This is a genomic window from Cupriavidus sp. FW306-1B-F12B (assembly GCF_058781795.1).
In genome coordinates this window covers 110597-222550 of record NZ_JBYSXC010000012.1, presented here as the reverse complement: position 1 = coordinate 222550, position 111954 = coordinate 110597, and the positions used below count along the sequence as shown (strand labels likewise).

General features: G+C 66.9%; 105 protein-coding genes and 1 tRNA gene (2 of these 106 only partly in view). 52 read left to right on the top strand and 54 right to left on the bottom strand.

The annotated features are described in order from the left end of the window. From AC3WLE_RS20850 to aspA, 4 genes are all read left to right on the top strand, one after another. Positions 1-243 carry the end of a hypothetical protein gene (locus AC3WLE_RS20850; protein WP_492317787.1) on the top strand. 624 nt of this gene lie to the left of the window's left edge, so 243 of the gene's 867 nt are visible here — the last part of the coding sequence; its start codon lies off the left edge, out of view; its stop codon occupies positions 241-243. Further along, a complete protein-coding gene (locus tag AC3WLE_RS20845; protein ID WP_492317788.1) occupies positions 240-914 on the top strand; it encodes a hypothetical protein in 675 nt (224 codons plus the stop codon). Before AC3WLE_RS20850 ends, AC3WLE_RS20845 begins: the two co-directional genes overlap by 4 nt. Positions 915-926: 12 nt before the next feature. After that, complete coding sequence (locus tag AC3WLE_RS20840) at positions 927-1982, top strand: DUF4438 domain-containing protein (RefSeq protein ID WP_492317789.1); 1056 nt, start codon at positions 927-929, stop codon at positions 1980-1982. 386 nt (positions 1983-2368) lie between these two features. Next, complete coding sequence (aspA, locus tag AC3WLE_RS20835) at positions 2369-3796, top strand: aspartate ammonia-lyase (RefSeq protein WP_492356858.1); 1428 nt, start codon at positions 2369-2371, stop codon at positions 3794-3796. Between the two features lie 116 nt (positions 3797-3912). Here the strand turns inward: aspA and AC3WLE_RS20830 are convergent, their stop codons facing one another. Then, positions 3913-4812: a LysR family transcriptional regulator gene (locus AC3WLE_RS20830; RefSeq protein WP_492317790.1), complete on the bottom strand. Its 900-nt coding sequence runs from the start codon at positions 4810-4812 to the stop codon at positions 3913-3915. A gap of 147 nt (positions 4813-4959) precedes the next feature. Between AC3WLE_RS20830 and AC3WLE_RS20825 the strand changes: the two genes are divergently transcribed. The 8 genes from AC3WLE_RS20825 to AC3WLE_RS20790 all read left to right on the top strand — a co-directional run bounded on the left by AC3WLE_RS20825 (position 4960) and on the right by AC3WLE_RS20790 (position 12412). Continuing rightward, positions 4960-5394: a VOC family protein gene (locus AC3WLE_RS20825; RefSeq protein ID WP_492317791.1), complete on the top strand. Its 435-nt coding sequence runs from the start codon at positions 4960-4962 to the stop codon at positions 5392-5394. A gap of 107 nt (positions 5395-5501) precedes the next feature. Then, positions 5502-6923, top strand: a complete 1422-nt coding sequence (locus tag AC3WLE_RS20820) for an acetyl-CoA carboxylase biotin carboxylase subunit (protein ID WP_492356839.1) — start codon at positions 5502-5504, stop codon at positions 6921-6923. Beyond that, the gene (pxpB, locus tag AC3WLE_RS20815; RefSeq protein WP_492317793.1) at positions 6920-7708 is read left to right on the top strand and encodes a 5-oxoprolinase subunit PxpB; all 789 of its coding nucleotides are present in this window, start codon (positions 6920-6922) and stop codon (positions 7706-7708) included. The genes AC3WLE_RS20820 and pxpB overlap by 4 nt, the downstream gene beginning before the upstream one ends. After that, positions 7705-8679: a 5-oxoprolinase subunit C family protein gene (locus AC3WLE_RS20810; protein ID WP_492317794.1), complete on the top strand. Its 975-nt coding sequence runs from the start codon at positions 7705-7707 to the stop codon at positions 8677-8679. The genes pxpB and AC3WLE_RS20810 overlap by 4 nt, the downstream gene beginning before the upstream one ends. Then, entirely contained in the window at positions 8672-9445 is a 774-nt protein-coding gene (locus AC3WLE_RS20805; RefSeq protein WP_492356840.1) for a LamB/YcsF family protein, read from the top strand. Before AC3WLE_RS20810 ends, AC3WLE_RS20805 begins: the two co-directional genes overlap by 8 nt. 42 nt (positions 9446-9487) lie before the next feature. Next, positions 9488-9727: an acyl-CoA carboxylase biotin carboxyl carrier protein subunit gene (locus AC3WLE_RS20800; protein ID WP_492317796.1), complete on the top strand. Its 240-nt coding sequence runs from the start codon at positions 9488-9490 to the stop codon at positions 9725-9727. A gap of 504 nt (positions 9728-10231) precedes the next feature. After that, entirely contained in the window at positions 10232-11575 is a 1344-nt protein-coding gene (locus AC3WLE_RS20795) for an MFS transporter (protein ID WP_492356841.1), read from the top strand. A gap of 27 nt (positions 11576-11602) precedes the next feature. Next, positions 11603-12412: a putative hydro-lyase gene (locus tag AC3WLE_RS20790; protein ID WP_492317798.1), complete on the top strand. Its 810-nt coding sequence runs from the start codon at positions 11603-11605 to the stop codon at positions 12410-12412. 169 nt (positions 12413-12581) lie between these two features. Here the strand turns inward: AC3WLE_RS20790 and scpA are convergent, their stop codons facing one another. Genes scpA through AC3WLE_RS20745 form a run of 9 tightly spaced genes read right to left on the bottom strand, consistent with a single transcriptional unit; the run spans position 12582 to position 21286 of the window. Then, positions 12582-14675, bottom strand: a complete 2094-nt coding sequence (gene scpA, locus AC3WLE_RS20785; protein WP_492356842.1) for a methylmalonyl-CoA mutase — start codon at positions 14673-14675, stop codon at positions 12582-12584. Next, positions 14672-15508: a Pnap_2097 family protein gene (locus AC3WLE_RS20780; protein ID WP_492356843.1), complete on the bottom strand. Its 837-nt coding sequence runs from the start codon at positions 15506-15508 to the stop codon at positions 14672-14674. The genes scpA and AC3WLE_RS20780 overlap by 4 nt, the downstream gene beginning before the upstream one ends. A 1-nt stretch (position 15509) precedes the next feature. Continuing rightward, positions 15510-16796: an MSMEG_0569 family flavin-dependent oxidoreductase gene (locus AC3WLE_RS20775; RefSeq protein ID WP_492317801.1), complete on the bottom strand. Its 1287-nt coding sequence runs from the start codon at positions 16794-16796 to the stop codon at positions 15510-15512. A 35-nt stretch (positions 16797-16831) separates the two neighbouring features. Then, positions 16832-17119 carry an MSMEG_0570 family nitrogen starvation response protein gene (locus AC3WLE_RS20770; RefSeq protein WP_492356844.1) on the bottom strand — a complete coding sequence of 96 codons (288 nt, stop codon included), beginning with the start codon at positions 17117-17119 and terminating at the stop codon, positions 16832-16834. 8 nt (positions 17120-17127) lie between these two features. Further along, entirely contained in the window at positions 17128-18123 is a 996-nt protein-coding gene (locus AC3WLE_RS20765) for a sll0787 family AIR synthase-like protein (RefSeq protein WP_492317803.1), read from the bottom strand. Further along, positions 18120-18674 carry an MSMEG_0567/Sll0786 family nitrogen starvation N-acetyltransferase gene (locus AC3WLE_RS20760; RefSeq protein WP_492356845.1) on the bottom strand — a complete coding sequence of 185 codons (555 nt, stop codon included), beginning with the start codon at positions 18672-18674 and terminating at the stop codon, positions 18120-18122. Before AC3WLE_RS20760 ends, AC3WLE_RS20765 begins: the two co-directional genes overlap by 4 nt. Then, positions 18671-19774 (bottom strand): MSMEG_0568 family radical SAM protein, encoded by a 1104-nt coding sequence (locus tag AC3WLE_RS20755; protein ID WP_492317805.1) that lies wholly within the window; start codon positions 19772-19774, stop codon positions 18671-18673. The genes AC3WLE_RS20760 and AC3WLE_RS20755 overlap by 4 nt, the downstream gene beginning before the upstream one ends. Beyond that, the gene (locus AC3WLE_RS20750) at positions 19767-20783 is read right to left on the bottom strand and encodes a Nit6803 family nitrilase (protein ID WP_492317806.1); all 1017 of its coding nucleotides are present in this window, start codon (positions 20781-20783) and stop codon (positions 19767-19769) included. Before AC3WLE_RS20750 ends, AC3WLE_RS20755 begins: the two co-directional genes overlap by 8 nt. Before the next feature lie 20 nt (positions 20784-20803). After that, positions 20804-21286, bottom strand: a complete 483-nt coding sequence (locus AC3WLE_RS20745; protein ID WP_456806965.1) for an MSMEG_0572/Sll0783 family nitrogen starvation response protein — start codon at positions 21284-21286, stop codon at positions 20804-20806. Between the two features lie 415 nt (positions 21287-21701). On the opposite strand from AC3WLE_RS20745, the gene AC3WLE_RS20740 reads away from it, so the two are divergent. After that, a complete protein-coding gene (locus tag AC3WLE_RS20740; protein WP_492317942.1) occupies positions 21702-23093 on the top strand; it encodes an aminotransferase-like domain-containing protein in 1392 nt (463 codons plus the stop codon). A gap of 87 nt (positions 23094-23180) precedes the next feature. Here AC3WLE_RS20740 and AC3WLE_RS20735 read toward each other — a convergent pair whose 3' ends face one another. The 6 genes from AC3WLE_RS20735 to catA all read right to left on the bottom strand — a co-directional run bounded on the left by AC3WLE_RS20735 (position 23181) and on the right by catA (position 28781). Beyond that, positions 23181-23876, bottom strand: a complete 696-nt coding sequence (locus AC3WLE_RS20735; RefSeq protein ID WP_492356846.1) for an alpha/beta hydrolase — start codon at positions 23874-23876, stop codon at positions 23181-23183. A gap of 96 nt (positions 23877-23972) precedes the next feature. After that, positions 23973-24758 carry a 1,6-dihydroxycyclohexa-2,4-diene-1-carboxylate dehydrogenase gene (locus AC3WLE_RS20730; RefSeq protein WP_492317808.1) on the bottom strand — a complete coding sequence of 262 codons (786 nt, stop codon included), beginning with the start codon at positions 24756-24758 and terminating at the stop codon, positions 23973-23975. A gap of 17 nt (positions 24759-24775) precedes the next feature. Then, complete coding sequence (gene benC / locus AC3WLE_RS20725; protein ID WP_492317809.1) at positions 24776-25795, bottom strand: benzoate 1,2-dioxygenase electron transfer component BenC; 1020 nt, start codon at positions 25793-25795, stop codon at positions 24776-24778. 21 nt (positions 25796-25816) lie between these two features. Next, positions 25817-26332: a benzoate 1,2-dioxygenase small subunit gene (gene benB / locus AC3WLE_RS20720; protein ID WP_492356847.1), complete on the bottom strand. Its 516-nt coding sequence runs from the start codon at positions 26330-26332 to the stop codon at positions 25817-25819. After that, positions 26329-27753: a benzoate 1,2-dioxygenase large subunit gene (gene benA / locus AC3WLE_RS20715; RefSeq protein WP_492351121.1), complete on the bottom strand. Its 1425-nt coding sequence runs from the start codon at positions 27751-27753 to the stop codon at positions 26329-26331. The genes benB and benA overlap by 4 nt, the downstream gene beginning before the upstream one ends. A 104-nt stretch (positions 27754-27857) precedes the next feature. Beyond that, entirely contained in the window at positions 27858-28781 is a 924-nt protein-coding gene (catA, locus tag AC3WLE_RS20710; RefSeq protein WP_492317812.1) for a catechol 1,2-dioxygenase, read from the bottom strand. 146 nt (positions 28782-28927) lie between these two features. On the opposite strand from catA, the gene AC3WLE_RS20705 reads away from it, so the two are divergent. The 5 genes from AC3WLE_RS20705 (at position 28928) to AC3WLE_RS20685 (ending at position 33123) form a co-directional block, all read left to right on the top strand. Next, positions 28928-29845, top strand: coding sequence for a LysR family transcriptional regulator (locus AC3WLE_RS20705; protein WP_492317813.1), 918 nt, complete (start codon positions 28928-28930; stop codon positions 29843-29845). Positions 29846-29958: 113 nt separating this feature from the next. Further along, complete coding sequence (locus AC3WLE_RS20700) at positions 29959-31104, top strand: muconate/chloromuconate family cycloisomerase (protein WP_492317814.1); 1146 nt, start codon at positions 29959-29961, stop codon at positions 31102-31104. 45 nt (positions 31105-31149) lie between these two features. Then, positions 31150-31428, top strand: a complete 279-nt coding sequence (catC, locus tag AC3WLE_RS20695; RefSeq protein ID WP_492317815.1) for a muconolactone Delta-isomerase — start codon at positions 31150-31152, stop codon at positions 31426-31428. Positions 31429-31441: 13 nt separating this feature from the next. Further along, on the top strand, positions 31442-32224 hold the full coding sequence (gene pcaD / locus AC3WLE_RS20690; protein ID WP_492356848.1) for a 3-oxoadipate enol-lactonase: 783 nt from the start codon (positions 31442-31444) through the stop codon (positions 32222-32224). Positions 32225-32250: 26 nt separating this feature from the next. Further along, complete coding sequence (locus tag AC3WLE_RS20685; RefSeq protein ID WP_492317817.1) at positions 32251-33123, top strand: 3-oxoadipate:acetyl-CoA acetyltransferase; 873 nt, start codon at positions 32251-32253, stop codon at positions 33121-33123. 252 nt (positions 33124-33375) lie between these two features. Here AC3WLE_RS20685 and ftrA read toward each other — a convergent pair whose 3' ends face one another. Continuing rightward, the gene (ftrA, locus tag AC3WLE_RS20680; RefSeq protein WP_492356849.1) at positions 33376-34386 is read right to left on the bottom strand and encodes a transcriptional regulator FtrA; all 1011 of its coding nucleotides are present in this window, start codon (positions 34384-34386) and stop codon (positions 33376-33378) included. 244 nt (positions 34387-34630) lie between these two features. On the opposite strand from ftrA, the gene AC3WLE_RS20675 reads away from it, so the two are divergent. From AC3WLE_RS20675 to AC3WLE_RS20635, 9 genes are all read left to right on the top strand, one after another. Beyond that, positions 34631-34978 carry a DUF3088 domain-containing protein gene (locus AC3WLE_RS20675; RefSeq protein WP_026201285.1) on the top strand — a complete coding sequence of 116 codons (348 nt, stop codon included), beginning with the start codon at positions 34631-34633 and terminating at the stop codon, positions 34976-34978. Between the two features lie 194 nt (positions 34979-35172). After that, on the top strand, positions 35173-36174 hold the full coding sequence (gene trxB, locus AC3WLE_RS20670; RefSeq protein WP_492356851.1) for a thioredoxin-disulfide reductase: 1002 nt from the start codon (positions 35173-35175) through the stop codon (positions 36172-36174). A 130-nt stretch (positions 36175-36304) separates the two neighbouring features. Then, positions 36305-36538 (top strand): DUF6356 family protein, encoded by a 234-nt coding sequence (locus tag AC3WLE_RS20665; RefSeq protein ID WP_492344790.1) that lies wholly within the window; start codon positions 36305-36307, stop codon positions 36536-36538. Between the two features lie 68 nt (positions 36539-36606). Further along, entirely contained in the window at positions 36607-37833 is a 1227-nt protein-coding gene (locus AC3WLE_RS20660) for a pyridoxal phosphate-dependent aminotransferase (RefSeq protein WP_492356852.1), read from the top strand. A gap of 5 nt (positions 37834-37838) precedes the next feature. Continuing rightward, a complete protein-coding gene (metC, locus tag AC3WLE_RS20655) occupies positions 37839-39017 on the top strand; it encodes a cystathionine beta-lyase (protein WP_492356853.1) in 1179 nt (392 codons plus the stop codon). Positions 39018-39061: 44 nt separating this feature from the next. Continuing rightward, the gene (locus AC3WLE_RS20650; RefSeq protein ID WP_316149854.1) at positions 39062-39862 is read left to right on the top strand and encodes a transporter substrate-binding domain-containing protein; all 801 of its coding nucleotides are present in this window, start codon (positions 39062-39064) and stop codon (positions 39860-39862) included. A gap of 81 nt (positions 39863-39943) precedes the next feature. Beyond that, on the top strand, positions 39944-40603 hold the full coding sequence (locus AC3WLE_RS20645; protein ID WP_492317823.1) for an amino acid ABC transporter permease: 660 nt from the start codon (positions 39944-39946) through the stop codon (positions 40601-40603). 52 nt (positions 40604-40655) lie between these two features. Further along, positions 40656-41381 carry an amino acid ABC transporter ATP-binding protein gene (locus tag AC3WLE_RS20640; protein WP_492317824.1) on the top strand — a complete coding sequence of 242 codons (726 nt, stop codon included), beginning with the start codon at positions 40656-40658 and terminating at the stop codon, positions 41379-41381. Between the two features lie 107 nt (positions 41382-41488). After that, entirely contained in the window at positions 41489-42505 is a 1017-nt protein-coding gene (locus tag AC3WLE_RS20635) for a D-cysteine desulfhydrase (protein WP_492317825.1), read from the top strand. 122 nt (positions 42506-42627) lie between these two features. Here AC3WLE_RS20635 and guaA read toward each other — a convergent pair whose 3' ends face one another. The 3 genes from guaA to guaB form a co-directional block, all read right to left on the bottom strand. Next, positions 42628-44247: a glutamine-hydrolyzing GMP synthase gene (gene guaA, locus AC3WLE_RS20630; protein ID WP_492340331.1), complete on the bottom strand. Its 1620-nt coding sequence runs from the start codon at positions 44245-44247 to the stop codon at positions 42628-42630. Then, entirely contained in the window at positions 44222-44845 is a 624-nt protein-coding gene (locus AC3WLE_RS20625; RefSeq protein WP_492356854.1) for a hypothetical protein, read from the bottom strand. Before AC3WLE_RS20625 ends, guaA begins: the two co-directional genes overlap by 26 nt. A gap of 196 nt (positions 44846-45041) precedes the next feature. Then, the gene (gene guaB / locus AC3WLE_RS20620; RefSeq protein WP_010809576.1) at positions 45042-46505 is read right to left on the bottom strand and encodes an IMP dehydrogenase; all 1464 of its coding nucleotides are present in this window, start codon (positions 46503-46505) and stop codon (positions 45042-45044) included. Positions 46506-46629: 124 nt separating this feature from the next. On the opposite strand from guaB, the gene AC3WLE_RS20615 reads away from it, so the two are divergent. Together AC3WLE_RS20615 and AC3WLE_RS20610 are read left to right on the top strand one after the other, a co-directional pair. After that, positions 46630-47589, top strand: a complete 960-nt coding sequence (locus tag AC3WLE_RS20615; protein WP_492317827.1) for a DMT family transporter — start codon at positions 46630-46632, stop codon at positions 47587-47589. Positions 47590-47792: 203 nt separating this feature from the next. Then, positions 47793-48302, top strand: a complete 510-nt coding sequence (locus AC3WLE_RS20610; protein WP_492317828.1) for a DUF4124 domain-containing protein — start codon at positions 47793-47795, stop codon at positions 48300-48302. A gap of 54 nt (positions 48303-48356) precedes the next feature. Here the strand turns inward: AC3WLE_RS20610 and AC3WLE_RS20605 are convergent, their stop codons facing one another. Next, positions 48357-48704, bottom strand: coding sequence for an RnfH family protein (locus AC3WLE_RS20605; RefSeq protein WP_492317829.1), 348 nt, complete (start codon positions 48702-48704; stop codon positions 48357-48359). After that, positions 48691-49128 (bottom strand): type II toxin-antitoxin system RatA family toxin, encoded by a 438-nt coding sequence (locus tag AC3WLE_RS20600; RefSeq protein ID WP_010809580.1) that lies wholly within the window; start codon positions 49126-49128, stop codon positions 48691-48693. Before AC3WLE_RS20600 ends, AC3WLE_RS20605 begins: the two co-directional genes overlap by 14 nt. A gap of 177 nt (positions 49129-49305) precedes the next feature. Between AC3WLE_RS20600 and smpB the strand changes: the two genes are divergently transcribed. Next, positions 49306-49758: an SsrA-binding protein SmpB gene (gene smpB, locus AC3WLE_RS20595; protein WP_013956942.1), complete on the top strand. Its 453-nt coding sequence runs from the start codon at positions 49306-49308 to the stop codon at positions 49756-49758. 40 nt (positions 49759-49798) lie between these two features. Here the strand turns inward: smpB and AC3WLE_RS20590 are convergent, their stop codons facing one another. The 3 genes from AC3WLE_RS20590 to ppsA form a co-directional block, all read right to left on the bottom strand. Continuing rightward, a complete protein-coding gene (locus AC3WLE_RS20590) occupies positions 49799-50731 on the bottom strand; it encodes an SPFH domain-containing protein (protein WP_010809582.1) in 933 nt (310 codons plus the stop codon). Positions 50732-50831: 100 nt separating this feature from the next. Continuing rightward, positions 50832-51254 (bottom strand): NfeD family protein, encoded by a 423-nt coding sequence (locus tag AC3WLE_RS20585; protein WP_010809583.1) that lies wholly within the window; start codon positions 51252-51254, stop codon positions 50832-50834. 152 nt (positions 51255-51406) lie between these two features. Continuing rightward, complete coding sequence (gene ppsA, locus AC3WLE_RS20580) at positions 51407-53791, bottom strand: phosphoenolpyruvate synthase (protein ID WP_492317830.1); 2385 nt, start codon at positions 53789-53791, stop codon at positions 51407-51409. Positions 53792-54188: 397 nt separating this feature from the next. Between ppsA and ppsR the strand changes: the two genes are divergently transcribed. Further along, a complete protein-coding gene (gene ppsR / locus AC3WLE_RS20575) occupies positions 54189-54992 on the top strand; it encodes a posphoenolpyruvate synthetase regulatory kinase/phosphorylase PpsR (protein ID WP_010809585.1) in 804 nt (267 codons plus the stop codon). A 47-nt stretch (positions 54993-55039) separates the two neighbouring features. Here ppsR and AC3WLE_RS20570 read toward each other — a convergent pair whose 3' ends face one another. From AC3WLE_RS20570 to rpsB, 16 genes are all read right to left on the bottom strand, one after another. Then, positions 55040-55822 (bottom strand): TrmH family RNA methyltransferase, encoded by a 783-nt coding sequence (locus AC3WLE_RS20570; RefSeq protein WP_492356855.1) that lies wholly within the window; start codon positions 55820-55822, stop codon positions 55040-55042. A gap of 34 nt (positions 55823-55856) precedes the next feature. Beyond that, positions 55857-56582, bottom strand: a complete 726-nt coding sequence (gene rnhB, locus AC3WLE_RS20565) for a ribonuclease HII (protein WP_492317832.1) — start codon at positions 56580-56582, stop codon at positions 55857-55859. Next, positions 56582-57715, bottom strand: coding sequence for a lipid-A-disaccharide synthase (gene lpxB / locus AC3WLE_RS20560; RefSeq protein ID WP_371258342.1), 1134 nt, complete (start codon positions 57713-57715; stop codon positions 56582-56584). The genes rnhB and lpxB overlap by 1 nt, the downstream gene beginning before the upstream one ends. Positions 57716-57802: 87 nt before the next feature. Next, positions 57803-58606, bottom strand: a complete 804-nt coding sequence (lpxA, locus tag AC3WLE_RS20555) for an acyl-ACP--UDP-N-acetylglucosamine O-acyltransferase (RefSeq protein ID WP_340530707.1) — start codon at positions 58604-58606, stop codon at positions 57803-57805. A 134-nt stretch (positions 58607-58740) separates the two neighbouring features. Next, complete coding sequence (fabZ, locus tag AC3WLE_RS20550) at positions 58741-59190, bottom strand: 3-hydroxyacyl-ACP dehydratase FabZ (protein ID WP_010809590.1); 450 nt, start codon at positions 59188-59190, stop codon at positions 58741-58743. 12 nt (positions 59191-59202) lie between these two features. Next, positions 59203-60294, bottom strand: a complete 1092-nt coding sequence (gene lpxD / locus AC3WLE_RS20545; RefSeq protein WP_492317833.1) for a UDP-3-O-(3-hydroxymyristoyl)glucosamine N-acyltransferase — start codon at positions 60292-60294, stop codon at positions 59203-59205. Positions 60295-60347: 53 nt separating this feature from the next. Continuing rightward, positions 60348-60875, bottom strand: coding sequence for an OmpH/Skp family outer membrane protein (locus AC3WLE_RS20540; RefSeq protein WP_492317834.1), 528 nt, complete (start codon positions 60873-60875; stop codon positions 60348-60350). Between the two features lie 23 nt (positions 60876-60898). After that, the gene (gene bamA, locus AC3WLE_RS20535) at positions 60899-63232 is read right to left on the bottom strand and encodes an outer membrane protein assembly factor BamA (protein WP_231881344.1); all 2334 of its coding nucleotides are present in this window, start codon (positions 63230-63232) and stop codon (positions 60899-60901) included. A gap of 100 nt (positions 63233-63332) precedes the next feature. Beyond that, entirely contained in the window at positions 63333-64736 is a 1404-nt protein-coding gene (rseP, locus tag AC3WLE_RS20530) for an RIP metalloprotease RseP (RefSeq protein ID WP_492356856.1), read from the bottom strand. A gap of 107 nt (positions 64737-64843) precedes the next feature. Further along, positions 64844-66025, bottom strand: coding sequence for a 1-deoxy-D-xylulose-5-phosphate reductoisomerase (gene ispC, locus AC3WLE_RS20525; RefSeq protein WP_492317835.1), 1182 nt, complete (start codon positions 66023-66025; stop codon positions 64844-64846). An 11-nt stretch (positions 66026-66036) separates the two neighbouring features. After that, the gene (locus AC3WLE_RS20520) at positions 66037-66858 is read right to left on the bottom strand and encodes a phosphatidate cytidylyltransferase (protein WP_492317836.1); all 822 of its coding nucleotides are present in this window, start codon (positions 66856-66858) and stop codon (positions 66037-66039) included. Positions 66859-66894: 36 nt separating this feature from the next. Continuing rightward, entirely contained in the window at positions 66895-67665 is a 771-nt protein-coding gene (gene uppS, locus AC3WLE_RS20515; RefSeq protein ID WP_035815510.1) for a polyprenyl diphosphate synthase, read from the bottom strand. Positions 67666-67709: 44 nt separating this feature from the next. Next, positions 67710-68270, bottom strand: coding sequence for a ribosome recycling factor (frr, locus tag AC3WLE_RS20510; RefSeq protein ID WP_010809598.1), 561 nt, complete (start codon positions 68268-68270; stop codon positions 67710-67712). Between the two features lie 110 nt (positions 68271-68380). After that, positions 68381-69091: a UMP kinase gene (gene pyrH / locus AC3WLE_RS20505; RefSeq protein WP_010809599.1), complete on the bottom strand. Its 711-nt coding sequence runs from the start codon at positions 69089-69091 to the stop codon at positions 68381-68383. Between the two features lie 271 nt (positions 69092-69362). Continuing rightward, complete coding sequence (gene tsf, locus AC3WLE_RS20500; RefSeq protein ID WP_010809600.1) at positions 69363-70241, bottom strand: translation elongation factor Ts; 879 nt, start codon at positions 70239-70241, stop codon at positions 69363-69365. 296 nt (positions 70242-70537) lie between these two features. Next, positions 70538-71284 carry a 30S ribosomal protein S2 gene (gene rpsB / locus AC3WLE_RS20495; RefSeq protein WP_492317837.1) on the bottom strand — a complete coding sequence of 249 codons (747 nt, stop codon included), beginning with the start codon at positions 71282-71284 and terminating at the stop codon, positions 70538-70540. Between the two features lie 336 nt (positions 71285-71620). Between rpsB and map the strand changes: the two genes are divergently transcribed. From map to AC3WLE_RS20480, 3 genes are all read left to right on the top strand, one after another. Next, on the top strand, positions 71621-72439 hold the full coding sequence (gene map, locus AC3WLE_RS20490) for a type I methionyl aminopeptidase (protein WP_013956962.1): 819 nt from the start codon (positions 71621-71623) through the stop codon (positions 72437-72439). An 87-nt stretch (positions 72440-72526) separates the two neighbouring features. Further along, positions 72527-75109 carry a [protein-PII] uridylyltransferase gene (locus tag AC3WLE_RS20485; protein WP_492317945.1) on the top strand — a complete coding sequence of 861 codons (2583 nt, stop codon included), beginning with the start codon at positions 72527-72529 and terminating at the stop codon, positions 75107-75109. Positions 75110-75131: 22 nt separating this feature from the next. After that, positions 75132-76883 carry a pseudouridine synthase gene (locus tag AC3WLE_RS20480; protein WP_492351131.1) on the top strand — a complete coding sequence of 584 codons (1752 nt, stop codon included), beginning with the start codon at positions 75132-75134 and terminating at the stop codon, positions 76881-76883. Positions 76884-76972: 89 nt separating this feature from the next. On the opposite strand, the gene def is transcribed toward AC3WLE_RS20480, so the two are convergent. From def to smc, 4 genes are read right to left on the bottom strand one after another with little or no spacing between them, the layout of a single operon-like run. Beyond that, positions 76973-77506: a peptide deformylase gene (def, locus tag AC3WLE_RS20475; RefSeq protein WP_492317839.1), complete on the bottom strand. Its 534-nt coding sequence runs from the start codon at positions 77504-77506 to the stop codon at positions 76973-76975. Positions 77507-77520: 14 nt separating this feature from the next. Then, positions 77521-79650 carry an NAD-dependent DNA ligase LigA gene (ligA, locus tag AC3WLE_RS20470; protein ID WP_492317840.1) on the bottom strand — a complete coding sequence of 710 codons (2130 nt, stop codon included), beginning with the start codon at positions 79648-79650 and terminating at the stop codon, positions 77521-77523. Positions 79651-79662: 12 nt separating this feature from the next. Then, positions 79663-80997: a cell division protein ZipA C-terminal FtsZ-binding domain-containing protein gene (locus AC3WLE_RS20465; protein ID WP_492317841.1), complete on the bottom strand. Its 1335-nt coding sequence runs from the start codon at positions 80995-80997 to the stop codon at positions 79663-79665. Next, positions 80994-84509 (bottom strand): chromosome segregation protein SMC, encoded by a 3516-nt coding sequence (gene smc, locus AC3WLE_RS20460; protein WP_492356857.1) that lies wholly within the window; start codon positions 84507-84509, stop codon positions 80994-80996. The genes AC3WLE_RS20465 and smc overlap by 4 nt, the downstream gene beginning before the upstream one ends. Positions 84510-84940: 431 nt before the next feature. Here smc and AC3WLE_RS20455 point away from each other — a divergent pair, with 431 nt between their 5' ends. Beyond that, complete coding sequence (locus tag AC3WLE_RS20455; RefSeq protein ID WP_492317843.1) at positions 84941-85768, top strand: ferritin-like domain-containing protein; 828 nt, start codon at positions 84941-84943, stop codon at positions 85766-85768. 17 nt (positions 85769-85785) lie between these two features. Here the strand turns inward: AC3WLE_RS20455 and AC3WLE_RS20450 are convergent, their stop codons facing one another. After that, the gene (locus AC3WLE_RS20450; RefSeq protein ID WP_492317844.1) at positions 85786-86754 is read right to left on the bottom strand and encodes a DMT family transporter; all 969 of its coding nucleotides are present in this window, start codon (positions 86752-86754) and stop codon (positions 85786-85788) included. Positions 86755-86948: 194 nt separating this feature from the next. Here AC3WLE_RS20450 and dapC point away from each other — a divergent pair, with 194 nt between their 5' ends. The 7 genes from dapC (at position 86949) to AC3WLE_RS20415 (ending at position 93738) form a co-directional block, all read left to right on the top strand. Further along, the gene (dapC, locus tag AC3WLE_RS20445; RefSeq protein ID WP_492317845.1) at positions 86949-88148 is read left to right on the top strand and encodes a succinyldiaminopimelate transaminase; all 1200 of its coding nucleotides are present in this window, start codon (positions 86949-86951) and stop codon (positions 88146-88148) included. Positions 88149-88350: 202 nt separating this feature from the next. After that, the gene (gene dapD, locus AC3WLE_RS20440; RefSeq protein ID WP_492317846.1) at positions 88351-89178 is read left to right on the top strand and encodes a 2,3,4,5-tetrahydropyridine-2,6-dicarboxylate N-succinyltransferase; all 828 of its coding nucleotides are present in this window, start codon (positions 88351-88353) and stop codon (positions 89176-89178) included. Between the two features lie 97 nt (positions 89179-89275). Beyond that, entirely contained in the window at positions 89276-89659 is a 384-nt protein-coding gene (locus AC3WLE_RS20435; RefSeq protein WP_492357602.1) for a hypothetical protein, read from the top strand. A 22-nt stretch (positions 89660-89681) separates the two neighbouring features. Continuing rightward, positions 89682-90029, top strand: a complete 348-nt coding sequence (locus AC3WLE_RS20430; protein ID WP_436221894.1) for an ArsC family reductase — start codon at positions 89682-89684, stop codon at positions 90027-90029. Positions 90030-90048: 19 nt separating this feature from the next. Next, positions 90049-91200, top strand: coding sequence for a succinyl-diaminopimelate desuccinylase (gene dapE, locus AC3WLE_RS20425; protein WP_011615477.1), 1152 nt, complete (start codon positions 90049-90051; stop codon positions 91198-91200). A gap of 25 nt (positions 91201-91225) precedes the next feature. After that, the gene (gene prmB, locus AC3WLE_RS20420; protein ID WP_492317848.1) at positions 91226-92119 is read left to right on the top strand and encodes a 50S ribosomal protein L3 N(5)-glutamine methyltransferase; all 894 of its coding nucleotides are present in this window, start codon (positions 91226-91228) and stop codon (positions 92117-92119) included. Between the two features lie 356 nt (positions 92120-92475). Next, on the top strand, positions 92476-93738 hold the full coding sequence (locus tag AC3WLE_RS20415; protein WP_492317849.1) for an MFS transporter: 1263 nt from the start codon (positions 92476-92478) through the stop codon (positions 93736-93738). 6 nt (positions 93739-93744) lie between these two features. Here AC3WLE_RS20415 and AC3WLE_RS20410 read toward each other — a convergent pair whose 3' ends face one another. Together AC3WLE_RS20410 and AC3WLE_RS20405 are read right to left on the bottom strand one after the other, a co-directional pair. After that, a complete protein-coding gene (locus tag AC3WLE_RS20410; protein ID WP_492317850.1) occupies positions 93745-95067 on the bottom strand; it encodes a HipA domain-containing protein in 1323 nt (440 codons plus the stop codon). After that, complete coding sequence (locus tag AC3WLE_RS20405) at positions 95060-95380, bottom strand: helix-turn-helix domain-containing protein (protein WP_114130968.1); 321 nt, start codon at positions 95378-95380, stop codon at positions 95060-95062. Before AC3WLE_RS20405 ends, AC3WLE_RS20410 begins: the two co-directional genes overlap by 8 nt. 292 nt (positions 95381-95672) lie before the next feature. Between AC3WLE_RS20405 and AC3WLE_RS20400 the strand changes: the two genes are divergently transcribed. The 3 genes from AC3WLE_RS20400 (at position 95673) to AC3WLE_RS20390 (ending at position 98470) form a co-directional block, all read left to right on the top strand. Further along, positions 95673-96680: a tripartite tricarboxylate transporter substrate binding protein gene (locus tag AC3WLE_RS20400; RefSeq protein WP_492351139.1), complete on the top strand. Its 1008-nt coding sequence runs from the start codon at positions 95673-95675 to the stop codon at positions 96678-96680. Positions 96681-96746: 66 nt separating this feature from the next. After that, on the top strand, positions 96747-98297 hold the full coding sequence (locus tag AC3WLE_RS20395) for a class I adenylate-forming enzyme family protein (RefSeq protein WP_492317852.1): 1551 nt from the start codon (positions 96747-96749) through the stop codon (positions 98295-98297). A 96-nt stretch (positions 98298-98393) separates the two neighbouring features. Next, a tRNA-Val gene (locus tag AC3WLE_RS20390) sits at positions 98394-98470 on the top strand. Between the two features lie 64 nt (positions 98471-98534). On the opposite strand, the gene AC3WLE_RS20385 is transcribed toward AC3WLE_RS20390, so the two are convergent. From AC3WLE_RS20385 to AC3WLE_RS20375, 3 genes are read right to left on the bottom strand one after another with little or no spacing between them, the layout of a single operon-like run. Then, positions 98535-99683, bottom strand: a complete 1149-nt coding sequence (locus AC3WLE_RS20385; RefSeq protein WP_492317853.1) for a CaiB/BaiF CoA transferase family protein — start codon at positions 99681-99683, stop codon at positions 98535-98537. A gap of 14 nt (positions 99684-99697) precedes the next feature. Then, complete coding sequence (locus AC3WLE_RS20380; protein ID WP_492356498.1) at positions 99698-100711, bottom strand: NADPH:quinone oxidoreductase family protein; 1014 nt, start codon at positions 100709-100711, stop codon at positions 99698-99700. An 11-nt stretch (positions 100712-100722) separates the two neighbouring features. Then, positions 100723-101718, bottom strand: coding sequence for a Bug family tripartite tricarboxylate transporter substrate binding protein (locus AC3WLE_RS20375; protein WP_492317855.1), 996 nt, complete (start codon positions 101716-101718; stop codon positions 100723-100725). Positions 101719-101959: 241 nt separating this feature from the next. Between AC3WLE_RS20375 and AC3WLE_RS20370 the strand changes: the two genes are divergently transcribed. From AC3WLE_RS20370 to AC3WLE_RS20340, 7 genes are all read left to right on the top strand, one after another. Next, the gene (locus tag AC3WLE_RS20370; RefSeq protein WP_010814193.1) at positions 101960-102460 is read left to right on the top strand and encodes a MarR family winged helix-turn-helix transcriptional regulator; all 501 of its coding nucleotides are present in this window, start codon (positions 101960-101962) and stop codon (positions 102458-102460) included. Between the two features lie 41 nt (positions 102461-102501). Then, positions 102502-104085, top strand: coding sequence for an ABC transporter substrate-binding protein (locus AC3WLE_RS20365; RefSeq protein WP_492317856.1), 1584 nt, complete (start codon positions 102502-102504; stop codon positions 104083-104085). 107 nt (positions 104086-104192) lie between these two features. Continuing rightward, complete coding sequence (locus tag AC3WLE_RS20360) at positions 104193-105134, top strand: ABC transporter permease (protein ID WP_492356497.1); 942 nt, start codon at positions 104193-104195, stop codon at positions 105132-105134. 7 nt (positions 105135-105141) lie between these two features. Next, positions 105142-106071, top strand: a complete 930-nt coding sequence (locus tag AC3WLE_RS20355; RefSeq protein WP_492356496.1) for an ABC transporter permease — start codon at positions 105142-105144, stop codon at positions 106069-106071. Next, positions 106071-107720 (top strand): dipeptide ABC transporter ATP-binding protein, encoded by a 1650-nt coding sequence (locus AC3WLE_RS20350; RefSeq protein WP_492356495.1) that lies wholly within the window; start codon positions 106071-106073, stop codon positions 107718-107720. The genes AC3WLE_RS20355 and AC3WLE_RS20350 overlap by 1 nt, the downstream gene beginning before the upstream one ends. Before the next feature lie 50 nt (positions 107721-107770). Continuing rightward, on the top strand, positions 107771-109156 hold the full coding sequence (locus tag AC3WLE_RS20345; protein WP_492356494.1) for an amidase: 1386 nt from the start codon (positions 107771-107773) through the stop codon (positions 109154-109156). Positions 109157-109228: 72 nt separating this feature from the next. Further along, the gene (locus AC3WLE_RS20340) at positions 109229-110128 is read left to right on the top strand and encodes a LysR family transcriptional regulator (RefSeq protein ID WP_010814199.1); all 900 of its coding nucleotides are present in this window, start codon (positions 109229-109231) and stop codon (positions 110126-110128) included. A 12-nt stretch (positions 110129-110140) separates the two neighbouring features. Here the strand turns inward: AC3WLE_RS20340 and AC3WLE_RS20335 are convergent, their stop codons facing one another. The 3 genes in view from AC3WLE_RS20335 to AC3WLE_RS20325 are tightly spaced (at most 6 nt apart) and all read right to left on the bottom strand, a layout consistent with a single transcriptional unit that may run on beyond the window. Then, the gene (locus AC3WLE_RS20335; RefSeq protein ID WP_010814200.1) at positions 110141-111103 is read right to left on the bottom strand and encodes a phosphatidate cytidylyltransferase; all 963 of its coding nucleotides are present in this window, start codon (positions 111101-111103) and stop codon (positions 110141-110143) included. Then, positions 111100-111726 (bottom strand): lysophospholipid acyltransferase family protein, encoded by a 627-nt coding sequence (locus AC3WLE_RS20330; RefSeq protein WP_316149908.1) that lies wholly within the window; start codon positions 111724-111726, stop codon positions 111100-111102. Before AC3WLE_RS20330 ends, AC3WLE_RS20335 begins: the two co-directional genes overlap by 4 nt. 6 nt (positions 111727-111732) lie before the next feature. Continuing rightward, on the bottom strand, positions 111733-111954 hold the 3' portion of the coding sequence (locus AC3WLE_RS20325; RefSeq protein ID WP_492356493.1) for a hypothetical protein. 213 nt of this gene lie beyond the right edge of the window; the window shows 222 of its 435 coding nt (coding positions 214-435); its start codon lies off the right edge, out of view; the stop codon is at positions 111733-111735.

Below are 111954 nucleotides of genomic sequence, written 5' to 3'. Positions count from 1 at the left end.
GCCGAGCGCTCGCTGCTGCGCGACGCACTGGCAGCGGCAGGCGTCGCCGGGCTCGCCGAACGCCTGCCCAGGCTGGCCGCGCTGCATGTGATGGCGTCGTCGCCGCACCATGCTTGCGTCGATGGCCCGCTGGTCGGGACCGGCCATCATGCCGACCCCTGGCAGCAAGCCACCGCCTGGTGGTATCCCCTTTGCCCCACGCCGGCGATCGGCACACCGGCCCCGCAAGGAGCCGAAGCATGAGCGCAGCAATCGACCAGTTCGTCGACGCCATGCTTGACGATGCCGTTCGGCACTGGACGCGCGAGCGCGGACGCGCCGGGGATGCCGACCCTGCCGTCGGCCGCAACGAATGCCTGCCGGCCTCGCGCGCCCGGCATCTGGCATGCCGTGATCTGGCCGCCGCTGAGGCCCGGCCGCGCGGGCAGCGTCCGGCGCTCATCGTCATCAATAACCTGCGTGGCCGTTGCGCCGAGCAGATCCTGGTCGAACGCCTGTGCCTGCGCGGCTTCGATGTGCGCAACCAGCTCCGCATCGGCCCGCGCAGGGGCGGCTCGGTGCTCGATCTCACGCCGATGCCGGCTGCCCCCAAGCGCCTGCCGGCCGGCCTCGAAAGCAAGCTGCTACACGCAACCGATTACCGCGACGCCAACGGACGGCTACGCCTGGGCCATCTTGCGCGACAGGTGGTGCGCGACGTGGACCAGGTGCGGCGCCATATGCGCCAGTCTCGGACCAGCGCCGTGCCCGGGCTGCCGCAGCGCGTGCGCCTGTTCTATCAGGTCAGCGGACGCGTGACCGATGCGGAGCTGCACCATATCGCGCACACCGTCTACGACACCGTCGCGGCCGAGAACCGGCGCGCGCCGAGACAGCCGCAGGTCGCCGCCACCGTGGTGCGCAGGATGCGATAGGAGATGGCTCCCATGTCCCGCCCGATTCCGCTCGTCCAGCAAGCCCTGTCCCGTCCGGCCGGCCGCGACGGTGCACGCCCCGTTCCCCGAATCAATGCCGACGAACTCGTGGCGGTGTCCGTCCTTGGGCAGATCGCCCATCCCGTGGGGCGCGCCTCGCCCTACCGCATTGGCTACGACGGCGTGCCGCGCGTCCTGCCAGGTACCGGCGGCATCGTGGTCAATAAGCGCATCGGCGATCCTTGCGTCGGGTTGGCGGGCGACCATATCGAGCCGGGGGTCGCCCTGCACAACAACGGGCGCGAGATCGTCGGCCCACGCGACGGACCCAACAGCGCCCTGCTGACCTATGCCTGCGTCGGCAATCCGGCCCGTGTGGTCAACGGAGCGTGCGCGGGCCGGACTGGTGTGGTGACGGGCAAGCACGGCGGCGTCAACCACGTGCTGGTGGACTTTCCCACGGAGGTGCTGGTGCGCCTTTGCATCGGCGACCGCATCCAGATTCTTTCGCATGGACTGGGATTACGACTCCGCGACCACCCCCGAATCGAAGTCCTCAACTGCTCGCCGCGCCTGCTGGCGCGATGGGGCCTGCTGGAGCGCGATGGCCAGCTCCATGCGCCGGTCACGCATCTGGTGCCGGCGCGCGTCATGGGCTCCGGGCTGGGAAAGAACAATGCATGGCGCGGGGATTACGATATCCAGCTGTCGGACCGGCAGGCACGTGAGCGCTACCGTCTGGGCAGCCTGCGCTTCGGCGATATGGTGGCGATCATCGGCGCCGATACGCGGCGGGGGCCGCGCTACGCCAATGACCGCGTGACCATCGGCGTCGTGGTGCACGGCGACAGCACGGTCAGCGGGCACGGCCCGGGCGTGACGCCGCTGCTCACAGGACCCGCCTCGCTGCTGCGGCCGCTGCTCCGCCCGCAAGCCAATGTAGCGGAAATCCTCGGCGTGCGGCGAGCCGCGCCGCCACATACCCAGCTGACACTGCCGGAGCGCGACCGGCGCGTTCGCTGCGCGGTGCCAGAAGCGCCACCGCGGCTGGCGTTCGCCACGCGGTAGGGCGAAGGTTCTGGTGCAAATACGAAACGCGGGAAGGTCGCGACCCGGTTGTCGGACATCTCAGCAAGCGGAAGCATCGCCATCCAGGCGGCACGAGTAGGAAAGCCCCGGTGAGCCGCGGCAACATCGGGCAATACCGGGCACCCGCTCGGGGCCTCCCCCAAGTCATCACGCAAAATACGCCGCTTACGTAACTTGCCATCAGATTGCCCTAGCAGGTGCGAAGGCGACCGGCAGAACCGAATCGACGGTTATGCCATTTCTGCATAACCATGCATTGCGCCCCGACAACCCATGAAATCTTGGCATCGAACGTGGTGCAGGCGCGGCCGATTCCATAGACTTCGCCAACAGTGCTGAACCCAATTTGCGCGAGGGGCGTAACCATGACTGCCGGACTCTTCAGAACCGAACATGACCTCCTGGGTGACCGTAAAGTCCCGGTCCAGGCCTACTACGGCGTGCATACGTTGCGCGCCGTCGAGAATTTCCCTATCACAGGCACCCCGATCTCCATCTACCCGGAGCTGATCAAGGCGCTGGCGGCGATCAAGCAGGCCGCGGCGCAGGCCAACCATGAGCTGGGCCTGCTCGACAAGGCGCGCTGCGACGCAATCGTCGGCGCCTGCCAGGAGTTGATTGCCGGGAAGCTGCACGACCAGTTCGTCGTCGATGTGATTCAGGGCGGCGCCGGCACCTCGACCAACATGAACGCCAATGAGGTGATCGCCAACCGCGCGCTCGAACTGCTCGGCCATCAGAAGGGCGAGTACCAGCACCTGCACCCGAACGAGCACGTCAACATCGGCCAGAGCACCAACGATGTCTACCCGAGCGCGCTGAAGGTCGCTACGTGGTTCGGTATCGCCGGTCTTGTGGACGCCATGGCGGTGCTGCGACGGGCCTTCGAGGCGAAGGCCGACGAGTTCGCCCACATCATCAAGATGGGCCGCACTCAGCTGCAGGACGCCGTGCCGATGACGCTCGGCCAGGAATTCAGCACCTACGCCGTGATGCTCGGAGAGGACGAGGCGCGCCTGCGCGAAGCCGCGATGCTGATCTGCGAGATCAACCTCGGTGCCACCGCGATCGGCACCGGCATCACCGCGCATCCGTCGTATGCGCCGGTGGTGCTGCGGCGCCTGCGCGAGATCACCGGCATCCCGCTGGAGACCGCACCCAATCTGATCGAGGCCACGCAGGACTGCGGCGCCTTCGTGCAGCTCTCCGGCGTGTTGAAGCGCGTTGCCGTGAAGCTGTCGAAGACCTGTAACGACCTGCGGCTGCTATCCAGCGGTCCACGCGCTGGCCTGGGCGAGATCAACTTGCCGCCGATGCAGGCCGGCTCGAGCATCATGCCCGGCAAGGTGAATCCGGTGATCCCCGAAGTCGTGAATCAGATCGCCTTCGAAGTCATCGGCAATGACGTCACTGTCAGCTTTGCGGCCGAGGCCGGCCAGCTCCAGCTCAATGCGTTCGAGCCGATCATCGCGCACAGCCTGTTCAAGAGCGTCAGCCATCTGCGCAACGGCTGCCTGACGCTCGCCGAGCGCTGCGTCAAAGGCATCACCGCGAATGCCGACCGGCTGCGCGCCACGGTCGAGAACTCGATCGGCGTCGTGACGGCGCTCAACCCCTACATCGGCTATGCGAACGCGACCGCCGTTGCGCAGGAAGCGCACGCCACGGGCGGCAGCGTCTATGAAATCGTCTTGCGCAAGGGCTTGCTGTCTAAAGAGGAACTCGACCGCATCCTGCGCCCCGAGACGCTGACCCAGCCGGTGCCGCTGGACTTTCGTGGGAAGGCGCACTGAGCAGAATTCCCTTGCTCCCCGTGCAGAATGAGATGTCCGACAGGGCGATGTCGAGCACCGACAGCCCATAGAAGATCGCCCCGCCGCGCCCGAAGACACGGAACCTGCGCTGCAGGTCAGGGCCGATCGCTTCGATCCGACGCCACCATCGCCTGCGCCGCCTTGCCGATATGGTCGGCAAGGCGGCTCGCGACTGGCTGCCGGCTGTGCCGCGCGCGCTCGACGAGTCCCACCTCGCGATAGAACGTGTCGTCGCCAAGCGGTAGTGCCGTCACGCCCGGCGGCCGCGCGCCACCGGCAAGCATGCGAGGCAACAGGCCCACGCCGAGCCCGCGCGCCACCAGTTGCACGATGCCTTCGAGTTCGTCGAGCTCGATGGCTTCCTGAGGCGCGATTCGTTGTTTGCGCAGGAACTGGTCGACCAGCCTGCCGCCGAACGAAGCCCGGTCATAGCGGATAAAGGGCGCCGTGGAAATTGCGTCCCTCCAGTCCATGCCGGCCCGCGCGGCGGGCGCCAGCAGTTCGAAGGGCTCTTCCAGCAGCGGGCGCCATTCCAGTTCGGCGGGCAACGCATAGGGCGGCCGGATCATGACGGCGATGTCGATCTCGCCGGCGTCGACCTGGCCGAGCAGGTTGAGCGAAACGCCGGGCACCATCCGCACACGGCAGCCGGGCAGTTCGGCCCGGAACGCGGCAATGGCATCGGCCAGGAAGGTGGCTTGCGCCGAGGCGATGGCACCGATGCGCACCATGCCCGAGCCCTGGATGTCGAGGCCCTGGTGGCCGATCCGCTCGTAAAGCACGACTAGCTCCTCGGCCAGCGCCAGCGTTTCGCGCCCGGCGGGGTTCAGGCGCGCTGAACGGCCGGTGCGGTCGAACAGCGCGAAACCGAGCTCTGACTCCAGCCGCTGGATCTGCGCGCTGACGGCCGACTGTGTCAGGCCAATATGTGCGCCGGCGTTGGCGAAGGTCCCGTGGCGGGCGACGGCGATAAAGGTGCGCAGTTCTCGCAACATGTCGATTCATCAATTTTCGTGGAGCTAAGATCAAAAATATATCGCTTTTATTAATTTTTTGCCATGCATAGACTTTGGTTCCAGGACGGTGCGTTGCCACGCGCCGCACGTCCCCACTACACATCCATTGCCAAGAGTCTCCACACCATGAGCGAATCCACCGCAGTCCTGCCCCCGTTCCACCTGGCCTTCCCGGTCCACAGCATCGCCAGCGCGCGCGAATTCTATGGCGAGCTGCTGGGCTGCCCCGAAGGCCGCAGCTCGGAAGACTGGGTCGACTTCAATTTCTACGGCCATCAGATCGTGGCCCACCTGGCGCCGGAAGAATGCGGCCACCGCAAGACCAGCGCGGTGGACGGAGATGCCGTGCCGGTGCGCCACTTCGGCGTGGTGCTGTCGATGCACGACTGGCAGGCGGCTGCCGACAAGCTCAAGGGCGCCGGCATGCAATTCATCATCGAACCGCATATCCGCTTCAAGGGCGAGGTCGGCGAGCAGGCCACCATGTTCTTCCTGGATCCGTCGGGCAATGCGCTGGAGCTGAAGGCGTTTGCCAATATCGCCTCGTTGTTCGCCAAGTAAGTCAATAAAAGCGCGGCCACGCCGCGCCCCGACGGCCCGCAGGCCGGCACTCCACGCGGCGCCGAAGCCAGCGCCGCGTGTCCGCCCCCAAGCAGCAAGAGCCTGACATGCAAAAAATCCTGGTAGCCAATCGCGGCGAGATTGCCTGTCGCATCATCCGCGCCGCACAGGCGCTTGGCATCAAGACCGTGGCCGTGTATTCCGAGGCCGACGCCGGTGCACTGCATTGCCAGATGGCCGACGTGGCCGTGTCCATCGGCCCCGCCCCAGCGGCACAAAGCTATCTGAATACCGAAGCCGTCCTGGCAGCCGGCCTGGCGCATGGCGCCGACGGCGTGCATCCGGGCTACGGCTTCCTCTCCGAGAACACTGCCTTTGCCCAGGCCGCCGAGGCCGCCGGCATGCGCTGGATCGGGCCCTCGGTCGAATCGATCGAGAACATGGGCGACAAGAACCGCGCGCGCGAGATCGCAGCCGCCTGCGGGGTGCCGGTCCTGCCGGGCAGCATCCGCTTTCTGCCCGGTGAGCTGGCTGGCCTGGAAGACGCTGCCGCGCAAGTCGGCTATCCGCTGCTGGTCAAGGCCGCAGGCGGTGGCGGCGGCATCGGCATGAAACGCGTCGATAGCCCCGACACGCTGGCAGCCACGGCGGCCTCCACGCAGGCGCTCGCGCTCAAGGCCTTCGGCGACGGCAGCGTTTACCTGGAGCGCTACGTCGCGCGCGCACGCCATATCGAAGTCCAGGTATTCGGCTATGGCGACGGCACGGCCGTGCATCTGTTCGAGCGTGAATGCTCGGTGCAGCGCCGCTTCCAGAAGATCATCGAAGAAAGCCCGGCACCCGGCCTGCCGCCCGCGGTGCTGGCACGCATGACTGCCGCGGCCGTCGCGCTGGCCGAATCGCAACGCTACCGCGGTGCCGGCACGGTCGAGTTCATCGTCGATGCCGACAGCGGCGAGTTCTTCTTCCTCGAGATGAATACCCGCATCCAGGTCGAGCACGGTGTCACCGAGGCGGTCACCGGCTGGGACCTGGTGCAGGCGCAGATCCGGCTTGCAGCCGGCACCCTCGCGCGGGTTGCGCAAGCCGACATCCGCCGCCAGGGCGCGGCGATCGAGTGCCGGCTATATGCCGAAAACCCGGCCCGCCATTTCATGCCGTCGCCGGGCAAGCTGTCGGCCTTCGCGCTGCCAGCGATGCCGGCGTTGCGCGTCGACACCGGCGTGCGCGCGGGCGACACCATCACGCCCTACTACGACCCGATGATCGCCAAGCTGATCACGCACGGCGCCGGGCGCGAGTCTGCGCGCCAGGCGATGCTGGACGCGCTGGCGCAGACGCGCATCGAAGGGATTCGCCATAACGTCGAGTTCCTTGGCAACGTGCTGGCGCACCCCGACTTCCGCGCGGGCCAGGTCGATACCGGCTTCGTCACGCGCGAGAGCGCCCGGCTGATCGGCGCGAGCGCGGCGCCGCACGCGGCTGCGCCTGCCGTCGCCAGCGAGGTGCAGCCCGAGGTGCAACCATGAACGCGCTGCCTCTCGACATGGCACCCGCCGCGGCCATCCCGTGGCGCATCGAACCGTCGGGCGATCGCCTGCTCGTGGTTGCATTCGAGGCCGGCCGTGATGCCACCGCATTGAGCACTGCCAATCGACAAGCCTGCGCCGCGGCGGCGCGCATTGGTGCCGCCGCATTGCCGGGCGTGACCGATATCGTGCCCGCGCTGGCGACCGTGGGCATCCACTACCGTCCGTCCGCCGTTAGCGCCGCGCCAGGCACGGCACCGTTCCAGGCGCTGAGCGCAGCGCTGTCCGTGCTGCTTGCCGAGCCACTCGGCGCCTTGACCGCCTCCGCTCGCGTGGTCGAGATCCCGGTCTGCTACGGCGGCGACCACGGGCCTGATCTTGAGGAGGTGGCCGCAAGCTGCGGGCTCGCGCCCGATGCTGTGATCGCGCTGCATAGTGCGGCGCCGGTCGAAGTGCTGATGCTGGGTTTCGCGCCCGGCCACCCGTATGTGGGCAAGTTCGACGCACGCCTGGCCCCGCCACGGCGCACCACGCCGCGCACCGCCGTGCCCGCCGGCTCGATCGGGCTGGCCAACTGCCAGTCCGTGATCTATCCGATGGTGCTGCCCGGCGGCTGGAACCTGATCGGGCGCACGCCACTGGCCTTGTTCGATCCGCACCGCGATGCGCCTTGCCTGCTCAATGCAGGCGACCAGGTGCGCTTCGTGCCGGTCTCGGCCGCACAGTTCGACGACATTGCCGCGTCGCAAGGCACCCCCTCACCGGCCCATGGAGCGATTCGATGACCACTACACCGGTACAACCAACCGGCGCCGCCATCGAGGTGATCAAGCCCGGTGCGCTGAGCACGTTCCAGGACCTCGGCCGCGTCGGCTACCAGCAGCTCGGCGTGCCCGCCAACGGCGTCATGGACGAGCGCGCGCATCGGCTGGCCAATGCGCTGGTCGGCAATACGCAGGACACCGCGACCCTGGAGATCACACTGATGGGCCCCACGCTGCGCTTTGACGCGGCCACTGCCGTGGGGGTCTGCGGCGCCGATCTCGACGCAAGCATCGACGGCACGCCACTGCCCACCGCGCAGGCATGCGTGGTGCCGGCCGGCGCGACGCTGAGCTTCGGCAAGCGCAAGAGCGGGCTGCGCGCCTACCTGGCAGTGGCAGGCGGCTTTGCGCTGGATCCGGTCATGAACAGCCACAGCACCTTCGTGCGTGGCGGATATGGCGGCTTGCAGGGCAAGCCGCTGCGCAAGGCCGATGTGATCGGCTTGTGCGCCCCGCGTGCCGCGCTGCCCGAGGCTCTGCCGCAGGCGCGCTTCGCCGCCGGCATCGTGGCAGCGCCCGAGGCCCCGCTGCGCGTGGTGCGCGGGCGCGAGTGGGATGACTTCAGCGCCGCCGCGCAGGCGGCATTCACCAGCGCGGAGTTCCGTATCGGTGCGCAGTCCGACCGAATGGGCTACCGCCTCGAAGGGCCGGCGCTGGCCCTGTCCTCGCCGCGCGAGATGTGGTCCGAAGCGGTGGCATTCGGCACGATCCAGGTGCCGCCCGACGGCCAGCCGATCGTGCTGATGGCAGACCGCCAGACCACGGGCGGCTATCCCAAGATCGCCCATGTCTGCGCCGTGGACCTGCCGCGGCTGGCGCAGCGCATGCCCGGTGAGAGCGTGCGCTTCACCGTGGTCGAGCTGGAGGAAGCGCAACGGCTCGCGCAGTTGCAGGATGCGGCCTTCGCGGCGCTGGAGCGCGGCCATGGCTAAGATCGATTTCAACAGCGACCTGGGCGAAAGCTTTGGCATCTACCGCCTTGGCGATGACGCGGCGGTGCTGCACCATATCAGCTCCGCCAACATCGCGTGCGGCCTGCATGCCGGCGATCCGCAGACCATCGCCGCAACGGTGCGGGCCGCGGTGGCCCGGGGCGTGGCGGTGGGCGCGCATCCCGGCTTTGCCGACCTGCAGGGCTTCGGCCGCCGCGCCATGACGCTGTCGGCAGGCGAGATCTACAACCTGACCGTCTACCAGGTCGGCGCAGTGCAGGCCTTTGCCCGCGCCGCCGGCAGTTGCCTCGCCCATGTAAAACCCCACGGCGCGCTGTACAACATGGCGGCGCGCGACGACGGCATGGCGCGCGCCCTTGCTGAAGCCGTGCGCGACGTCAACCCTGCCCTGCTGTTCTTTGGCCTGGCCGGCTCGGCAATGGTGCGCGCCGCGCGGGAGGCCGGCCTGGCGGTCGCCGAGGAAGTATTTGCCGACCGCAGCTACCAGGCGGACGGATCGCTGACGCCGCGCGGACAGCCCGGCGCGATGATCACCGACGTCGGCACCGCGGTGGCGCAGGTGCTGCGCATGGTCCGCGACGGCGTGGTGCGCTCGCAGCAGGGCACCGACGTGCCGGTGCGCGCCGACACGCTGTGCATCCATGGCGATCAGCCCGGCACGGCCGGCTTCGCGCGCGATATTCGCGCCGCTCTGGAGGCCGAAGGCATCACGGTCCGCGCCCCGCGTACCACGGCGGTTCGCTGACTGCCTCCCTCCCTAATCCGGATCAACAAATCAAGAGCCCCCATGCCAGACCAACCGAACGCCTTGCCCATCGTCGCGGAGACCACCGGTACGTTGTGGAAGATCGTGGCCGTGCCAAATGTTGCGCAAGCGCGCGATGCCACGCTGGTGATTATTGAATCCATGAAAATGGAAATTCCCGTGGAAGCGCCCGCCGACGGTTATGTGGCTGAGTACCTGGTTGGTGAGGGTGAGCCAGTCGAGGAAGGGCAGGTATTGGGCGCGTTTATTCCCGCGGGCTGATTTAACCACCGTCATTCCCGCCTTCGCGGGAATGACAGTAGCTGTTGATGCGTTATCTGAACGGGAGCACGCGAATTACCTCATTAATGAGCTGCCCGTACTGAAGCAATGAACAGGCAGTAATACGGCGGCAGCAGTGCATGCCGTGCCCCGCAAGAGAACACGGCATGCACCCAGCCAGTTCATTCTGGCGCAACCGAATAAAAGGAGACAGCAAAATGGATGGTCATCACCGACCAGGACAAGTCGCGCTTATTCCCACGGAATTTCACAGTTGATTTTGACTGGCACGTTTGTTGCTGAAAAACAGAGCTTCCATGCGTGCATTAACGCTGTGAATGCAGCAAGGACTGACCTGACAAAGCAGGCAGTCCATTAACAACAGGTACGCAGCCGCGGTTACAGCGGCGCAGCGTACCGGTATTCATGCTCAGACCCCGGGACCCGCGGGATGCCACCGGCAGCCGGCGCGGCTTCTTTCACCCTGTTTCTGGAAACGTGATCATGTCCAACGCCCCCACTTCCACGCTGCCGCTGGCGGATGCCCCTGCCTCGGCCCCCATCTCGGCCCCAGTCACCGGCGATGTCGCCGTGGCCCGCAAGGCCGCGGTGGCCGCCGCTGCCGGCACAGCCATCGAGTACTACGAATTCGGCATCTATGGCTACCTGGCCGCCACCATCGGGCCGCTGTTCTTTCCGGGCGACAACGCCACCGCGTCGCTGCTGGCGATCCTGGCGGTTTTCGGCAGCGCCTTCCTGATGCGCCCGATCGGCGGCATCGTGCTGGGCCGGCTCGGCGACCGCATCGGCCGACGCGCCGTGCTGCTGGTCACCGTGATCGGCATGGGCGTTGCCACTGCCGCCATCGGCGTGCTGCCCGTTGCCGCGAGCGCGGGCCTTGCGGCGCCGCTGTTGCTGCTGCTGATCCGGCTGGTGCAAGGGTTCTTCGCCGGCGGCGAAGTCACGGGCGCGGCGGCATACGTGGCCGAATCGGCACCATCCGGCAGGCGCGGCTTCTTCGGCTCGTTCACGCCGGTGGGTGTGGCCATCGGCGGCGCACTGGCGGCAACCGTGTGCGGGCTGACCACCTCCATCCTCGGCAGCGAAGCCATGACGGCATGGGGCTGGCGCATCCCGTTCCTGAGCGCCATCCCGATGGTGATGATCTCGTTCCTGGTGCGTAAGCGCGTGGAAGAGTCGGTGGCATTCCAGCATTTCCAGCAACACAACGAACCGCCCAAGGCACCGCTGAAGGAAGTGTTCAGCCAGCACACGCCCGCGGTGCTCAAGGTGCTGGTGTTGTCCTTCGGGCAGAATGTGGGCTATTGGGTGGGCCTGGTGTTCATGAACATCTACATGACCACCTACCTCAAGTACGACAAGGCCAGCGTCTACTGGATCATGGCCTTCGTCAGCCTCACCATGGCGGTGCTGATGCCGTTCTGGGGCGCCCTTTCCGACCGCCTGGGCCGGCGCAAGGTGCTCGCCATCGGCTTTGTCGGCTACATCGTGCTGGTGGTGCCGATGATGGCGCTGATGGACCAGCAGAATATCGGCCTGGCCTTCCTCGCCATGCTGATCGTGGCGCTGCCGATGCCGATCGTGCAGTCCGTCGGCTATCCCACCTACGCCGAGCAGTTCCCGACCCGCGTGCGCTATTCCGGCATGGCCTTCAGCTTCAACCTTGGCGCCATCCTCGGCGGGGGCGTGACGCCATATGTGGCTACCGCGCTGATCGGCGCCACCGGCAACCTGCTCTCGCCCGCGTACCTGCTGATGGGCGGCTCGGGCATCGCATTGCTTGGGCTGCTGCGCGTCAGGGAAACCTCGCGCGAGGCGCTGCGCTAATGCGCCACCGGCCTGGAGCGACCTGACATGCATGACGCTACCGTTGCGCTGCCCGGCTGGGCAGCCAGCCCGGCCACCGCGCGCGCCGCCATCCGCAGCGGTGCCTGGCACGGGCACACTGCCGGCATGGCGCCCGGCCGCGTGCAGGGCAACCTGATGATCCTGCCACGCCAGTGGGCCGACGATTTCCTCGGCTACTGCCGTGCCAACCCCGTGCCCTGCCCGCTGATCGGCATGACCGAGCCTGGCTCGCCGCTGGTGCCGGGGCTGGGCGAAGATATCGACCTGCGCACCGACCTGCCGCGCTACCGGATCTGGCGCGATGGCAAGCTGGCCGGAGAGTGCGGCGACATCGGCGCGTTGTGGCGGGACGACTTTGTCGGCTTCGTGCTGGGCTGCTCGCTGTCCTTCGAAGATGCGCTTCAGCGCGCCGGCCTGGCCGTGCGGCATGTCGATGAAGGCAAGGTGGTGCCGATGTACCGCACCAGCATCAAGACCACGCAGGTGGGGCCGTTCCGCGGGCCGATGGTAGTGTCGATGCGCCCCTATACGCCGGCACAGGCCGCGCGCGCCAGCGAGATCTGCGCAGCGTTGCCGGCAGCGCATGGCAAACCGGTGCATGCCGGCGATCCGTCAGCGATCGGCATTGCAGACGTCAACCGTCCCGACGAAGGCGAGCCCACCGCCATCCTGCCAGGCGAGATCCCGGTATTCTGGGGCTGCGGCGTGACGCCTCAGGCCGCGGCCGTGCAGACGCGGCTGCCGCTGTGTATCACGCATGCGCCCGGCTACATGCTGGTGGGCGACGTGGCGATCGAGGACGTCACGCTTATCTGAGGTTTCTGTTGGCGTTTTCGCGCTTGCCGCTCCCAGCACCGATCCCAGGAAGTGCATCGGCGCCAGTACGCAGATCATGCATCCCGCCGCGTGGTCCCGGGAAAACTGCAGAAACTCAGCTCAATGAGGAGATTTTTACCGTCATGGTCTGGATAGCAAACGGGAGGCGTCAATGGAAAGGCGCGGACGCCGTAAGCATCCTCGACAACGTGAGCGCAGCCACGATGGTGCTCACGATGATCTCCATCGGCGTGCCCGGTCCGAAAATCCCCTGCACACCGCACTGGCGCAGCAAGCGGCTGTGGCCTGCCGGAACAATGCCGCCGACGAAGACCGGCACATCGGAGTCGCGCTGCCGCAAGGCGTGTAGCAGCGCCGGCAGCAGATCCAGATGCGCGCCGCCAAGCGTGGAGATGCCGATGGCATCGAAGTCTCCATCGCAGGCGGCAGACGCAACCGCATCGGCGGACTGGAACAGCGGCGTCAGTTCGACGACGAACCCGGCATCGGCAAGCCCGGCCGCCACCGCTTTCGCACCGCGGTCGTGGCCATCCTGGCCGAGCTTGGCCACGAAGATCCGGGGCGCGCGGCCGAGCCGCTCGCGCAGCGCACTGACGCACTCGCAGGCCGCCAGCCATTCCTTGTTGCCGGCGCGAGCCGTGCCGTACAGCGCAGCGTCGTAGGACGCCCGCACCGTATGGCGCGGCCAGACCTGGAGCAGCGCCCGGGTACATTCCCCGACCGTGGCGCGGCAACGCATCGCGTCGATTGCACCGGCGAGCAGGTTGGGGCCGCCGCGCTTGGCGGCCTCGGTCAGCGCCGCCAGCGCATGCCTGACCGCAGCGTCATCGCGGCGGCTGCGCAGCGCGTCCAGGCGGCGTGCCTGTTGCACGCGCACCCGGGTACCGTCGATCTCCAGGCATTCCTGGCCATTGCCGTCGGGCTCCTGGTAGCGGTTGACACCCACCACGACCTCTTCCTGCGCATCGAGCCGAGCCTGCGTCCGCAGCGCAGCCTGGTGGATGCGCCGCTGCACCCAGCCGGATTCGAGGGCTGCCAGGGTGCCACCCTGGGCATCGATGTGCGCCAGCACCGCGCGAACCTCCGTCACCATGCGGCCGGTCAGCGACTCGATCAGGTAGGAGCCCGCCCACGGGTCCGCCACCTCGCACAGGCCAAATTCATGCTGGAGGACCAGTTGCGTATCGCGAGCCAGCCGCGAGGCCTGCGCGCCCGGCAATGCCAGCGCCTCGTCAAAGCCGTTGGTATGCAGCGACTGCGTACCGCCAAAGATCGCAGCCATCGCCTCGACCGTGGTGCGCGCGATATTGTTGAGCGGCTGCTGCGCGGCGAGCGTCCAGCCCGAAGTCTGGCAATGCATGCGCATCGCCGTGGCGCGCGCGCTGGTGCCACCCAGTTCGCGCACGATGTCGTGCCACAGGAGCCGCGCGGCGCGCAGCTTGGCGATCTCAATGAAGAATTGCTTGCCGACGCCGAAAAAGAAGCTTAGTCCGCCGCAGAATGCGTCGACATCAAGGCCACGCTCACGCAGCAGGCCGACATAGGTCCTGGCATTGGCCAGTGTCAGCGCCAGTTCCAGCACCGGATCGGCTCCCGCTTCCTGGAAGTGATAGCCCGAGATCGACATGCCATTGAATTTCGGCGCATGCGCCGCCAGCCATTCGACCACGTCGGTGGCGATGCGCAGCGACGGCTGCGGCGCATGGATCCAGGTGTTCCGGACCATGAACTCCTTGAGGATGTCGTTCTGGATGGTGCCGCGCAGCTGTTCGAACGGGACGCCCGATTCCTCGGCCGCGACCAGGAACGCTGCCAGTACGGGGAGCACCGCACCACTCATTGTCATCGATACCGACACACGGTCCAGCGCAATGCCTTCGAACAGGCGCCGCATATCGTCGACCGAGTCGATGGCCACACCGGCCATGCCGACATCGGCCTGCGCCAGTGGATCGTCGGAATCGTAGCCGCGATGGGTCGGCAGGTCGAAGGCCACCGACAAGCCCTGCGCGCCCTGCTTCAAAGCCTCGCGATAGGCGAGGTTCGACGTCGCGGCGTCGCCGTATCCCCCGTACTGGCGGATGGTCCATGGCCTGCCGCGGTACATGGAGGGATAGGGGCCACGAACGAACGGGGCCTCGCCGGGCATGCCGCCCAGGTGGCCAAGGCCAGTCAGGTCGCCGGGCCCGTAGACCGGCTTCAGCTCAAGGGCGCCTGCCGGGTCATCCCGTTTCGCGTTCATCGCTGCCTCCAGCGCTTCTGCGTGACCACATCGGCGATCTTCTCGCCGTCGCGGCTGCGTCGGATCTCACACCAGTGCGTCAATCCCTCCTCGTCCTCGCGCAGCGCGGAAAAGGTCAGCTCCAGCGACTCGCCGACATTGACGTTGCCATGGAAGAACAGGTCCCGCGCGAACACCGTGGGCGGATCCGCGTCGCGGCGCCATTGCCATTCCGCGCGATCGACCATGGCCTGGAAGCTGGCGAAGTACAGCAGGTCGGCGCCGTTGAAGTCGTTGCAGGGGCACGGCAAGTATTCGGCCGCGTGGCAGACGCGATGCCGGGCCTGATCGAGCCCGAGATGCGTACCCCAATCGCCGCAGCGAAAACGCCGTGCCAGCAGCGACAGTTCCGCCGCCTGGGCCGACGAGCCGGCGCCGGCCCACTGCGCGGCCACGGTCGGCATGGTGCGCACGACCGAGCGGTTGTCCCGCTCACGCGTGCGGCGGATGAAGGTGGACAGCATCGTCACGCTGGCGCGGCGGTCCCCCTGCATGTCGACGGTATGTTCGCTGAGGTGCTTCACGCCGCCCGCTGGCACGATGCGCGAGCCGATGCTGAACTCGGCGTGCTCGCCGATCGTTTGCGGCGCCGCGTCGCGCACGCGGATCGCGGTGAACGCCGCATACACCGGATGGCCTCCGGCATCCCTGAAGTCCGGCCCCCCCAGGCCGGCGCCGGCGGCCTGCAGGCGCCAGTGCAGGTCGCCGCAGGTCTTCAGCAGCCAGTTCTCTGACAGGCCGGTATATGCCAACTGGGGCATGCCGGCCACATGGCGCGAGACGACGGCTTCCATGTCAGGCGGCCAGCGCGGTGTCGCCCCGGCCTGCGGCGATCAGGGCGGCCAGGTACTCGGCGTCGCGGGCGATGCCGGAGAATCGCCCCGACCCCCACGTGTGCAGCCAGGGCAGGCCAAGGAAGTACAGGCCGGCGTGTGCGGTCACGCCGCGTTCGTGACCCGGATAACCGCGGCCGTTGAACACCGGCACTTCGAGCCAGCTGAAATCCGGTCGGAAGCCGATGCACCAGATGATCGAACCAATGCCGGCTGCCTGGAGATCCAGTTCGGTGCGCTCGGCCGGGGGCGTCCACATGGGCTCATAGACGCTCGGCGGCGGTGCCTCGATGCCCCGCTCCGCGATGAACTTGTCAATGCTCGCGTTGATGCGGTTGTAGGTCGCATCGGCGTCGTCCAGGTTGTGACGAAGGTCCGGCGCAAAACGCAGTCGGCCGTCGAGGTAGTCGTCGAGCACGCCGTAGAGCTCCATGCCCTCGGTGGCGAATTTGCGCAGGTCGATATCGCGGCCGCCGTCGCGCCCGGTGACGTAGTGATTGGTGTTGTCGCGCACGCCCTCGCGCAGCGGATGCTCGGTGACGGGCAGATCGTAGTACTTCATGTCCGCGAGCCAGTCCACGACGTCCCGCCCGCGATAGAAGCGCGCGCAACGCGGCGCCTCGCCGACGGCGAGATACACCTTGCGGCCGGCCAGATGCAGATCTTCCGCAATCTGCGCGCCCGACTGGCCAGAGCCGACCACGAGCACCGCACCGTCTGGCAGCGACTCGGGATTCCTGTATTCGGACGATTGCAGCTGCCGGATCGACGCCGGCAAGCGCTCGGCCATGCGCGGCACGATCGGCGTGTGATAACCGCCCGAGGCCACCACCACCTGGTCCGCGGTGAATGCGCCCTGGCTCGTCACCACGGAAAATCCCCCCAGCGCGCGCGCCTTCACTTGCCGCACCTCGGTATGCTCGAGCACCGGCGCGCCGACCGTCCGGATAAAGCCATCGAGATAGGCCGCGATCTCATCCTTCTTCATGAAGCCGTGCGGCTCGTCACCCTGGTAGGGATAGCCCGGCAGCGCGCATTGCCAGTTCGGCGTCACCAGGCAGAACGCATCCCAGCGTTGCGTGCGCCAGGTGTGCGTGACCGTGTGCTTCTCGATGAGCAGATGATCGATGCCGGCCTGCTTCAGGAAGTAGCTCATCGATAGTCCGGCCTGGCCGCCGCCGACAATGATGACGCCGTAGTGCCTGGGCTCTGCGGCCTGGCCCGGATTGGTGTTGATGACGTGGGACATGTTGGATCCTTTGAGGCGAGGAATTTGGAAATCGGCTAGCTGCCAAAGCCAAGAAACTGGACGGTGGCGTCCTCCTGACCCTGGAACCGCTGCGCAGCGATTTCCAGGATGCGGAGCTGGTCCATCGCGGAGGAGCAGGCGTAGCCGTACCTGGCACACACCCGCTCGGAAGCGGCGCCCAGCGCAGTACGCGCGCGCTCGACGAACTCGTCCAGCGGATACGCCGTCCCGGCGGCAAAATGCTTCGTGACGATGGAGGATGGGGAATAGCAGGCCATCTCGGTCTGGTCAGGCCAGCGGATGCGGAAATGGGTAACCGGCATGGCAGGTCTCAGGTTGGGGAATCGATCGGCGTGGCCAGGCGCGTCGGCAGGATGAACCCCGCCTCGCGGAAGTCCCACAACGTGGCCCGTTCGCCTGCGTGCGTGAGCGTGGCGACACGGGAATCGTCGATGGCGCCGATCTGGGCGCAGGCAATGCCGCGATCGAGGAAGCGGCGTTCGACCGCCTGCGCCTCGTCGTCATCGACGGCCAGCAGGAAGCCATAGCTGGGGAATGCCGTCAGCCACCGCTCCAGCGGCACGCCAGCGGGCCTGGGAATGCGCTTCAGCGCGATGCTGGCGCCCACCCCGGAGCATTCGAGCAGCATCAGCGTGGTGCCGAGCGCACCCGCCATGCTGATGTCCTTGGCCGCCGCGCAAAGGCCGTCTTCGGCCAGCACCGGCAAGAGTTCGAGATCCGCGCGCAGTCGTTCGCCCGGTGCGCCCGTCGACGCGTTCCAGAACGGGTACGGCTCCGCGAATGCGCCGCGCAGGTCCACCGCCATCAATAGGCGCTGGCCGGGACGCGCGGCGAAGCTCGACAGCAGCTTGCGCGCACGGCCGAGGATGGCCACCGCAAGCTGGCTTTGCTCGCTGCGCGCGTTGCTGTGACCGCCGACGATCGGCACGCCATAGGCGACGGACGCCGCGGCCATGCCCTTGAGCACTTCGGCGGCGTCGGCGGCGCCATGGCTCCATAGCGCATCGACCACGGCCGTCGGCCTGCCGCCCATCGCATAGATATCGCTGACGTTCACCATGACCGCGCTGTAGCCGGCGAACCACGGCATCGTGCGGATGAAATCGCTGACCAGTCCTTCGATGGCGAACAGCAGGTAGCCGTCGCCATCCCGCCATGCCGCGCAGTCGTCGCCGACATCGACAGCCATGGCTGCATTGCGTCCGGCGGCCGCGGCGCCAAGCGGCGACAACATGGCCGGGATATCGGTCTTATGCGCAAAGCCGCGGCTGCTGCGCAGCGTGTGTACGAGATCATCGAGGTTCATCGCATGGCCCTGCCTTCGGTAATCAGGCCCGCGTGCGGGGTATGGCAAGGCGGGTAATGGTTCAGATCTGCCTGCATCAGGTGGTGCGGCCGCCCGAGCAGCGTCTCCTCTGCCAGGACGTGCCAATGCAAGCGCCTGAACAAGGGCACGTTCTGACTCTGCACGTGCGCAAGGAAGCGCCGGCATCCGATCGCGTGGGCGCTGCTCACCGCCAGGCGGATCAGCGTCGCGCCGATCTTGCCCTGGCTGCGGTATGCCGCATCCACCGCCAGGCGCGAGCCGAACCACACGCCCGGCTCGCTTTCATGGATGCGCACGGTGCCGACCACGGTGCCGGGATGGCCCGGCAACTCCGGCTCGAAGCGCACCGCCACCAGCAGTTGCGCCACGTCGTCCACCGCGTCCCGGTCGTCGCCAGCGAAGATGCCCTGCTCCTCGCAGAACACGGCCTGGCGCAAGCGATAGGCCTGCTCCGCCTCCCAGACGTGCTCCGCCCAGCGGATGCGGAACATCGGGATGCCCGGCACCTCGACGCAGAGATTGCCTTTCATAATGTTGCTCCGTCGCTCGCCAGTGCCGCCTCGCGCTCGTAGGTGGCCAGCGACGAGCACGCGCCGCACTTGCCGCAACCCGCCTTGATATCGGACGAGCGCATGCCGGCGGCGCCCAACATGGCGCCGAGCGGCTGCAGGATCGACTGCATGAAGGCCGGCGAGGGAGCCGGGTGGTCCTCCAGCGGCGTGCCGGAGATCGGCACGAAAGGCACCACGAACGGATACACCCCGAGTTCGATCAGCTCGCGCGAGATCGCCAGGATGGCTTCCGCGGTGTCGCCGAGTCCCGCGAGGATGTAGGTGCTGACCTGCCCCCTGCCGAACACGGCAACGGCAGCCTTGAAGGCTTCCATGTAGCGGCTCAGCGGCACCGACGCCTTGCCCGGCATGATGCGTTCGCGCAGCGCCGGCGTGACGACCTCGAGGTGCATGCCGAGCGTGTCGATGCCGGCGGCCTTCATGCGCTCGAACCAGCGGTCGTCGTCGGGCGGCTCGCACTGCGCCTGGATCGGCAGGTCGACCGCCGCCTTGATGGCGAAGGCGCTCTCGCAAAGAATAGCCGCACCCCGGTCCGGCGTCGGCGGCGTGCCGGTGGTCAGCACCATATGCCTGACGCCATCGAGCAGCACCGCGGCGCGTGCCACTTCGGCCAGTTGCTCGGGCGTCTTGCGCGCCACCGTACGGCCTGCCGCCAGCGACTGGCCGATCGAGCAGAACTTGCAGGTCTTCTTGCGGCTCTCGTACCGGATGCAGGTCTGCAGGACGGTCGTGGCCAGCACGTCGGCGCCATGCAGCGTGGCGATATGCGAGTACGGAATGCCCTCCAGGGTCTGCAGCGCATGGAAACGCGGCGCCTTCGGAAAGCTGATGCTGGCAATCGGGATGGTTCCGCGCATCAGCGCGCTGCGCCCCGTTCCGTCGGGCGCCTGCGCCACGAACGGCGAGTGCCACGCCGTGCTGGTATGCACCGGCACCATGATGGTCACGCCGTCGATGGTGACCGCCTTGTGGTCGGACGGACCCGCCCCGCCGCGGCGGCTGGCCGCGCCGGCATTCGGGTCTTCCAGGCGCAGCCCGACGGACTGCAGCTCAGTCATCAATTGCCGGCTCGAAGCCGGCACGGTCGCGCTGGATGTCATCGCGGATGCTCCCATGGAAGTTGGAGAAGGCGCCTGCCATCGGCACTGCCGTCACCGCCGGCCGCTCATTGATGGCCAGGCTTAGCAGTTCCGGGCGCGCGTAGTGGCCCACCGAATCCATCATTCGCTTGCGCTTGGTGATGAGCGACATGTCAAGGTCGGCAATGACCATGCCCTCACCCTCGCGCAACGGCGGCGCCAGGTGCTGCCCCTCCGGCGAGATGATTGCGGTGTTGCAGCCGCCGCGCAGCGCCTTCTGCAGCGCCGGATCGGTGGTCACAGAGGCGATCTGCGCTTCGGTCAGCCAGCCGGTGGCGTTGACGACGAAGCAGCCGGATTCCAGCGCGTGGTGCCGGATCGTGACTTCGATCTGCTCGGCAAAGATCGGCCCGACCAGCGAGCCTGGGAACTGGCTGCAGTGGATTTCCTCGTGCTGGGTCATCAGCGCATAGCGGGCCAGCGGGTTGTAGTGCTCCCAGCACGCCAGCGCGCCGACGCGGCCGATTGCCGTGTCCGCGACCTTCAGGCCGGCCGCATCGCCCTGCCCCCAGATCATCCGTTCGTGGAAGGTGGGCGTGATCTTGCGGCGCTTGACCGCGAGATTGCCCTCGGTGTCGAAGATAAGCTGCGTGTTGTACAGGCTGCCGTGGTCGCGCTCGTTCACGCCGAGCACCACGACCATGCCGTGCCGGCGTGCGCGCCCGGCGACGGCATCGGTAACCGGGCCGGGCACCACCACGGCCTGCTCGTACAGCCGCATGTGGTCGCTGCCGGAGTGCACCGGCGGCCGTACGAAGGAGAAGTACGGGTAGTACGGCACGAAGGTCTCCGGGAAGACGATCAGCTGCACGCCTTTCCCGGCGGCCTCGTCGATCGCCTCGCAGACCTTGGCCAGCGTGCCTTCGCCGCTCTCGAGGTCGGGCGCGATCTGAACCGCGGCCGCGCGCACAATGGGTTTCTGTGACATGGTGGCACCTGCCCTTTTGCTCAGACCGTCCAGGTGTCGATGATCAGCGCGTTCTCCTTGCGATGCAGCAGCTTGAGGTCGAGCACATCGAGCGGACTGATCGGGCGAATGCCCTCGATCAGCGAGGCTTCGCCGTGGCCGTACAGGGCCTGCAGGGCGAAGCGGCAGGCGTAGACCTTGCCGCCCTCTTCCATGAACTTGGTGAGCTGCTTGTTGAAGTTCATGTGGCCCGGAAACGCCTCATCGCCGAGCGTCGGGAAGCCGCGCTGAACGCCGAGGTTGACGCCGGGGCCATACAGCAGAATCGAGGTCTCGAAGCCCTTGCGCAGCAGCCGCGTGGCTTGCAGCATGTTGACGAAGCCGATCGAGCCTTCGAAGGCGACGGTGTGGAATGTCACCAGCGCCTTCTCGCCGGCTTCTGCCTTTACGTCCTCGAATACCTTCTCTTCATAGTCGACCAGGAAATCGCCCTTCTTGTGGGCCGGTTTGCTGACAGCAGGCATGCTTCTCTCCGTTGCGTTGATGAGGCAGTGCGGTCGATCGATCCCATGCCGATCGACCGTTCGGCGCCAGGCCGAACACGCCAACATCCGCAACCGATGTGCCACGCAATGTCCGCAGTCATGCGATCAATCTCCAATCAAAGCGATGGCGACCAAATGATCGGCCCAATGATCGCAACGGCTTTGGCCATGGATGCCACCAAAGGCGCACAGCGCACGCCATGACGGCTTTGCCACAATGCACGTTTTTGAACGGGAGCAAGCCGCCCGGGTGCGCACACGTGGTGCATGAGCGTTGATATCGCACCATCATTGAGAACTTCAGATGCGATCGCCTGCGTGGCTTGGTAAGCGATCATTCGAGTGCTACCCTCAGGGCACTGAATTCCATCGCATCGCGCAGCGGGAGACCATGGTGTCCAACCTGACCAGCCATTGGTTAAAACGTATCGCCGGTAGTGCCAAGCCTGCCTATCTGCTGATTCCGGACCTGATCGAGGAGGCGCTGGCCGATGGCCAGCTGCGCGCACGCGACCGGTTGCCGGCGCTGCGCGACCTGGCCGAAGCGCTGCAACTGAACTACACCACCGTGGCGCGCGCCTACAGCGAAGCGAGGAAGCGGGGATTGATCGACACCAAGACAGGAAGTGGCACTTACGTGCGCGGACGTGCGCCCGCGATGCCGCTGCGCGGCGGCACGGGTGCGGAGATGACCATGAACATGCCGCCGGAGCCGCCCGCGATGACGGGGCGGCTTCGTGACGCCATGGCGCAACTGCTGGAGGCCGCCGACCCCTACTCGCTGCTGCGCTACCAGGACTTTGGCGGATCCCCGGCCGATCGCTCCGTCGCCGCGAAATGGCTGCGCAGCTGGGTGCCGGCATGCAGCGCGGACACCGTGCTGGTCACGCCCGGCATCCACAGCGCGCTGGTCGCACTGCTGTCGCAGCTCGCGCGCCCGGCGCAGACCATCTGTGCCGACGCGCTGGCCTACCCCGGCATCAAGGCCATCGCCGCGCAGCTCAATATCCAGCTACAGGCGCTGCCCGGCGACGAGGATGGCCCGTTCGCCCACGCCTTCGAAGCCATGTGCAAGACACAGAAGCCGGCGGCGCTCTATTGCAACCCGACCATCCAGAACCCGAGCACGCGCACCATGCCGCAGGCACGCCGCGAGCAGCTCGCCGAAGTCGCGCTGCGCTACAGCGTGCCGATCATCGAGGACGATGCCTACGGCATGCTGCCGCTGCGGGCACCGCGGACGTTTGCCGCGCTCGCCCCGGAACTCACGTATTACGTCACCGGCCTGTCCAAATGCCTGGGCGCCGGGTTGCGCATAGCGTTCCTGCACGCCCCCACCGCCCGGCAGGCGCAGCGCCTTGCTGGCACCCTGCGGGCAACGACGGTGATGGCGAGCCCCATCAACACACTGCTCGCTACATCCTGGATCAAGGACGGAACGGTAGACGACATGCTCAAGGCCATCCGCGCCGAAAGCGCGGCGCGGCAGTTGATTGCGCGCCATGTGCTCGAGGGCCTGGCCTATGACGCAGACCCGGAAGGCTTTCACCTGTGGCTGCCGATCCCGGCAGCTTCAGCGTGGAGCCCGTCGGAACTGGCGCTGCACCTGCGCTCGCGCGGCATCGGCGCGGTATCGGCCGCCGCTTTCTCGACCGACGGCAACCCGCCCGATGCGATCCGCGTCTGCCTGGGCGGCCCGGGCGAGCGTGATGAGATCGAGGAGTCGCTGCGGATCATCGCGGAGACGCTCGACAATCCGCATCATTTGCATTCAGCGATGCTGTAGCCGGGGGGCTCCCCTTGATTCCCGCGCAGCTTTCCGCTGTTCGGCGCACTGCCCAGCCTGGCCCGGCGGGCGCCGGCGTTCAGGGAGTTATCCCTTGACCGAGTCGGTCGCGGCTTCGTCGATCAACGCTGCAACCTCGACTGGCTTCGAAGCCAGCGAAGCATGGCTTGCCGCCAGAGTCATGACCTTCCGGGGATTGAGCCGGGCTGACATCTTCAGCTGGTTTTCGGGGGCGATCATTCTGTCTTCGCTGGAAATCTGGTACCAGGACGGCTTCTTTCTCCAGGCCGGCGCCGTGATGACGTCGCCGAAGGTGCTTGCAAGCGGCGCCTTCTGCGTCACCGCCATCACCAGCGCGTCGTCGGGCGAAAGATCCTGGCAGAAGCTCTCATGGAACATATCGGACTTGAGCCACAAGTAGCCGTCGCTGTCGGGTTCGAGATTGGGAGCCGCAACCGGAAGATGCTGCTGAGTAATGCCACCGGGACTCTCCCCCGCTTCTGGCGCAAACGCCGCGATATACACAAGCCCCACCACATTGGGCTGGTCACCCGCCTGGGTAATCACCGCACCACCGTACGAATGCCCCACCAGAAGGACTGGCCCTTTTTGCTGGGCAATCATCTTGCGGGTACGCTCGACATCGTCAGCAAGCGATGTCAGCGGCATTTCAACGGCGCGGAGGTTCGTATACCCCTTTCGCGCCAGTTCAACGATGACCTTTCCCCAATGCGCGGCACCTCCCCAGAAGCCGTGCACCAGAATGATCGAGGGCTTGCTCATGATCTGACTCCTATCTGCCAATGTAAGCTGTAAGCCGAACAATGCAACACGCTGCAGTCCCTCGGCGGTTGGACTGCGCTCCAATCGATGCCACCGTCAGCCCTGATCCCCGCCGCCAACTGGCAAGACCGTGCCGGTAATGTAAGAAGCCTCGTCCGATGCGAGAAACAGGATGGCATGGACCTGCTCGTCGATCGTGCCATAGCGGTGCATCAGGCTCGAGGCCCTGGTCTGGTCGACGATGGCTTGGTACCAGATGGCCTCCTGCTCGCTCTGCGCTGCCATGTTGCGCGGGATCCTGCGCGGCGGTGCCTCGGTGCCGCCGGTGGCCACTGCGTTGACGCGCACGCCTTCGTGCGCATGCTCGAAGGCGAGGCTGGCCGTCAGTGCGTTGACGCCGCCCTTGGCCGCCGCGTAGGGCACACGGTGGATGCTGCGCGTGGCAATCGACGACACGTTGACGATGACGCCCTGCCGGCGCGCGACCATGCCGGGCAGCACCGCCCGGCAGCACCACAGCGTGGGGAACAGCGAGCGCCGGATCTCGGCTTCGATCTGGTCCTCCTCATAGGCCTGGAAGGGCTTGGCCCAGATTGTGCCGCCCACGTTGTTGACGAGGATGTCGATGCGGCCGAAGGCTGCTTCGGCCGCCTGCGCCATTTGCGTGGCGCCGGCATAGCGCTCCAGGTCGGCGTGCACTGCGATGGCCTGCCCGCCTGCGGCGACGATCTGCGCCGCGACTTCATCGACCAGCGCCGAGCGGTCGACCAGCGCCACCGAGGCGCCCTCGGCGGCGGCGGCCAGTGCGACGCCGCGGCCGATGCCTTGTGCGGCCCCGGTCACGATCATGGCTTTGCCGGCAAAGCGTGTAGCAGTTCTCATGTTGTCGTGCTCCTCGCTCATGCCGCGTTGCTGGCCGAGAACTTCTCATAGTAGAAGCCGGCGGGCGTGATGCCGCTCTGCTGCAGCCAGCCGCGCACGGCCTCCACCATGGCCACGGGGCCACACAGGTAGATGTCGACATCACCGCCGTTGAGCCATTCCGGCTCCACATGGGCTGTGACATAGCCCTTGCGGGCGTGGTTGCTGGCAGCGTCAGCCACGCAGGTACGGTATTCGAAGCCGGGCAAGGCACCCTGGGCCGCATTGATGCGCGACAGCGCCACCAGGTCGATGTCGTTGGTGACCCCGTAGACCATGCGCACCGGCTGCGCACAGCCGCTGGCGGCCAGCACATCGAGCATCGACAGGAAGGGAGCGATGCCGGTGCCGCCGGCCAGGAACAGCACCGGCCGCGCCACCTCGCGCAGGTAGAAGCTGCCGTAGGGGCCCGAAAACGCCACGCGCTCGCCTGATCTGGCCCGGCTGGTCAGCCACGTGCTCATCCGGCCTTCCGGCACGTTGCGCACCACGAAGCCGGTGCGCGCGCTGCCGGGCGCGGAGCTGAAGGAATAGGAGCGCGTCTGGCCGGTGCCCGGGATCTCGACATTGACATACTGGCCGGGCAGGAAGTCCAGGCCAGCGGCCTCGTCCAGGTCGATGGAAAAGCCGATGGTCGAATCGGAGAGCTGTTCGAGCTCGGCCAGCGTCCCCTGGTAGGTGGTGACGCCGGTCTTGCACGCGGCTGACGAGGCGGGCACGCGGATCACGCAGTCCGATCGCGGACGGGTCTGGCAGGCCAGCACGTAGCCCTCGGCAGCTTCCTCCGCGGTCAGTGCATCCTCGATATAGCTCGACGCCGGCAGGTCATAGCTGCCCGACTCGCACAGCCCGCGGCAGGTGCCGCAGGCGCCGTCGCGGCAGTCCAGCGGGATATTGATCTGCTGGCGATAGGCGGCATCGGACAAGGTCTCGTGCTCGCCGCAGGTGATGAACCTGGTGACGCCGTCTTCGAATTGCAGGGCAATGGTGTGTTCCATGGCGCGTTCCTCCAGCCTGGATCAGATGTGATAGATGTCGATGACCTGGTTGATGTAGTCGTTCTTGAGCACGACATACTTGTCCAGGATGCGCGGCTGCCCGCCGGAGAGGTCGAGGGTGTAGCGCGACATGCCGAAGTAGCTGTAAGTGGTCTGGTAGCGATGGCTCAGCGTGTGCCAGTTGAAACGCACGGTGCAGGTGTCGCCCGCCACCCCGAGCACTTCGACGTTGCTCAGGTTGTGGCTGGTGCGCGTGTCCGGAATGGTGGCGCTGGAGCGCTCGGTCTTGATGCGGAACACGCGATCCTCCAGGCCCTGTCGGGTCGGGTAATAGATCAGCGAGACCTCGCGCTGCGGGTCGGTGATCAGCTTGCCGTCGTCATCCCAGCAGGGCATCCAGAACTTTGCGTCGGGGTGGTAGCACGCAAGCCATGCGTCCCACTCTTCGTCATCCAGCAGCCGTGCCTCGCGGTACAGGAAGGACTGGATGGCGGCAAGGTCGACCGGTTTGTCGAGGGTGGTGTCGGCGGCGCTCATGCTGCGCTCCCTGCGGCGGCGTCGGTGGCTTCATTCGCGGCTTCGGCGGATTGCTCTGCCACGGCCTTCTTCATCACGTCCAGCCAGTAGCGGTGCTGCACCGTGTAGAGGCCCTCGTCCTCGGTACGCACCCCGCTCATCACGGGCTTGAGTCCGATGCGCTGCGCGGCTTCGTCGGCACCGTCGATCCAGTGTTTCGCGCCGCGGCACATGTCGTTCCAGGCCAGCGCCTGCCCGGCGTAGCCCTGCTGGCAGGCGCGGAATTCCTCGAGGTCGTCCGGGGTGGCCATGCCGCTGACGTTGAAGAAGTCCTCGTACTGGCGGATGCGGCGCGCGCGCGCCTCGTCGGATTCGCCCTTCGGCGCGATGCAGTAGATGGTGACCTCGGTCTTGTCGACGGCCAGCGGACGCAGCAGGCGGATCTGCGAGCCGAACTGGTCCATCAGGTAGACGTTGGGATAGAGGCACAGGTTGCGCGAGTTCTGGATCATCCAGTCCGCGGTCTCCGCGCCGCAGCGCTCGGCGAATTCCTCGCGGCGGCTGAAGTTGGGGCGGTCCTCCGGATTGGCCCAGCGCGTCCACAGCAGCATGTGGCCATGCTCGAAGGCGTAGAAGCCGCCGCCCTGCTGCCCCCACTTGCCGGCGTCCATGGCGCGGATCTTGTCTTCCTGCGCATTCTTCTGCTTGCGCTGGCTGGTGGTCGCGGCGTAGTTCCAGTGCACCGCCGACACATGGTAGCCATCGGCGCCGTTCTCGGCCTGCAGCTTCCAGTTGCCCTCGAACGTGTAGGTGGACGAGCCGCGCAGCACCTCAAGCCCGTCGGCCGACTGGTCGACGATCATGTCGATGACGCGCGCCGCTTCGCCGAGGAAGTCCTGCAGCGGCGGCACGTCCGCGTTCAGGCTGCCGAACAGGAAGCCGCGGTAGTTCTCGAAGCGCGCCACCTTCTTCAGGTCGTGCGAGCCTTCCTTGTTGAAGCAGTCGGGATAGCCGGCGTTCTCGGGATCCTTCACCTTCAGCAGCTTGCCGCTGTTGTTGAAGGTCCAGCCGTGGAACGGGCAGGTATAAGTGGCCTTGTTGCCGCGCTTGTGGCGGCACAGCATGGCGCCGCGGTGGCTGCAGGCATTGATGAAAGCGTTCACTTCGCCCTGGCGGTTGCGCGCGATCACCACCGGCTGGCGGCCAATATGGGTGGTGTAGTAATCGTTGTTGTTCGGGATCTGGCTTTCGTGCGCCAGGTAGATCCAGTTGCCCTCGAAGATGTGCTTCATCTCGAGTTCGAACAGGTCTTCGTCGGTGAAGGCCGCGCGGTGCAGCCGGTGGTCGCCGCTTGCCTTGTCTTCCACCAGGAAGGCGTCGAGGTCGAGGCGCCCGGCGCTGGGGCGAACGGGGGCCTTGCCCTCCGGATAGATGGGGATCATGGAGTTGTCTCCTGCCGATGTCTTGTCTGCTGGACGGCCCTGCGCATGGCGCTGCCGCCCGGACTGGATCTGCCGGCCCGCGCGGCGGGCGGCACTACGGAAAATCAGGCGGCGGCGCGCTGGCGCTCCACCTCGGCGGCGGGGGCGCCGGCCTGCTCCGGCAGCAGCCGGAAATCGAAGTCGATCGAGGCAAACGGCTTGTCCACGCCGTGTTTGTCGAGCGCTGCGGCTTCGGTGACGCGGGTCACCGCCGGCACCAGCCCCTCGCGGCTGGCGAAGGCGAAGTCATCCCACAGGTATTCGTCGCCGTCGATGTTGATCTGCGTGGTCAGCTTGCGGTGGCCGTCCGCCGACACGAAGAAGTGGATGTGGGCCGGGCGCCGTCCGTGGCGCGCGAGCTGGTCCAGCAGGCCCTGGGTGGTGCCTTGCGGCGGGCAGCCGTAGCCGTTGGGCACGTTGCTGCGGAACTGGTAGCGGCCATTGGCGTCGGTGACGATGGTGCGGCGCAGGTTGAAGTGCGACTGGGTCTTGTCGAAGAACGAATAGTTGCCCATCAGGTTGGCGTGCCACACCTCGACCCTGGCGCCGGGCAGCGGCTTGCCGTCGGCGCCGAACACCGTGCCTTGCATGAACAGGACCTCGCCCTTGCCGTCGTCGCTACCGTCGTCGAGCCGGGCGAAGCCGGTGCTTTCCGGGGCGCCGGCCACGTAGAGCGGGCCTTCGATGGTGCGCGGCGTGCCGCCGGTCAGGCCGGCGCGGGCTTCGGCCTCGTCGGCGCGGACGTCGAGGAAGCGTTCCAGCCCCAGGCCGGCGGCGAGCAGGCCCAACTCCTGGGTGGCGCCCGCCTCGGCGAAGTACTCGATGCCCTTCCAGACTTCGCTGGCGCTCAGGTCGAGGTCCTCGATTGCCTTGAACAGGTCCGCGGTCAGGCGGACTACCACCTGCTGCACGCGCGGGTCGGGGGTGCCTTGCGTGCCGGTGGCGACGATAAAGCTGTGGACCAGGGCGTCGATTTCCGAGTGAGTCATGGGGGTCTCCATAGTTGTGGTTGGGTCCCGGACCATGCTTTGCAGGTATTGAGCTTGTCTTCCGGGTATGGATGGAGCATAGTCAACGCCAGTTTTGGCAGTCCAACACTGATTTAGTATCCGCTTGATACTCAGGAGGTATAGTCGTGGAATTGCGGCACCTGCGTTACTTCGTGGCCGTGGCAGAGGAACGCAACTTCACCCGGGCGGCCGAGCGGCTGCATATCGCACAGCCGCCGCTGTCGCGCCAGATCCAGCAACTGGAGGACGACCTGGGTGTGCAACTCTTCGAGCGCCACTCGCGCCCGCTGAAACTGACCGACACCGGGCGCTTCTTCTATACCCACGCGCTGCAACTGCTGGCCCAGACCGCGGAACTGCAGGCGATGACCAAGCGGGTCGGCAAGATCGAGCACAAGATGTCGGTCGGCTTTGTCGGCTCCACGCTGTACGGGATGCTGCCGCGGATCATCCGGCGCTTCCGGCAGATGCACGCCGATCTCGAACTGAGCCTGCACGAGATGTCGACCATGGACCAGATCAAGGCGCTCAAGGAGGGGCGCATCGACGTGGGCTTCGGGCGCATTCGCCACGAAGACCCGTCGGTGCGGCGCGTGGTGCTGCGCGAGGAGCGCATGATCGTGGCGCTTCCGGTCGGCCATCCGCTGGCTGACGCCAAGCCCGAGCTCGCGCTGCACGACCTGGTCGGCGAGCCGCTCATCATCTTCCCCAAGGCGCCGCGCCCGAGCTTTGCCGACCAGGTGCTGGCCGCCTTCCACGACCGCGCCCTGAAGCCGCGCCGCCTGCACGAGGTGCGCGAGCTGCAGATCGCACTCGGGCTGGTGGCGATGGGCGAAGGCATCTCGGTGGTCCCGAGCAGCGTCTACGGGCTCAAGCGGGGCGACGTGACCTACAAGGAACTGGACGATCCCAAGCTGGTGTCGCCCATTATCATGAGCACGCGCATGCTGGACGAGTCGGCCGACCTGCGCTCGCTGCGGGACATGATCTACCAGCTCTACGAGGATGAGGGCATGGCCTACCTGCCGCCGCCGAAGGATTAGGGATCAACGGGCGGTCCATACTCTGAAGGTATGGAATCAGACGCCAACGGTGTTGGACACCCAAAAAATAGCCCTCCATACTCCGGTGCAACGTTCAACTGCATCAGGAAGGTATGAAAGTGGCGACGCAGCAAAGCACCACGGCCATCGAGTCCATCGAGGCCATCCTGGTCGATCTTCCGACCATCCGGCCGCACCAGCTCGCCATGGCGACCATGCAGCGGCAGACGCTGGTGATCGTCCGGCTGCGCTGTGCCGACGGCGTCGAAGGCCTCGGCGAGGCGACCACCATCGGTGGTCTTTCCTACGGCGACGAGAGCCCCGAAGGCATCAAGCTGACCATCGACAGCTACCTTGCACCAGCGCTGCTGGGCCAGGATGCGGCCAACGTGCATGGCGCCATGGCGCGCCTCGGCAAGGTCGCACGCGGTAACCGCTTCGCCAAGTCGGCGCTCGAGACCGCGCTGCTGGACGCGCAGGGCAAGCGTCTCGGCGTGCCGCTGGCGACACTGCTGGGCGGCGCCGTACGCGACACCCTGCCGGTGCTGTGGACGCTGGCCAGCGGCGACACCGCGCGGGACATCGACGAGGCGGAGCGCCTGCTTGCCGAGCGCCGCCACGACACCTTCAAGCTCAAGATCGGCCGGCGCAGCGTGCGCGAGGACGTGGCGCACGTATCCGCGATCAAGCGCGCGCTGGGCGAGCGGGCGCGCGTCACGGTGGACGTCAACCAGGCCTGGAACGAAGCGGATGCCGCCACCGGCATTGCCATGCTGGAGTCCGCCGGCATCGATCTGATCGAGCAGCCCACGCCTCGCGAACAACGCGCCGCGCTGGCGCGTCTGGCGGCGCGCTTCGTCGTGCCCATCATGGCCGACGAAGCCGTGTGCGGGCCCGAGGATGCGATGGAACTGGCCCGCATCGGCGGCGCCGACGTGTTCGCACTGAAGATCGCCAAGTCGGGCGGCATCTTCGGCATGCTGCGCACGGCCGCGGTGGGCGATGCGGCCGGCATCGCGCTGTATGGCGGCACCATGCTCGAAGGTAGCATCGGCACCATAGCCGCCGCCCACGGCTTTGCGACCCTGCCGCAACTGGCGTGGGGCACCGAACTGTTCGGCCCGCTGCTGCTGAAGGACGACATCGTGGCCGAGCGCCCCGTCTACCGCGACTTCGCGTTGCACCTGCCGCAGGGCCCTGGCCTGGGCATGGCCCTGGACGAGGACAAGCTCGCCCACTACCGGCGCGACCGCGCCTGAATCCCTGCAATCAGACCCCATCAGAATCGAGGCGAGGAGACACCAATGCTGTATCTGGTACGAATGGACGTAAATCTGCCGCACGACATGCCCACCGCGCAGGCGGAGGACATCAAGGCGCGCGAGAAAACCTATGCGCAGGACCTGCAGCGCCAGGGCAAATGGCAGCAGCTCTATCGCGTGGTCGGCGAGTATGCCAACTACAGCGTGTTCGACGTCGAGTCCAACGAGGCACTGCACACGCTGCTGTCGGGGCTGCCGCTGTTCCCGTACATGAAGATCGCCGTCACGCCGCTGGCGCCGCATCCTTCATCGATCCGCTGAGGGAGCCCACGTCATGCGCTTTGCCACCCGCGACGGGCTTCGCCTTCACTATGAACTCCACGGTCCGGCCGGCGCGCCGGTGCTGGTCCTGTCCAACTCACTGGGAACCACCCTGTCGATGTGGGACCCGCAGATGCCGGCGCTGCTGGAGCGCTTCCGCGTGCTGCGCTACGACACGCGCGGCCATGGCGCCTCCGGCGTGCCGACAGCGCCGTTCGGCATGGCCGAGCTTGGTGCCGACGTGCTGGCGGTGATGGACCACGCCGGTGTCGAGCACGCCCACTTCTGCGGCCTGTCGATGGGGGGCATGACCGGCATCTGGCTGGCACGCCATCATCCCGAACGCTTCGGCCGCTTCGTGCTGGCGAATACCGCGGCGCTGATCGGCCCGGCGTCCGGCTGGAACACGCGCATCGAGCGCGTCCGCAACGAGGGCATGGCGGCGATTGCCGAGGGTGTGCTGGTCCGCTGGTTCACGCCGGCCGCGCTGGCAGGCGATCCGGCGCACATCGCGCCCGTGCTCGCCATGCTCGCCCCCACGGATCCCGACGGCTATATCGCCAACTGCGCCGCCGTACGCGATGCCGACCTGCGCGGCCTGCTGCCAGGCATCCGCTCGCGCGTGCTGGTGATCGCGGGCGTGCAGGATGCCGCCACTACGCCGGAACAGGGCCGCGAGCTGGCGCAAGGCATTGCCGACGCCGAATACCTCGCGCTCAATGCCGCGCATTTGTCCAACTGGGAGTTGCCCGAGGCGTTCTCGCACGCGGTGATCCGCTTCCTGTCACAGGCGTGACGCCATACATCCTTACCGGAGCCGACATGACCCAGCCCTGCATCATCTCCGTCGCCATCACTGGCTCGCTGCCGCGCAAGCGTGACAACGCTGCCGTGCCGATCACGGTCAGCGAGCAGATCGAATCCACCCAGGCCGCCTTCGAGGCGGGCGCCACGCTAGTCCACCTGCACGTGCGCAATGACGACGAGACGCCCTCCTCCGAGCCCGACCGCTTTGCCCGCGTGCTGGAGGGCATCCGCAAACATGCGCCGGGAATCATCACGCAGGTCTCCACCGGCGGCCGCTCCGGCGCGGGAAGGGAGCGAGGGGGGATGCTGTCGCTGCGGCCGGACATGGCATCGCTTGCCACCGGCTCGGTCAATTTCCCGACCCGCGTCTATGACAATCCGCCAGACCTGGTGGACTGGCTCGCCGCGGAAATGAAGGCCTACGCCGTCAAGCCCGAGATAGAGGCCTTCGACCTGTCGATGATCTTCCAGGCAGTGGCCATGCAACAGGCCGGCAAGATCGGCGGCGCGCTGCATATCCAGTTCGTGATGGGGATCAAAAATGCGATGCCGGTCGATCGCGAGGTGCTCGCCTTCTACGTGCACACCCTGCGGCGCCTGGCACCCGATGCGACCTGGACCGGCGCTGGCATCGGTCGGGGCCAGTTGACGATGGCGCGCTGGTCGCTCGAACTGGGCGGCCATTGCCGCACCGGCCTGGAAGACAATGTGCGGCTCGACAAGCAGACACTGGCGCCCTCCAACGCTGCGCTGGTCAGCCAGGTAGCAGCCTTGTGCGAGGAATATGGGCGCCCCGTGGCGACAGTGGCCCAGGCGCGCGCGCTCCTGGGGCTGCCATCAATGGAAATCGACGGGCGTTCGCTGCCCTTGAAAGCGGGAGGGCATTAATTCGGCCCCAGGGTTCTACCGCCACGTCTACCGCCAACCTGTTCCGCTGGCCGGCGATAGCCAGCGAAAGCCACCGCGACAGCCCAGCGCCCTGTCCGCGCTCCGCCGACCGGGATGGCCAAACGCAATGTCGGCAATTCTGCGCGCCCGCGAGATACTGGCAGCTGACGTGCCAACGGAATCGCGCTAAGGGGTCCGGCTGCCTCGACTCTCATGTGCAAGCTGTTCGCGCTGCTCAATCAGAAAGTCCAATCAGCGTGCCTCGGATGCGCTGAACCGTCGCCTGTAGTAACCCGGGCTGGTTCCAAGCCGAGTCCGGAAATGATTGCGCAACGTGGCTGCAGCACCAAAGCCGACTTGCACCGCGATTTCATCCACGGATAAATCGGTCTCTTCGAGCAACGTCCTGGCCCGGCCCAGGCGCTCGGTAAGCAGCCACTCCCCTGGCGGCATCCCCATCGTACTGACAAAGTGCCGCTGAAAGGTCCGGGCACTCATCGCCGTTTGCCTTGCCATTCTGAGAATCGACCAGCCTTCGTCCAATGTTGCGCGCACCGCGTCCACCAAGGGTGCCAGCGACGAGCCGCTACGCTTTGAGACCGGCTCGTCGATATACTGGGCCTGCCCGCCTTCGCGGTGGGGTGGCATGACCAGTCGGCGTGCGACCTGATTGGCAGCGCGCGGGCCAAGATCCCGGCGAATCAGGTGGAGGCACAAGTCGATTCCCGCCGCACTGCCGGCAGACGTGAGGACATCGCCGGCATCGACATAGAGCACGTCCGCTTCCACGTGGACGTCCGGATATCGCGCCGCGAGTGCTGCGGCATGGCGCCAGTGCGTAGTCGCACGCTTTCCATCGAGCAACCCCGCTGCCGCCAGGACAAAGGCGCCCGTGCAGATTGACATGACGCGCGCCCCGCGTTTGTTTGCCTTCCCCAACGCGCGGCAAAGTTCCGGCGGGACCTCCGCTTCGATACCGCGCCACCCCGGAATGATGATGGTCTTCGCTTTGGCCAGGAGTTCGAGGCCACCGTCAGCCTGTACCTGGATGCCCCCCGAACCGCGCAACCTCCCCGATTCGGCGGAACAGGTCGTGAAGCGATACCAGCTGTCACCCATTTCAGGTCTTGGCAGACCGAACACTTCAACGGCGCAGCCATATTCAAAGAGGCTCAGGCCGTCATACACGACGACGGCAACCAGTCCTGCGTTGGCAGACGATTGTGATTTGGTCTTTGGCACGATATGGACGGAAACTGGCATTGATGCCACTAGCGATTGATTTTGCCCCATCCGCTCTACGTCTCGCAAGACTCTCCCCCATGTCTGTTGCGTGTGCTGCGATCCTGATCGCCGCCACTCCCATCAAGTTGGCACGATCTTTACGCAAATTGTCTTTCGTGCCACTGGTGGGTTCAATTTGCGCTGCTTATCCTGTGGCCGGTGGTTCGCGATACGGCAAGCGACGCGCGTCCGCCAGCAATTTCAACCCGCAGAGAGAGTGAAAGTGAAAGACAAACTATTCATGCTTCGCCCCGGCTTTTTTTCAGGCTCGGAAGGTCCGTTCTATTGTGGAGATTCCGTTGCCGTTGAAGGCCTGCTCGGCTTCTTCCCGCAGTTGCGCAATGAAGTTGATGTCGAATACATCGATGCGCCCCGCCCTCGCATGGCAATTGTCGAACTGATCGGCGAGGCGAACCAGTCCGCCCCCGTCCTGGTGCTCGGCGCCGGGCGCGCGCCGGTCGATGACGGCGTGGAGATTCACGTAAGCGGCCAGACGCGTTTTATCGATTCGCCCGACCATATCCGTCGATACCTGTCGTCGCAGTACGGTGTGGCGCATCCCGCCTCCTGACTACAGGCCAACCCGGCTCATGCGTGAAGAGGCCTTCCATGCAGCCCCGCGCGCCGATCGCAGCCATTGCGATTGGCGGCATCGCCTGCCGCAACTTTGGCGATGCCCATGCGTGGCGGGCCTCGACTTCGAACCTGCTCAGTATCGCTTCAGGCAATCGCCTGAAGTCTCTTGAATAAGCTATGGATTCCCCTATGTCTTCGCCCAAGCACGCCAAGGTCCTGATTCTCGGTTCCGGCCCTGCCGGCTATACCGCCGCCGTCTATGCAGCGCGCGCCAACTTGTCGCCGGTGCTCGTCACGGGCCTGGCGCAAGGCGGCCAGTTGATGACCACGACCGATGTCGAAAACTGGCCGGCGGATGCAACGGGGGTGCAGGGCCCAGAGCTGATGCAGCGCTTTCTCGATCACGCGGAGCGCTTCAACACCGAGATCGTGTTCGACCACATCCACACGGCAAAGCTCGACGGGAAGCCGATTCGCCTGATCGGCGAATCCGGCGAGTACACCTGCGACGCGCTGATCATCGCGACAGGCGCGTCCGCACAGTATCTCGGCCTGCCGTCCGAGGAATCCTTCATGGGCCGCGGCGTGTCCGCTTGCGCGACCTGCGACGGCTTCTTCTACCAGCAGCAGCATGTAGCCGTGGTTGGCGGCGGCAATACGGCGGTCGAGGAAGCGCTGTATCTGGCTGGCATCGCGAAAAAGGTCACGGTGATCCACCGCCGCGACAAGTTCCGCGCCGAGCCGATCCTGGTCGACCGTCTGCTCGAGAAGGCGAAGCAAGGTGTTGTCGAGATCAAATGGAACCACGTGCTCGACGAAGTGAATGGCGACGGGGCTGGCGTGACCGGCCTGCGCATCAGGCATGCGCAAACCGGCGAGACCACCGAACTCGCACTCCAAGGCGTTTTCATCGCCATCGGCCACAAGCCGAACTCCGATCTCTTCAGAGGCCAGCTCGAGATGACGAACGGCTACATCGTCACCAACGGCGGCCTCTCGGGCAACGCCACGGGCACGAGTGTGCCGGGCGTGTTCGCGGCAGGCGACGTGCAGGACCACATCTATCGGCAGGCGATCACCAGCGCCGGCACGGGCTGCATGGCCGCGCTCGACGCGCAGCGATACCTGGAAAGTACGCCGGAGCCTGCTGTTCTACATTGCACCATCCCAGTAGAAAATTATTCTAATTAGGAGCGAGATTATGGGTGTTTATGGAAGCAATTTGCGGAAATCGAACACTATGATTTCTCTCACAAACAGCGCGAAACCGGCTTTCCAATCCAGGATCGGACAATGCGCAATACCGGATGACGCCCCCACCATGAGAACAATATTCCGGCTCTTCCAAGAGCACCCGGCATCGGTTGGCGAGAGCTATCTGCAGCATATGTTGTCGTCGTTTTCATTTGGCGCGTCGATGCTGTTCGCATCGATCGCGGCGCTCGTGCACGGCATGCTGCCTTTTCTCTTCGTCGCCACAGGCAGCAACACGATCTCCCGGCTGCATGAGCGCATGGTCACCCATCGCAACCGCGTGGCGTCGCGTCACCGATAAACAAGCCCCCCTTCGACAACAACATGACAAGCTCACTAGCGTCTTCCCTGCTACGCCCGGTCCCCTATATGGGCGTGATCCACGTCGTTCACGAAGCCGTCAAGCTCGGCTTCCGCAACGGTCATCCCGACTGGTGCAACCTCGGCCAGGGGCAGCCTGAAATCGGGCCCATGGCAGGCGCGCCGGAACGGTTGGCTTCACTGCAGTTCGACGTGGCCGATTGCGCCTACGGGCCGGTCGGCGGCATCGATGCCCTGCGTCAGGCGGTCGCGGACGATTACAACCGTCGCTATCGTCACGGCAAGGCATCGCAGTACACGAAGGACAATGTTGCGATTGCGTCCGGCGGGCGGCTTGCGCTGTCGCGCCTGCTCGCCACCCTGGGCGAAATTCGCCTGGGCCACGTCGTGCCCGACTACACCGCCTACGAAGATCTGATCGCTTACCACCGCCATCGCTTCACGCCGGTCACGCTGCCCGTGGGGCCCGAAGACGGCTTTGCCATCCCGGCGCAGGCGCTCGAGGGACTGATCGCAAGGGAAGAGCTGGACGCACTGCTGTGGAGCAATCCCAACAACCCCACCGGGGCCGTGGTACGTGGTGAAGCACTGGCACAGTATGTGGCGGCGGCGCGCAACACGGGCTGCTGGATGCTGCTCGACGAGTTCTATTCGCACTTCGTGTTCGAAGATGGCCATGCCCCCGCGGACAAGCCGGTATCTGCCGCCGAGTTCGTCGAGGACGTGGAAACGGACCCGGTCGTCATCGTCGACGGCTTGACGAAAAATCATCGTTACCCCGGACTGCGCGTGGGCTGGGTGGTGGGGCCGACCGAGGTGATCGACATGATCAGCCGTGCCGCAAGCGCCATCGACGGCGGCCCGCCGACGATCGTGCAACGGCTTGCCGTGCAAGCGCTGCAACGCGACCGTGCGGATCAGGAAACGTCCGCATTGCGGAAGATGTTCGCCAGGAAGCGCCGCATCATGCTGGACGCGCTGACCGACATGGGTGTCGAGATCCCATGCCCTGGCAACGGCACGTTCTATCTCTGGGGCCGGGTGCATCGGCTGCCCGCGCCGCTGAACACCGCGGACACCTTCTTTACGGAGGGTCTCAAGCGCAAGGTCATGACCGTGCCCGGCAGGTTCTTCGACGTCAATCCGGGCAACCAGCGCGCCACCGAATACATCGACGCAAGCTGGGTGCGCTTCTCGTTCGGCCCGCCCGAGCCCAATCTCCGCATGGGACTGGAGCGCCTGGGCGACATGGTCAACAGCGCCAGACGAGGGTAATCCGGATGTCCCCCGATACCTACCTCTCGCACGGCGTGATCGATCCGGACGATTTCGGCGGCGTCGTCAATCCGCCGGTTTTCCATGCGTCGACGGTGACGTTTCGCAATCTCGACGACATGGAAGCGCGCGGGCGTGCCATGTCGGGCGCCGACACGGATGTCATGTGGTACGGCCGCAAAGGCACGCCGACCACCTTCGCGTTGCAGAACGCACTCGCGCAGCTCGAAGGCGGGCACCGTTCGCTGTTAGTGTCGTCCGGCCTGGCGGCGTGTACGAGCGCCATCATGGCATTCGTCAAAGCCGGCGATCACATTCTGGTGAGCGACAGCGTCTATGGCCCGACGCGCCACTACGTCGAAACGGTACTGGCCCGCTGCAACGTGTCAGCGACGTTCTACAACCCCACGCTTGAGTCCGACATCGCGGCCTTGTTCCGTCCGACCACGACGCTCGTGTTCGCCGAGTCACCGGGTTCGCAGACGTTCGAAATGCAGGACATTCCTGCCATTGCGAAGGTCGCACACCGGCATGGCGCGGTCGTCGTCATCGACAACACGTGGGCCACGCCCTTGTTCTTCAAGCCATTCGAGCACGGCGTGGACGTCTCCGTGCATGCGGGGACGAAATACATCGTTGGGCATTCGGACGCCTTGATGGGTGTGATCACGACCAACCGTGAGTCATGGAACACGGTGCGCGACTATGTCTTCGCCACTGGCCAGCACGCGGGCCCGGACGACGTCTATCTCGCGCAGCGGGGCTTGCGGACGATGGCCGTGCGCCTTGAGCGGCATCAGCGTAGCGGACTGGCAATTGCCGATTGGCTGGCGTGCCGCCCGGAGGTGGCCCGGGTATTGCACCCCGGGCTCCCTGGTGCGCCGGGCCACGCCCTTTGGCGTCGGGATTTCACGGGGGCTTCAGGATTGTTCAGCGTCGTGCTCAAGCCCGGATATGGGCGTGAGGCGTTCCGTGCCTTCATCGACGACCTGAAGCTGTTCCGCCTAGGCTTTTCCTGGGGCGGATTCGAGAGTCTGGTGATGCCCTTCGATCCCAGGGAGGAGCGCCCCGCAGCCGCCTGGCCGTATGCCGGCCAGGCATTTCGATTGCACGTGGGCCTGGAGGCCAAGGAGGATTTGATCGCCGACCTGGAAGCCGCGTTCCGCAGACTTGCCGTGCAGTAGCAGTGCCCTCAAAAAAATACCTATTCCTACATTGGAGACAAGACATGAAATCCCTGAAGCTGCTGTTGCAAAGCGCGTGCATCGCGACCCTCCTGATTGTCACGGCGCCCGCCGTGCACGCTGAAGATCTGCTGGATTCGGTCAAAGTCAGCGGTGTCCTGAAAGTCGGCATGGAGGGCACTTACCCACCCTTTGGCTATCGCAATGGCGACGGTCAGCTCGACGGCTTTGACGTGGCCGTAGCCAAAGCCGTGGCCGACAAGATGGGGCTCAAGGTCCAGTTCATCACCACCGAGTGGAGTGGCATCATTGCCGGCCTGCAAGCCGGCAAGTTCGACGTCATCGTCAACCAGGTGGGCATCACGCCGGCGCGCCGCCAGGCTCTGGATTTTACCCAGCCATACGTCTATTCCGCGGTCCAGGTACTTCAGCGCAACAATGACAAGCGCGAGTTCAATTCGCTTGAAGAGCTGAAGGGAAAATCCGTCGGCGTCACGCTGGGCAGCAACTATGCCGAACTGGCGAAATCCGTGCCGGGTATCCTGGTGCAGACCTATCCGGGTACGTCGGAAAACCTGCGTGACCTGGCGGCCGGGCGCATCGATGCGGCCCTCAATGACCGCCTGATGCTGCCATACCTGATCAAGAACTCCAAGATGCCGCTACGCACCGGCGCGCTGCTCGCTGGCACGAAGCTTGAGATGGGAATCCCGTTCCGCAAGGGCAATCCCAAGTTTGCCAAAGCCATTGACGACGCACTGAACGCGTTGCAGCAGGATGGCACGTTGCGCAAGCTGTCCATCCAGTGGTTGGGTACCGACGCCAGCAGACCCGTCGCCCAGTAATCGCTGCCACGCCGGCCGGCTCCTTCCATCGCTGCAGGCCTCGGCCTGGCCGGCCACGCGGCCACTTCTACGGATCGAATCATGGAATCTCTTGATCTAGTCATTCATGCATCGCCGGTACTCCTGCACGGAGCAGTGATCACCGTGAAATTTGCCCTGGCGTCGATGGTCTTCGGCCTGCTGGTCGGGATCGTGGTCGCCATCATGGGTATCAGCACCAGTCCAATCCTCGGCGGCATTGCGCGCGCCTATGTCAGTGTCATGCGCGGGACGCCGCTGCTGGTCCAGATGTTCGTCGTCTACTATGGCCTGCCAGACCTCGGCATTTCCCTGGACCCCACCAGCGCCGGCATTCTTACCCTCACGGCCAATGCCGGCGCGTACCTGTCGGAAAGCATGCGCGGCGCGATTCTCGGTATCGGCAGAGGGCAATGGAGCGCCGCGCACAGCCTCGGGCTGGGCCATCTGCAGACGCTGCGTTACATCGTCTGCCCGCAGGCCCTGCGGCTCGCCGTGCCAAGCCTCGGCAACACGCTCATCAGCCTGATCAAGGATACGTCGCTAGTGTCAGTCATCACCGTGACCGAGTTGCTCAGGTCGTCCCAGGAAATCATCGCATCAACGTTCCAACCGCTTCCCTTGTATCTGTCGGTAGCAGCGATCTACTGGCTGTTCAGCACCGGATTGTCATGGGCACAGCGACGCCTCGAGGCGCGTCTGACACTGCCTGTGACGCGTTGATCTAACGGGTCGGAAACCCGAAGAATGCAATCTGCAAGTAGGAGACAAAACGATGATCGCGCTCGAAGGCGTATCGAAGTGGTACGGTCAGTTCAAGGTGCTTGATGCGTGCAGCACCCAGGTAGAAAAAGGCGAGGTCGTGGTCATCTGCGGCCCTTCCGGATCAGGAAAATCCACGCTGATCAAAACGGTCAACGGCCTCGAGCCGTTTCAGCAGGGCCGGATCAGTGTGGACGGGGTAATGGTCGGTGATCCGAAGATCAAGCTCGCCCAGTTGCGTGCGCGGGTTGGCATGGTGTTTCAGCATTTTGAGCTGTTCCCGCATCTGTCCATTCTCGACAACCTGTCCCTGGCGCAGGTCAAAGTGTTGAAACGCCGCAAAGAGGAAGCACAGGAGAACGGCATGCGCCTGCTCGAGCGCGTCGGCCTGAAAGCGCATGCGCGGAAATACCCCGGGCAGCTTTCGGGCGGGCAGCAACAGCGCGTTGCCATTGCACGCGCGCTGTCGATGGATCCGATCGCCATGCTGTTCGACGAACCGACATCGGCGCTCGATCCCGAAATGATCAATGAGGTGCTGGACGTCATGGTCGAACTGGCACGCGAGGGCATGACGATGATCTGCGTCACCCATGAAATGGGGTTCGCGAAGAAGGTCGCCAGCCGCGTAATTTTCATGGATGGCGGCGCCATCGTCGAGGATACCGGCAAGGACGCCTTCTTCGGCGACCCGAAGTCGGCCCGTGCGAAGGAGTTTCTCGCAAAGATCCTGCATTGACTCACACCCGCTTGCATAAAGGCGGGGGCGGTCGGGGGCGATCAAGGTTCCCGCTGACAACGCCCGCCGCCGCACCGTCCTGGTCCACCTCCCCCAAAGTCGAAATCATGAAGATCTCGGATCGCCTTGCCGCTTTCTCCCGCCTCGATCTGGTCGGCGCGGTCACGCCCCTGCAAAAGCTTGATCGCCTGTCCGGGATGCTCGGGCGCGATATCTACGTCAAGCGGGATGACACCACACCACTTGCGTTTGGCGGAAACAAGCTGCGCAAGCTTGAGTTCCTGGCGGCTGACGCCTTGCGCCAGGGCGCCGATACGCTGGTAACGGCCGGAGCCATACAGTCGAATCATGTCCGCCAGACGGCGGCGCTGGCGGCCCGTCTTGGGCTACGCTGCAACGCGTTGCTGGAGAACCCGACCGGCACGGCAGACGGCGACTACCTGCACAGCGGCAACCGCCTGCTGCTCGATTTGTTCGACGCACAGGCCGAGCCGGTTACTAGTCTCGACAACGCCGACGCACAGTTGCAAGCCCTTGCGGAACGGCTGCGTGGCGAGGGGCACAAGCCGTATGTCATCCCAATCGGCGGGTCCAATCCGCTGGGGGCATTGGGGTATGTACGTGCCGGCCTGGAGCTGGCGCAGCAAGCCGAGGAGATGGGTCTTGCGTTCTCGGCGGTCGTGCTGGCGTCCGGCAGTGCCGGAACCCATGGCGGGCTTGCGTTTGCGCTCGCACACGCGATGCCGGATACACCGGTCGTCGGCGTTACCGTGTCGCGCAGCGTCGCGGCGCAAACGCCGAAGGTGGCTGGGCTGATCGAAGGGACTGCCGCGCTGCTCGATGTCGCGGTGCCGGCAGGGCTGAAGGTCGAGTTGTGGGACGAGTACTTCGCACCTCGCTATGGTGAACCCAACCAGGCGGGACTGGAGGCCATCCGCATCCTGGCAGGTACCGAAGGTGTGTTGCTCGATCCCGTCTATACGGGGAAGGCGATGGCTGGTTTGCTCGATGGCGTCGCGCGCGGGCGTTTTGCTTCGGATGGCCCGGTGTTGTTCCTGCATACCGGTGGTGCGCCGGCGTTGTTTGCGTATCGCAATGCAATCAATACAGGTCCGAGGGACTAAAGCGGGAACGGAGGGGAAGTCGACACCACCGCCCAGCCCCGCCGCGGCAACGCGAAGCGCGGAGCCAAAAGACAAGGCGCCTCGAGGGCGCCCTGTATGCTCGATTAAAAGCGGATTACACGTTACTCCCACTCAATCGTCGCCGGCGGTTTCCCCGACACGTCATACACAACCCGGTTCAGGCCACGTACTTCGTTAATGATCCGGTTAGAGCAACGGCCCAGCAGCGCATAGGGCAGGTGCGCCCAGTGCGCGGTCATGAAATCGGTGGTCTGCACCGCGCGCAGCGCCACGACGTAGTCGTAGGTGCGGCCGTCGCCCATCACGCCCACGGACTTGACCGGCAGGAACACGGCGAAGGCCTGGCTGGTCAGGTCGTACCAGCTCTTGCCGACCTGGTCCGGCTCGCACACGCCCGCGGCGGCGTCCTGTTCGGTGGCGATGGTCTTGCGCAGTTCTTCGATGAAGATGGCATCGGCGCGGCGCAGCAGGTCGGCGTAGTCGCGCTTGACTTCGCCCAGGATGCGCACGCCCAGGCCCGGGCCCGGGAACGGGTGGCGGTAGACCATTTCCGGCGGCAGGCCCAGGGCCACGCCCAGCTCGCGCACTTCGTCCTTGAACAGGTCGCGCAGCGGCTCCAGCAGCTTCAGGCCCAGCGTTTCCGGCAGGCCGCCGACGTTGTGGTGGCTCTTGATGGTGGTGGCCTTCTTGGTCTTGGTGCCGCCCGACTCCACCACGTCCGGATAGATCGTGCCCTGCGCCAGCCACTTGGCGTTGGTCAGCTTCCTGGCCTCGGCCTGGAATACTTCGACGAACTCGCGGCCGATGATCTTGCGCTTCTGCTCGGGATCGGTCACGCCGGCCAGATGGCCGAGGAACTGATCGGAGGCGTCGATATGCACGACCTTGGCGTGCAGGCGGCCGACAAACATTTCCATCACCAGCTTGCCTTCGTCCTGGCGCAGCAGGCCGTGGTCGACGAACACGCAGGTGAGCTGATCGCCGATGGCGCGGTGGATCAGCGCCGCGGCCACCGACGAGTCGACGCCGCCGGACAGGCCCAGGATGACTTCTTCATCGCCGACCTGCTCGCGGATCTTGGCAACTGCTTCCTCGATATGGTCGCGCATGACCCAGTCAGGCTTGCAGCCGGCGATGCCGAGCACGAAGCGCTCCAGCATCTGGCGGCCCTTGGCGGTATGCGTGACCTCGGGGTGGAACTGCACCGCGTAGTAGCCGCGCGCCTCGTCGGCCATGCCGGCGATCGGGCAGCTGGGGGTGGAGGCCATCAGCTTGAAGCCCGGCGGCAGGCCGGCAACCTTGTCGCCGTGGCTCATCCAGACCTTGAGCATGCCATGGCCTTCCGGCGTGCGGAAATCCTCGATGTCCTTGAGCAGGTTGGTGTGGCCATGGGCGCGCACCTCGGCGTAGCCGAATTCGCGCTGGTCGCTCCACTCGACCTTGCCGCCCAGCTGCACGGCCATGGTCTGCATGCCGTAGCAGATGCCCAGCACCGGCACGCCCAGGTCCCACACGGCTTGCGGCGCGCGCAACTGGTGGTCTTCATAGGTGCTGGCGTGGCTGCCGGACAGGATGATGGCCTTGGGGGCGAACTCGCGGACGAAGTCGTCGGAGACGTCGTTCGGGTGGATCTCGCAATAGACGTGCGCCTCGCGGACGCGGCGGGCGATCAGCTGCGTGACCTGCGAGCCGAAATCAAGAATGAGGATTTTGTCGTGCATGATGGGCCGATGGCGTGTCTTCCGGAATGGGCTCGGTCACGACTTCCGTGCCGGGGCCATAGCCCGGCGGCGGCGTGATGACCGGCTCGCGCCGGTATTCTGGGGTATTCGTTGGGCGCGCCACGGGGGCGACGCCGGGTTCCTTGCGGACTTCCTTCTTGTGTTCCTGTTCCTGCAGTGCGCGCTCGGCCTTCAGCTGCCTTTCGCGGTTGCGCACGCGCCTGGAAGCGGGAATCTGCACCAGCGCAAAAAACGCCAGCACCACTGCCATCACCGGCAGCCAGATCTTGCCCGCGCCGACCAGCGGCAGTTCCATGAACACCATCCAGGCAATGATCAGCACTGCGCTGGCCAGGTTCACATAGCCGGCTGTGCGCGCCACTGGCACCGTCAGCTGGCCGTTGAATGTTGCCTGCCACAGCAGCGCGGCCAGGCCGACCAGTGCCACGCCCAGCAGCTGCCCGAACAGGGCCGGTTGCGGCTGCGGCAACTGCAGCGCCGCATACAGCGTGGTGAACGGGGACATCAACAGCAGGATGCCCAGCATCAAATCCACCAGGGCATCAAAAAACAGCACGGCTCGCAGCAATACCTTCATTGGCGCTCCTCGTCATGGGCCTGGCCGATGGTGCGGCCGGCGGGTGCGGCCCACGTTCAGGCAACACCGGCTTGGCGAGCGGCCGGGCCGGATGGCATTCCGGTCAGGCGAAGGCGCCGCCCGCGGCAATGCGCCCTCGCCCCGACGACGTTGCGGCCGCGCACCGCCGCGAGGCGACGGGCGCAGCCGCTGCGCCTCAGTCGATATGGTAGTTCGGCGCTTCCTTGGTGATCTGCACGTCGTGCACGTGCGATTCACGCATGCCGGCTGCCGTGATCTGGACGAACTGGGCGCTCTCGTGCCAGTCGGCAATCGACTTGCTGCCGCAATAGCCCATCGAGGCACGCACGCCGCCGGTCAGCTGGTGGATGATCGCCATCACCGAGCCCTTGTACGGCACGCGGCCTTCAATGCCTTCCGGCACCAGCTTGTCGACGTTGGCGGTGTTGTCTTCCTGGAAGTAGCGGTCTGCCGCGCCATCCTTCATCGCACCCACCGAACCCATGCCGCGGTAGCTCTTGAACGAACGGCCCTGGAACAGGAAGGTTTCGCCCGGCGCTTCCTCGGTACCCGAGAACATGCCGCCCATCATCACCGTGTGGGCGCCGGCCGCCAGGGCCTTGGCCACATCGCCGGAGTAGCGCACGCCGCCGTCAGCGATCAGCGGCACGCCGGTGCCCTTGAGGGCCTCGGCCACGTTGGAAACCGCCGTGATCTGGGGCACGCCCACGCCGGCAACGATACGCGTGGTGCAGATCGAGCCCGGGCCGATGCCGACCTTGACGCCGTCGGCGCCATGCTCGACCAGCGCACGCGCGGCATCGCCGGTGGCGATATTGCCGCCAACCACCTGCACCTGCGGGAAGTTCTGCTTGACCCAGCGCACGCGGTCCAGCACGCCCTGGCTATGGCCGTGCGCCGTATCCACCACAATCACATCGACGCCGGCCTTGACCAGCAGTTCGACGCGCTCGTCGTTGTCCGGGCCCACGCCGACCGCGGCGCCCACGCGCAGCTGGCCGCGCTCGTCCTTGCTGGCGAGCGGATTGTCCACTGCCTTCTGGATGTCCTTCACCGTGATCAGGCCGCGCAGCTCGAAGGCCTGGTTGACCACCAGCACGCGCTCAAGGCGGTGGCGGTTCATCAGGCGCTTGGCTTCTTCCAGCGTCGCGCCTTCGGCCACGGTCACCAGCTTTTCGCGGGGCGTCATCTTGGCGCGCACCGGGGCGTCGAGCTCTTCCTCGAAGCGCAGGTCGCGGTTGGTGATGATGCCGACCACGGCCTTGCCTTCCAGCACCGGGAAGCCGGAAATGCCATGTTGCTGCGACAGCGCGATCACATCGCGGACCTTCATGTCCGGCGAAATGGTGATCGGATCACGCAGCACGCCCGACTCATAGCGCTTCACGCGCGCGACTTCGCGGGCCTGGTCGGCGGGCTTCAGGTTCTTGTGGACGATGCCGATACCGCCGGCCTGCGCCATGGAAATCGCCAGGCGGGCTTCCGTCACTGTGTCCATCGCCGCGGATACCAGCGGGATGTTCAGTTCAATGGAGCGGGTCAGGCTGGTGCGGAGGGAGACATCCCGGGGAAGGACGGCCGAATAGGCCGGGACGAGCAGCACGTCATCGAATGTGAGTGCTTTCTGGACAAGACGCATAGCAAATCCTCTAGGCGCAAAACCGAATTATACAGGAATGCGCGCTTTGCTGATGCACTGCAATGGGCTTTCCTGGAAGCGGTCTGCTATGCTCGTCGTCCTTTTATTCGGGCGAACGCGAAGCATGGGAATCGGCGTATTGTGCGGGCTGCTGGCAGGCGCCTTCTGGGGCATGGTCTTTATCGCCCCCAAGCTGCTGCCCGTGTTCTCGCCGTGGGAGCTGGCCATCGGCCGCTACCTGGCCTACGGCCTGGTCGCCTTCGTGGCCGCGCTGCCGCTGATGAAGCGCATCGCGCGCAAGCTGACCCGGGCGGACTGCGTGGCGCTGCTGCGCCAGGCCTTCACCGGCAACCTGCTCTACTACGTGCTGCTGGCCTTCGGCGTGCAGCTCGCCGGGGTGGGTCCCACCTCCCTGATCATCGGCATCCTGCCGATCTCGGTCACCATCATGGGCCGGCGCGACCACGGCGCCATGCCGCTGTCGCGGCTGGCGTGGCCGCTGCTGGTGGTGGCCGCCGGCATCGCCTGCATCAATATCGACCTGTTCGGCGGCGGCCAGAGCGCCCACGCGGCGGCAGCCGGCGCGGCAGTCCGGCCGGTCTGGCAGAAACTGGCCGGGGTCTGCTGCGCAGCCGGCGCGCTGGTCTGCTGGACGCTCTACGCGGTCGATAACGCACGCTACCTGCAGCGCAACCCGCACTACAGCGGCAATGAATGGTCGGCGCTGTACGGGTTGTCGACCGGCGCGGTGTCGGCGGTGCTGGCCGTGATCGGCTGGGCGCTGGCGGGCGACACGCTGACCGCGGGCGACAGTGGCCGTGACTGGCAGTGGTTCTGGATGGTCAATGCCGCGGTGGCGCTGGGCGCATCACTGATCGGCAACAACCTGTGGAACATCGCCAGCCGGCGCCTGCCGCTGACGCTGTCGGGCCAGATGATCGTGTTCGAGACGCTGTTCGCGCTGGCCTACGGTTTTGTCTTCGACCACCGCTGGCCGCGGCCGCTGGAAATCGCCGCCATTGTGTTGCTGATGGTCGGCGTGGCCTGGTCGGTGCGCTTGCACGCCACCGACAAGTCTGCGTAGACTAGCGAACGATGGCGCGGGGGTCACACGCGCCACGAACAACAGCTTTACCAGGGTCAAACCGGCGCTACGCACCTGATACCGGGCGGGCGCCAAGCCATCGCCGCGGCTGTCCTGCCGCGGCATCGCCATGCGCCCAGCCGGCGGCCCAGCACGATTCCAGCCGCACCAGTTACTTCCGAGTCACTTTAAGACGCCTCGCCATGAAACGATCGTCCGCGCTGTGCCTGCTTGCCGCCGCCACTCTCGCCGTTCCCGTCCAGGCCCTTGCCTACTGGCAATGGCGCGACGCCAACGGCCGCATGGTCTACAGCGACGTGCCGCCGTCGGCGGCGGCAGCCAAGGTGCTGCGCGCCCCGGGCCGCTTCGCCGGCGAGCTGCAGCCGGTGGAGGCCGCCAATGCCGGGGCGCCCGCCCCTGCTGCCCCGGCTCCGGCCAAGCCCGCCGCGGCCCCGGCGCCGACGCCCGAAGAAGCCTTCCAGAAGCGCCGCGAGGCCAGCCTGAAAGCCGCTACCGAAGAGGCCCGCAAGGAAAGCGAGGCGGCCGAGCGCGAGGCCCGCTGCGCGCAGCTGCGCAACTACGCCAACGGCCTGCAGCAAGGCATGCGCGCCGCGGTGGCGGGTCCGGACGGTTCGCTGCAGCACCTGAACAGCGACCAGCGCCAGGCCGAGGTGCTCAAGACCAACGCCAGCCTCGAGAAGAACTGCAGCTGAAACCAAAGAAAAACGGGGCGCATCGGCCCCGTTTGCATGCCTGGCAGGCTCGGCTCAACCGCTGCCGCGCAACCACTTCTGGCCTTCGCGCGTGCCGCCCGCGCGCTGCTTCTGCACGCGCTTGCGGCGCGCCTGCTTGGGATCGGCGGTCAAGGGCCGGTAGACCTCCACGCGGTCGCCTTCGCGCACCACCGTCTCCGGCGTCTTGAGCTTGCCGAAGATGCCCACCCGCATGGTCGACGGGTCCACCTCCGGACAGGCCTGCTGCAGCCCGGAGCCGACTATGGCCGCGGCAATCGTGGTGCCGGCTGGCACGTCGATCTCCTTCAGGAAGACGCTATCGGGCCGCGCATAGCAGACCGCGATATGCACCGCCCCCGCGCCGGCGTCAGTTGGCGACATAGACCACCTCGGCCCGCTTGACGAAGGCGTCGACAAAGGTATTGGCAATCATGCTGAAGACCGGGCCGATGATTTTTTCCAGCAGCAGGCTGGAAAACTCATAGTGCAGGTGGAATTCGATCTTGCAGGCGTCTTCGCGCAGAGGCGTAAAGCGCCATGCGCCGTTGAAGGTCTTGAACGGCCCGTCGGCAAAGGTCATGTCGATGCGGGTGGGGCGTTCTTGCGTATTGCGGGTGTGGAAGAACTGCTGGATCCCCTTGAAGTGGATATGGATCTTGGCGTCGAGCATGGTATCGGTCTGCTCGAACACCTCCACGCCACCGCACCATGGAAGGAACTTGGGATAGTCCTCCACGCGCGTGACCAGGTCGTACATCTGCGCGGCGGAGTAGCCGAGCAGCACGGATTTATGGACGTCTGCCATGTAGTGGGCAATCTGGCTTCCGGCCACGCCGTGCGCAACGCGCGGCAGCATGAGCCGGTACCGGGGCTGGTTTGCTAAAATGCCAATTTTAGCCGACGCTGGCGCATGGCGGCACCTCGCCATGCGGCACTGCAGCGATCCGACCGGATTCCACTCATTGTTCCCCCACCCGCACGCATGACCATCGCAGACAACAAAAAGGCCTTTTTCGACTACTTCATCGAAGAGCGATATGAGGCCGGGATCGTGCTGGAAGGCTGGGAAGTCAAGGCGATCCGGGCCAACCGCGTGCAGATCAAGGAGGGCTACGTGGTGGTGCGCGATGCCGAGATGTTCCTGATCGGCGCCCATATCAGCCCGCTGCAAAGCGCCTCCACCCACGTCAATCCCGACCCGGTGCGCACCCGCAAGCTGCTGCTCAAGGCCGACGAGATCAAGAAGCTGATCGGCAAGGTCGAGCAGCGCGGCTATACCCTGGTCCCGCTGAACCTGCACTACACGCGCGGCCGCGTCAAATGCGAGATCGGCCTGGCCAAGGGCAAGAAGCAGTTCGACAAGCGCGAGACCGAGAAACAGCGCGACTGGCAGCGCGAGAAGGCCCGCATCATGAAGGGCGACGCCAAGGACTGAGCCCCGGCGCCGCGCTGCCGCGGCGTGTCCGTCAGCCCCTTCAGGCAGCCTTCTGCTGCCCCTTCACGATCTGCAGGGCGGCCGCGATCATGCTGCTCATGTCGCCCATATTGCCCGGCACGATCAGCGTATTGCCCTGCTTGGCCAGGTTGCCGAAGGCGGCCACGTATTCCTCAGCCACCTTCAGGTTGACCGCATCCATGCCACCTTCGGTGCGGATCGCATTGCCGATCTTCTGGATCGCCTGCGCGTTGGCCTCGGCCACCGCCAGGATCGCGCTCGCCTCGCCCTGGGCCGTGTTGATGGCGGCCTGCCGCTCGCCCTCTGACTTCTGGATCGCCGCCTCGCGCGCGCCCGTGGCCAGGTTGATCTGCTCCTGGCGCTTGCCCTCCGACGCCGCGATCAGCGCGCGCTTTTCACGTTCGGCGGTGATCTGCGCCTGCATCGCGTGCAGGATCTCCTTGGGCGGGGTCAGGTCCTTGATCTCGTAGCGCAGCACCTTGACGCCCCAGTTGGATGCGGCCTCGTCCAGCGCGTTGACCACGCTGTGGTTGATGAACTCGCGCTCCTCGAAGGTCTTGTCGAGCTCCAGCTTGCCGATCACCGAGCGCAGCGTGGTCTGCGACAGCTGCGTGATCGCCACCACGAAATTGCTCGATCCATACGATGCCTTCATCGGGTCCGTGACCTGGAAGTACAGCACGCCATCGACCTGCAGCTGGGTGTTGTCCTTGGTGATGCAGACCTGGCTGGGCACGTCCAGCGGGATTTCCTTGAGCACGTGCTTGTAGGCGACGCGGTCGACGAACGGCACCACGATCGACAGCCCCGGCGTCAGCGTCGCGTGGTAGCGGCCCAGGCGCTCGAGCACCCAGGCATGCTGCTGCGGCACGATCTTGATGCCCTTGGCAATCAGCACGATAACGGCAATGAGGATGATCAGCGGCAACAAACCAAGCTGAAATGCGAGCATGTAACGACCCTCCAGACAGAAGACAGCAGTACGGAGCCGCCAGGCGGCGGCAGGCGGATCGCAGCGCGACAATTGCCGCGCTGCGCATTAAGACAGGGTTTCAGCGGGGAGACACGACCAGGGTGCTGCCGCGCACCGCGACGATGCGGTGGCGTCCTGGTGCGGCGGCACAGTTGGGCGCCAGCTCCACGGTCCAGTCGGCGCCGCGGTACGGCACGCGGGCGCGCCCGTTGGCGTCCCAGCCGGGCACGTCCAGCTCCTGGCCGATATCGATATTGACGTTGGGATCGGCGGCGGCGTTGCCGCGCCGCAGCTTGCCAAAGCGGGTGCGGCGCAGGCCTGCGATCAGCACCGCAGCGACCAGCGCCGCCACCAGCGTCTGCGCGGCCGGCGACAATCCCAGCAAGGCCCCCACGCCGCCGGCGGCCAGCCCCACCGCCACCATCAGCAGGTAGAAGGTGCCGGTGTTCATCTCGATGATCACCAGCGCGACCGCTGCCACGAACCAGATGTAGTACGCCATCCAAGCTCCCGTTCGTCCAGATACATCCCGAAAAGTAAAAACCCCGCAGCGCCTTTCAGCGTCTGCGGGGCAGTAGCAACACCTGACGCAGGGCCGGTGCCTGCCGGCTGCCAGAAGGCGCCGGCAATGTCGTTATTGTGACGTCAAATGCTTCAGGAAGCCAGCTTTTGCCAGGTCTCGACCACCGAGTCCGGATTCAGCGAGATCGACTTGATGCCTTCCTTGGTCAGCCACTCGGCAAAGTCCGGATGGTCCGAAGGGCCCTGGCCGCAGATGCCGACGTACTTGTCCAGGCGGAGGCACGCCTCGATGGCGCGCGACAGCATGAACCGCACTGCCGGATCGCGCTCGTCGAAGTCCTTGGCCAGCAGCTCCATGCCGGAGTCGCGGTCCAGGCCCAGCGTGAGCTGGGTCAGGTCGTTCGAGCCGATCGAGAAGCCGTCGAAGTACTGCAGGAACTCTTCGGCCAGGATCGCATTGGACGGCACTTCGCACATCATGATGACGCGCAGGCCGTTCTCGCCGCGCTTCAGGCCGTGCCTGGCCAGCAGCTCGATGACCTTCTCGGCCTGGCCCAGCGTACGCACGAACGGCACCATGATCTCGACGTTGGTCAGGCCCATTTCATCGCGCACGCGCTTCATGGCCTTGCATTCCATCTCGAACGCTTCGGCGAAGTCATCGGCGATATAGCGCGAGGCGCCGCGGAAGCCCAGCATCGGGTTTTCCTCGTCCGGCTCGTAGCGCGAACCGCCGATCAGCTTCTTGTACTCGTTGGACTTGAAGTCCGACAGGCGCACGATCACGGGCTTCGGGTAGAAGGCCGCGCCGATGGTGGCGATGCCCTCGGCCAGCTTGTCGACGTAGAACGCGCGCGGGCTGGCATGGCCGCGCGCCACGCTTTCCACGGCCTTCTTCAGGTCGGCATCGACTTGCGGGTAGTCGAGGATGGCTTTCGGGTGCACGCCGATGTTGTTGTTGATGATGAATTCCAGGCGGGCCAGGCCGACGCCGCAGTTCGGGATCTGCGCGAAGTCGAACGCCAGCTGCGGGTTGCCCACGTTCATCATCAGCTTGACGTCGATTTCCGGCATGTCGCCACGCTGGACTTCGGTCACTTCGGTTTCCAGCAGGCCGTCGTAGATGCGGCCTTCGTCGCCTTCGGCGCAAGACACGGTTACCAGCGTGCCGTCCTTGAGGATGTCAGTGGCATCGCCGCAGCCGACCACGGCCGGCACGCCCAGTTCACGCGCGATGATGGCGGCGTGGCAGGTACGGCCGCCACGATTGGTGACGATGGCCGAGGCGCGCTTCATCACCGGCTCCCAGTTCGGGTCGGTCATGTCGGCCACCAGCACGTCGCCGGGCTGCACGCGCTCCATCTCGGACGGGTCGTTGATCACGCGCACCGGGCCGGTGCCGATCTTCTGGCCGATGGCGCGGCCGCTGGTCAGCACGGGGGCGGTGCCCTTGAGCTTGAAGCGCAGCTCGGCCTTGCCGGCGGACTGGCTCTTCACCGTTTCCGGGCGGGCCTGCAGGATGTAGATCTTGCCATCCTTGCCGTCCTTGCCCCACTCGATGTCCATCGGGCGGCCATAGTGCTTCTCGATGATCATCGCGTAGCGGGACAGCTCGGTCACGTCCTCGTCGCTGATCGAGTAGCGGTTGCGCAGTTCGCCCGGCACGTCGACGGTCTTCACGCGGCCGGCTTCGCCCGGCTTGGTGAATTCCATCTTGATCAGCTTGGAGCCGATCGAGCGGCGGATGATCGGGTACTTGCCGGCCTGCAGCGTCGGCTTGAAGACGTAGAACTCGTCCGGGTTGACCGCGCCCTGCACCACCGTTTCGCCCAGGCCGTAGCTGGAGGTGATGAAGACCACGTCGGGGAAGCCGGATTCGGTGTCGATGGTGAACATCACGCCCGAAGCGGCCAGGTCCGAACGGACCATGCGCTGGATACCGGCGGACAGTGCCACCACGTCATGGGCAAAGCCCTTGTGCACGCGGTAGGAAATGGCGCGGTCGTTGTACAGCGACGCGAACACGTGCTTGATCTTGTCGAGCACGTCGTCGATGCCGCTGACGTTCAGGTAGGACTCCTGCTGGCCGGCGAACGAGGCGTCGGGCAGGTCTTCGGCGGTGGCCGACGAACGCACGGCGAACGAGGCCTCGGCGCCTTCGCGCTCGGCCACGCGGGCGTAGGATTCACGGATTTCCTGTTCCAGGCGCGGCTGGAACGGCGCGGAGGCGACCCACTCGCGGATCTCGGCACCGGCCTCGGCCAGGGCCTTGACGTCGTCGACGTTCAGGGTCTTCAGGCGCTGGGAAATGCGCTCGGTCAGGTTGTTGTGGGCAAGGAAGTCGCGGAAGGCCAGCGCGGTGGTGGCAAAGCCGCCGGGAACCCGGACGCCGGCCTCCGCCAGCTGGGAGATCATCTCGCCCAGCGACGAATTCTTGCCGCCGACGATTTCCACGTCAGCCATGCGCAACTGCTCGAACGGCAACACGTAGGCGCCGTTATCTGCCTGGTTAGTCATGAGAGCCTCAAAACAAAGTAGAAAACTTGTCGCCCATGTCCGGTATGTTCTTGGAGTTCTGTTCCCGGACTGATCGCTTGGCTAAGCAACCCCGAACTGGCGCTGCGGACCTGGCGCTACGGCTCTCATCGCGTAGCGCAGATTGTCGACAATTCCGGGCCCGGATTGTTCCATGGGCGGGCACCCTGCGGAATTGCTTAGCGAAAAGATCGCCGCTATTCTACCGTGCTGCGCCGCACTTTTCTGCGGAAGATTGAATCTATTTATTTATTGCGCCATCCCCATGTCCCTGCCAGAAGCGCCCGGAACGGCGACGCCCGGGTCCCAGCCTGGAACGCAGCCTGAATCCCCCTCCGCTCCCGCGCCCCAGGCCAGCGAGCGCCCTGCGGTCCGCACCGTGTTCATCGTCTCGGATGGCACCGGCATCACGGCGGAGACGTTCAGCCACTCCATCCTGGCCCAGTTCGAGATGCGCTTCCGCAAGGTGCGCATGCCCTTCGTCGATACCCCGGAAAAGGCACATATCGCCGTCGGCAAGATCAATGAGGCATTCCACAACGAAGGCGTGCCGCCCATCGTCTTCACCACCCTGGTCAACCAGGAAGCGAACAAGGCACTGCGCCGCGCCAAGGCGATGATCCTGGACATGTTCCAGACCTTCATCGAGCCGCTTGAGAAAGAACTGGGACTGAAGTCGACTCACGCCATCGGCCGCTTCCACCAGAACGCTGATACAGAGGCTTACAAAAACCGGATCGAGGCGATCAACTTCTCGCTGGCGCATGATGACGGCCAGTCACACAAGAACCTGGAAGAAGCCGATGTGATCCTGGTGGGCGTGTCGCGCAGCGGCAAGACCCCGACCAGCCTCTACCTGGCCATGCAATACGGGCTGAAGGCGGCCAATTACCCGCTGATCCCCGACGATTTCGAGCGCGGCCGGCTGCCGTCGGCGTTGTATGCGTTCAAGCCGAAGATCTTCGGCCTGTCGATCGATCCGCAGCGCCTGACCGAGATCCGCAACGAGCGCCGCCCCGGCAGCAAGTACGCGGCGCTGGAAAACTGCCGCTACGAGGTCAACGAAGCCGAGGCCATGATGCGGCGCGAAGGCATCAAATGGCTGTCGTCGACGCACAAGTCCATTGAGGAAATCGCGACCACGATCCTGCAGGAGATCAAGGTCGATCGCGACAACTACTAAGCAAAAAGCGGCCGCTCAGGCCGCTTTTTTTGCACTGCCGGAGAGCCTCAGGCGGCGCGCCGCTGGCGCACTGCCTCGAACAGGCAGATGGCGGTCGCCGCCGCCACATTCAGCGATTCCAGCCCGCCCGGTTGCGGGATTCCCACCTTGCGCGTGACGTGCGCCATCCAGGCCTCGCTGACCCCTGCCCCCTCGTTGCCGACCACCCAGGCCACCGGCCCGCGCAGGTCGGTTTCGAATACCGCGGCATCGGCGTGCGACGAAGTCGCCAGCAGCGGCACCGCGAGGCGCGGCGCAAGCGACTCAAGCGTGCAGTGCTCGACGATATTCAGGTGAAAGTTGGCACCCATGCCGGCACGCAGCGTCTTGACCGACCAGGCAAAGGCACAGCCGGTGGCAAGGAAGGCATGCTGGATGCCGGCGGCGGCGGCGCTGCGCAGGATCGAGCCGACATTGCCGGCATCCTGCACCCCGTCCAGGATGATGCAGTCCTGCTCGATGCGCGCAGGCAGATGCCCGACCGGCGTCTCGATCACCAGCATCAGATCGATGCCATTGACCACGCCGCAGATCTGCGTGAACAGTGCATCGGCCAGCACCACCACGCGCTCGGCCTCGATCAGCGCCAGCACCGGCGCCACCTCGGCATGGTCGTAGTGCCGTTCCGACACCACGCAGGTGACGGGCTGGCCGCGCGCGGCCACATAGGCCTGCGCCAGGTGCACGCCGTCGAGCAGCGACTGCCCTGCCTTGCGGCGCTGGTGCGTGGAAGTGGCCAAGGCCTTCAGATGCTTGAACAGCGCGTTGTCGCGCGAGGTGACGTGCTTCACGATGCGGGAATTGTCGGGATACGCCGGTTGCCCCTCAGGGCGCGACCGTGACCGATACCGAGGCGCTGGCCCCGGTGACTTCGATGACTTCGGTAACTTCGGCCACCGCGGTGAACATGGGCCGCTGCTGCAGCGCCTCGCGCACGGGCGCAAACGAACGGCGGTGGTGCGGCGTGGCGCCGAACTCGGCCAGCGCAGCCAGATGCTGCGGCGTGCCGTAGCCGACGTGCGAATCGAAGCCGTACTGCGGATAGCGCTCGTGCAGCACCTTCAGCTCGCGGTCGCGCGCCACCTTGGCCAGGATCGACGCCGCCGAGATCGCCTTGACCAGCGCATCGCCCTGGACAATGGCTTCGACCGGGAACGGCACCTGCGGGCAACGATTGCCATCGACCTGCACCAGGTCCGGCACGATGCCGCTGGCGGCCAGCCCCTGCACGGCACGCTGCATTGCCAGCATGCTCGCGTGCAGGATGTTGAGCGTATCGATCTCCTCGACCGTGGCAAAGGCGATATGCCAGCCCAGCGCGCGTTCGCAGATCTTTTCGTAGAGCTGCTCGCGCTTGGCGGCAGTCAGTATCTTGGAGTCGGCCAAGCCGCGAATCGGACGCTTCGGGTCCAGGATCACCGCGGCGGCATAGACCGGCCCGGCCAGCGGGCCGCGGCCCGCTTCGTCAACGCCGCACAGGCGCTGCACGGCGGCAGCGGCCGGGGCGAGATCGAGGCCCATCTGGGGAGAAGCGGCATTGCGGCGCGCCATCAGACGGTCCCCCGGCTGTGCATCAGATCCACCACCACATCGGCGGCCAGTTGCGCGGTATTGCACTTCAGCGTCTCGTGCATGCGGGTGAAATGCTCGTAGAGGAAGGCGGTGTTGCCCTCGTCGTTGAGCTGCAGCAGCGTTTCGCGGGCCAGCGCCTCGGGCGTGGCATCGTCCTGCAGCAGTTCCGGCACGACGAAGCGCCCTGAAAGGATATTAGGCAATCCCACGTACGGCAGGTAACCCTGCCGCTTCATGATCTGCGCGGTCAGCCAGGGCACCTTGTACGAGATCACCATGGGCTTCTTGTACAGCGCCGCTTCCAGCGTGGCGGTGCCGCTGGCCAGCAGCACCACGTCGGCCGCCTCCATCGCCTGGTGCGACTTGCCGTCGACGATGGTCAGGCGCAGTTCTGGATACTGCGCGTGCAGTTCCTCGACGATGCCGCGCAGCTGCGCGCTCGCCACCGGCAGCACGAACGCCAGGTTCGGGTCCATGCGCTGCATGCGAGCCATGGCGGCAAAGAAGGTGGCGCCGAGGTTGCGCACTTCGGACTGGCGGCTGCCCGGCAGCACGGCGACGATGCGGTGCCCGGCCGGCAGGCCGAGTTCGGCGCGCGCGCCGGCGACGTCGGGCACCATCGGGATCACGTCAGCCAGCGGATGGCCCACGTAGGTGGCCGGGATGCCGGCCTTGGCGTAGATCTCCGGCTCGAACGGGAACAGGCACAGGATGTGGTCCACCGCGCGCGCGATGGTGCGGATGCGCCCGCCGCGCCAGGCCCAGATCGACGGGCTGACAAAATGCACCACCGGGATGCCGGCACGGCGCAGCGGCACTTCCAGGCCGAAATTGAAGTCCGGGGCGTCAACCCCGATAAAGCATTGCGGCGGATTGGCCAGCAGCCAGTCGCGCACCGCGCGCCGCGTGGCCAGGATCTCGCGCAGCGAGCCCAGGACCTCGACATAGCCGTTGACCGACAGTGTTTCCATCGGCCAGCGCGAGGTGAAGCCCTGCGCCATCATGCGCTTGCCGCCGATGCCGGCGTACTCGACCGTATCGCCCAGGCGGGACTGCAGCCCGCCCATCATCAACGATGCCAGCAGGTCGCCCGAGGCCTCGCCGGCGACCATGGCGATGGTGCCGCGCTTGTCCGCAGCGCTACCGTTGCCTGTGGGCAAGCCACCCCGAATTGCGGCGTCGACCATTGCGGTCCGGTCTCAGCGTACGATGCCGCGCTGGGTGGCGGCAAGGAAGTCGACGAACGCGCGCAGCGGCGCCGCGGTGCCGGCATCGGACTGGCCCAGCAAGGCAGTGATCTCGTTGCGCGCCTCATCGAAGCTGAGGTCGGACTTGTAAAGCAGCTTGTAAGCCTGGCGCAGCGCGGCGATCTGGCCCGCGTCGAAGCCGCGGCGGCGCAGCCCCTCGACGTTGACGCCGTGCGGCGTGGCCTTGTTGCCGCTCTTGTCGCTGGCGGCGATCACGAACGGCGGCACGTCCTGCACCAGCGCCGAGGCGCCGCCCAGCATCGCATGGGCGCCGATGCGCACGTACTGGTGCACGCCGCTCATGCCGCCCAGGATCGCCCAGTCGCCCACTTCAACGTGGCCGGCGATCTGCGCGTTGCTGGAAAACACGGTGTGGTTGCCGACCGTGCAGTCATGCGCGATATGCACGTAGGCCATGATCCAGTTGTCGTTGCCGAGGCTGGTCAGGCCGCGGTCCTGCACCGTGCCGGTGTGGATCGTGGTGAATTCGCGGATGGTGTTGCGGTCGCCGATCTCGAGCCGGGTCGGCTCGTTGCGGTACTTCATGTCCTGCGGCACGCCGCCGACCGATGCGTAAGGACCGATCGTGTTGCCCTCGCCGATCGTGGTGTAACCCTCGACCGTCGTATGCGAGCCGACCCGGGTGCCGCTGCCGATCCGCACGTTGGGGCCGACGATGGAGAACGGGCCGACGGTCACGTCGGATGCCAGCTCTGCTTTCGGGTCGACCAGCGCGGTGGGGTGGATTTGCGTCATACGTCCTGTCCTTTGGTGTGTCTGGTGAAGGATGGGCCAATGCGCGGGGCAATGGTTCCCGTCCGGGCCGCTTGCCCCCGCTGCACGGGGGCGCGGCAGTCAGCCGGCGGCGCTGCCGCCGGCCGCGGGCGGCCTCACTCGGCCTGCTTCACGGTGCACATCAGCTCCGCCTCGCAGGCCACCTTGTCGTCCACCGTGGCGAACGCCTTGAACTTCCAGATGCCGCGGATATAGCGTTCGACTGTCACGTTCATGTGCAGCTGGTCGCCCGGGTACACCACCTGCTTGAAGCGGGCCCCGTCGATGCCGACAAAGTAGTACAGCGCGCCTTCCTTGCGCTCCATGTCGGCGCCGAAGGTCAGCAGGCCGGCCGACTGCGCCAGCGCCTCCAGGATCATCACGCCCGGCATCACCGGCTGTTCCGGGAAATGACCCTGGAAGTACGGTTCGTTGATGGTGACATTCTTCAGCGTCTTGATCCGCTTCTGCGCCTCGAACTCCAGCACGCGGTCCACCAGCAGGAACGGGTACCGGTGCGGCAGCAGTTTGAGGATCTTGCGGATATCGATTTCGGCCGCGCTCATGATGATTTCTCTTTAGTCTTGTGAGGGTTGGGACCCGGCGGCCTGGCCGCGCAGGCGGCGTTCCAGCGCCACCACCCGTTCGCGCAGCCTGGTCAGGCCGCGCACGATGGCTGCATTGCGCTCCCACTCGCCGTGCGGCAGGAACGGGAAGACGCTGGTGAAATGCCCCCCGGGCTTGGTAATGGATTTGGTGATCGAGGTGCCGCCCGACACCGTGGTGCGGTCGGCAATATTCAGGTGGCCGGAAAAATTGGCCGCCCCGCCGATCACGCAGAAGCGCCCGATGCGCGTGCTGCCCGATACCGCGGCGCAGCCAGCGATGACCGTATGGGCCCCGACGCGCACGTTATGCGCGATCTGGACCTGGTTGTCGATCTTGCAGCCGTCCTCGATCACGGTGTCGGCCATGGCGCCGCGGTCGATTGCCGTATTGGCGCCGACCTCCACGTCATTGCCCAGCACCGCGCGTCCCGTTTGCGGGATCTTTACGTATTCCACGCCGGTTGCGCTGATGTCCGGCGCAAAGCCAAAGCCGTCCGCGCCGATCACCACGCCGCTGTGCAGGATGGCGCGGGCGCCGACCACGCAACCGTGGTAGACCGAAACGTTGGCATGGAGCAGCGAATCGTCACCGATCTCCGCCTGCGCGCCGACATAGCCGTTGGCCAGGATGCGCACGCGCTCGCCCAGGCGCGCGCCGCGCTCGATCACCACGTTGGGGCCGATGTAGCACGAAGCCGGCACCACCGCGTCAGGCGCCACGGTCGCGCGCGGATCGATGCCGGTGCGGGTATCGGTGTTGGCGGCGCGGTCAAAACGCTGCGCCACGCGGGCAAAGCATACGTAGGGATTGCGCGCCACCAGCCAGTTGCGGCCGTCGGCCCTGCCCTCGGCGCGAACGCGCTCGAGGTCGGCTGCCGAGACAATCACGGCGCCGGCCTGCGAATCCAGCGCCTGCTGCAGGTAGAGCGGATTGGACAGGAACGAGAGCTCGCCCGGTCCGGCCTGGTCCAGGGGGGCCAGGCCGACGATCGCCAGGTCGGGGTCACCCACAACCTGCGCGCCGTTCTCGGTGGCGAGCTGACCCAGTGTGGGTGTCTGCATGGCGGTACTTCCTAAAAAAACGAAAGACGAAAGAACGTGAGAACCGGTGCGGCTTAGCGGGCGCCGGCGTTCAGCGCCTTCATCACGTCGTCGGTGATGTCGATGCGCGGGTTCACGTACACCGCTTCCTGCACGATCAGGTCGTACTTGCGCTGCTCGGCCAGCTGGCGGATCACGCGGTTGGCGCGCTCCAGCACCTGTGCCAGCTCTTCATTGCGGCGCTGGTTCAGGTCCTCGCGGAACTCGCGCTGCTTGCGCTGGAACTCGCGGTCAAGGTCGGCCACTTCGCGCTGGCGGCGCTGGCGGTCGGAGTCGGCCAGCACGGCCGTGTCCTTGTCGAGCTTGTCGGCCATGCCCTTGATCTTCTGGGCCATGTCCTGCAGTTCGCGGTCGCGCTTGGAGAATTCCTGCTCCAGCTTGACCTGGGCAGCCTTGGCCGGCTGCGAGTCGCGCAGGATGCGTTCGGAGTTCACGGCCGCAATGCGCGCCTCCTGGGCCGAGGCCGGCGCCGCTGCGCAGAGGGCAGCCGTGGCGAGCGCGGCGGCGCCCAGGGATTTGACCAGCTTGGATGTTGTAATCATTTGAAACAGATCCTTTATCAGAATCAGAATGCCGTGCCGATCTGGAACTGGAAGCGCTGGACCTTGTCGTTGGTGTCGCGATTGAGCGGGAAGCCCATGCTGATCTTCAGCGGGCCAATCGGCGACAACCACGACATGCCGAAGCCGGTCGAGTACTTCAGCTCGCTGAAGCTCAGCGGCTGACCTTCCTGGTAGACATTACCGAAGTCAAAGAACGTGAACAGGCGCAGCGTGCGGTCCACGCCCGAGCCCGGCAGCGGGAAGATGAACTCGACGTTGCCGATCATCTTCGAGGCACCACCCACCGGGTTGCCATTCTGGTCCTTCGGGCCCAGCGTGCTGGTCTGGTAGCCGCGCACCGAGCCGATACCACCGGCGTAGAAGTACTTGAACACCGGGAACGGCGTGTTGCCGTAGCCGTGGCCGTAAGCGACTTCGCCGTTCAGTGCCAGCGTGAAGGACTTCGAGATCGGATAGAAGTACTGCTGCTGCACGCTGGCGCGGTAGTACTGCGTATCGCCGCCCGGCAGCCCGACTTCCAGGTTGGCCTGGGTGTACGGTCCCTTGGTCGGCACCAGCGCGCTGTCGCGGCGGTCACGTGCCCAGCCGATGGTGAACGGGAAGTTGTTGATGCCGTCGCCGGAGCTCTTGCCGATCTTGTTCAGCCAGTCGGTGTACTGGCTCGGCGTGTTGACCGACGTATACACCTGGGTCCGTTCATAGCCGATGCCGAAGAACACCGTATCGACTTCCGAGAACGGCACGCCGAACTTGAAGCCACCGCCGGCGGACACGATCTTGTAGTCCTGGTCGCCGGTGTAGTACAGCGGGCGCGAAGTACGGTAGTAGATGTCGGTCGAGCGGCTGATGCCGTCCACCGTGAAATACGGGTCGTACTGCGTCAGCGCGATGGTACGGAACGACTTGGCGGTGTTCACGTCCAGGCCCAGGCTGGTGCCGGAGCCGAACACGTTGTCCTGGCGCAGGCCGGCCTGCAGCACCAGCTTGTCGGTGGACGAGAAGCCCACGCCCAGGCTGATCTGGCCGGTCGGCTTTTCAGTCACGTTGACGTTCACATCGACCTGGTCGGGCGCGCCCGGCACGTCTTCGGTGGTGATGTTGGTGTCGGTGAAGTAGCCGGTACGGTTGATACGGGCTTGCGACTGCGTGAGCTTCTCGCTGTCGAACCACGAGCTTTCCATCTGGCGCATCTCGCGGCGCACCACTTCGTCGCGGGTCTTGCTGTTGCCCACCACGTTGACGCGGCGCACGTAGACGCGGCGGCCCGGGTCGACCATCAGGGTCAGCGCGACTTCACGCTTTTCCTTGTCGATCTGCGGTTGCGGGTTGATGGTGGTGAACGCGTAGCCGTAGGTGCCCAGCAGGTCGGTGATGGCCTTGGTGCTCTGCGTCAGCTTCTCGGACGAGAAAATATCGCCCTTCTTCAGCTGCAGCAGTTTTTCCATTTCCTCCTGCTTGCCGAGCAGCTCGCCCGCCAGGCGCACATCGGACACCTTGTACTGGTCGCCTTCCTTGATGTTCAGCGTCAGGAAGATGTCCTTCTTGTCCGGGGTGATCGACACCTGGGTCGACTCGATCGCGAACTCCAGGTAGCCGCGGTTCAGGTAGAACGAGCGCAGCGCTTCCAGGTCGGCGGTCAGCTTCTGCTTGGAATACAGGTCGTTCTTGGTGTACCAGGACAGCCAGTTCGGCGTGGACAGCTGCATTTCGTCGCGCAGCGTGCCTTCCTTGAAGGCCTTGTTGCCGACGATATTGATCTGGCGGATCTTGGCGACCGGGCCTTCATCCACGTTGAACACGACCGAGACGCGGTTGCGGTCCACCGGCGTGATCGTGGTCTGCACGTCGGCGGCATAGTAGCCGCGCGCGACGTACTGGCGCTTGAGCTCCTGCTCGGCCTTGTCGATCAGTGCCTTGTCGTAGTAACGGGCTTCGGCCACGCCAACGGCACGCAGCGAACGGCGCAGCGTGTCCTTGTCGAATTCCTTGATGCCGACGAATTCGAGCTGCGAGATCGCCGGCCGCTCTTCGACCTGGACCACCAGCACGCCTTCCTCGGCGCGGATCTGCACGTCCTTGAAGAAGCCGGTATTGTAGAGGGCACGGATGGCGTCGGCGCCCTTGTCATCGGTGAAGGTCTCACCGACGCGCACCGGCAGGTAGCCAAACACGGTACCCGGCTCGACGCGTTGCAGGCCCTCAACGCGGATGTCCCTGACGACGAACGGATCGGCAGCCCAGCCCGCCGGGCTCCAGGCTGCAATAACGGCACTCGCCAGCAAGCCCAGCGAAATGCGCTTATGTCTGATCAATGTTGATCCCCTCTTTGATTCCATCCAGGATTGCGCTCCGATGCCTTATTGGACTGCGCCTGGCAAATGGCGTCCCTGGCGACGGTGCCCGACGACACCACCGCCCCCTTGCCGATACACGTTTCTAGCCGTTCGCCAGAAACATTCGGCTGACGTCATTGAACAAAGCGAGCGAAGTCAGGAGCAAGATGCAGGCGATGCCAACCTTCTGCAGCATTGCCTGCCAGTGGTCTGGGACGGGCCGGCCAGTCAAAAATTCCACGCAATAATACAGCAAATGCCCCCCATCCAGAACCGGAATGGGTAACAAATTGAGTACACCAAGGCTTACGCTGACCAGTGCCAGGAAGCTGACAAAGGCCTGCAGGCCCAGGTTTGCGGCACGCCCCGCGTAGTCCGCCACGGTCAGCGGGCCGCTCAGGTTCTGCAGCGAAGCCTGCCCCACCAGCATCTTGCCCAGCAGCTTGAGCGAGAGCGCGCTGGTGTCCCAGACCTGGCCGGCCGCACGCGCCAGCGCCTGGTCCGGCCGGTAGCGCACGGTTTCCATCTGCACCGCCTGGCTGAGCGCCGCGCCGAGCTTGCCCGCCGGCGCCGCGGTGGCGCCGCTCGCGTCCTTGGCGCCATCGCGCGCCACGGCGGTGTCTAGCGTCACCGGCACGTCCAGGCGCTTGCCGTCGCGCTCGATGCCCAGGGTCACGGTCTGGCCGGGCTGGCTGCGCACCGCCTTGATCAGCGCGCTGGCCTGCGTGAGCGGGCTGCCCTGCCAGGCAACGATGCGGTCGTCCTTTTTCAGTCCGGCGCGCTCTGCGGCCGAGTCCGGCAGCACCTCGGTAATCGTCACCGGCCCGCCCTTCAGGTTCAGGCCCAGCGTGGCCAGCGGATCCTGCTCGGGATTGCCGCCGGTATTGGGCAGGCGCGGCAGCGTTACGTCGCGCTCGGCCCCGTCGGCGCCGCGCACGCGCAGCACGGCGCGCGCATCGCCAAAGCCCTCGGCGAATACGGCCATGCGCAGGTCATTCCAGGAGCGCACCGCTTCGGTATGGTCATTGGCGGTCAGCGACAGCACCCGGTCGCCTTCGCGCACGCCGGCCTGCGCCGCCATGGTGCCGGCCGCGGGCGCCGCCACCACCGGCACGGGCTCGCGCATGCCGCCGGCAAAGAGCGCGAAATACAGCACGATTGCCAGTGCAAAATTGGCCAGCGGGCCGGCCGCCACGATCACGAAGCGCTTGCCGACCGGCTGGCGGTTGAAAGCCCGCGGCAGGTCGGCCGGGTCGATCGGCGTGTCGCGCTCGGGATCGACCTCGCGCTCGTCCAGCATCTTGACGTAGCCGCCCAGCGGGATCGCCGCCACCGTCCATTCGGTCCGGTCGCGGCTGTTTGAAATCCAGCGCAGCAAGGGCCGCCCGAAGCCGATCGAGAAACGCAGCACCTTCACGCCGCAGGCACGCGCGGCGAGGTAGTGCCCCATTTCGTGCACATAGATCAGCACGCACAGGGCAACGATGAAAGCGAGTACGGTTTGCATGGAGTCGGGACGTCGGTAACGATGGCTGGACTGGCGCGCCGGGCCCCGGGGGATCCGGGGGCGCCGCAGCCGCTATTGTCGCAGATGCGGCAAGCCGACCCGCCGGATCAGCGCTTTGCAGCCAGGGCGGCCACGCCCGCGCGTGCCGCCTCGCGCGCCAGCGCGTCGGCTGACAGCACCGCTTCGAGCGTATCGGCAGGCCCCTGAAGTGTCGCTTCAAGCACCTGCCGGACGATATCGGCAATGTCCGTGAAGCGCACTTTGCCGCCCAGGAATGCCTCGACCGCCACCTCGTTGGCTGCATTGAGGGCCGCCGGCGCCACACCGCCGGCGCGCAATGCATCGAAAGCCAGACCCAGGCAGGGGAAGCGCACCAGGTCCGGCTTCTCGAAATGCAAGCCTCCTGCCACGGTCAGGTCCAGCGGCGTGACCCCCGCATCGATCCGTTCCGGATACGCCAGGCCATAGGCGATCGGCGTGCGCATGTCCGGGTTGCCCAGTTGCGCCAGCACCGAGCCGTCGGTGTAGGCCACCATCGAATGCACGATGCTCTGCGGATGGATCAGTACCTCGATGCGCTCGGCGGGGGCGCCGAACAGCCAGTGCGCCTCGATAACTTCGAGGCCCTTGTTCATCATGGTGGCGGAATCGACCGAGATCTTGCGGCCCATGACCCAGTTGGGATGGGCGCAGGCCTGGTCGGGGGAGATATCGTGCAGCGTGGCCGGGTCGCGCGTGCGGAACGGCCCGCCCGACGCGGTCAGCAGCACCCTGGCAACGCCCCTGCCGTAGCGCGGATCGTCGGCCGGCAGGCACTGGAAGATGGCGTTGTGCTCGCTGTCGATCGGCAGCAAGGTGGCGCCGTGCTCGCGCACCGCATCCATGAAGATGCGCCCGGACATCACTAGCGCTTCCTTGTTGGCCAGCAGCACGCGCTTGCCGGCACGTGCTGCCGCCAGCGTCGGGCGCAGGCCGGCGGCGCCGACGATGGCGGCCATCACCGAATCGGTCTGCGCATCGGCGGCCACGGATTCCAGCGCGGCTTCGCCGTGGCTGACCTCGGTCTTCACGCCGGCATCGCGCAGCAGGGTTTCCAGTTCGCGCGCTGCCTCGGCGGTCCCCACCACGGCGCGGGCCGGGCGGAATTCAACGCACTGGTCAGCCAGCTTGCGCACCTGCCGGTGGGCGGTCAGCGCATGCACCGCATAGCGGTCGGCATGGCGCCTGACGACGTCGAGCGTGCTTTCGCCAATGGAGCCGGTGGCGCCCAGGATGGTAATCCGATGCATAGCAGACGGCTTCAGAGAAAAATCAGCATCAGGGCCGCCAGCGGGAACACCGGCAGCAAGGCGTCGATGCGGTCCAGCACGCCGCCATGGCCGGGCAGCAGCCGGCTGCTGTCCTTCTTGCCGACCTGGCGCTTGAGCAGCGATTCGAACAGGTCGCCGACCACGCTCGCGGCGACCAGCAGCGTGGTCAGCACCGCCACGTAGGCCAGCCCGCCGCGATCGCCCATCGCGGAGAACCAGGTCGGGGCAAAGGCATGGGTGGCGGCGAGCGCCAGGCCGATCACCAGCGCCAGCAGCCAGCCGCCGATGGCGCCCTCCCACGACTTGCCCGGGCTGATGCCAGGCGCCAGCTTGCGCCGGCCGATGGCCTTGCCGGTGAAATACGCGCCGATGTCGGCCGCCCACACCAGCACGGCCGCGGTCAGCAGCACGCCGATGCCGGCGCCGCGCAGGATCATGGTGGCATGGGCGAACGCGGGCAGCATCACCAGTCCCAGCACCGCGCCCAGGGCGGTAAACGACGGCGTCGCGGTGCGCACACCGCGCGCCAGCAGCAGCACTGCAACGCCCCAGCAGACTACCGCGGCTTCGAGCAGCCAGGTGGTGGCGTGGCGCAGCGGCAGGTCATGCCAGGCAATGGCCGCGATCAGGCACGCCAGCGCATAGACATAGGGCCACGGCCCGCGCAGCCCGATCAGGCGGCCGAATTCCCAGCCGGCCAGCAGCACGATCACGGCCACCAGCCCGGCCAGAGCCGCGGGCGGCGCCAGGAACAGGATTGGCAGGATCAGCAGCAACAGGCACAGGGCGGTGATGACGCGGGTGAGGAGCATGCGCTGCAGTCCCGTGAGAGGTTGGAGTAGCCAGGCTCAGGCCGTACCCGATAGTCCCGGGGCGACCAGCTGTGCGCTGGTGCGGCCGAAACGGCGTTCGCGCTGGCGGTACGAGGCGAAGGCCTTGTCCAGTTCCGCGGCGTCGAAATCCGGCCAGAAAACGTCGGTGAAATACAACTCGGAATACGCCAGCTGCCACAGCAGGAAGTTGCTGATGCGCTGTTCGCCGCCGGTGCGGATGAACAGATCCGGCTCCGGCGCATAGGCCATCGCCAGGTGCGGCGCCAGCACCGATTCGTCGATCGAGGCCGGGTCGAGCATGGGCGAGCGCGCCAGCATCTTGCGCATGGCCTGCAGCAGGTCCCAGCGGCCGCCGTAGTTGGCGGCGATGGTCACGGTCAGGCCGGTGTTGCCGGCCGTGCGCGCCTCGGCATCGCGGATCAGCTGCTGGATGCGGGGGCTGAAGCGGTCCAGGTCGCCCACCACCCGCAGCCGGATGTTGTTGGCGTGCATCTTCACCACTTCGCGCCGCAGGGCCATCATGAACAGCCGCATCAGGAACGAGACCTCGTCCGCCGGGCGCCGCCAGTTCTCGGAACTGAAGGCGAACAGCGTCAGGAACTGCACGCCGCGGGCGGCGCTGGCTTCCACCACCGCGCGCACCGCGTCCAGCCCCCGGGTGTGCCCGGCAACGCGCGGCAGGTGCCGCTGGGTCGCCCAGCGGCCGTTGCCGTCCATGATGATGGCAACGTGGCGGGGGACGTAGGAGGTATCGGGTACGTCGAGCGTTGAACTGATGTGCTGCATGATGGCAGACGGTCGTTGACTGCCCCGGCCATGCCGGGACGGGGTCAGACCGTCATGATCTCCTTCTCTTTCTCGGCGACCATCTTGTCGATCTCGGCCACGTACTTGTCGGTCAGCTTCTGCACTTCGTCCTGGCCGCGGCGCTCGTCGTCCTCGGAGATGGTCTTGTCCTTGACCAGCTTCTTGAACTGCTCGTTGGCATCGCGGCGCAGGTTGCGCACGGCAACCTTGGCGCCCTCGGCCTCGCCCTTGACGACCTTGGTCAGCTCCTTGCGGCGCTCTTCGGTCAGTGCGGGCATCGGCACGCGGATCACTTCACCCATGGTGGCCGGGTTCAGGCCCAGGTCGCAGTCGCGGATGGCCTTCTCGACCGCGCCCACCATTTTCTTTTCCCAGGGCTGCACCGTAATGGTACGCGCATCGGCCAGGCCGACTGCCGCGACCTGGCTGATGGGAACCATCGAGCCGTAGTAGTCCACCTGAACGTGGTCGAGCAGGCCGGTGTGGGCACGGCCAGTGCGGATCTTCGCCAGATCGGCCTTGAAGGCTTCGATCGACTTCTGCATTTTCTGCTCGACGCTCTTCTTTGTGTCGGCGACGCTCATTTTTACCTCCGGAAATCAGCCAACCATGATCCCCCTGGCGGGGATCGAAAATGAATCATTCTACCCTTTGCCCGGCCGGATACCAGCAGCCCGGCGTCTGGCGCCCTGCCTCAGACGTGCACCAGCGTACCTTCGTCCTCGCCCAGGATGATGCGCTTGAGCGCGCCCGGCTTGACGATCGAGAACACCCTGATCGGCAGCTTCTGGTCGCGGCACAGGGCGAAGGCGGTGGCGTCCATCACTTGCAGATTGCGCGAGATGGCCTCGTCGAAGCTGATGGTGGTGTAGCGCGTCGCGCTCGGGTCCTTCTTGGGGTCGGCGGTGTACACGCCGTCCACCTTGGTCGCCTTGAGCACGACCTCGGCACCGATTTCCGAGCCACGCAGCGCGGCGGCGGTGTCGGTGGTGAAGAACGGGTTGCCGGTGCCGGCGGCGAAGATCACCACCTTGCCCTCTTCCAGCTGGCGGATCGCGCGCGGGCGGATATAGGGCTCGACCACCTGGTCCATGCGCAGCGCGGACTGCACGCGGCCTTCGATATTGGCGTGGCGCATCGCGTCCTGCAGCGCCAGTGCGTTCATCATGGTGGCCAGCATGCCCATGTAGTCGGCAGTGGCGCGGTCCATGCCAGCGGCGCCGCCGGCGACGCCGCGGAAGATGTTGCCGCCGCCGATGACCACCGCGACCTGCACGCCGAGCTTCACGATCTCGGCAATGTCGTTCACCATCGCCTCGATGGTGGAGCGGTTGATGCCGAAGGCATCGTCGCCCATCAGGGCTTCACCGGACAGTTTCAGAAGGACGCGCTTGTAGGCTGGCATGTTCACCCTCGGACAGGAGCAAATCGCTCGGTTGAGACGATCTTGAGACGTATGTTTTGGCACCGGCGGCACGGATCCTCGTGCCGCCGGCGGAAGAAAGCCGGTTTTCGGGGTGCCCCGGACTGCCGGACCACCACGGAAACTGGCTGCTGCAGTGCAACGCGGCATGCGCAGCGTCGCACTACTTATGCAGAGGGGCACCTTACGGCGCCCCTGCGGCATTATAGGCGCCCGGACCAGCCCGAACGGGCAGTCCGCAGCGCCCCGGACATCAGCCCTTCTGGGCAGCGGCCACCTGGGCGGCCACTTCAGCGGCGAAGTCGTCCTGCTTCTTCTCGATGCCTTCGCCGACCACGAACAGGGTGAAGCCCTTCACGGTCGTGTTGGCGGCCTTCAGCATCTGCTCAACCGTCTGCTTGTCGTTCTTCACGAACGGCTGGTTGAACAGCGAGACTTCCTTCAGGTACTTCTGCACCGAACCCTCGACCATCTTGGCGACGATCTCGGCCGGCTTGCCCGACTCGGCAGCCTTCTGCTCGGCAATGCTGCGCTCCTTGGCGATCAGGTCGGCGGGGACCTGCTCGGCCGACAGCGACACCGGCTTCATGGCGGCCACGTGCATGGCCACGTCCTTGGCGGCGGCTTCGTCGCCATCGAACTCGACCATCACGCCGATGCGGGTGCCGTGCAGGTACGAAACCAGCTTGCCGCCGTTGGCGTAGCGGGCAAAGCGGCGGATCGTCAGGTTCTCGCCGATCTTGCCGATCAGGGCCGTGCGGGTGGCTTCAACGCTCACGCCGTCGATTTCCAGCGCCGACAGGGCGGCCACGTCGGCCGGGTTCTGCTTGGCGATCAGTTCGGCGACCTTGGCCGAGAACGCCAGGAAGTCGTCATTCTTGGAGACGAAATCGGTCTCGCAGTTCAGTTCGACCAGCACGCCGGTGGTGCCGTCGATGAACGATGCGACCACGCCTTCGGCGGTCACGCGCGAGGCGGCCTTGCTGGCCTTGTTGCCCAGCTTGACGCGCAGCAGCTCTTCGGCCTTGTCCAGGTCGCCGTCGGCCTCGGTCAGGGCCTTCTTGCATTCCATCATCGGCGCGTCGGTCTTCGCGCGCAGTTCTGCAACCATGCTTGCGGTAATTGCCGCCATTTGTCACTCCTTGAATGGTTCACGCCGGCTGCCGGCAGTCGCCTGCGGCACCCGGTCGGTGGGTCTACAGCACACCCGCGGCAGATACTGCCTGCGGCGGATGACAACAATTCAAATTCAAAAAAAGGGGGCGCCAGATGTGCCCCCTTTTTATTGCCCTTCTTGCCCGGTTGCCGGCGTACCCCGGCTTTCGCCTTGCGCGCAGCCCGTGGTGACGGGCGGCAAGCGTTGCTTGTCTGTCGTGCGGTGACGATGCGCGCTAGCGGGTTCCTTTGCGGCAATCAGGCGGCGGGCAATCAGCCTTCCTGCACTTCGACGAATTCGTCGTCGCCGCCGCGAGCGGCTTCAACCACTTCCTGCACCGCGTTGGCACGGCCTTCCAGGATCGCGTCAGCCACGCCGCGCACGTACAGGGCCACGGCCTTGCTCGAGTCGTCGTTGCCCGGGATCACGTAGTCGATGCCTTCCGGCGAGTGGTTGGTATCAACCACGCCGATCACGGGCACGCCCAGCTTGTTGGCTTCGGTCACGGCAATCTTGTGGTAGCCGACGTCGACCACGAAGATCGCGTCCGGAACGCCGCCCATGTCCTTGATGCCGCCGATCGACTTTTCCAGCTTGAGCATTTCGCGCTCGAACATCAGCGCTTCCTTCTTGCTCATGGTTTCCAGCGCGCCGGCTTCCTTGGCGGCTTCCATGTCCTTCAGGCGCTTGATCGAGATCTTGACCGTCTTGAAGTTGGTCAGCATGCCGCCGAGCCAGCGGGCGTCGACGTAGGGCATGCCGGCACGGCCTGCTTCTTCAGCCAGGATTTCGCGCGACTGGCGCTTGGTGCCCACGAAAAGGATGGTGCCGCGATTGGCTGCCAGCTGACGCACGTACTTCATTGCGTCCTGGAACATCGGCAACGTCTTTTCGAGGTTGATGATGTGGATCTTGTTGCGATGGCCGAAGATGAAGGGGGCCATCTTCGGGTTCCAGAAGCGGGTCTGGTGGCCGAAGTGGCAACCGGCTTCCAGCATTTCGCGCATGGTAACGGACATGTAAAACTCCAGAGGGTTAGGTCTGAAGCCCGCCCCGACATTCCTGAAAAGGAACACCCCGGATAGGCGGGCCAGCGATTTCAAACGACAGCAGGAATAATCCTGCAAAAATACCGGCCTGGCGCACGCAATGCTGCGCCGCAACCAAGTCAGCCCGCTATTGTAGCAACAAAAGTGCGGCCCGCTCAAGCCGCCCGGCTTCCTGGCGCCCTGCGGACTCAGCCCGGGACGGGCGCGCACAGGCTGCGATCTGGCTCCGATGGTGCGATAATCCTACATTGACCTTTCGATTTCGGCGCGGCCAGTGGCCTCGCCTTCACTTTTTGGCGACGTAGCATGAGCATTCACCTGAACACCGCCGAAGACATCGCCCAGATGCGCGTGGCTTGCCGCCTTGGGTCCGAGGTCCTCGACTACATCACGCCCTTCGTCCAGCCAGGTATCACCACCGGCGAAATCGACCGCCTGTGCCACGCCTACATGCGTGAAGTGCAAGGCACTGTGTCGGCGTGCCTGAACTATGCTCCCCCCGGCTATCCGCCCTTCCCCGGCGCGATCTGCACCTCGGTCAACGACGTGATCTGCCATGGCATTCCAGGCGACCGCGTGCTGAAGAACGGTGACGCGATCAACCTGGACATCACGGTCATCACCAAGGAAGGCTACTACGGCGACAACAGCCGCATGTTCATCGTCGGCGAGGGCTCGATCCTGGCCAAGCGCCTGTCGCAGGTGACCTATGAATGCATGTGGAAGGGTATCGCGCAGGTTCGCCACGGCGCCCGTCTGGGCGACATCGGCCACGCCATCCAGGTACACGCCGAAGCCGCCGGCTACAGCGTGGTGCGCGAGTACTGCGGCCACGGCATCGGCAAGAACTTCCACGAAGACCCGCAGATCCTGCACTACGGCCGCCCGGGCACCGGCGCCGAGATCAAGGCCGGCATGATCTTCACCATTGAGCCGATGATCAACGCCGGCAAGCGCGATATCCGCACCATGCCCGACCAGTGGACGGTCAAGACCCGCGACCGCAGCCTGTCGGCGCAGTGGGAGCACACCGTGCTGGTCACGGAAACCGGCTACGAGGTCCTCACGGTATCGGCCGGGAGCCCGGCGCCGCCGGCCTTTATCACCGATTCCGTCGCGGCCTGAGGTCGCACTGAAGCCAGGGGCGCCTGACCGGGCGCCTTTCTTTTTCCAGCCGTGCCCACCAATCCGCTCGCCGAGCCCGCCACCACCATGGACACCACGCCGGAACTGCTGCTTGCCGCGCGCGTGCGCGACCAGCTCAAAGCCGACAAGCAGGCGCTGTTTGCCGACTTCAACATCAGCGCCAATGTCGGCACGCTGATCACGCGGCTGCGCCGCGCCGTCGACGCCGGGCTGGTGGAAGCCTGGCGCGGCCTGGGGATGCCCGCGGGCGCGGCGCTGGTGGCGGTGGGCGGCTATGGCCGCGGCGAGCTGCTGCCGTACTCCGACGTCGACGTGCTGCTGTTGCTGCCCGCCGAGCCCGACCAGGACACCACCGGGCGCCTGGAGCGCTTTATCGGCCTGTGCTGGGACCTCGGGCTGGAGATCGGCTCTTCGGTGCGCACCGTGGACGATTGCACCCGCGAGTCGCGCCAGGACGTCACCATCCAGACCTCGCTACTGGAAGCGCGGCTGCTGACCGGCAGCCGCAAGCTGTTCGAGTCGATGCGTACGCGCTACCTCGCCGACCTGGACCCGGCCGCGTTCTTCCAGGCCAAGCTGCTGGAAATGCGCCAGCGCCACGCCAAGTACCAGGACACTCCCTACTCGCTCGAGCCCAACTGCAAGGAAAGCCCCGGCGGCCTGCGCGACCTGCAGGTGATCCTGTGGATGACCAAGGCGGCGGGCCTGGGCGACAGCTGGAAAGAACTGTTCGAGCGCGGCCTGCTGACGCAGCGCGAAGCGCAGGAGCTGGCGCGCAACGAGCGCCTGCTCAAGACCATCCGCGCGCGCCTGCACCTGGTGGCCGGCCGGCGCCAGGACGTGCTGGTATTCGACCTGCAGACCGCGCTGGCGGAGTCCTTCGGCTATCGCCAGACCACCAACAAGCGCGCCAGCGAACAACTGATGCGCCGCTACTACTGGGCGGCCAAGGCGGTCACGCAGCTCAACAGCGTGCTGCTGCTGAACATCGAGGCGATGCTGTTCCCGAGCGAGTCTCAGGTGACGCGCGTGCTCAACGAGCGCTTTGTCGAGCGCCAGGGCATGCTGGAGATCACCAGCGACGACATCTATGAACGCGACCCGCACGCGATCCTGGAAACCTTCCTGCTGTACCAGCGCACGCCCGGCGTGAAAGGCCTGTCGCCGCGCACGCTGCGCGGGCTGTACAACGCGCGCACCGTGATGAACGCGGGCTGGCGCAACGATCCGGAAAACCGCCGCCTGTTCCTGGCCATCATGCAGGAGCCGCAGGGCATCACGCATGCGCTGCGCCTGATGAACCAGACCAGCGTGCTGGGCCGTTACCTGATCAACTTCCGGCGCATCGTCGGCCAGATGCAGCACGACCTGTTCCACGTCTACACCGTGGACCAGCACATCCTGATGGTGGTGCGCAACATGCGCCGCTTCGCCATCGTCGAGCACACCCACGAGTTCCCGTTCTGCAGCCAGCTGATGGCCAGCTTCGACAAGCCGTGGGTGCTGTGGGTCGCAGCGCTGTTCCACGACATCGCCAAGGGCCGCGGCGGCGACCACTCGAAGCTTGGCACCGTGGATGCGCGCCGCTTCTGCAAGCAGCACGGCATTGCGCGCGAAGACGCCGACCTGGTCTGCTGGCTGGTCGAGCACCACCTGACCATGAGCCACGTGGCGCAGAAGCAGGATCTGACCGATCCCGACGTGATCCACGCCTTTGCCCGCGTGGTCGGCAGCGAACGCTACCTGACCGCGCTCTACCTGCTGACCGTGGCCGACATCCGCGGCACCAGCCCCAAGGTATGGAACGCGTGGAAGGGCAAGCTGCTGGAAGACCTGTACCACATCACGCTGCGCGTGCTCGGCGGCGCGCGCGTGGATTCGCATTCGCTGTGGTCGCAGCGCAAGGAGGACACCATCTCCGAGCTGCGCCTGAAGGCCTTCGACCCGGCGCTGGGCAAGTCCCTGTGGGCGCAGCTCGACGTGGCCTTCTTCCTGCGCCACGATTCGCACGATATCGCCTGGCTCACGCGCCACCTGTACAACAAGGTGGACAGCCCCACGCCGGTGGTCAAGGCACGCGTTTCCCCCGCCGGCGAAGGCCTGCAGGTGGCGGTCTATGTCAAGGACCAGCCCGACCTGTTCGCGCGCATCTGCGGCTACTTCGAGCGCAAGGCGTTCTCGATCCAGGACGCCAAGATCCACACCACGCGCCACGGCTACGCGCTGGACACGTTCCAGGTCACCGACCCCGGCATGGCCGGCGACGGCGGCAGCTACCGCGACATCATCGCGCTGGTCGAGCACGAACTGTGCGAGCGGCTGCGCCTGCAAGGCGCACTGCCCGAACCCACGCAGGGGCGGCTGTCGCGCCAGTCGCGCAGCTTCCCGATCAAGCCGCGCGTGGACCTGCGCCCCGACGAGCGCGGCCAGTATTACCTGCTGTCGCTGTCCGCCAACGACCGCACCGGCCTGCTGTACGCCATCGCCCGCGTACTGGCACGGCATCGCGTATCCGTCCACACGGCACGCATCAACACCCTGGGCGAACGCGTCGAAGACGTGTTCCTGGTCGACGGCAGCCGCCTGGCTGCCGACAACCGATTGCAGATTCAGCTTGAACAGGACTTGCTCGCCGCCCTCGCCATCTGAGGCGGGCGGGCAGCATCAACATATGACCGACAGCAATTCGCAGAAGCGCAAGACGCTAGGTATCAAGGCCGCCAGCGACACCGGCACGGCCGCGCGCAAGACCGGCACCCGCCCCGTGCGCGTGTCCGACCTGAACCGCAAGCGCGTGCAAGCCGTCTCCGAAGGCATCAAGCGCGCCCAGGAGCGCGCCGGCGGCAAGACCGGCGGCCGTCCGGCCCAGGGCGAAGCGCAGGCCGGCGCAGCCCAGCGCGCCGCGCCCCGCGCGCCGCGTCCCGCTGACGGCGAACGCCAGGCGCGTCCGCGCCGCTTCGGCGATGACGAAGGCCGTCCGCGCCGTTATGGCGACGACCGGGGCGAGGCACGTCCGCGCCGCTTCGAAGGCGGCGAAGCGCGCCCGCCACGCCGTTTTGGCGACGACGACAATCGCCCGCGCCGCACGGGCGATGACCGGGGTGAGGCACGCCCGCGCCGCTTCGAAGGCGGCGAAGCGCGCCCGCCGCGCCGTTTTGGCGACGACGACAACCGGCCGCGCCGCACGGGCGATGACCGGGGCGAGGCACGTCCGCGCCGTTTCGAAGGCGGCGAAGCGCGCCCGCCGCGCCGTTTCGAGGGCGGTGATTCGCGTCCGCCGCGCCGTGCTGGCGAGGACAACAACCGTCCCCGCCGTTTCGAAGGCGCCGAATCGCGTCCGCGCCGCGTTGGCGATGACGAGAACCGTCCCCGCCGCTTCGAAGGCACCGACTCGCGCCCGCGCCGCTATGGCGACGACGACAACCGTCCCCGCCGCTTCGAAGGCGCCGACTCGCGTCCGCGCCGTTATGGCGATGGCGATGGCGACCAGCGCCCGCGTCGCGCGCCGTCGGGCGAGCGCCGCCGTGAAGGCACCGCGCCGGCACGCCGCTTCAGCGACGCCGCCGACCGCATCCGCACCGCCGGCCCGGCACGCCAGCAGGCACCGGCCGCGCGCCAGGAAAAGCCCGCCCGCGCCGAGTCCAGCCACGACGACGGCCTGGTGCGCCTGTCCAAGCGCATGTCCGAACTGGGCCTGTGCTCGCGCCGCGAAGCCGACGAATGGATCCCGCACGGCTGGGTGCTGGTCGACGGCAAGCCCGTGACCGAACTGGGCAGCCGCATCCGCCCCGACGCCGAGATCGAGATCATGCAGGAAGCGCGCTCCGAACAGGGCGAGCGCGTCACGGTGCTGCTGAACAAGCCGGTGGGCTACGTCTCCGGCCAGGCCGAAGACGGCTACGAGCCGGCCGCGGTGCTGTTCACCCCCGAGAACCAGTGGGAAGGCGACCCCACGCGCAAGCGCTTTGCCCCGTGGCAACGCAAGAGCCTGGCCCCGGCGGGCCGCCTCGATATCGACTCAACCGGCCTGCTGGTGCTGACGCAGGACGGCCGCGTCGCGCGCGCGCTGATCGGCGAGGATTCGACCGTCGAGAAGGAATACCTGGTGCGCGTGGTCTGGCACTCGCCGCAGGGCGTGGTCGAGCGCAATATCAGCGCGGAATTCCCGGCCGATGATCTCGAACTGCTGCGCCACGGGCTGTCGCTGGATGGCGTGCCGCTCAAGCCGGCCAAGGTGAGCTGGCAGAACGAGGAGCAGCTGCGCTTCGTGCTGCGCGAAGGCCGCAAGCGCCAGATCCGCCGCATGTGCGAACAGGTCGGGCTGCAGGTGGTCGGCCTCAAGCGCGTGCGCATGGGGCGCGTGGTGCTGGGGGACCTGCCGCCGGGCAAGTGGCGGTTCCTGGGGCAGTTTGAGAAGTTCTGATTCCGGAATTTGCCGACACAAAAAAACCGGTCCTTGGGGACCGGTTTTTTTGCGCCTTGCGCGGGTTCGATACCACGCCGCACAGCTCGTCAATCGTCGCTATTTGGCGGCAGATCCGGAAACAACACCTCCGTAAACCCAAACTGCCTGAAGTCCTTGATCCGCATCGGATACAGAATGCCCTGCAGGTGGTCGCACTCGTGCTGCACCACCCGCGCATGGAAGCCTTCGGCCACGCGCTCGATGCGGTTGCCCATCAGGTCGTAGCCGCTGTACTTCAGCCGCAGGTGGCGCGGCACCACGCCGCGCAGGCCGGGGACTGACAGGCAGCCTTCCCAGCCGTCCTCCATCTCGTCGGACCCCATTTCCAGCGCCGGGTTGACCAGCACGGTCTTGGGCACGGTCGGCGCGTCCGGGTAGCGCGGGTTGCGGTCGAAGCCGAAGATCACCACCTGCAGGTCCACGCCGATCTGCGGCGCGGCCAGGCCGGCGCCGTTGGCGTGGTCCATGGTGTCGAACATGTCTTCGATCAGCGTGCGCAGCTCCGGCGTATTGAAGCGCTCCACCGGCCGCGCCACCTGCAGCAGGCGCGGATCGCCCATCTTGAGAATCTCACGGATCATGGTTGCTTCCCCGGTTATTCCTGTGCCGGCGCGGCGCCGGCTTCAGCCAGCAGCGCCAGCATGCCGGCCTCGTCCAGCACCGGCACGCCCAGCGCCTCGGCCTTGTCGAGCTTGCTGCCTGCCTCGGCGCCCGCGACCACGTAGTCGGTCTTCTTCGATACCGAACCCGCCACCTTGGCGCCGGCGGTTTCCAGCAGTTCCTTGGCGTCCTCGCGCGACATGGTGGGCAGCGTGCCGGTCAGCACGAAGGTCTTGCCCGACAGCGGCGCCGGGGCCTTGGCCACCGGCTCGCATTCCGCCCAGTGTACGCCTGCGGCGCGCAGTTGTTCGATGACCTCGACGTTGTGCGGCTCGGCAAAGAAGTGCGCGATCGACTGCGCCACCACCGGGCCGACATCGTTCACTTCCAGCAGCGCCGCTTCGTCGGCTGCCATCAGCGCATCCAGCTTGCCGAAGTGCCGGGCCAGGTCCTTGGCGGTCGCTTCGCCCACATGGCGGATGCCCAGCGCGAAGATAAAGCGGTTCATGGTGGTCTCGCGCGACGCGTCGATCGCCGCCACCAGGTTGGCCGCCGATTTGTCGGCCATGCGCTCCAGCGCGGCCAGCTTGGCCACGCCCAGCTTGAACAGATCCGCCGGCGTGCGCACGATGCCCTGGTCGACCAGCTGCTCGACCAGCTTGTCGCCCAGGCCTTCGATATCCATGGCGCGCCGCTGCGCGAAATGCAGCAGCGCCTGCTTGCGCTGCGCGGCGCAGATCAGGCCGCCGGTGCAGCGGGCGATGGCTTCGTCCTCGAGCTTCTCGATATGCGAGCCGCACACCGGGCAGGCAGTCGGCATCACGAACGCGCGCGCATCGTCGGGGCGGCGTTCGGTCACCACGGCGACCACTTCCGGGATCACGTCGCCGGCGCGGCGCACGATCACGGTGTCGCCGATATGCACATCCTTGCGGCGGATCTCGTCCTCGTTATGCAGCGTGGCATTGGTCACGGTCACGCCGCCGACGAAGACGGGCTTGAGCCGCGCCACCGGCGTGATCGCGCCGGTGCGGCCGACCTGGACTTCGATGTCCTCGACGATGGTGGTCATTTCCTGCGCCGGGAACTTGTGCGCCAACGCAAAGCGCGGCGCGCGCGAGACAAAGCCCAGGCGCTCCTGCTCGGCCAGTGCGTTGACCTTGTAGACCACGCCGTCGATGTCATACGGCAGCGCGTCGCGGCGCTGGCCGATATCGCGGTAGAAATCCAGCAGCCCCTGCGCGCCCTTCACCACCGCGCGGTCCTTGCACACCGGCAGGCCCAGCGCGGCAAAGCCGTCGAGCATGGCGCTGTGGGTGGGCGGACGGTCCACGCCCTGCAGCTCGCCCAGCCCGTAGGCGAAGAACGACAGCGGCCGCTTGGCGGTGATGCGCGGATCGAGCTGGCGCAGGCTGCCCGCGGCGGCGTTGCGCGGGTTGACGAAGGTCTTCTCGCCGGCCTCGGCCTGGCGTTCGTTGAGCTTGTCGAAGTCGCCGCGGTACATGAAGACTTCGCCCCGCACTTCAAGCACGGCGGGAGCCTGGCCGCGCAGCTTCAGCGGAATCGCCTTGATGGTGCGCACGTTGACCGTGACATCTTCGCCGGTCTCGCCGTCACCGCGGGTGGCGGCCTGCACCAGGCGGCCGTCCTCATAGCGCAGCGACATGGCCAGGCCGTCGAACTTCAGCTCGCAGGCGTATTCGACTGCGTCGGCGGCACTGAACAGGTCCTGCTCGCCGGCTGCGGGCGCGGTGCGGCCCAGGCCCTGCGCGCAACGGCGGTCGAAGTTCAGCACGTCGTCGTCGGCGAAGCCGTTGTTGAGCGACAGCATCGGCACGCGGTGGCGCACCGAGTCGAAGGCCGACAGCGGCTCGCCGCCCACGCGCTGGGTGGGCGAGTCCGGCGTCTGCAGTTCGGGATGCTCAAGCTCCAGCGCCTGCAGCTCGCTGAACAGCGCGTCGTACTCGGCGTCGGGAATGGTAGGCGCGTCCAGCACGTAGTACTGGTAGTTGTGGCGATCCAGCTCGTCGCGCAGCCAGGCCACGCGCTTGGCGGCGGCTTCGGGCGGCAAGGGGCCGGCGGGCGCGGAGGCATCTGCCTGCGCGCCGCGGTGTGTTGCGGTCATGGCAGGCTCCGGCTAGATGCTGAACAGGCGCTGCGCCACCAACGAACCGGCCGGCATGCCGCGCGCTTCCAGCTTGTTGTAGAGCGTTTCAAGCTGGCTGAAGATCGCGACGAACGAGGCCTCGGTCAGCGGCCGCATATTGTCGTCGACCAGCTGCGCGCCCATGCGCTGGGCCAGCGTGTGACCGTATTCGCACACGGTCTTGAACGGCTTGGCGGCCTGGTCGGCCACCGGCACGTCGAGCAGCAGCGTGATCTGGCGGCCGGCCTTGACGGTCAGGTCGTCGCGCAGGAAGTTGGTGTCGCCGAACTGCAGCGTGAACAGCGGACGCTGCACGCCCTCGGCATTGGCCTGGTAGCGGATAAAACGCGTGCCGTCGCGCGACAGCACCAGCCCGTCCTGCGTGGCCACGTTCTGCACGTACGCCGCCGACCACGGCGCGCCATCCGAGATCACGTTGACGCCCAACTGCACGTCGCAGCCGGCGGCAAAGCCGTCCAGCTCGCGCGCGTTGGCGACGGTCTCGCTCATGTCCGGCAGGTCGGCCGAAGCATCGAGCGACTCGGCCAGCGACTCCACCGCGGTGATGAACTCCGAGAATTCCAGCGCGTTGAGCGGGCCGCCGCGGTTGGCCAGCTGCACGCCGACCTGCAGGTCTTCGTACTGGTGGCCGGCGGTGACCGGCTCCCATGCATTGGCTTCGGTGCGGAGGCCCTCGATATGGACCTGCTTGGTGCCGGCGCGGCGCAGCCGGCCGGTCAGCGGCAGGATGCGGTCACCGGAGGCCTTGCGCTCCAGGTGCAGGGGCACGATGCAGTCGATCAGCGGATCGATCAGGGCCGGCGTGGGCTGGCCATCGGGCACGGCGGCCACCGGAGCCGCGGCCGGGGCGGGTGCAGGCGCGGGAACCGGGGCCGGAGTGGCCTCGGCTTCAGCCTCGTCCTCGGCGGCCTCGGCGGCCTCGGCATGCGTCGCGGCGGCCGCGACGGACACTTCCTCGGCGACGACTTCGTCGGCGTCCGCGGTGCTTGCGGCGGCCGCAGCGGCGGCAGCCGCATGGTTGCTGTCCGTCGCCACCGCGGCACCGGCCGTGGCCTGCGCCGGAGATAGCGTCGGCTCACGCCGCGGTGCCTGTTCGGCAGCGGCTTCGTGCAGGCGCGCGGCGGTTTCCGGCGCGGTGCCCGGCCCGACCACCGGCTCGCGCATCGGCGGCAGGTCGTCTTCAGGGCTGAGCTCGCGCGGTCGGCGCGCCTTGCGGATCTGCCACTGGTTGTAGCCGAACACCAGTACCACGAAAACCAGGCCCGCGACGATCAGCGCGGTCTGCAGGTCCATGTTCAGTTTCATGCTGCCTCCGCCATCGAAACCGCCGCGTCCATATCCACGGCCACGATACGCGAAACGCCCTGCTCCTGCATGGTCACGCCAATGAGTTGATGAGCCATTTCCATGGCAATCTTGTTATGTGAGATGAAAACGAATTGAGTCTTGTCCGACATGCGCGCCACCATATTGGCGTAGCGTTCGGTGTTGGCGTCGTCCAGCGGCGCGTCCACCTCGTCCAGCAGGCAGAACGGCGCCGGGTTGAGCTGGAACATGGCAAACACCAGCGCAATCGCGGTCAGCGCCTTCTCGCCGCCCGACAGCAGGTGGATGGTCGAGTTCTTCTTGCCCGGGGGCTGCGCCATCACCTGCACGCCGGCGTCGAGGATTTCCTCGCCGGTCATGATCAGGCGCGCCTGGCCGCCACCGAACAGCGACGGGAACAGCTCGCCGAAATGATGGTTGACCTGGTCGAAGGTGCCCTGCAGCAGCGCGCGGGTCTCCTGGTCGATCTTGGCGATCGCGTCTTCCAGCGTATTGATGGCGTCATTCAGGTCGGCCGACTGCGCATCGAGGAAGGTCTTGCGTTCGCGCGCCGCCGCCAGTTCGTCGAGCGCGGCCATGTTGACCGGGCCCAGCGCGTTGATGGCGTTGTTGATGCGCGTGACTTCGCCCTGCAGGTACGACGGCTTCAGGTCACCGGTCAGCTTGTCGGCCAGCGCGGCCTCATCCACCTCGGCCGCGGTCAGTTGCTCGCTGAACTGCTCCTGGTTCAGGCGCGCGGCCTGTTCCTTGAGCTGCAGTTCAGTGATGCGGTCGCGCAGCGGCTGCAGGCTGCGCTCGGCGGCCAGGCGCTGCTCGTCGTGCTGGCGCAGCTGTGCCGACAGCGCATCGAGTTCGGTGCGCGCGATGGTGAGCTTTTCTTCCTTCTCGGCGCGGCGCTCCAGCGCTTCCTGCAGGCCGGTGTGCGCGGTCTGCTCGTTGATGGTTTCCAGCTCGGCGCGGGCGTTTTCCAGCGACTCGGCGATGCGTTCGGCCTGGTCGGCGGCCACCTGGATATTGCGGCGCAGCTCGTCGATGCGGCTGGCCAGGTTGCGCTCGGCAAAGAGGGCTTCCTGCGCGGCGCGCTCGAAGTCACGCAGCTGGTGGCGCGCGCCCGAGAGCTTGCTGTCCAGCGCCTCGAAGGCCATCTGCTGGTCTTCGTGGGTGGCCTGCATCTCTGCCAGCGCGGCGTCGTGCTGCTCGAAGCTGGCTTCGGATTCGGCGCGGATGGCGCGCTGCTCCTCGGTCTGCGCGTTGATTTCGTCCAGCTCCTCGCGGATCTGGCCGCTGCGGGCGGAGTAGCGATCCATCGCCTGCGACAGCTTGAGCACGTCCATCTGCAACGCGTGCACGCGGCGGGTAGCCTGCTCGGCGCGCGCGCGGGCATCGCCCAGTCCCTGGCTGGCCTGGGTGTAGGCCGCTTCGGCACGCACCGCCTGGGTCTTGGCTTCGTCGGACAGCAGCAGCTGCGCGCGCGCCTGCTTCTGCAGGTTTTCGATTTCCTGCTCGCGCGCCAGCATGCCGGCCTGCTCGGAATCGGCGGCGTAGATCTGGATGGCGTTGCGGCCCACCAGGTGGCCCTCGGCCACGACGAACGACGCACCGTCAGGCAGCGTGTTGCGCGCGGCCAGCGCCTGCGCCATGTCGGTGGCGACATAGATATCGGCGAGCCAGTCCTGCATCACGGCGCGGATGCCGGGCTCGGTGATCTGCACCAGCGACATCAGCGGGCGCAGGCCGGCAGGCGTTTCCAGCGGGCGGGCGGCGGCCGGCGGCGAGTAGAACGCCAGCTTGGCCGGCGGCGCGTCGGACAGGAAGGCCTTGACCCAGTCCAGGTTCGACACTTCCAGCGCGGCCAGCTTTTCGCGCAGCACGGATTCGAGCGCGTTTTCCCAGCCCGGCTCGATATGGACCTTCTTCCACAGGCGCGGCAGCTCGGCCAGCTCATGCTTGGCCAGCCACGGCTGCACCTTGCCGTCGGTCTGCACATTCTCCTGCAGCTGGCGCAGCGCCGACAGGCGCGCCTCCAGCGTGGCGATGGCGGAGGCTTCGCTGTGCACGCGCGCCTGCGCGGCGCGGCGCGCTTCATCCAGGCGCGGCACGCTCTCTTCCGCATCGGCCAGCACGCCCTGGGCTTCCTCGACCAGCGCTTCCTGCTCGGCGAGTTCGGCGCGGGCCTGCTCCAGGCGGGTCTCGTCGGGACGGTCCAGGCCCTTTTCTTCCGCCGACAGGCGTTCGCGGCGCTGTTCCAGCTGCTGCAGCATCTGGTCGGCGCTGCGCTGCTGCGCGGCTTCGAGCTTCAGGGCCTGCTCGGCCTGCATGATGCCTGCGCGCTGCTCGTTGAGCAGTTGCTGCGCGTCGCGCCATTGCGCTTCCAGCGTCGGCAGTTCGTCGTTCTTGTGGGCGACGGCTTCCTGCGCCTCGACCGTGCGGCCTTCGGCCACGGCCAGGTTTTCCTCGGCCTGCGCCAGCTCGTCGGTGGCCTGCTCGGCCTTGCCCTGCCACTGCTCGCGCTGCCCGGTCAGCGCGGCGATCTGGGCCTGCACGCGGTTGCGCGATTCCACCACGTAGCGGATCTCGGCTTCGAGCTTGCTGACTTCGGCATTGGCCTCATACAGCGCGCCCTGCGCGGCGTGCATGCCATCGGACGCCCCATAATGCGCGGCGCGCATGGTTTCGAGTTCTGCCTCGACATGGCGCAGCTGCGCAGTCTGCGCTTCCAGGTCGATCTGGGCCTGCTCGATGGCGCGCTGGTGGCGTTCCTGCTCTTGCTGGGCCTCGCGCTTGCGCAGCAGCCACAGCAGGTGCTGCTTCTCTTCGCCATCGGCATGCAGCGTCTTGAAGCGCTGCGCCACCTCGGCCTGGCCTTCCAGTTTCTCGAGGTTGCTGCCGAGTTCGCGCAGGATGTCTTCGACGCGAGTCAGGTTTTCGCGCGTGTCGGACAGGCGGTTTTCGGTCTCGCGGCGGCGTTCCTTGTACTTGGACACGCCCGCGGCTTCCTCCAGGAAGATGCGCATGTCATCGGGCTTGGCCTCGATGATGCGCGAGATCATGCCCTGCCCGATGATGGCGTAGGCGCGGGGCCCCAGGCCTGTGCCCAGGAAGATGTCCTGGATGTCGCGCCGGCGCACCGGCTGGTTGTTGATGTAATAGGACGAAGTGCCGTCGCGGGTCAGCACGCGCTTGACCGCGACTTCGGCGTACTGGCTCCACTGGCCGGCGGCGCGGCCCTCGGCGTTGTCGAACACCAGTTCGACACTCGCCCGGCCGGCCTGCTTGCGCGCGGTAGAGCCGTTGAAGATGACGTCCTGCATGGATTCGCCACGCAGCTCTGACGCACGTGACTCACCCAGCACCCAGCGCACCGCATCGATGATGTTCGATTTGCCGCAGCCGTTGGGCCCTACGATGCCGACCAGTTGGCCGGGCACTTGAAAATTGGTGGGATCGACAAATGACTTGAAGCCCGCCAGCTTGATCGAGGATAGTCGCACGGTTTCTCGTGTGGTATCGGCCACTCCGGCATGGAACCCGGGGTCGGCCTGGTATCGGGGCTATTGCACTGTTCAGAAAGCCGGGCTGCGCGGGAGCCGGCGCGGCGTGACGCCAGCACCTCAAAATACCCCTCGGGCCCGAGAATTGGGGCTAATCATACCATCGCAGATGCCTTCGCCGGCCCGTTTGGCAGTCGCCCCGGCGTCCTATCCCATGGCCGATTTCCCTTGCTATTCCGCCCCTTACAGGCGTTTCCGCAAGCACTTTGGCAGGCGCCGCAGGCGCTGTCAGCCATCGTTGCCGGCCAATCGCCGGGAAACTAATTAGGGTAAATGCTAGTCTCTGATCTGTCGGCGTGACTCCGGATGCGCTCCGGGCCACACGCCCATGAACGCCCCTCGCAGCCTTTGGCCAACCAGGAGGACAGAGCATGAGTGAACCGTCAACGGCCGCCCGGCCGTGGTCTGTCAGCGACATCAACTACCAGGCGATCGACGTGGAACGCGTACGCGGCGACCGCGATCTGTTCTACCTGCTGGTGTCAGCCTCGTTTATCGAGAGCGGATCCGACACCTATGCAGGCAACCTTGCCACCTATTACGCCCGTGTGCCCGACGCGGCCGACTGGCTTGCCGAGCACTGGGAAGCCGAGGAACTGCAGCACGGGCTGGCGCTGCGGCGCTATGTCGAGCATGTCTGGCCGGAATTCGACTGGGAGCGCGGCTATGCACGCTTCTTCGACGAGTACAGCAAGACCTGCTCGATCGACCAGTTCGAGCCGACCGAGGGCCTGGAAATGGCGGCCCGCTGCGTGGTGGAAACCGGCACCGCCGCCTACTACCGCGCGCTGGAACAGGCCAGCGACGAACCGGTGCTGCGCGACCTGACGCGCCGCATCTCCAACGACGAGGTGCGGCACTACAAGCACTTCTACCAGTACTTCAACCGCTTTGCGGCATCCGAGCGGCTGGGCCGGCTGCGCGTGCTGGGTGCGCTGGCGCGCCGGCTGCTGGAGATCAAGAACGAGGACGCCGCGATCGCGCTGCGCAATGTGCTGCGCATGGAGCGCGGTGTGGAAGCGGTGTCAGAAGCCGAGGTGCGCGCGCTCAATGCGCGCGTGTCCGGGGTGATCCGGCGCAACCTCCCCATCGAAATGACCGTGAAGATGCTGCTGCGGCCGCTGCACCTGCATCGCGGCGTGGAGCGCGCGGTGCGGACGCCATTGGTGGCAGTGGTGTCGCGGGTCATGCTGCACTGAAACACCCGCCGGCCCAGTCAGTGACATGCCGCTGCCTCGGCGCCCGCTGCGGCCGGCGCCGGCGCGCGGCTGCGGTGCACCAGTCCCGACAAGGCGCCGGCGGCGATGATGCAGAGGCCGCCGGCCGCTTCCTTCCAGCTCAGCACCTCGGTCGCCAGCCACCACGAAGACAGCGCTGCGATGACGATTTCGAACAGCATCAGCAGCGACACGCGGTTGGCCGGCAGCCGCTGCAGCCCGTATTGCACCACCGAGTTGCTGACCACCAGCACCGCCGCCAGGCCCAGCACCAGCATGCCCACGCTGACCTGCGCGCCCGCGACGATGGTCACCGACGGGCCATCGAGCAGCAGCGCGGCCGGCACGCCCACCACCGTGCAGCCCAGGTAGACCACCACCGTGCGCACGCGTGCGTCCATGTCCGGGAAGCGCTGGCCGGCGCGGCGCGACAGCACATTGTTGACGGCAAAGCCCATGCCGCCGATCAGGCCCGACCATTCGGCGGCGGAACCCGGCAGCGGCACGCCGACCTCGGGCGTCCACAGCATCAGCCCGGCGCCGAACAGGGCCAGCGCCACCAGCGACAGCCCCGCCGCCGACAGCCGCTCGCCCAGGAACAGCCGGGCAAACAGCGCGGTCCAGACCGGGGTCAGGTAGAACAGCAGCAGCACGCGCATCACATGGCCGTTGACGCTGCCCCAGACGAAGCCGGCGTTGGTCACGCCCGCCGCCAGCCCGATCGCGACGAACAGCCAGTGCGGGCGCAGGCCGGCCAGGTGCCGGCGGAAGGCCAGCAGCGACAGCACCGCCGCGACCGAGCTGACCAGCGCCGCGGCGTGCATGCCGCCCAGGCCCCAGCCCGCCAGCATGCGATACGGGAACCAGGCGATGCCCCAGACCGAGGCGCCGATCAGGATGGAAAGCGATGCCTTGACCGCATGGCGGTCGGCCGGCGCATGCTGCGCCGCAACAGTATTTGTGCTCATAAAGGGAATCAGTGCGAGGCGAGCCGGGCCGCTGGCCGGTGACAGGCAGGCGGCGTCCGGACGGCGCCGGCGGCATCACCAGGGCGTGATGCCCGCCATCCGTGCTCGTGGCCGGCCGCGCGGGCCGGGCCGGCGCACGGAAACCCGCGCCGTTCCTCTATAATGCGTCGTTTTAACCGGCCCCGACTGACACTGTGAATCCGCGCCTCGACCTGCTCCAGCCCTACCCGTTCGAGAAACTGCGGGTGCTCTTTGCGCAGGTAAAGCCTGCCGACAAGCCGGCCATCAGCTTTGGCATCGGTGAGCCCAAGCATCCGACGCCTGAATTCATCAAGCAAGCGCTGGCAGAGTCGCTCGCGGGGCTGGCGAATTATCCCACAACGGCAGGTTCCGAGGCACTACGGCAGTGCATCGCCAGCTGGCTGGAACGCCGCTACGGCCTGCCCAAGGTCAACGCCGCCACCGAAGTGCTGCCGGTGACCGGCTCGCGCGAGGCGCTGTTCGCCTTTGCCCAGACCGTGGTCGACGGCACCCGCCCGGGCGCGCTGGTGCTGTGCCCCAACCCGTTCTACCAGATCTACGAAGGCGCGGCGCTGCTGGCCGGCGCCACCCCGGTATTCGCCAACAGCGACCCGGCGCGCAACTTCGCCCCGGCCTTCGACCGCATCGCCGGCGAGGTCTGGCAGAAGGTGCAACTGCTGTTTGTGTGCACGCCCGGCAACCCGACCGGCGCGGTGCTGTCGCTGGAAGACTGGAAGCAGCTGTTTGCGCTGTCGGACCGCTACGGCTTTGTGATCGCCTCGGACGAGTGCTACTCGGAAATCTATTTCGACGAGGGGCGCGCCCCGCTGGGTGCGCTGGAAGCCGCGCACAAGCTGGGCCGCGGCCTTGACCGGCTGGTGATGTTCTCGAGCCTGTCCAAGCGCTCCAACGTGCCGGGCCTGCGCTCGGGCTTCGTCGCCGGCGACGCCGCACTGCTGAAGAAATTCCTGCTATACCGTACCTACCACGGCGGCGCCATGAACCCCGCGGTGCAGAGCGCCAGCATCGCCGCCTGGAACGATGAATCGCATGTGCGCGAGAACCGCGCCGCCTACGTGCGCAAGTTCAGCGAAGTCACGCCGATGCTGGCCGAGGTGCTGGACGTGGCGCTGCCCGATGCCGGCTTCTACCTGTGGGCCGATGTCTGGCGCACCGGCCTCACCGATACCGAATTCGCCGCGCGCCTGCTGGCCGAGCAGAATGTGACCGTGCTGCCCGGCAGCTACCTGGCGCGCGAAGCCGACGGCATCAACCCGGGGGCGAACCGCGTGCGCATGGCGCTGGTGGCGACGCCGGAGGAATGCCTGGAAGGCGCGCGCCGGATCGTGGAATTCTGCAAATCGCTGGCCTGAGGCCTGATTGTCCAATTGTGTTCTCCCTCTCCCCTCAAGGGGAGAGGGTCGGGGTGAGGGGTGGTTTAGCAAGGCACCACGCCCGTAGAACCGCCCACCCTCACCCCCTGCCCCTCTCCCGCAAGCGGGAGAGGGGAGCAAACAAGAGGTCGAGGCTGAGACTCGACGACCGAACATCAACATCAACCCTGAGAAGCCAAACATGACGCAAGCTCTGCAAGCCCTGATCGACCAGGCCTGGGAAGACCGCACCAGCCTGTCGCCCAAGTCCGCCCCCAACGACATCCGCGAAGCCGTCGCCAACGTCATCAGCCAGCTGGATGCCGGCGCGCTGCGCGTGGCCGAGAAGCAAGGCAAGGACTGGATCGTCAACCAGTGGATCAAGAAGGCCGTGCTGCTGTCGTTCCGCCTGGAAGACAACGCCCCGATGAGCGCCGGCGGCTTTGCCCAGTTCTACGACAAGGTGCCGACCAAGTTCGCCAACTGGAGCGCCGACGACTTCGCCAAGGCTGGCTTCCGCGTGGTGCCGCCGGCCGTGGCCCGCCGCGGCTCGTTCATCGCCAAGAACGCGGTGCTGATGCCGTCGTACGTCAACATCGGCGCCTACGTCGATGAAGGCACCATGGTCGACACCTGGGCCACGGTCGGTTCGTGCGCGCAGATCGGCAAGAACGTGCACCTGTCGGGCGGCGTGGGCATCGGCGGCGTGCTGGAGCCGCTGCAGGCCAACCCGGTGATCATCGAAGACAACTGCTTTATCGGCGCGCGCTCGGAAGTGGTCGAAGGCGTGATCGTGGAAGAGAACTCGGTGATCTCGATGGGCGTGTACCTGGGCCAGTCGACCAAGATCTACGACCGCGAAACCGGCGAGATCCACTATGGCCGCGTGCCGGCCGGCTCGGTGGTGGTGGCGGGCAACCTGCCGTCCAAGGACGGCAAGTACAGCCTGTACTGCGCCGTGATCGTGAAGAAGGTCGACGCGCAGACCCGCGCCAAGACCAGCCTGAACGACCTGCTGCGCGGCGACTGAGCGCGCCTGGCGCAGCCCGCAACGGCTGCGCCGCCCCGCCCCGGGGCCCGGCCCCGGGGCAGTATTTCCGTTGTCACCCCGCCTGGCCAGGCTGAACATGCATTCCCTCCGCAAGCGACTCATGGCCCTGGATCCCACCACCGTCAGTACCGTGCTCTCCCTGCTTCCCACCATTCTCGAGCAGGCCAACAAGACCATCGAGAAACTGAAGAAGAACAAGCGCAAGGACGGCACGCCGGAAGGCGCGGTGGCCGACACGCGCGATCCCGCCGCCCGCATCGCCGAGCTGGAAGCCGCTGCCGTGCAGCAGGCCGAGGCCGTCAAGCTGCTGGCCGAGCAACATGCCATCACCATCGACGCGCTGCGCAAGGAAGCCGCCCGGCTGGACCGCCGCCTGCGCCTGATGACCGCGGTGGCCATGGGCGGCGTGGCGCTGGGCCTGGGCGGCCTGGTGATCGCGCTGAACCTGCTGTTCCGCTGAATCCAATCCATCAAGACTAGCCATGACCGTCCTGCTCTACGGCATTCCCAACTGCGATACCGTCAAGAAAGCCCGCACCTGGCTGGATGCCAACGGCGTGGCCTACAGCTTCCACGACTTCAAGAAGCAGGGCGTGGATGAAGCCATGCTGCGCGGCTGGCTGAAGCATGTACCGCTGGCCACGCTGCTCAACCGCAAGGGCACCACCTGGCGCGCGCTGTCGGACGCCGACAAGGCCCGCGCCGAGCAGGAAGCCGGCGCAATCGCGCTGATGCAGCAAAGCCCGTCGCTGATCAAGCGCCCGGTGCTGGCCCACGATGGCAAGGTGATGGTCGGCTTCTCCGCCGACCAGTACGCCGGCCAGTTCTGATTTCCATTTCCGTAGTCCGATGACCGCCACCCTCGCCCTTACCGAAGACCTGATCCGCCGCCGCTCCGTCACGCCCGCCGACGAAGGCTGCCAGGCCATCCTGGAAACCCGCCTGAAGGCGCTCGGCTTCGACTGCGAAGCGCTCGTCAGCGGCCCCGACGATTTCCGCGTGACCAACCTGTGGGCGGTCAGGCGCGGCACGCAGGGCAAGGACGGCAAGCTGCTGGTCTTTGCCGGCCATACCGACGTGGTGCCGACCGGCCCGCTGGAGCAATGGCATTCGGACCCGTTCGCGCCGACGCACCGCGACGGCAAGCTGTACGGCCGCGGCGCCGCCGACATGAAGACCTCGATCGCCGGCTTCGTGGTGGCGGTGGAAGAGTTCGTCAAGGCGCACCCCGCGCATGCCGGCTCGATCGCCTTCCTGATCACCAGCGACGAGGAAGGCCCGGCGCACGACGGCACCATCAAGGTGGTCGAGGCCCTGTCCGCGCGCGGCGAGCGCCTGGACTACTGCGTGATCGGCGAGCCGACCTCGGTCGACACGCTCGGCGACATGGTCAAGAACGGCCGCCGCGGCTCGCTCTCGGGCAAGCTCACGGTCAAGGGCATCCAGTGCCATATCGCCTACCCGCACCTGGGCCGCAACCCGATCCATGAAGCCGCGCCGGCGCTGGCCGAGCTGGCCGCCGAGGTCTGGGACCAGGGCAACGAGTACTTCCCGCCGACCAGCTGGCAGATGTCGAACATCCACGGCGGCACCGGCGCCACCAACGTGATCCCGGGCCACGTCACCATCGACTTCAATTTCCGCTTCTCGACCGCCAGCACGCCCGAAGGCCTGAAGGCGCGCGTGCATGCGATCCTGGACCGCCACCAGCTGGAATACGCGCTGGACTGGACCCTGGGCGGCGAGCCCTTCCTGACCCCGCGCGGCGAGCTGTCCGACGCGCTGTCGTCGGCGATCGAGGCCGAGACCGGCGTCAAGACCGAGCTGTCGACCACCGGCGGCACCTCGGACGGGCGCTTTATTGCCAAGATCTGCCCGCAGGTGATCGAGTTCGGGCCGCCCAACGCCAGCATCCACAAGATCGACGAGCACGTTGAAGTGCGCTTCATCGAGCCGCTGAAGAACGTTTACCGCGGCGTGCTGGAACGTCTCGTCGCCTGATTTTTTCGCCGGAAGACACCCATACATGGCAACGCCCTCTCCCCTGCGCACCGTGCGCGACCTGCTGCGTCTCGCAGTCTCGCGCTTTACCGCCGCGCGCCTGTCCTTCGGCCACGGCAGCGCCAATGCCTATGACGAAGCCGCCTACCTGGTGCTGCATACGCTGAACCTGCCGCTCGACACGCTCGACCCCTTCCTGGACGCGCGCCTGCTGCCCGAGGAAGTCGATGCCGTGCTCAAGGTCATCGAGCGCCGCGTCAATGAGCGCGTGCCGGCCGCCTACATCACGCACGAGGCCTTTATGCACGGCCTGCGCTTCTACGTCGATTCACGCGTGATCGTGCCGCGCAGCTTTATCGGCGAACTGCTGCAGGACGGGCTGGAGCCGTGGGTCGGCGAGACCGACAGCATCGGCCCGGTGCTGGAGCTGTGCACCGGTTCCGGCTGCCTGCCGATCGTGGCCGCGCACGTGTGGCCGAACGCGAAGATCGACGCCGTCGACATCTCGCCCGACGCACTCGCCGTGGCGCGCCGCAACGTGGCCGACTACAAGATGGACGACCGCATCCGGCTGTATGAGGGCGACCTGTACGCGCCGCTGCCGCACGGCGCCACCTACGACGTGATCCTGACCAACCCGCCCTACGTCAACGAAGGCTCGATGCAGGCGCTGCCGCCGGAATACCTGGCCGAGCCGCGCATCGCCCTGGCCGGCGGCGACGACGGCATGGACGTGGTGCGCCGGATCGTCGCCGGCGCCAAGGCGCACCTGAATCCGGGCGGCGTGCTGGTGGTGGAGATCGGCAACGAGCACGCCAACGTGGAAGCCGCGTTCCCTGAACTGGAAATCGTCTGGCTGCCGGTCAGTGCTGGGGATGAGCAGGTGTTTTTGCTGACGTATGACGCGCTGCCGGGGTAACTGATCTGGGCCATTGTTTGCTCCCCTCTCCCGCTTGCGGGAGAGGGGCTGGGGGAGAGGGCAGGAGCTTCCGGATGCGTGGCGCCTTGCTAGACCACCCCTCTCCCCAACCCTCGCCCGCTGAGGGGAGAGGGACCCGGCCTGTGGCCTGTGATGCCACGCCGCCTTGGACCAGCCACTCAACTGCCAGCACGCGCAAACTGGGCGAACACCGGCCATCCCCCGGCCATGAATACCGCGCCCGCCCTACACTCGCTACAGATACCACCTCAGTTCCTGAAGTACCCGCCAGGGCATTCCACCCCAACCATTAGCGCCTTCGCCCCGCAGCCAGTGCGGCGGCAAGGCCTGAAGCCGTGACCCCCAGCAACACCCGCCTCCCCGCATCGCCCGACGCCCTGCCCGCCCATGCCCCGGCAGCGCACGCCGCGCGCGGTATCGCCCTGCTGACGTTCGCCTTTGCGCTCAGCCAGTTCTTCCGCTCCTGCCTGGCGGTGATGGCGCCCGAACTGCAGCATGATTTCGGGCTGTCGCCGGCGGGCTTTGGCGCACTGTCTTCGTCGTTCTTCCTGGCCTTTGCCGTGGCGCAGATCCCGGTGGGCATTGCCTTCGACCGCTACGGCGTGGGCCGGCCGACCGCGCTGCTGCTGGCGGTGGGCGCGGTGTCGTCGATCCTGTTCGTGCTGGCGCCCAACGGCGCGGCCGCCACGCTGGCGCAGGTAGGGCTGGGGCTGGCATGCGCGCCGGTCTTCATGGGCCTGCTGCATTTCGCCTCCGAGCAGCTGTCCGAGCGCGACTACACCCGCGTGGTCAGCCGCTCCAATGCCATGGGCATGATCGGCGCGCTGTGTGCCACGGCGCCGCTGGGCTGGGCCATCTCGCTGATCGGCTGGCGCCCGTCGATGGCGGTATCGGCCCTGGGCATGGTCGCGGCCTGCTATGGCGTGTGGCGCTTCGTGCGCGACCAGGGCCATGCCGAGGCCCGCAGCGCGTCGTGGCCGGCGATGCTGTCGGAAAGCCTGCAGCTGCTGAAGCTGGCGCCGCTGTGGACGCTGATTCCGCTGTGCGTGGCGATGTCCGCCGGCACCGCCTTCCGCAATGCCTGGAGCGGCCCCTACCTGGCCGACGTGTTCGGGCTGGGCTCGGCGCCGCGCGGGGTGGCGCTGGCGCTGCTGAGCCTGGCCGGCTTCCTGACCGCCTTCCTGCTGCCGGTGCTGGTCCGCCGCAACACGCTCAAGACCGCCATCGCCGGCTGGTCGTGCTTTGCCATGTCGGGCTCGTTCCTGCTGGCGCTATGGCCGGACAGCGGCATCGGCTACGGCGTGGCGATGATGGCGCTGCTGTCGACCATCGGCATGCTGCACCCGCTGGTGATGGCGCAGGGCCGCGGGCTGATCACGCCGTCGCGGCGCGGGCGCGGGCTGGGCCTGCTCAACACCTTTGTGTTCCTGGGATCGGCGCTGACGTCATGGGGCTACGGGCTGATCGCCAATGCCGGCCATGTGCGCGGCTGGCCGCTGCCTTCCACCTATGCGGCGATCTTCCTGTCCGCGGGCCTGCTGATTGCCGCCGCGCTGGTGCCCTACTTCTTCAGCCAGCCGCATCCCACCAGTCATTAGCCAGACTCAGGCCGCCGCAAGCGCCCTGACCATGTCGGCGATGATGGTGAAGCGGATCACGCGCAGGCAGGCCAGTTCGCCGGCAAACCCGCCGGTGAGCGCCGGGCGCTCCCGCGCCATGGCCGCGTTCTGTTGCTCGGCCTGCTCGTAGAGCGCCTGCGCGGCCGCCCCGATGCCGCGCAGCATGGCGTCCAGCCGCCGCTCGGCGGTCACGCCGGTCAGGCCCAGCGCGCGCCCTGCCTCCAGCACCAGCGCGCGCGAGAAATCGCTGTAGAACTCCACCCCCAGCACCGGCCAGGCAAAGCGGTGCGCCTGCGGCCAGCCGGTCTTGTCATAGGTGCGGGTGGCGTAAGCCGCCTCGCTGAGCAGGTCGTAGAACGGCGCCAGCGCAATGCCGGCATCGGACACCAGGAAGCTCAGGTTCTTCAGGTGCACGTCCGAATTGCCCACCAGGATGTTGAACACCAGCCAGTCGAACAGCCGTGCCCGCGCCACCGCCGGCGCGCGGCACAGCGTTGCCAGCTGCGCCAGCCGCTCGACGCTGCCCTGGTCGTACTTGAAGGTGCGCGGCAGGTTCAGCAGCTGGCAGGCATCGATCGCATGCAGCCGCTGCCACTGCCCTTGCTGCGTAAGATGGCGATCGAAACGGTCGATCAGGTAGACCGGCGACGGCACATAGCGCCGGTGCACCGGCGGCACCTCCAGCTTCAGCCGCGCGGCCAGCGACATCACGAACCACTCGTTGATGACCGAATGCGGATAGATCTCCTGCATCTGGCGGGTCGGCTTCAGGATATGCGTGGACGGCGTATCCGCGCCGGGCTCGAACAGCGCGCCGTCCCGCAGCACCACCGCCAGCTTGTGCTGGGCACCGGCCAGCGACATGCGCTTGACCGCGCCATGTGTAAGCGGCACGCTGGGCAGGCTGTGGATGCGGGCGTCGAGCGCGGCGTCGCTCAAGGGGCGCAGGGCCGGCGCGGTGGCGGGCCCGCGGCCGGGCGGCAGCAGCGTCAGCGAGCCCGCCGATTCCGCCCCATAGTGGGCCAGCAGGGCAAAGGCATCGGCCTCGTTGCGGATGCTGGCATCGCGTGCCAGCAGCGCACGCTGGCCGTCCTCGGGCAGCAGGTTGTCGAAGTACCACTGCACCGGCCGCAGCGTGCTGCCATCGGCGAGCGCCTCCGGCTGCAGCGGCAGCGCCGGGCTCAGGGCGAAGGCGTGCGGGTTGCCCAGCCACGCCGCGTCATAGCGGAACGACCAGGCATCGCTGGCCTCATGCAGCTCGCCCACCGGCGTACCGTTGATGCTGGCGACCAGTACGCGCTCAGCCATGCTGGCCGCCTCCCTTGACCGCTGCGCGCCGGTTGCGGCTGCGCGCCTGGCGTTGCCTGAGCTTGGCAAGTTCAGCCGCTACCAGCGGGGCCGCTGCCTCCGGCATATCCACCACCACGCGCAGGCCAAGCCCTTCCAGCACCTGGAACAGCTTGCCCCACTGGATGCCTTCGGCGCCGTTCTCTACGCGCACCATGAAGTTCTCGCTGACGCCGATGGCGCCTGCGGCATCGTCCTGGCGCAGGCCTTGCGCCTTGCGGGCAGCGCGTACGAAGGCGCCGATATCGCCGGGTTCGGTGAGGGTCACTGGCACAAAAATCTCCTTGATTGCAAAGACTTTAGTGTTTCCAGGCGGGAAAATCAAGAAATCTCCCTGATTGCAAAGATTCTAGCCTCTGGACACGGCCAACCGGAAAAATCTCCTCATTCACAAAGATTATTGCAGGCCGCCCTACCGCTTCGCCTGCAAAAAGCCAGACTTATCGATTTAAGAATTCCGCTGGCGCGCTTACGCCTTTACCGTTTGTGACACCAACATCCCAGCCCGACCTGGCGACAAGGGACAACGGCTGCGCCCGCGGCCGGCATAACGAGGAGACAAGCTGATGGCATCCCTGATCGCATCCCGCCGCCGCGCCTGGGGCCGCCGCGCATGGCTGGCCGGCATGCTGGCCACCGCGGCCGCAACCGCCTTGCCGTCCGGCGCCAGCGCCGAGACCTGGCCATCGCGCCCGATCCAGCTGCTGATCCCCTACCCGCCGGGCGGCAGCGCCGACCTGTTGGCCCGCCCGGTCGCAGCCAGGCTGCAGGAGCGCCTGGGCCAGCCCGTGGTGCTGGACTACCGGCCCGGCGCCGGCGGCACCATCGCCAGCCAGGCGCTGGCCCGGGCCAAGCCCGACGGCTACACCCTGATCATGGTGCTGGCCGCCCATGCCATCAATGCCAGCCTGTATCCGAAGCTGCCCTATGACACGCGCAAGGACTTCGCGCCGGTCTCGCTGGTGGCCAACCTGCCGATGATCCTGGCCGGGAGCCCCTCGCTGCAGGCCACCAACGTGAAAGAGCTGATTGCCGAGGCCAAGGCCGCGCCCGGCAAGCTGACCTTCGCCTCGGCCGGCAACGGCAATACCGGCCACCTGGCGGGCGAACTGTTCGATTCGGTCGCGGGTATCAAGATGACCCACGTTCCGTACAAAGGCAGCGCTCAGGTGGTGACGGCAATGCTGTCGGGCGAGGTCCAGCTGACCTTCGACAGCATCTCCACCACCCTGCCGCATGTGAAGAGCGGCAAGCTGCGCGCACTGGCCGTGACCGGCAGCCAGCGCGCCGCGGTCGCGCCCGAGGTGCCGACGCTGGCCGAGGCCGGCGTGCCGGGCATCAGCATCACCGGCTGGTACGCGATGCTGGCACCGGCCGGCACGCCGCAGCCCGTGATCGACCGGCTCAGCACCGAGATTGCCACGGTGCTGCGCCAGCCCGAACTGAAGGCGACGCTGGCCGCCAACGGCTATGAGCCGGTGGGCTCGACGCCCGCCGCGCTGCGCACCCATATCGACGCCGAGATCAACCGCTGGAGCAAGGTGGTGAAGGACTCCGGCGCACAGATCCAGTAAGCCTGCTTCGCTCCATCATTGCTCATCGGGCGCCGCCAGGCCGGCGTCCGCATTCCCTTGCCGAACATGATCCAACCGACCCCGCTCCAACGCCCCTTTACCACCATGTCCGTGCTCGTGCGCGAGCACGCCACGCAGCGCCCCACGCAGCGCGCCCTGATGCATGGCGAGCGCGTGCTCGACTATGCCGGCCTCGATGCCGCCATGGACCGCATTGCCGCGGCGCTGGCCCGCGACGGCGTGCGCCCCGGCGAGGCCATCGCCATCTGCGCGTCGTCCTCGATCGAATACGCCGCGGTGTACCTGGGCGCGGTGCGCGCCGGCGTAGTGGTGGCGCCGCTGGCACCGTCATCCACGCCGGACAGCCTGGCCGGCATGGTTGCCGACGCGGGCGCGCGCATCCTGTTCACGGACGCCAGCGTGGCCGACGTGCTGCAACCGGTGCGCGACCAGCTGGCCGCCACGCCCATCGTCACGCTGGACGGCAGCGACGCAGGCCAGCCGTACCAGGCCTGGCTGGCACCCGCCGGCACACCGGTGACCGAGCCCGTGATCCGCCCGGAGATGCCGCTCAACATCATCTATTCCTCGGGCACCACCGGCACCCCCAAGGGCATCGTGCAGTCGCACGGCATGCGCTGGGCCCATGTGTCGCGCGGCGCCGCCACCGGCTACGGCACGCATGCCATCACGCTGCTGTCGACGCCGCTGTACTCCAACACCACGCTGGCCAGCTTCTTCCCGACCATCGGCCTGGGCGGCACGGCGATCCTGATGGCCAAGTTCGATGCGGGCCAGTACCTGGCGCTGGCGCAGCAGCACCGCGCCACGCACACCATGCTGGTGCCGGTGCAGTACCAGCGGCTGCTGGCGCATCCGGAGTTCGACCGCCATGACCTGTCGTCCTTCCAGCAGAAGTTCTGCACCAGCGCGCCGTTCAGCCCCGCCCTGAAGGCCGAAGTGCTGCGGCGCTGGCCGGGCGCACTGACCGAGCTGTACGGCATGACCGAAGGCGGCGGCGGCTGCCTGCTGTTCGCCGACCAGTTCCCCGACAAGCTGCATACCGTGGGGCGCCCCGCCACCGGTGCCGACGTGCGCATCATCGACGACGAGGGCCGCGAGCTGCCGCCCGGCAGCACCGGGGAAGTGGTGGGCCGCTCGGCGGCGATGATGAACGGCTACCACAACCAGCCGGAAAAAACCGCCGAGACCGAGTGGCACGACGCGCAGGGCCAGCGCTTTATCCGCACCGGCGACATCGGCCGCTTTGACGAAGACGGCTTCCTGGTGCTGATGGACCGCAAGAAGGACATGATCATCTCGGGCGGCTTCAACATCTACCCGAGCGATCTCGAGGCGGTGGTGCGCGAACACCCGGCGGTGGCCGACGTGTCGGTGGTGGGCGTGCCGTCGGAGCGCTGGGGCGAGACCCCGGTGGCCTTCGTCGCGCTGCGCGCCGGCGGCGGCGCCACGGCGCAGGACGTGCTGGCCTGGGCCAACCAGCACCTGGGCAAGACCCAGCGGCTGGCCGCGATCCATGAGGTGGAGAGCCTGCCGCGCAGCGCCATCGGCAAGGTGCTCAAGCGCGAACTGCGCGACCGCATCACCGGCGCCTGACGCGCCGCGCACGGCACAAGCGCAGGCATCCACGCAAAAAGTTCGCGGGGGTGCTTGCGCAATCGAAAAGGCGTCTCTATAATTCGCGCCTTCGCTAGGCTCGTAGCTCAGCTGGTTAGAGCACCACCTTGACATGGTGGGGGTCGTTGGTTCGAGTCCAATCGAGCCTACCAACGCACAACGGAACACGGACGGTACGCATTGCGCACCGTCCGTTTTTCTTTTCCGGCGCCGCTTTCAGGTGCCGATGCCGAACTCCGCCAGCACCGCTTCGGTATGCTGGCCCAGCGCCGGCGCATTCCCTGCCGGCCGTTCCGATCCTGCCATGCCTGGCAGGTTGGCCCACGGCACTTCGCCGATCCCTGCCAGCCGCAGCCGGCCGAACACGCCTGCCTGCGCGCATTGCGCGCTCTGCAGCAGGTCCCGTGCATGGCCCACGCGCGCGAACAGCACATCGTGCTCGGTCAGCAGCGCCTCCCAGTGCGCCAGCGGCTGTGCGGCAATGGCCTGCGCCACGCGCCGCCCCAGCTCCGCCGCGCGCGGCAGACGGCCGGCGCTGGTGTGCAGCGTGATATCGGCCAGCCAGTCGTCGAAACCCAGCAGCGTTGCCAGCCGCACGAACATGGCGTCGTTGAGCATGCTCAGGTACAGCCGGCCATCGGCCGCATCGAACAGCCCGGTGGGCGCATTGGCCACGGCCAGCTCCGCATCGGGGAACATCGCGTCATCCACCATCAGGTAGGACTGCAGCGCGGCACTGGTCTCCAGCAGCGACAGCCGCACGTGCCGGCCGCGGCCGTTGCGCGCGGCCTTGTACAGCGCTGCCGACGCATGCTGGGCCGCATAGAGCCCGGTGCTCAGGTCGACCATGTAAAAGGCGATGCGGCGCGGCTGGCCGGCGCTGTCGCGGTTCAGGTGCATCAGGCCGCTGAAGGCCTGCATGGTGGTGTCCACCGCCGGCATGTTCGCCATCGGGCCGGCATGGCCGTAGCCCGAGATCGAGACATAGACCAGCGCCGGGTTGCGCGCGGCCAGCGCCTCGTAGCCAACGCCCATGCGCTCGGCCACGCCGGGGCGGAAGTTCTGGATCACCACGTCGGCCTGCTGCGCCAGCCTGGCGATGGCGGCCCGGCCGCTGTCGCTGCGCGCGTCCAGCAGCACGCTCTCCTTGCCCGCGTTGCAGGCGACCGCGATCGCGGTCTGGCCGGCGCGGATGCGTCCCATCTGCCGCGACCAGTCGCCGCCCGGCGGCTCCACCTTGATCACGCGCGCGCCCTGCTGGCGCAGGATCAGGCCGCAATACGGGCCGGCGATGCCCTGGCTCAGGTCGAGCACGGTCAGGCCCTCGAACATGGCATCCTCCGTTGCCGCTTGTGCATGGTGCATGTCGTGCTCTCCGTTCAGATATCCAGCATGACCTTGCCGATGGCGCGACGCGACATCGTGGTGTCGACGGCGTTGAGCCAGTCGCCCAGCGGGAAGTGCTGCAGCACGGGCGGCGCCAGCTTGCCGCTGGCTGCCGCCTGCATGATCTCGGCCACCATCGCCTGCACCGGCTGCGCAAAGCGCCGGCGCTCGTCGGTCAGGCCCCAGCCGATGTAGTAGCCGTAGTTGAAGCCGATCAGGGTCAGGTTCTTCACCAGCAGCAGGTTGGCCGGCACCTCCGGGATGCGCCCGCTGGCATAGCCGATCGACAGCAGCCGCGCGCCCGGCGCCGCGCAGCGCAGCGAGGCATCGAAGAGATCGCCGCCGACCGGATCGAACACCACGTCGGCCCCGCCCGCGGGGCACAACGCCTTGACCGCTGCCGCCAGCGTGGCCGCGTCGGACGGCAGCGCATGCGCGGCGCCGTTGCGCAGCGCCGCCTCGCGCTTGGCCTCGGTGCTGGCGGTGGCGATCACGCGCGCGCCCATCAGCCGGCCCACCTGCACCGCGGCCGTGCCCAGCGCGCCGCTGGCGCCATGGACCAGCATGGTCTCGCCCGGCTGCAGCGCGGCGCGCCACGCCAGCGCCGCCCAGACCGTGCCAAAGGTGACGGGCAGCGCCGCCGCCTGGGCCAGCTCCAGCCCGTCAGGCACCGGATAGACCGTGTCGGCCATGGCCACCGCCTCCTCGGCGAAGCCGCCCCAGTCCAGCGCCGCGGCCACGCGCTGGCCCGGGTGCAGGCGGGTGACATCAGGCGCCACCTCGATGATCTCGCCCGCGGCCTCGGTGCCGGGCGTGAACGGCAGCGGCGGCTTGCGCTGGTACTTGCCGGACACAAACAGGCTCAGCGCAAAGCCCACCCCGGCATGGCGCACGCGGATGCGCACCTGGCCCGGCGCCAGCGGCTGGCGCGGGAGGCGTTGCAGTTCCAGCTCGCTCCAGTGGCACCAGCGGGAGCAGACCAGCCCAAGGTAATCGGTCTCTTGCATCGGGACTCCTGTCATTCGAGCGTGATGCCGACATCGCTGATGATCCGGCTCCATTTGTCGCGGTCGTTCTTCATTACCGTGGCGAAGGCTTCCGGCGTGCTGCCGACCGGCACCAGGTTCAGGTCCTGCATCTTCTTCGCGATCTCCGGCAGGCGCACGATGCGCGCGACCTCGCGCGACAAGGCATCGACCCGTGCCTTGGGCACGCCGGCGGGGAACAGCAGGCCCATCCACGCATCGGGCTCGAAGCCCTTGTAGCCGGTCTCCCGGAAGGTCGGCACCTTGGGCAGCAGCGCCGAACGCTCCGCGCCGGCGATCGCCACCGGCACCAGCTTGCCGCCCTGCAGCAGCGGCATGGCCGTGCCCACGGCAATAAAGCCCAGCTTCACATGGCCGGCCGCCAGGTCGGTGGCCAGCGGCGCGCCGCCCTTGTAGGCGACGTGCTCCATCTGCAGCCCGGCCTCGCGCTTGAGCAACTCACCCAGGATATGGCCGGTCGTTCCCGCGCCATACGATCCGTATGGATACTTGCCGGGATTGGCCTTGAGCAGCGCCACCACCTCCGGCAGCGTGCGCGCCGGGAAGTCCGGCGACACCGCCAGGATGGTGGACGAGATCGCCACCTCGCTGACCGGCGTGAAGTCCGCGATCGGGTCATAGCCGATACCCCGATACAACGACGGATTCTGCACGTGCGCGGTGAAGGTGAGCAGTGCGGTGTAACCGTCCTTTGCCGCGCGGGCGACGTACTTGGTGCCCGTAGTAGTGCCGGCGCCCGGCTTGTTGTCGACGATGACTGGCTGGCCCCAGCTCCTGGTCAGCTCCTGCCCGATCAGCCGCGCCACGGCATCGTTCACATTGCCCGCCACGGACGGCACCACGATGGTCAGCGGGCGCGACGGGTAGGGTTCGGCAGAGGCGGGATCGGCGGCGCAGACTGCCGCCGGGATGGCCGCCAGCAGCATGGCTGCCACGGCTGCGCGCAGCCGTGCGGAACGGTGTTGCATCGGTGTGTCTCCTGTCCTGGCTCCCTTCTGTGGTGCCCGCGGGAGTGCGGCGCGCGAGGGATGCCAACGCAGTCTAGGCCAGCACCCCGCCCGGCGTGATTCCCGCGCGGCGCGGGCCAAGTCCTGCCAGGCATGGCGCAGCGCCGCATTGCCCTACCCCGGGAAATCCCTCATGGCCCAGCCCCCGCCCCGGTCACTATTATTTGTTGAAATTTTCAACTATCGAATTTTTCATCTATCCATGCCACGCGCCCTCCGGCTCAAGTCCGACTACATCAACATCCTGCTCGACATGGCCGCCGAGCGCACGCGCGAACGCGGCTCGCGCGTGTACGAAGAGAAGTTCGGGGTCTCGCTGCGGGACATCCGCCTGCTGCGGATGATCGGATCGGCGCCTGGCATCACCATGGGCCAGCTGGTGCAGCAGTCGGCGATCGAGAAGACGCTGGCGTCCAAGCTGGTTGGGGCGCTGGTCAAGCGCGACCTGGTGCAGCGCGAGATCAGCACGGAAGACGCGCGCCAGGTGTGCCTGTTCCTGAGCGAGGCCGGCGTCGACCTGGTGCGGCGCGCCGAGCCGCTCGGCATCGAGCTGGAAGCGGGCTTCCTGCACTGCCTGACGCCGGCCGAGATCGACGCGCTGCGCGCCACGCTGGTCAAGCTGATCGAAGCCGAGGCGGCCTCGCGCGAGTCCTTCGAGCGGTATCTCCAGAAGCTGCGCGAGCGCGGCACCACCACGCCCTGACCGGCACCTTTGCCACCCACCCTGCCCGAGAGATGATGACCATGACGTCTGCAATCCCCCTTCGCCGTGCCGGTGCCGTCGCGTTGTGCGCCCTGGCATGCATGTCCGCCGGCAGTGCAATCGCCGAGACCGTGCTGCGCACCGTGCCGTCGTCCGACCTGAAGATCCTGGACCCGGTCTGGACCACCGCGAACATCACGCGCAACCATGGCCTCATGATCTACGACACCCTGTTCGGCATGGACGAAAAGGGCGTGATCCGGCCGCAGATGGTGGACAAGACCACCACCAGCGCCGACAACAAGACCTGGACCTTCACGCTGCGGCCAGGGCTCAAGTTCCATGACGGCACCCCGGTCACCGCGCAGGACGTAATCGCCTCGCTGGCGCGCTGGGGCAAGCGTGACGTGCTGGGCCAGCGCATGTATGAAGCCATGGCCGGCATCACCGCCGAAGGCCCGGCCACGGTGCGCATGACCTTCCGCCAGCCCTTCGGCGCAGTGCTGGATGCGCTGGGCAAGCCCAGCCCGCTGGTGCCGTTCATCATGCCCAGGCGCGTTGCTGAAACGCCTGCCGACAAGCAGATCGACGACCTGACCGGCTCCGGCCCCTTCACGCTGAAGAAGGAGGACTTCCGGCCCGGCGACCGCGTGGTCTACCGCCGCAATCCCGACTATGTGCCGCGCAAGGATGCGCCGTCCGGCCTGGCCGGCGGCAAGGCCGTGCACGTCGACCGCGTCGAATGGGTGTTCCTGCGCGATACCCAGACCCAGGTGAACGCGCTGCTCAACGGCGAGGTGGATATCCTCGAGGTCGTGCCGGCATCGCACTATCCGCAACTGCGCACCGACAAGCGGGTGCAGATGTTCGACATCATGCCCGCCGGCCCCTTCACCGTGATCTACAACCACAAGGTGCCGCCGTTCAATGACGCCAGGGTGCGCAAGGCGGCGATGCTGGCGATCAACCAGGAAGCGATGCTGCGCGCGCAGGCCACCTACCGCGACTTCTACAAGCCGTGCGCCTCGATCTACCTGTGCGGCTCGCCCTATGCCAGCGACCAGACCGGCTTCTTCACCGGCAAGCCGCAGTTCGAACAGGCGCGCAAGCTGCTCAAGGAGTCCGGCTATGACGGCAAGCCAGTGGTAATCATGCTGCCGGGCGATGCCCCCGCGCTGAGCCGCCTGCCGGTGGTCTACGGCCAGCTGCTCAAGCAGGTGGGCTTCAATGTCGACGTGCAGGCTACCGACTGGAGCACCCTGATCACGCGCCGCACCAGGAAGGAACCGCCCGAGAAAGGCGGCTGGAATGCCTATATCACCTTCTGGGGCGGCGTCGACGCCAGCAGCCCCATCACCTACAGCCCGCTGACCGGCAACGGCGACCGCGGCTACTTCGGCTGGCCGGAAGACGCCGAGCTGGAAACCCTCAAGACCCGCTTCATCGAAACCGCGGACGCCGCGCAGCGCAAGGACATCGCCACCAGGATCCAGCTGCGCGCCATCGAAAACGGCATCCTGGCGCCCGTCGGCGAAGGCAAGGCGCCCACCGTGGTGCGCAGCGGCGCGATCAGCGGCCTGCTGCCGGCACCGGCGGTGCTGTACTGGAACGTGCGCAAGCAATAGCCCGCTACGGCGCCCGCGGTCCCGCCCTCGCGCGGGATCGCCACCCGCGGTCCCGGCTGCCGTGCCGCCAGCCTGCTGACCTCCCTTTCCCCCAACGAGGTAGTGCCATGATGAATTTCCTGCTCCGCCGCAGCCTGGCCACCGTGCCAGTGCTGGCGGTGGTGGCTGTCATCGTCTTCACGCTGCTGCGGCTCACGCCCGGCGACCCGGCCGCGGCCATTGCCGGCGACGCCGCCAGCGTGGAAGACATCGCCCGCATCCGCACCCAGCTCGGGCTGGATCAAGCGCTGCCGCGCCAGTTCATCGGCTGGCTCGGCCACGTGCTGGGCGGCGACCTGGGCTATTCCTTCTTCTACAAGATGCCCGTGACCACGCTGATCGCGCAGCGGCTGGAACCCACGCTCTCGGTGGCGGCGCTGACCATCGTGCTGACCGTGCTGACGGCGGTGCCGCTGGGCACGCTGGCGGCCTACCGGCGCGGCCGCTGGCTCGACCGCCTGGTGATGCGCGGCTCCGTGCTGGGCTTCTCGGTGCCGATCTTCGTGGCCGGCTACCTGATGATCTGGGTGTTCTCGCTGCACCTGGGCTGGCTGCCGTCGCAGGGCTACAGCCGCCTGGCCGACGGCATCTGGCCATGGCTGCGCAACCTGGCCCTGCCCTGCGTCACGCTGTCGGTGATGTCGTGCGCGCTGGTGGCGCGCACCACCCGCGCCGCCGTGTCCGAAGCGCTGACCGAGGACTTCGTGCAGACCGCGCGCGCCAAGGGCATTCCAGAGTGGCGCATGCTGACGCGCCATGCGCTGGCCAATGCCGCGGTGCCGATCGCCACCGTGATCGGGCTGAGCGTGGCCGGCCTGATCGGCGGCGTGGTCGTGACCGAGAGCATCTACGCCATTCCCGGTGTCGGCCAGCTCACGGTGGATGCCGTGCTCTCGCGCGACTACCCGCTGATCCAGGGCATCACGCTGTTCTTCTCGGTCTCGTACGTGGTCATCAACCTGCTGGTGGACGCGAGCTATCTGCTGCTCGATCCCCGCATTCGCTACTGAGAGCCCCATGACCTCACTCACCACTGCCATCGAATCCGCCCCGCCCGGCACCGGCGCCCGTCCCTCTCGGCTGCGCCCGGTGCTGGCCAACGGTGCCGTGCGCGCCGGCGGCGCCATCCTCGGCCTGATGCTGTTCCTTGCCGTGGCCGCGCCCTGGCTCTACACCATCGATCCCAACACCATGGACCCCGCCAGCGGCCAGTTGCCCCCCTTCACGCGCGCCGAGATCGTAACCCTGGCCGGCGATGCCTTCGAACGCCTGTTCCCGCTGGGCACCGACAGCCTGGGCCGCGACATCTGGAGCCGCACGCTGTACGGCGCGCGGGTCTCGCTGGCGGTCGGGGTGTCGGTGGCGCTGGCCTCGGTGCTGCTGGGGCTGGTGGTCGGGCTGGTATCGGGCTATGTGCGCTGGCTGGACGGCTTCATCATGCGCGTGATGGACGGCATGATGGCCATTCCCGGCATTCTCTTCGCCATCGTGCTGGTGGCCGCCTGGCGGCCCAGCCTGCTGACGGTGATCGTGGCCATGACCGTGCCCGACACGCCGCGCGTGGCGCGCCTGGTCAGGTCGGTGGTGCTGTCAGTGCGTGAAGAGCCTTATGTCGAGGCCGCCATTGCGCTCGATACGCCGACCTGGAAACTGATGCTGCGCCACATCCTGCCGAACACCATCGCGCCGCTGCTGGTGCAGGGCACCTTTATCTGCGCCGGCGCGATGCTGGTGGAAGCGGTGATGTCCTTCCTCGGCATCGGCCTGCCCACCGACATCCCCACCTGGGGAAACATCATGGCCGAGGGACGCGCCCATTTCACCGCGCATCCGCACAGCGTGCTGCTGCCCGGCGCCTTCCTGGCGGTAACGGTGCTGGCCGTCAACATGCTCGGCGACGGCCTGCGCGACACCCTCGACCCCAAGTTCAGCAAGCGGAGCGCCTGATGATGCCAATGAACACGACCGCGGCCGCGGACTCGGCCACGCCCTGCCTGCGCGTGCGCGACCTGCGCATCGACCTGCCGCCCGGCGCCGACCGGCCGCATGCGGTCCAGGGGGTGTCCTTCGACGTCATGCCCGGCGAAGTGGTCTGCCTGTTGGGCGAATCGGGCTCAGGCAAGTCCGTGGTCGCGCGCGCGGTGATGGGCTTGCTGCCCGAAGGCCTGAAGGTCTCGGGGGGCGGCATCGCCCTGGCCGGCGAAGACCTGCTGGCGGCCTCTGCCGCGCGCCGGCGCGAACTGCGCGGCACCGGCGTGGCCATGGTGTTCCAGGAACCCATGACCGCGCTGAACCCGGTCATGCGCTGCGGCCGGCAGGTCGAGGAAATGCTGGCGCAGCACACCAGCCTGGGCGCCGCGCAGCGGCGCGAGCGCGTGCTGTCGATCTTTGCGCGCGTGCGGCTGCCGGATCCCGAGCGGATCTACGACGCCTATCCGCACCAGCTGTCCGGCGGGCAGCGCCAGCGCATCGTCATCGCCATGGCGCTGATCCTGCGCCCGGCCCTGCTGGTGTGCGATGAGCCCACCACCGCGCTGGACGTGACCACGCAGGCCGAGATCCTGGCACTGGTGCGCGAACTGCAGCACGAGAACCAGACCGCGGTGCTGTTCATCACGCACGACTTCGGCGTGGTCGCCGACATTGCCGACCGGGTGGTGGTGCTGCAGCTTGGCCGCCAGGTGGAAAGCGGGCCGAAAGACCGGGTCTTGCGCCAGCCCGAGGCGGACTACACCCGCATGCTGCTCAATGCCGTGCCGGGACTGGAGCCCGCGCAGCGTCCGTCGGTGGCGCAGCGGCCGTTGCTGCTCGACGCCAGCGGCATCGGCAAGACCTATGTCTCAGGAGCCTGGCCGGGCCGGCGCCGCGTGGTCGAGGCGGCCACCGATGTGTCATTGCAGGTGCGGGCGGGCGAGACCGTCGGCATCGTGGGCGAGTCCGGCTCGGGCAAGTCCACGGTGGCGCGCTGCATCGCGCGGCTGATCGAACCGTCCGCGGGCAATATCCAGTTGCTGCCCGAAGCGGCGCAGCAACTGCCGCGCCGCGCGCAGCTGTCCGCGTTCCGGCGCATGGTGCAGGTGGTGTTCCAGGACCCCAACCGCTCGCTCAATCCGCGCCGCACGGTGGGCCAGTCCATCGTCGAAGGCGCGGTCAATTTCGGCGCGACGCCTGCGCAGGCGTGGCAACGCGCCGAGTCGCTGATGGAACTGGTGCGGCTGCGGCCCGACGCGCTGCACCGCTACCCCAGCGAGTTCTCCGGCGGCCAGCGCCAGCGCATCTGCATCGCCCGCGCGCTGGCGTGCGAGCCGCGCGTGCTGATCGCCGATGAAGCGGTGTCGGCACTGGACGTCTCGGTGCAGGCGCAGATCCTGAAGCTGCTGGCCGATATCCAGCAGCGGCTTGCCATCGGCATCCTCTTCATCACCCACGACCTGCGCGTGGCCAGCCAGGTGTGCGACCGCCTGATCGTCATGCACAAGGGCCGCGTGGTCGAGCAAGGCGCCACGCGCGACGTCGTGCTGTCGCCGCGCCAGGACTACACCCGCGCGCTCCTGGCCGCCGCGCCGGGACGCCATTACCCGTTCGGTGTGCAGTAACGCCGGCCATGCAGATTCCCAAGCGCCAGCCAACCCTCTTGGACAAAACCATGAAAACTCCGCTCTACGCACTCAGCGCCGCCGACCTGCTCAGGAACTACCGCCAGCGCGAACTCTCCCCGGTCGAAGTCATGCAGTCGGTGCTGGACCGCATCGAACACTGGGAGCCCGGCATCCGTGCGATGTACGTGGTGCATGCCGAGCAAGCGCTGGCCGCCGCGCGCAGCGCCGAGGCGCGCTGGCTGGCAGGCACCCCGAACGGCCCGCTCGACGGCGTGCCGGTGACGCTGAAGGAGAACATCGCCACGCGCGGCACGCCGGTGCCGCTCGGTAGCGCCGCCACCGTGCTGGCGCCGGCGCCGGCCGATGCGCCGGCCGCGGCGCGCCTGCTCGAGGCCGGCGCGATCGTGGTCGGCAAGACCACCATGCCGGATTTCGGCTTCCTGGGCGCGGCGCCGTCCAGCTTCCATCCGCTCACGCGCAACCCGTGGAAGCTGGACCGCAACACCGGCGGCTCCAGTTCCGGCGCCGGCGCCGCGGCCGCGGCGGGCTACGGCCCGATCCACCTGGGCACGGATATCGGCGGCTCGGTGCGTATTCCCGCCAGCTTCTGCGGCGTATTCGGCCTGAAGCCCAGCCATGGCCGCGTGCCGGTACACCCGCCAGCCGCCGCGCGCGTGGTCGGCCCGCTGACGCGCACCGTGGCCGACGCCGCGCTGGCGATGCAGGCCATCTCGCGCCCCGATGCCCGCGACTACATGAGCCTGCCGCCGCAGGACATCGCCTGGCAGCAGCTTGAGCGCGATATCCGCGGGCTGCGCATCGGCCTGTGGCTGGACCCGACCGGCGACTGGCAGGTCGATGCCGAAGTCCGCGCGGCGGTGCTGGCGGCAGCGCGCCTGTTCGAGCAAGGCGGTGCCGTGGTCGAACCCGTGCGCGACTGGACCACCATGGACATGCGCATCGGCATGGCGCACTTCTTCACCATGCGCTGCCGGGTCGACCTGGCCGGGATGCCGCCGGAGCGCGCCAGCCTGGCGGCCGGCTACATCCGCAAGGCCGCCGAGTTTGCCGGCACGCTCACGCCGGAGCAGACCTTCCAGGCCTTCACGCGCATGCAGCAGCTGCGCGAGGCCACCGTGGCCGCGACCCAGCCCTATGACTTCGTGATCTCGCCGGTGTCACCGGTGCTGCCCTTCGCCGCCGATGCCATCAACAGCGGCGGCGACTTGCCGCTCAAGGACTCTCACTTCACAGCGGTGTTCAACCACTCCGAACAGCCCGCGGCATCGGTCCCCTGCGGCATGTCGCGCGACGGCCTGCCCATCGGGCTGCAGATCTCCGGCCGGCGCTTTGACGACCTGGGCGTGCTGCAGCTGGCGCACTGGTTCGAGCGCGCCTCGGAACCCCAGCGGCAATGGCCTGAGCCGCAGTAAGCCCTGCGTGACCGGCGCGGGGGAGGTGCGGCGCTACAATGGCCCGCACCGACCCCAGCGCCATCACGCCCCATGCGATTCGAGGATCTTGAAGCCTTCCTGGTTGTCATCGAGCAAGGCAACCTGCACCGCGCCGCCGACACCCTCGGCATGACCCAGTCCGGCCTGTCCAAGACGCTGGCGCGGCTGGAGGGCGAAGCCGGCATGCCCTTGTTCGAGCGCACCCCGCGCGGGCTGGTGCCGACCAGCGTGGGCCGCACCCTGGCCGCCCATGCGCGCAGGATCGCGCTGGCCGCGGGCGACATGCGCAACGAACTGGCCGAGCAGCGCGCGGCGCGCGCGGGCACGGTGCGCCTGGGCGCCATCCCCTACCTGCTGCCGTCGCTGCTGTCGCCGCTGCTGGCCCGCTTCTTCCTGAGCCGGCCGCTGGCCACGTTCTCGATCGAGACCCACCTGAGCGCGCGCCTGATGGCGATGCTGCAGAATGGCGAGGCCGACCTGATCCTGGGCGCGCGCCCGACCAGCCTGCCGCCGGACATTGCCTGGCTGCCGCTCGGTCCGCTGACCATGCAGATCGTGTCCCGCACCGGCCATCCGCGCCGCGAGGGCTTCCGCACGCTGGCCGACCTGAGCGGCGAGCGCTGGGTAGTGCCGGCCAGTTCGCTCTACCTGCGCCAGTGGCTGGAGGAACGGTTTACCTCGGTCGGGCTGCCGCCGCCGCGCGTGGCGGTGGAAAGCACGGCGTCGCCGGTGGCCTTCGGCGAGCTGCTGCGGCACTCGGACCTGCTCGGCATCATGCCGCCGCGCATGCTGCACCAGGCCGAGGGCCAGGGGCTGGCCGCGATCGAGGCGCCGGGCATGTCGTGGCAGCATGAGCTGGCCGTGCTGTGGCGCGCCGATGGCTACCTGTCGCCGATCTGCCAGGACTTCCGCGATGCGGTGGTGGCGTGGTGCGAAGAGATGGAGCTGTGAGGGCCGGGGTGCTCAGGGCACCCACCAGTAGCGGGTGATATGGAAGAACACCGGCGCGGCGAACACCACTGAGTCCAGCCGGTCCAGCATGCCGCCGTGGCCCTGGATCATATGGCCCCAGTCCTTGATGCCGCGGTCGCGCTTGATCGCCGACATCACCAGCCCGCCCAGGAAGCCCATCAGCGCAATCACCAGCGCAATCGCGCCGGCCTGCCACGGCGAGAACGGCGTGATCCACCACAGCGCCGCGCCCAGCGCGGTGGCACTGGCCACGCCGCCGACAAAGCCCTCGACGGTCTTGGACGGCGACAGCAGCGGCGCGATCTTGCGCTTGCCGCACAGCTTGCCCCACACATACTGCAGCACGTCGCTGCCCTGCACCACGATCACCAGGAAGGCGATCAGCAGCAGGTTGCGGCCTTCGAAGCCCGGGATCGGCAGCGTCAGCAGCGCCGGCACGTGCGAGATGCAGAACACGCACACCATCACCGCCCACTGCACTCCGGCGCAGCGCTCCAGGAAGCGCGTGGTCTCGGACGACAGCGCCGCCAGGATCGGCAGGATCAGGAAGGCATAGACCGGGATCAGGATCGAGAACATGCCGTACCAGCCGATATAGACCAGCACGTACTGCAGCGGCAGGAACACGAAAAAGGCGGCGACGATGGCGTGATGGTCACCGCGCCGCGTGGTGATGATGGTGACGAACTCGCGCAGCGCGAAGAACGAGAGCAGGTAGAACAGCACGATCACCGCGGTGCGGCCCAGTGCAAAGGCCACGCCCATGATGCCGATCATCCACCACCAGGCCCAGACACGCTGCGCCAGGTTGTCGATCACCGCGTGCTGGCCGCCGCCCGCCACCCGCCAGCGCAGCAGCGCGGTCACGGTGGAGGCCAGCAGCAGCACGCCGAACAGGCCACCGAACAGCAGCCAGGTCTCGGGGCTCCAGTGCAAAGTGGGCATGGCGGTCATTCCAGCTCCGGGGCAAGCGCGAGCAGGCCGTCGCGGCACCGCGCAAGGAAGGCTTCCTTGCTGTCCTCGGCGGCCAGCAGCACCGGCTGGCCAAAGGTGACGGTGCACAGCAGCGGCACCGGCACGACTTCGCCCTTGGGCATCACGCGGTTGAGGTTGTCGATCCACACCGGCACGAACTCCACCCCGGGGCAGGCCCGCGCCAGGTGGTAGATGCCGCTCTTGAACGGCAGCAGGCGCGCGTCGGTGGTATTGCGCGTGCCTTCGGGAAACAGGATCAGCGAGTCGCCGGATGCCAGCGCGCCGTGCATCAGCGCCACCGGGTCGCTGCCCGGTTCGCTGCGGGTGCGGTCGATCAGCAGCGCGTGGAATACGTCGCGGCCGATAAAGCGCCGCAGCGGCGAGCGCTCCCAGTAGTCGGCACCGGCCACCGGGCGCGTGACGGTGCGCAGGTCGGGCGGCAGGCAGCCCCAGATCAGCACGAAATCGCCGTGGCTGCTGTGGTTGGCAAAGTAGACGCGCTGCACCGCGGCGGGGATGCAGCCCTGCCAGTTGGCGCGCATGCCGGTCAGCAGCCGGGCGAAGACGATGATGGCGCGCGCGGTCGCGCGGGCAAGCCACATGGTTGGTTACCTCAGGATCACGGTCAGCAAGGCCAGCGCCAGCTGGCACACAGTCAGCGCGGCGCTGGCGCGCACCAGCCGCAGCGCGCCGCGGGCGCGGTCCGGCAGCGGACGGCCGGCGCGTTGCGCCGGCATCCAGCCCAGTTCGAGCAGCGCGGCGTCCAATCCGGCCAGGTCGGGCTGGTCCTGCCGCCCGGCCGCGAGCGCATCGAAGAAGCGGCGGTCGAT

Excerpts from the sequence above, each read along its gene's own strand:
- guaB (WP_010809576.1), bottom strand. The coding sequence starts at position 46,505 with ATGCGTCTTGTCCAGAAAGCACTCACATTCGATGACGTGCTGCTCGTC.
- bamA (WP_231881344.1), bottom strand. The coding sequence starts at position 63,232 with ATGGAATCAAAGAGGGGATCAACATTGATCAGACATAAGCGCATTTCG.
- AC3WLE_RS20840 (WP_492317789.1), top strand. The coding sequence starts at position 927 with ATGTCCCGCCCGATTCCGCTCGTCCAGCAAGCCCTGTCCCGTCCGGCC.
- AC3WLE_RS20650 (WP_316149854.1), top strand. The coding sequence starts at position 39,062 with ATGAAATCCCTGAAGCTGCTGTTGCAAAGCGCGTGCATCGCGACCCTC.
- AC3WLE_RS20845 (WP_492317788.1), top strand. The coding sequence starts at position 240 with ATGAGCGCAGCAATCGACCAGTTCGTCGACGCCATGCTTGACGATGCC.
- AC3WLE_RS20600 (WP_010809580.1), bottom strand. The coding sequence starts at position 49,128 with ATGGCAGACGTCCATAAATCCGTGCTGCTCGGCTACTCCGCCGCGCAG.
- smpB (WP_013956942.1), top strand. The coding sequence starts at position 49,306 with ATGACCATCGCAGACAACAAAAAGGCCTTTTTCGACTACTTCATCGAA.
- AC3WLE_RS20800 (WP_492317796.1), top strand. The coding sequence starts at position 9,488 with ATGCCAGACCAACCGAACGCCTTGCCCATCGTCGCGGAGACCACCGGT.
- scpA (WP_492356842.1), bottom strand. The coding sequence starts at position 14,675 with ATGAACGCGAAACGGGATGACCCGGCAGGCGCCCTTGAGCTGAAGCCG.
- fabZ (WP_010809590.1), bottom strand. The coding sequence starts at position 59,190 with ATGAGCGCGGCCGAAATCGATATCCGCAAGATCCTCAAACTGCTGCCG.
- AC3WLE_RS20345 (WP_492356494.1), top strand. The coding sequence starts at position 107,771 with ATGAAAACTCCGCTCTACGCACTCAGCGCCGCCGACCTGCTCAGGAAC.
- AC3WLE_RS20755 (WP_492317805.1), bottom strand. The coding sequence starts at position 19,774 with ATGACTGAGCTGCAGTCCGTCGGGCTGCGCCTGGAAGACCCGAATGCC.
- benC (WP_492317809.1), bottom strand. The coding sequence starts at position 25,795 with ATGGAACACACCATTGCCCTGCAATTCGAAGACGGCGTCACCAGGTTC.
- AC3WLE_RS20625 (WP_492356854.1), bottom strand. The coding sequence starts at position 44,845 with ATGAAGGTATTGCTGCGAGCCGTGCTGTTTTTTGATGCCCTGGTGGAT.
- AC3WLE_RS20410 (WP_492317850.1), bottom strand. The coding sequence starts at position 95,067 with ATGGCTGAGCGCGTACTGGTCGCCAGCATCAACGGTACGCCGGTGGGC.
- AC3WLE_RS20400 (WP_492351139.1), top strand. The coding sequence starts at position 95,673 with ATGGCATCCCTGATCGCATCCCGCCGCCGCGCCTGGGGCCGCCGCGCA.
- AC3WLE_RS20605 (WP_492317829.1), bottom strand. The coding sequence starts at position 48,704 with ATGTCGCCAACTGACGCCGGCGCGGGGGCGGTGCATATCGCGGTCTGC.
- AC3WLE_RS20380 (WP_492356498.1), bottom strand. The coding sequence starts at position 100,711 with ATGCAAGAGACCGATTACCTTGGGCTGGTCTGCTCCCGCTGGTGCCAC.
- AC3WLE_RS20360 (WP_492356497.1), top strand. The coding sequence starts at position 104,193 with ATGATGAATTTCCTGCTCCGCCGCAGCCTGGCCACCGTGCCAGTGCTG.
- AC3WLE_RS20465 (WP_492317841.1), bottom strand. The coding sequence starts at position 80,997 with ATGAAACTGAACATGGACCTGCAGACCGCGCTGATCGTCGCGGGCCTG.
- AC3WLE_RS20830 (WP_492317790.1), bottom strand. The coding sequence starts at position 4,812 with ATGTTGCGAGAACTGCGCACCTTTATCGCCGTCGCCCGCCACGGGACC.
- pxpB (WP_492317793.1), top strand. The coding sequence starts at position 6,920 with ATGAACGCGCTGCCTCTCGACATGGCACCCGCCGCGGCCATCCCGTGG.
- AC3WLE_RS20610 (WP_492317828.1), top strand. The coding sequence starts at position 47,793 with ATGAAACGATCGTCCGCGCTGTGCCTGCTTGCCGCCGCCACTCTCGCC.
- AC3WLE_RS20810 (WP_492317794.1), top strand. The coding sequence starts at position 7,705 with ATGACCACTACACCGGTACAACCAACCGGCGCCGCCATCGAGGTGATC.
- AC3WLE_RS20480 (WP_492351131.1), top strand. The coding sequence starts at position 75,132 with ATGACCGACAGCAATTCGCAGAAGCGCAAGACGCTAGGTATCAAGGCC.
- benB (WP_492356847.1), bottom strand. The coding sequence starts at position 26,332 with ATGAGCGCCGCCGACACCACCCTCGACAAACCGGTCGACCTTGCCGCC.
- lpxB (WP_371258342.1), bottom strand. The coding sequence starts at position 57,715 with ATGGTCGCCGGCGAGGCCTCGGGCGACCTGCTGGCATCGTTGATGATG.
- aspA (WP_492356858.1), top strand. The coding sequence starts at position 2,369 with ATGACTGCCGGACTCTTCAGAACCGAACATGACCTCCTGGGTGACCGT.
- AC3WLE_RS20585 (WP_010809583.1), bottom strand. The coding sequence starts at position 51,254 with ATGGCGTACTACATCTGGTTCGTGGCAGCGGTCGCGCTGGTGATCATC.
- AC3WLE_RS20455 (WP_492317843.1), top strand. The coding sequence starts at position 84,941 with ATGAGTGAACCGTCAACGGCCGCCCGGCCGTGGTCTGTCAGCGACATC.
- pcaD (WP_492356848.1), top strand. The coding sequence starts at position 31,442 with ATGCGCTTTGCCACCCGCGACGGGCTTCGCCTTCACTATGAACTCCAC.
- AC3WLE_RS20395 (WP_492317852.1), top strand. The coding sequence starts at position 96,747 with ATGATCCAACCGACCCCGCTCCAACGCCCCTTTACCACCATGTCCGTG.
- AC3WLE_RS20590 (WP_010809582.1), bottom strand. The coding sequence starts at position 50,731 with ATGCTCGCATTTCAGCTTGGTTTGTTGCCGCTGATCATCCTCATTGCC.
- AC3WLE_RS20540 (WP_492317834.1), bottom strand. The coding sequence starts at position 60,875 with ATGATTACAACATCCAAGCTGGTCAAATCCCTGGGCGCCGCCGCGCTC.
- AC3WLE_RS20820 (WP_492356839.1), top strand. The coding sequence starts at position 5,502 with ATGCAAAAAATCCTGGTAGCCAATCGCGGCGAGATTGCCTGTCGCATC.
- AC3WLE_RS20730 (WP_492317808.1), bottom strand. The coding sequence starts at position 24,758 with ATGAGAACTGCTACACGCTTTGCCGGCAAAGCCATGATCGTGACCGGG.
- AC3WLE_RS20825 (WP_492317791.1), top strand. The coding sequence starts at position 4,960 with ATGAGCGAATCCACCGCAGTCCTGCCCCCGTTCCACCTGGCCTTCCCG.
- AC3WLE_RS20330 (WP_316149908.1), bottom strand. The coding sequence starts at position 111,726 with ATGTGGCTTGCCCGCGCGACCGCGCGCGCCATCATCGTCTTCGCCCGG.
- AC3WLE_RS20775 (WP_492317801.1), bottom strand. The coding sequence starts at position 16,796 with ATGTCCCACGTCATCAACACCAATCCGGGCCAGGCCGCAGAGCCCAGG.
- rnhB (WP_492317832.1), bottom strand. The coding sequence starts at position 56,582 with ATGGCGCGCCGCAATGCCGCTTCTCCCCAGATGGGCCTCGATCTCGCC.
- AC3WLE_RS20765 (WP_492317803.1), bottom strand. The coding sequence starts at position 18,123 with ATGAACCTCGATGATCTCGTACACACGCTGCGCAGCAGCCGCGGCTTT.
- AC3WLE_RS20665 (WP_492344790.1), top strand. The coding sequence starts at position 36,305 with ATGAGAACAATATTCCGGCTCTTCCAAGAGCACCCGGCATCGGTTGGC.
- catC (WP_492317815.1), top strand. The coding sequence starts at position 31,150 with ATGCTGTATCTGGTACGAATGGACGTAAATCTGCCGCACGACATGCCC.
- AC3WLE_RS20615 (WP_492317827.1), top strand. The coding sequence starts at position 46,630 with ATGGGAATCGGCGTATTGTGCGGGCTGCTGGCAGGCGCCTTCTGGGGC.
- pyrH (WP_010809599.1), bottom strand. The coding sequence starts at position 69,091 with ATGCCAGCCTACAAGCGCGTCCTTCTGAAACTGTCCGGTGAAGCCCTG.
- lpxD (WP_492317833.1), bottom strand. The coding sequence starts at position 60,294 with ATGCAGACACCCACACTGGGTCAGCTCGCCACCGAGAACGGCGCGCAG.
- AC3WLE_RS20375 (WP_492317855.1), bottom strand. The coding sequence starts at position 101,718 with ATGCAACACCGTTCCGCACGGCTGCGCGCAGCCGTGGCAGCCATGCTG.
- rpsB (WP_492317837.1), bottom strand. The coding sequence starts at position 71,284 with ATGTCCGTTACCATGCGCGAAATGCTGGAAGCCGGTTGCCACTTCGGC.
- lpxA (WP_340530707.1), bottom strand. The coding sequence starts at position 58,606 with ATGACGCAAATCCACCCCACCGCGCTGGTCGACCCGAAAGCAGAGCTG.
- AC3WLE_RS20795 (WP_492356841.1), top strand. The coding sequence starts at position 10,232 with ATGTCCAACGCCCCCACTTCCACGCTGCCGCTGGCGGATGCCCCTGCC.
- def (WP_492317839.1), bottom strand. The coding sequence starts at position 77,506 with ATGATCCGTGAGATTCTCAAGATGGGCGATCCGCGCCTGCTGCAGGTG.
- AC3WLE_RS20520 (WP_492317836.1), bottom strand. The coding sequence starts at position 66,858 with ATGCTCCTCACCCGCGTCATCACCGCCCTGTGCCTGTTGCTGCTGATC.
- ligA (WP_492317840.1), bottom strand. The coding sequence starts at position 79,650 with ATGACCGCAACACACCGCGGCGCGCAGGCAGATGCCTCCGCGCCCGCC.
- AC3WLE_RS20685 (WP_492317817.1), top strand. The coding sequence starts at position 32,251 with ATGACCCAGCCCTGCATCATCTCCGTCGCCATCACTGGCTCGCTGCCG.
- ispC (WP_492317835.1), bottom strand. The coding sequence starts at position 66,025 with ATGCATCGGATTACCATCCTGGGCGCCACCGGCTCCATTGGCGAAAGC.
- AC3WLE_RS20770 (WP_492356844.1), bottom strand. The coding sequence starts at position 17,119 with ATGCCGGTTACCCATTTCCGCATCCGCTGGCCTGACCAGACCGAGATG.
- tsf (WP_010809600.1), bottom strand. The coding sequence starts at position 70,241 with ATGGCGGCAATTACCGCAAGCATGGTTGCAGAACTGCGCGCGAAGACC.
- prmB (WP_492317848.1), top strand. The coding sequence starts at position 91,226 with ATGGCAACGCCCTCTCCCCTGCGCACCGTGCGCGACCTGCTGCGTCTC.
- rseP (WP_492356856.1), bottom strand. The coding sequence starts at position 64,736 with ATGCAAACCGTACTCGCTTTCATCGTTGCCCTGTGCGTGCTGATCTAT.
- trxB (WP_492356851.1), top strand. The coding sequence starts at position 35,173 with ATGTCTTCGCCCAAGCACGCCAAGGTCCTGATTCTCGGTTCCGGCCCT.
- AC3WLE_RS20660 (WP_492356852.1), top strand. The coding sequence starts at position 36,607 with ATGGGCGTGATCCACGTCGTTCACGAAGCCGTCAAGCTCGGCTTCCGC.
- dapD (WP_492317846.1), top strand. The coding sequence starts at position 88,351 with ATGACGCAAGCTCTGCAAGCCCTGATCGACCAGGCCTGGGAAGACCGC.
- AC3WLE_RS20735 (WP_492356846.1), bottom strand. The coding sequence starts at position 23,876 with ATGAGCAAGCCCTCGATCATTCTGGTGCACGGCTTCTGGGGAGGTGCC.
- AC3WLE_RS20750 (WP_492317806.1), bottom strand. The coding sequence starts at position 20,783 with ATGTCACAGAAACCCATTGTGCGCGCGGCCGCGGTTCAGATCGCGCCC.
- AC3WLE_RS20780 (WP_492356843.1), bottom strand. The coding sequence starts at position 15,508 with ATGGAAGCCGTCGTCTCGCGCCATGTGGCCGGCATGCCCCAGTTGGCA.
- AC3WLE_RS20645 (WP_492317823.1), top strand. The coding sequence starts at position 39,944 with ATGGAATCTCTTGATCTAGTCATTCATGCATCGCCGGTACTCCTGCAC.
- AC3WLE_RS20430 (WP_436221894.1), top strand. The coding sequence starts at position 89,682 with ATGACCGTCCTGCTCTACGGCATTCCCAACTGCGATACCGTCAAGAAA.
- metC (WP_492356853.1), top strand. The coding sequence starts at position 37,839 with ATGTCCCCCGATACCTACCTCTCGCACGGCGTGATCGATCCGGACGAT.
- AC3WLE_RS20790 (WP_492317798.1), top strand. The coding sequence starts at position 11,603 with ATGCATGACGCTACCGTTGCGCTGCCCGGCTGGGCAGCCAGCCCGGCC.
- ppsA (WP_492317830.1), bottom strand. The coding sequence starts at position 53,791 with ATGACTAACCAGGCAGATAACGGCGCCTACGTGTTGCCGTTCGAGCAG.
- AC3WLE_RS20370 (WP_010814193.1), top strand. The coding sequence starts at position 101,960 with ATGCCACGCGCCCTCCGGCTCAAGTCCGACTACATCAACATCCTGCTC.
- dapE (WP_011615477.1), top strand. The coding sequence starts at position 90,049 with ATGACCGCCACCCTCGCCCTTACCGAAGACCTGATCCGCCGCCGCTCC.
- AC3WLE_RS20335 (WP_010814200.1), bottom strand. The coding sequence starts at position 111,103 with ATGACCGCCATGCCCACTTTGCACTGGAGCCCCGAGACCTGGCTGCTG.
- AC3WLE_RS20340 (WP_010814199.1), top strand. The coding sequence starts at position 109,229 with ATGCGATTCGAGGATCTTGAAGCCTTCCTGGTTGTCATCGAGCAAGGC.
- AC3WLE_RS20745 (WP_456806965.1), bottom strand. The coding sequence starts at position 21,286 with ATGCCTGCTGTCAGCAAACCGGCCCACAAGAAGGGCGATTTCCTGGTC.
- AC3WLE_RS20350 (WP_492356495.1), top strand. The coding sequence starts at position 106,071 with ATGATGCCAATGAACACGACCGCGGCCGCGGACTCGGCCACGCCCTGC.
- AC3WLE_RS20365 (WP_492317856.1), top strand. The coding sequence starts at position 102,502 with ATGACGTCTGCAATCCCCCTTCGCCGTGCCGGTGCCGTCGCGTTGTGC.
- AC3WLE_RS20760 (WP_492356845.1), bottom strand. The coding sequence starts at position 18,674 with ATGAAAGGCAATCTCTGCGTCGAGGTGCCGGGCATCCCGATGTTCCGC.
- frr (WP_010809598.1), bottom strand. The coding sequence starts at position 68,270 with ATGAGCGTCGCCGACACAAAGAAGAGCGTCGAGCAGAAAATGCAGAAG.
- AC3WLE_RS20385 (WP_492317853.1), bottom strand. The coding sequence starts at position 99,683 with ATGCACCATGCACAAGCGGCAACGGAGGATGCCATGTTCGAGGGCCTG.
- AC3WLE_RS20485 (WP_492317945.1), top strand. The coding sequence starts at position 72,527 with ATGGACACCACGCCGGAACTGCTGCTTGCCGCGCGCGTGCGCGACCAG.
- AC3WLE_RS20355 (WP_492356496.1), top strand. The coding sequence starts at position 105,142 with ATGACCTCACTCACCACTGCCATCGAATCCGCCCCGCCCGGCACCGGC.
- uppS (WP_035815510.1), bottom strand. The coding sequence starts at position 67,665 with ATGCAGCACATCAGTTCAACGCTCGACGTACCCGATACCTCCTACGTC.
- AC3WLE_RS20435 (WP_492357602.1), top strand. The coding sequence starts at position 89,276 with ATGCATTCCCTCCGCAAGCGACTCATGGCCCTGGATCCCACCACCGTC.
- catA (WP_492317812.1), bottom strand. The coding sequence starts at position 28,781 with ATGACTCACTCGGAAATCGACGCCCTGGTCCACAGCTTTATCGTCGCC.
- AC3WLE_RS20635 (WP_492317825.1), top strand. The coding sequence starts at position 41,489 with ATGAAGATCTCGGATCGCCTTGCCGCTTTCTCCCGCCTCGATCTGGTC.
- AC3WLE_RS20805 (WP_492356840.1), top strand. The coding sequence starts at position 8,672 with ATGGCTAAGATCGATTTCAACAGCGACCTGGGCGAAAGCTTTGGCATC.
- ftrA (WP_492356849.1), bottom strand. The coding sequence starts at position 34,386 with ATGCCAGTTTCCGTCCATATCGTGCCAAAGACCAAATCACAATCGTCT.
- guaA (WP_492340331.1), bottom strand. The coding sequence starts at position 44,247 with ATGCACGACAAAATCCTCATTCTTGATTTCGGCTCGCAGGTCACGCAG.
- AC3WLE_RS20640 (WP_492317824.1), top strand. The coding sequence starts at position 40,656 with ATGATCGCGCTCGAAGGCGTATCGAAGTGGTACGGTCAGTTCAAGGTG.
- benA (WP_492351121.1), bottom strand. The coding sequence starts at position 27,753 with ATGATCCCCATCTATCCGGAGGGCAAGGCCCCCGTTCGCCCCAGCGCC.
- AC3WLE_RS20450 (WP_492317844.1), bottom strand. The coding sequence starts at position 86,754 with ATGAGCACAAATACTGTTGCGGCGCAGCATGCGCCGGCCGACCGCCAT.
- map (WP_013956962.1), top strand. The coding sequence starts at position 71,621 with ATGAGCATTCACCTGAACACCGCCGAAGACATCGCCCAGATGCGCGTG.
- AC3WLE_RS20700 (WP_492317814.1), top strand. The coding sequence starts at position 29,959 with ATGAAAGTGGCGACGCAGCAAAGCACCACGGCCATCGAGTCCATCGAG.